Here is an 86,353-nt window from a genome sequence, read left to right on the forward strand (position 1 = left end):
TTTATTTTCAGATTGCTTCACCTGACAGGCCGGTGTGTTTGCCGTTGTGCCGTGTCAGTGGAGGCGCATTATAGGGAGTTAATTCCCGCTGACAAGCATAAATTTAAAAAAAGTTTTCGTTCGCTTAATTTTCAGTCGCAACGGCCGCTAATCGGTCGATTCGCACTTTAATTGAGCGATTTCGCGGGCAAAACTCGCCACATGCTGCCAGTTGGTATAGACAACTTCCTTAGTAGGATCCGTTTCGCCACCGGTCATCTTCATAATCAGTTGAATCATCAAGCGGTCATACCAACGATAATGTGGATAACGCAACGCACCGGCAAATACCGCGCACTGATCTGGCTGCCACGGTGAAGAGAGCAAAAATTTACGGGTATAGTTATTGGTTTGCGGAGAGCTTTTCTCAGGCTTACGCGCAACAAGGTTAACGGAGTAGAACGCGCTCGGTAGCGCATTCAGCTGCTGCAGATGCTTTTTCACGAAGCTCGCCAGCGCCGGGTGGAAATGGCCGTAACGGATAGATGCACCAATCACCACGCGCTCGTAGTTATCCCATTCAATATCTGGCGTACGGTTCAGGTTCACCACATCAGCATAGACACCAAGCTCTTTCAGCTCGGACGCCAGATAAGAGGCGATTTCCCGCGTTTGCCCATCCCGGGTCGAAAATAGAATCAATGTTTTCACGTCACACTCCCTTATTCGCGCCAGAAAGTTGGGGTAAACAGTACCAACAATGTGAAGACTTCAAGGCGACCAAACAGCATATTCGCGATGAGGATCCACTTCGCCACCGGGTTCATGCTCGCGAAGTTATCAGCAACTACGCCCAGCCCTGGCCCCAGGTTATTCAGCGTGGCGACAACGGAAGCAAAAGCAGAAAAGTCATCCACGCCTGTGGCGATAATCGCCAGCATGCTGACAATAAACACCAGCGCATAAGCAGAGAAGAACCCCCACACTGCTTCAAGAATACGTTCCGGCAAAGCGCGATTCCCCAGCTTAATGCTGTAAACCGCATTCGGGTGCACCAGACGTTTCAGCTCGCGGTTACCCTGTTTGAACAGCAGCAATATACGGATCACTTTCAAACCACCACCGGTAGAACCCGCACAGCCACCAATAAACGCCGAACACAGTAGCAACACCGGCAAGAACAGCGGCCAACGCGCAATACTGTCAGTGGTAAACCCGGCAGTGGTCGCCATCGACACCACCTGAAAGAAAGCCTGATTCACCGTCGTTACCGCAGAGCTGTAAACATCGTGGAACCACAGCACCACGGTGCAGATCACCACCAGCGTCAGTTGCACGCCGATAAACATTCTGAATTCAGGATCGCGCCAGTAAACTTTCAGGCTGCGCCCGCTCAGCAAAGAGAAGTGCAGGCCGTAATTACAGCCGGAGATCAATAAGAAGATAGCAATGATGGTGTTAATGGTGGGGCTATTGAAATAACCCACGCTGGCATCATGTGTCGAGAAGCCGCCAATGGCGATGGTCGCGAAGCTATGGCCGATGGCGTCAAAAGCGGGCATCCCGGCAAACCACAGCGCCAGCGCGCACGCTACGGTCAGCAACACATAAATAAGCCACAGCGTTTTTGCCGTTTCGGCAATACGCGGGCGCATTTTGTTATCTTTCAGTGGCCCTGGCATCTCCGCGCGGTAAAGCTGCATCCCCCCCACGCCAAGAATCGGCAGTATCGCGACCGCCAACACAATGATCCCCATCCCACCAAACCATTGCAGCATCTGGCGGTAGAAGAGGATGGCATGCGGCAACGAATCCAGCCCCACCAGCGTGGTGGCCCCGGTTGTCGTCAGGCCAGAGAAGGATTCAAAAAAGGCGTCGGTCACCGTCAGGTTCGGGCTTTCCGAGAAAATAAACGGCAGCGCACCCACACTCCCCAGCACGGTCCAGAACAGCACGACGATCAAAAAGCCTTCGCGGGATTTCAGTTCCTTTTTCTCCCGACGGTTTGGCCACCACAGGATGGAGCCAATTACCAACGCAGCGAAAAAGGTCTGGGTAAATGCACGACCCGCACCATCGCGGTAAATAAGGGCTACCAGTCCGGGTAAGATCATCGTTCCGGAAAAGAGGATAACCAGCAGTCCAACGATTCGGGTTATGGCGCGAAATTGCATCTCTGCCGCTTCCTTAGGTGTTCAGAAAATCAGGTGGGGGATTATTCTTCAGTTTTTAACAATTGCAATGCGCCACGACTAAAATCCGCAAGCCTTGCTGAAAATGCGTCCAGTCTGCTGTGAGGAAGCGCCACTCGCAGATGCACGGAGGCCTGATACTCGCTTGCGACAATTTTCCCCTCAAATTGCCCAAGCAGCGTTTCAACTCCGGCGAGCTGTGCGTAATCGCACCACAAAGTATATTCGGTTAATGGCATTTTGCGGACGGTGGTTAACAGGCTTAACGCCTGCTGCACCCCGCCGCCATAAGCTTTCACCAGCCCACCGGTTCCCAGCAGCACGCCGCCATAATATCGCACAACTACGGCGGTAATTTCGCCGATACCGCTGCCCATTAACTGCGAGAGTATCGGTTTACCCGCCGTGCCTGCCGGTTCGCCATCGTCAGAAAAGCCTAACTGCTGCGAATCATCCGGCGCGCCAGCGACCCACGCTACACAGTGATGACGCGCGTCCGGATGTTCCGCCCGAACCGCGTCAACAAACGCTTTTGCTGCGTCAACACCGTCCGTATGCGCCAGCAGCGTAATAAAGCGGCTCTTTTTGATCTCCTCGCTAAAGGTGACCGGTGCCGCCGGGATCAGCCAGCTCTCCATTACGCCAGCTTCTGGTCCCGCGTCATGTTTTCAATACCGTTTTCGTGGATAACCAGGTTATCTTCAATACGAATGCCGCCAAACGGTTTCAGCGCATCAATCTTCTGCCAGTTAAAGTGCTTGCTGAGCGGGCCCTCACGCCACGGCGCTAACAGCGACTCAATAAAGTAAATACCCGGCTCGATGGTCAGCACCATGCGCGGTTCCATCACACGCGTGCAGCGCAGATACGGGTATTTCGATGGCGCAGCCAGATGCGTACCGCTGTCGTCTTGCATAAAACCAGCGACATCATGCACTTGCAAGCCAAGCGGGTGACCAATACCGTGCGGCATAAACGGCCCGGTAATGTCCTCCTCAACCATGGCTTCTTCACTGATATCGGTGATGATTTGGTGGCGACGCAGCAACTTCGCGATGCGCTGATGGAACTGCACATGGTACTCCACGTAATTGACACCCGCTTTCATGGTGGCAATCAGCGCCAGTTGTTCATCATTAACGTCTTTCACCAGTTGCGCGTAATCGGTGTCGCTGTTCGCCGCCCAGGTACGGGTCAGGTCAGCGGCATAGCCGTTGTACTCCGCGCCAGCATCCAGCAAGAAACTGCGCATTTCCGCCGGTGCGCGGTGGTCGAGCCTGGTGTAATGCAGCACAGCGGCGTGTTCGTTCAGCGCAACAATGTTGCCATAAGGCACGTCAGTATCGCGATGGCCGGTGGCGGTCAGATAGGCGAGGTTGATGTCGAACTCGCTCATGCCGGACTGGAACGCTTCATGCGCGGCGCGATGACCAATCACCGCCGTCTTCTGCGCTTCACGCATGCACGCCAGTTCATAATCGGTTTTATACGCGCGGTAATAGTGCAGATAATCGATCACCCCTTTCGGGTTGATATTGCTTGCCGCGATATCAAGACTCAACGCGCGTTCCGCAACAGGCCCAATATAAGCGATGTTGCCACGTGCGGCTGGCAGTTGGTTGCCAATACCGTCCGCTTTTGGCAACGCAATAACGTCAATCTCTTCGGTCCAGAAACTGGTCGGCAACGGCTCTACGTTGTGCCAGTAGTCCACCGGCAAGTAGAACCACAGCTTCGGTTTATTCACACCATCAACCAGCAGCCAGCAGTTCGGCACCTGCGTTACCGGCACCCAGGCTTTAAATTGCGGATTCACTTTAAACGGATAAGGGTGGTCATCAAGAAAGACGTTAAACAACTCGCCGGAGTGAATAAGTAATGCGTCGAGTTTAAACCGCGCCAGCACATCACGGGTGCGTTCCTGCAAAGTAACAATATGATTTTTATAAAGTTCAGCCAGTGAGTCCATCGTTTTTCCTTCTGTTTCTTGTGACCTCAAGTTTTCGCATCTTAGCACACCTGCCCGCAACTGAGTGATTTCCGCCGAGCGTGATCGGCGCTGCATTTTTTTAATGAGTTATTTGCATTTTATTAACATAAAAACCACACTCCGCTTCATCTGGTACGACCAGATCACCGCTGGATTCAGGAGACTGACATGCTCTACAAAGGCAATAACCTGTACCTCGACTGGCTGGAAGACGGCATCGCCGAACTGGTGTTCGATGCGCCTGGCTCAGTTAACAAGCTTGATACCGCTACCGTCGCCAGCCTTGGCGAAGCGGTAGGCGTGCTGGAAAAGCAATCAGATTTAAAAGGGCTGCTGCTACGCTCGGAAAAAGCGGCCTTTATTGTCGGTGCCGATATCACCGAATTCCTCTCCCTGTTCCTGGTTCCGGAAGAACAGTTGAGCCAATGGCTACACTTCGCCAACAGCGTCTTTAACCGTCTGGAAGATCTGCCCGTTCCGACGATCTCCGCCGTAAATGGCTATGCCCTCGGTGGCGGCTGCGAATGTGTGCTGGCGACAGACTACCGCTTAGCCACGCCGGATCTGCGCATTGGCCTGCCGGAAACCAAACTCGGTATTATGCCGGGCTTTGGCGGATCGGTGCGTATGCCACGTTTGCTGGGTGCCGATAGCGCACTGGAGATCATCGCCGCCGGGAAAGATGTCGGCGCGGAACAAGCGCTGAAAATCGGCCTGGTCGATGGCATCGTCAAACCGGAGAAATTGCGCGATGGCGCGGTGGCGATCCTGCGTCAGGCGATTAATGGCGATCTCGACTGGAAAGCCAAACGCCAGCCGAAACTGGAGCCGTTGAAGCTGAGTAAAATCGAAGCCGCCATGAGCTTTACCATCGCCAAAGGCATGGTGATGCAAACCGCCGGAAAACATTACCCGGCGCCGATCACTGCGGTTAAAACCATTGAAGCCGCCGCCAGATTTGGCCGCGAAGAAGCGCTGAAGCTGGAAAACCAGAGTTTTGTTCCGCTCGCACATACCAACGAAGCCCGCGCGCTGGTCGGCATTTTCCTCAATGACCAGTATGTAAAAGGCAAAGCGAAGAAACTCACCAAAGATACTGAAACGCCAAAACATGCTGCTGTGCTGGGTGCAGGCATTATGGGTGGCGGTATCGCTTACCAGTCGGCCTGGAAAGGCGTGCCGGTATTAATGAAAGATATCAATGAGAAATCCCTCGCGCTTGGCATTAATGAAGCGGGCAAGTTGCTGAATAAGCAGCTTGAACGCGGCAAGATCGATGGCCTGAAGCTGGCGAACGTGATTGCCACTATTCAGCCAACACTGGAATACGCTGGTTTTGAGCGTGTCGATGTGGTGGTTGAAGCGGTGGTAGAAAACCCGAAAGTGAAAAAAGCAGTGCTGGCGGAAACTGAAGACAAGGTTCGCCCGGATACCGTTTTGGCCTCCAACACCTCCACCATTCCCATCAGCGAACTGGCAAGTGTGCTGAAGCGGCCGGAAAATTTCTGCGGCATGCACTTCTTCAACCCGGTGCACCGTATGCCGCTGGTTGAGGTCATTCGCGGCGAAAAAACCTCTGACGACACCATTGCGAAAGTGGTGGCCTGGGCGAGCAAAATGGGCAAAACGCCGATTGTGGTCAACGACTGCCCCGGCTTCTTTGTGAACCGCGTGCTGTTCCCCTACTTTGCCGGTTTCAGCCAGTTGCTGCGCGACGGCGCGGATTTCCGCAAAGTCGACAAAGTGATGGAAAAACAGTTCGGCTGGCCGATGGGCCCGGCTTATCTGCTGGATGTCGTTGGCATTGACACCGCACATCACGCGCAGGCAGTAATGGCGGCTGGATTCCCGCAGCGGATGCAGAAAGATTATCGCGATGCGATTGACGCGCTATTCGACGCTAACCGCTTTGGACAGAAAAATGGCCTCGGTTTCTGGCGCTATAAAGAAGACAGCAAAGGCAAACCGAAGAAAGAAGAAGACAGCGCCGTGGACGGTATGCTGGCGGAAATCAGCAAAGGCAAACAGGATTTCAGCGACGACGACATTATAGCGCGCATGATGATCCCGATGGTCAATGAAGTGGTGCGTTGCCTTGAAGAAGGCATTATCGCCAGCCCCGCAGAAGCAGATATGGCGCTGGTTTACGGCCTGGGCTTCCCTCCGTTTCACGGCGGTGCGTTCCGCTGGCTGGATACGCTCGGCAGCGCGAAATACCTCGATATGGCGCAGCATTATCAGCACCTTGGCCCGCTGTATGAAGTGCCGGCCGGGCTGCGTGAAAAAGCGCGCCACAACGAACCTTACTATCCTGCGGTTGAACCTGCGCGCCCGGTGGGCGATTTGAAAACGGCTTAAGGAGTCACAATGGAACACGTTGTCATTGTCGATGCGATTCGCACCCCGATGGGCCGTTCAAAAGGCGGCGCATTTCGCAATGTGCGGGCGGAAGATCTTTCCGCTCACCTGATGCGTAGCCTGCTGGCGCGTAACCCGGCGCTGGACGCCGCCGCCATCGACGACATTTACTGGGGTTGTGTGCAGCAGACGCTGGAACAGGGCTTCAACATTGCCCGTAACGCCGCGCTGCTGGCTGAGATCCCACATTCTGTACCCGCCGTAACGGTTAACCGTCTTTGCGGCTCCTCAATGCAGGCGTTGCACGATGCCGCGCGTATGATCATGACCGGCGATGCGCAGGTTTGTATGGTCGGCGGCGTGGAACATATGGGCCATGTACCGATGAGTCACGGCGTTGATTTTCATCCGGGCATGAGCCGTAACGTCGCGAAAGCGGCGGGAATGATGGGGCTTACCGCGGAAATGTTATCGCGCATGCACGGCATCAGCCGTGAAATGCAGGATGCCTTTGCCGCTCGCTCCCATGCCCGCGCCTGGGCCGCGACGCAATCCGGTGCGTTTAAAAATGAGTTAATCCCTACCGGCGGCCACGATGCGGACGGTGTACTGAAACAGTTTACCTATGACGAAGTGATCCGCCCGGAAACCACGGTCGAAGCACTGTCAACGCTGCGCCCGGCCTTTGATCCGGTAAGCGGCACCGTTACCGCTGGCACCTCTTCCGCGCTGTCAGACGGTGCATCAGCCATGCTGGTGATGAGCGAGAGCCGCGCCCGTGAGCTAGGTCTGAAGCCGCGCGCGCGCATTCGCTCGATGGCGGTGGTTGGCTGCGATCCGTCGATCATGGGCTATGGCCCGGTTCCGGCCTCTCAACTGGCGCTGAAAAAAGCCGGATTGACCGCCAGCGATATCGACCTGTTTGAGATGAATGAAGCGTTTGCCGCGCAGATCCTGCCGTGTATTAAAGATCTGGGCCTTATGGAGCAGATCGATGAGAAGATCAACCTCAACGGCGGCGCGATTGCGCTTGGTCACCCGCTGGGCTGCTCAGGAACACGTATCAGCACCACGCTGCTGAACCTGATGGAACGTAAAGACGCACAATTTGGTCTGGCGACCATGTGCATCGGGTTAGGTCAGGGGATCGCTACGGTGTTTGAACGTGTTTAGCGCTTCAGGCAGGAAAAGTGCTATCTCAATACCATGAACGCCAGAGCAAGGCAGCAACAGAGCGGATCCCCGGCACGCAGCCGGGGTGAGCAAAAGCAGCCAGCAGTGCGGATGGCGATTAGGGCAAAGAGAAAAGATCTGTCAAGCCATTGGTGCCAGAGCAAAGCGGCAACTGAGTGAATACCCGGCACGCAGCCGGGGTGAGCGAAAGTAGCCAACACGCGATGGCGTCAAGGGTAAAGAGAAGGTTTAGTTGCCGTTCTTCCCGCCTGTCAGGGGCGGGTTTTTTATTTCTGTTATCCGGCAGGCAACCACCGCATAGAGTAAAGAGAAAAGGCGATATCAAAGCCGCTGGCGGCAGATCAGGGCAGGAATAAATCATTCCCCGGCAGCATAGTGAACTATGTGGCCGGGGAAAGCGAAGGCAGCCAGCGCGGCCAGAGTGACAAAGGTGAAGACAGGCTTAGATAAACGCAAACGCATCGCCAAATAGGCGATCTTCACGCGCACCGCGCTCATTACAGAACAGATCGCGGGCAATTTTCGCCATCTCGAAACGGCCTGCAATATAGATATCGTGCTCGGCCAGCGAACCGAAATCCTGCAATACCGCAGCCAGCACGGTGCCAGAGCGGCCGCGCCAGCCCGCTTCCGGCTGCTCAACGACGGGCACAACACGCAGATTCGGATGATCTACCGACAACGCTTCCAGCTCGCTTAAATCGTAGAGATGTTTCTCTTCGCGACCACCCCAGTAAATGGTGATGTCACGATTCGGGTTTTGCGCCAGAGAAGTCAGCAAAATAGAGCGGACATACGAGAAGCCGGTACCACCGGCAATCAGCACCATCGGACGCTCTTCATCGTCACGCAGCCAGGCATCGCCGTGCGGAATATCGATAACGATTTCCCGATCTTTCAGAATGCGATCCATCACCGCCATCGCGTAGAGATTCAGCTCAGACGCGCCAATATGCAGTTCGATAAAATCATGCTGATCCGGCGTCGAGGCCATAGAGAACGGGCGCTTGTCTCGCTCATCCATCACCACCATCAGATACTGGCCCGCGCGGAACGAAAAAGCCGCCTCCGGCACTAAACGGACACGATATACGGTATCAGTGATGGCCTCTACCGAGGTCACTTTACAGCTTAAGGTTGTCATGCGCTCTCTCTGTCGGGTCTATTTTCGTCGTTCAGTATGGCCAGTTCATCCCAGATGGCGTCGATTCTTGCCGTAACTTCCGGGTTTTTCTTGATGGGGCGACCCCATTCACGCTGGGTCTCGCCCGGCCATTTATTGGTGGCATCCAGTCCCATTTTGGAGCCCAGTCCGGAAACCGGCGAGGCAAAATCCAGATAATCAATCGGCGTGTTTTCCACCAGAACCGTATCCCTCGCAGGATCCATTCGGGTGGTAATCGCCCAAATAACGTCATTCCAGTCGCGGGCGTTCACATCGTCATCGCACACGATCACAAATTTGGTGTACATAAACTGACGCAGGAAAGACCAGACGCCCATCATCACGCGCTTGGCGTGACCGGGGTACTGTTTCTTCATGGTGACTACCGCCAGGCGATAGGAGCACCCTTCCGGCGGCAGGTAAAAATCAACGATTTCCGGGAACTGCTTTTGCAGGATCGGCACGAACACTTCGTTTAGTGCCACGCCCAGCACTGCCGGCTCATCTGGCGGACGGCCAGTATAAGTGGAGTGGTAAATCGCATCTTCGCGCTGCGTAATATGGGTAACCGTAAACACCGGGAAATTATCAACTTCGTTGTAATAACCGGTGTGATCGCCATACGGCCCTTCCGGCGCCATCTCACCTGGCTCAATATAGCCTTCCAGCACGATTTCTGCACTGGCGGGAACTTCAAGATCGCTTGATACGCACTTCACCACTTCGGTTTTTGTGCCGCGCAGAAGCCCGGCGAAAGCATATTCAGAAAGCGTATCCGGCACCGGCGTTACCGCACCAAGGATGGTTGCCGGATCGGCGCCCAGCGCCACAGCAACCGGGAAACGTTCGCCAGGATGCGCTGCCTGCCACTCCTGGAAATCGAGCGCACCGCCGCGATGGGAAAGCCAGCGCATGATTAATTTGTTTTTACCGATCAGTTGTTGGCGATAAATACCCAGGTTCTGCCGCTCTTTGTGCGGGCCACGCGTCACGGTCAACCCCCAGGTGATCAGCGGCGCGGCGTCTTCGGGCCAGCACTGCATAATCGGGATGTTGCGCAGATCCACGTCATCACCCTGCACTACTTTTTGCTGGCAAGGAGCACCGCGCAGACGCTTTGTCGGCATGTTCAGCACTTGCTTAAACTGCGGCAGTTTATCAAAGAGATCGCGAAAACCTTTTGGCGGCTCCGGTTCTTTGAGAAACGCCAGCAGTTTGCCCACGTCCCGCAACGCGCTGACATCCTCTTGCCCCATGCCCAGCGCTACGCGGCGCGGCGTGCCAAATAAGTTGCACAGCACCGGCATGGTGTAACCTTTGGGATTTTCAAATAACAACGCCGGGCCACCCGCACGTAGCGTGCGATCGGCTATTTCCGTCATTTCCAGATAAGGGTCAACCGGAAGAGTGATGCGTTTCAGCTCGCCCTGCTGCTCAAGCAGGGTCAGGAAGTCGCGTAGGTCGTTGTATTTCATGCGGTCTATTATCGCCTCCAGGTAAGGGGCATATTATACGGTGTTCGCCCGGCGGTTGCTGTATTTTTGTTAAATCTGCGTGAATTACAACGACATCTTTTGGCGCAGGTTATAATCAACTTAGCCATTATGCTGCGGTTTTGATATTCTTGCGCCCGAACTTACGGAAAAGAGTCATTATGCGATCCTGGTATCTACTTTACTGCAAACGTGGCCAGCTCCAGCGCGCCCAGGAACACTTAGAACGCCAGGCGGTCAGCTGTCTGACGCCTATGATTGCACTGGAAAAAATGGTGCGCGGCAAACGCACAACAGTGAACGAACCTCTTTTCCCGAACTATTTGTTTGTGGAGTTTGATCCTGAGGTGATTCATACCACCACGATCAACGCCACGCGCGGCGTCAGCCATTTCGTCCGCTTTGGTATGCATCCGGCAACCGTTCCGCAATCCGTCATTCAGCAACTTTCGCTCTATCAGCCAGAAGGGATTACCGATCCTGACACGCCTTATCCAGGCGATGATGTGGTGATCACCGAGGGCGCACTCGAAGGTTTACAGGCAATCTTTAAAGAGCCGGACGGCGAGGCGCGCTCCATGCTCTTACTCCACCTGCTTAACAAGCAGGTACTGCAAAGCGTCAAGAACACCGATTTTCGCAAGGCGTGAGCGTCGCGTTAAAAATCCACGCCGAATAATCGCCGCACGTTTTGATCCGTTACTGAACCCAGCCACTGAGCCTCTTCCCCACGAAGCCCGGCAACTGTGGCAAGAATATGCCCTAACAGGGCCGGTTCATTACGCCGCGACGCAGGCTTTGGTTTGAGATCGCGCGGCAACAAGTAGGGCGCATCGGTTTCAATCAATAGCTGCCCGGCGGGGATCAGCGGAACCACTTCACGTAATTCCAACCCGCGACGTTCATCGCACACCCAGCCGGTAATGCCTAAGTAGATGCCGCGATCGAGACACTCTCGTGCTTCCTGCGCCGAACCGGTGAAACAGTGCAGCACCGCACCGGGCAACTTATCCAGCCACGGATCCAGTAGCGCCAGGAACCGTTCATGCGCATCGCGGCAGTGCAGAAACACCGGCATGTTTAGCTCGGCGGCCAGCGACAGCTGCGCACCGAAAGCGTACTCCTGCTCCTGAGGCGTCGAAAAATTGCGGTTGAAATCCAGCCCACATTCACCCACGGCAACGACTTCCGCTGTAGCGGCCAGCGTGCGGATCGCCTCTGCGGTTTCATCGGTCCAGCCACTACTGTCATGCGGATGCACACCGGCAGTGGACCAGCAATGACGATAGCGTTGAGCAAGTTGCTGTGCCTGCTGGCTTTCATGCAGGTTAGTTCCGGTAATGAGCATACCCGCCACACCCGCCGCTTGCGCCCGTGCCACGATCTCATCCCGGTCTTTTGCAAACTGGCTGCTGGTTAAATTCACACCGATATCAAACATGTTTTTTCCCATACAACAACCGCCCTGACGGGCGGCTGGTAATTACTCTTCGCTGGTTTCTGTTTCGTTCTCTTCATCCGGAATGCGGCGCTTGCCGACGTAGAAGCGAGCAAAAAAGACGCCGACTTCGAACAGGCAATACATCGGTATTGCCAGTAAGGTCTGCGAGAAGACATCCGGTGGCGTTAACAACATACCAATAACGAACGCGCCAACCAAAACGTACGGACGTTTTTGCCGCAAGTCCGCAGGCGTGGTCACGCCCATCCAGCACAGCAGCACGATAGCAACCGGCACTTCAAACGAAACGCCGAAAGCCATAAACAGCGCCATCACGAAGCTAAGATAACTGGCAATATCGGTAGAAACCTGCACGCCTTCCGGCGCGGTGTGTGTCAGGAAACCGAAGGCCAGCGGGAACACTACGAAATAGGCGAATGCCATGCCGATGTAAAACAGCAACGAACTGGAAACCAGCAGTGGCACCACCAGACGACGTTCATGCTTGTATAACGCCGGAGCGACAAACGCCCAGACCTGATACAAAATGACCGGCGCGGAAAGGATCAGCGACACCATAAAGGTCAGTTTGATCGGCGTAAAAAACGGCGAGGCCACGTCGGTGGCGATCATCGTCGCGCCCAATGGCATCTGCTTGATGAGCGGTGCGGAAACCAGTTGGTAAATATCATTCGCGAAGTAAACCAGCGCGAGGAAAATCACGATAACTGCGATAATGCAGTTCAGCAGACGCTTACGCAGCTCAATAAGGTGTGCGATCAGCGGTTGGGTATCGTCTACAGCCATGTTCAGGATTTATCACTTGAAGAAGGTGTGGAGTCGGAAACCGGCGAGGCCGTTTGCACCGTGGTAGTCACCTGCGGCGCTTTTTTCGTTTCTGCAGCATCGGGGACTTGCTGTGGCGAACTGGCCTGATTTTCAGCGGCGGCAGGCGTAACGCCTTCATGCTGCGCTTCGTTATCTTTCACCACCGGGTTATGGATGGTATGAGCTTCATCACTGGCTTTTTCGGCATCGTTAGCGCTATAGGAGCGCTTCATCGATTCCGCCGCCTGGCGCAGCTCATCCATCGACTGCTTTAACTCTGGCGTCAGGTTTTCCAGGCTCGCTTTTTCCACCTTTTTCAGGCTGTCCTGGAACTCCTGTAGCTTCAGTTCCTGCGTCAGTTCATTCTGCACCGTCGTTGCCAGCGAGCGCAGCGCGCGGACCCAGCCCGCTACAGTACGCACTGCCACGGGTAGCCGTTGCGGCCCTAATACCACGAGGCCAATGATGAAAACGAGTAACAGTTCGCCAAAACCTATATCGAACACGAATTACACCTGCTCTTTGTCGTGACGTTTTTCGTCTTTTTTAGCGTCGTCGGATGTCTTGCTGTCGGAAAGAGACGTTGCCGTAAAATCCGCATCTTGTGCCGATTTATCCTGCTTTTCCTCTTTATCGTCATCACCCATAGCCTTTTTGAAGCCTTTGATGGATGCGCCAAGGTCTGAACCTATAGAACCGAGCTTTTTGGTGCCAAACAGCAGCACAACGATGACCGCAATAATCAACAACTGCCAAATGCTGATACCACCCATACATAGTCCTCTGTAACAGATGATGTTAAAAACAGGCCTCAGTATACACTTTATCCATTAAGCTGCCTCTTTGTTGACAGCTTCTGTGCACCAGGCCCACCCGGGCGGCGTTTCGCTTAACGTGTTTTATACCAACCCACAAACCAGGCCAGGACGCCACCAACCATTAGCCATGCAGGCGTTAAACCCCACTCTGGTCGATTAATCAGTAACAGCGTACCGCTCAGTAAGAGCGTCGCGCCAATACCAAACAGATAGCGTGATTGCCCCTGGCGCACATGATTTGCCTGTAATTCACTGGCAATCTTATCCACGCTTTGCTGCAAATGCTTGCCTTGCTGCAACCCGTTGTAGATCAGTTCAGGAATTTCCGGCATTTTCTCGATCCAGAATGGGCCTTTCTCTTTCAACGCTCTGACCAGCGCTGGAATACCCACCTGATCTTTGATCCACGTTTCAAGGAAAGGTTTCGCGGTTTTCCATAAATCCAGTTGCGGATAGAGCTGACGGCCGACACCTTCGATATAGAGCAATGTTTTCTGCAACAGGACCAGTTGCGGCTGCACTTCCATATTAAAGCGACGTGCCGTATTGAAGAGGTTGAGCAGCACATGCCCAAAGGAGATTTCCGCCAGCGGCTTTTCAAAGATCGGCTCACAAACGGTGCGAATGGCAAACTCGAACTCTTCTACATTGGTATCCGGCGGAACCCAGCCTGAATCCACATGCAGCTCCGCCACTTTGCGATAGTCGCGGTTAAAGAAGGCAATAAAGTTTTCCGCCAGGTAGCGCTTATCTTCTTTGTTCAGCGAACCGACAATACCGCAGTCAATACCGATATATTGCGGATCTTCCGGGTGATCGTAGCTGACGAAAATATTGCCAGGGTGCATGTCGGCATGGAAAAAGCTGTCGCGGAAAACCTGGGTGAAAAAGACCTGCACACCGCGTTCGGCCAGCAATTTTAAATTGGTGCCGTTTTTCTCCAGCGCCGCCACATCGGAAACCGGAATGCCGTAAATACGCTCCATTACTAGCATATTTTGGCTGCAATAATCCGAGTAGATTTCCGGCACGTACAGCATTGGGCTGTTTTCAAAGTTGCGGCGCAACTGGATCGCGTTAGCGGCTTCACGCAGCAGATCCAGCTCATCTATCAGCGTCTTCTCATACTCGCGCACCACTTCACGCGGGCGCAGGCGACGACCATCCGGTAACAGGCGTGGAACCCAGCCCGCCAGGCGGTAAATCAGTTTCAAATCCGCTTTGATCACCGGCAGGATGTCCGGGCGGATGACCTTAATCACCACCTCTTTGCCACTCTCTTTCAACCGTGCTGTATGCACCTGCGCAATGGACGCAGAGGCCAACGGTTCGATGGCGAAGTCATCAAACCAGGTTTCCACCGGCAGATCACCCATCGCTTTTTCAATCTGCTTTTTGGCAAGATGACCATCGAAAGGCGCAACGCGGTCCTGCAACATTGCCAGTTGATCGGCAATCAGCGGCGGGAATAAATCGCGGCGAGTAGACAACATTTGCCCGAACTTAATCCACACCGGCCCCAGTTCCTGCAAGGCAAGACGCAGGCGTTCCCCAAGCAATTTTTCTTTGTGCCGGTTTGGCATCCAGAACAGCGTCCGCCGCCATAACCGCAGCGGCAGAGTGATACGCATTTTGGGAATGAGCTCATCAAGCCCGTAACTTAAAAAGGTTTGGATGATGAAATAGAGGCGCCGTAATTCTCCAGGCGTCATTTGCCCTCCAGTTTATCCAGGCGTTTGGCTAAGGCATCCGCAGCCCTTTCCACAGCAGCCGTTTCTTCAGCAAACCAGGCAACTTCCAGTGCGCCCGGCGCAAGGCGCCACTCTTCCGTCAGCACTTCAGCGACATAGCGTTGCTGGCGTTGAAAACCGTGTTGCAGAAAGCGTGCCCCGCCGCGCAGGAATTTACTGATCCCCTCAGCGGCGATATCGCCTGTCCATGGTGCGAGGATCTCGGCAGGATCGAATTCCGCCAAATCCATCAGCGAAACCAGGTTTTGCACCACCTGGATATCGCCCTGCACTTCCAGCTCGCCGCTGCGAATAAGCGCAGTCAGCTGCTGGCGGTCACGCAGCTTCGGCAGTACCCGCAGTTGCGTAATCACGGAACAGTCGGCCTCACCTTCCCACTCGCCTAATACATCAATCTGGCGCTCACTGAACACCAGCACAAAGGGGGAAGAGAACTCTTGCAGCACTACGCGCAACACCTTGCCATGCAAACGCTGGCGCGCGGGTTTCAGCGCGCCTTCACGGTATAAAAACGTATTCAATACACGTTCAATTCCGGCGGCAACCATCGGCTTAAAAGGCATACGCACTCCTGTCAGAATTTGTAGCCACGGTGCAGAGCAACGATACCGGCCGTCATGTTGTAGTAATCGACGTTTTCGAAACCGGCGTCCTGCATCATCGCTTTCAGGGTGTCCTGATCGGGGTGCATACGGATGGATTCAGCAAGATAGCGATAGCTTTCCGCGTCGTTTGCTACCAGTTGACCAATACGCGGCAGGACGTGGAAAGAGTAAGCGTCATAGGCTTTGCTCAGCGGTTCAATAATTGGCTTGGAAAATTCGAGCACCAGCAGGCGACCGCCCGGTTTCAAAACGCGGAACATGGAGCGCAGCGCTTTCTCTTTTTCCGTCACGTTACGCAGACCAAACGAGATGGTGATGCAGTCGAAAGTATTGTCCGGGAACGGCAAGGCTTCAGCATTTGCCTGCACATACTCTACGTTACCGATCACACCGAGGTTGCGCAGTTTCTCGCGCCCCATTTTCAGCATCGAGTCGTTAATATCTGCCAGCACAACCTGGCCGGTTTCACCCACCAGGCGGGAGAACTTCGCCGTCAGATCGCCCGTACCACCGGCCAGATCGAGAACTTTCTGCCCGCGACGCACGCCGCTGCAATCAATGGTAAAGCGCTTCCATAAACGGTGAATGCCCATCGACATCAGATCGTTCATGACATCATATTTTGACGCGACCGAATGGAAGACATGCGCCACCATGTCGGCTTTGTTTTCTTTGGCGACGGTCTGAAAACCAAAGTGTGTTGTCTCTTTTGAATCTTCCGCCATCTTAGTGCCTGCTATTCAAGAAATTGTTTGTGAAGTGTATCAGATTGGAGGCGATTGCCCTACGATTCAACCACCCGAAGAAGCCTTCGATTCGGGCTCCTCGTCCGCGGCCATGCTCTCTAATGCATTGTCTTCAAAGCAATCGAGGGAATCGTTTTGCCCGGAACGCAAACGAAACTCTTCGTCCTGATCCTGTGCTTGCGCCGCCAATTCCGGATTAATCTCGCGTTTGATTTCGACACCGAGCCCGCGAAACGCCTCGGCCTGGGCCAGCAGATTGCCGCGCCCGGAACTCAGTTTTTTCATTGCCTGACGGTAATTGTCCTGCGCTTTATCCAGACTCTGGCCAATGGATGACATGTCGTCAACGAACAGGCGCATTTTGTCATACAGGCGGCTCGCCCGCTCCGCGATCTGCTGCGCATTGCGGCTTTGGTGTTCATACCGCCACAGGTTGGCGATGGTGCGTAGCGCCACCAGCAGTGTCGTCGGGCTGACCAGCATAATGTTATTTTTCAGCGCTTCGGTGATCAGTTCGGGCTGCCTGTCGAGCGCAATCAAAAAGGCCGGCTCCACCGGGATAAACATCAACACATAATCCAGGCTCCGCAGCCCCGGCAGTTGCTGGTAATCCTTACGACCAAGCAAGCGAATATGGTTGCGTACCGAGGCGATATGTTCCTGTAACGCGCCTTCGCGCGTAAAGTCGTCGTCGGCATTGAAGTAACGTTCATAGGCGACCAGCGTCATTTTGGCGTCGATTACCACGTCTTTGCCCTGCGGCAGACGCACGATCACATCCGGCTGCATTCGCGCGCGATGGTCATTTTCAATACTGACCTGGGTTTCGTATTCATAACCTTCACGCAGACCAGAGGCTTCCAGCACGCGGGTCAGCACCACTTCCCCCCAGTTACCCTGGGTTTTGTTATCGCCTTTCAGCGCGCGCGTAAGGTTAATCGCTTCCTGCGCCATCTGGGCATTGAGCTGTTGCAGATTGCGAATTTCATGCGCCAGCGTATGCCGTTCACGCGCTTCCTGACCAAAACTCTCCTGCACCTGGCGACGAAAGCCATCAAGCTGCTCGCGCAGCGGCGTTAGCAGACCGTTCAGACTTTGTCGGTTTTGTTCATCGACGCGGCGATTACTCTGCTCAAAGATGCGGTTAGCGAGATTTTCGAACTGCTCGCTCAAGCGCTGCTCGCTGCTGTGCATCTGGCGCAGCTTCTCTTCGGCATGTAACTGGGTAGCTTCCAGTCGGGTCGTCACTTCGCGCAAATCAGCTTCCAGCGAGCTATTGATATGTTGCAGGCTGCGCAGCTCGTTATTGAGCAGCTCGCACTCTTCGCGCCAGTGTTCATTTTGGGTTATCTGCTGCCGGGCGGCGCTCAGTTCGCTAAAGACATCTCGCTGCTCCGCGAGCAGATCCGCCTGCTGTTGCGCCCCGCGCCAGCTCGCTGCCAGCCAGCCGACCAGTAAACCCGCCAGCGCAACGGCTGCCATGACGATGATTGAAGTGTCCACCACGTCCCCTTAGTGATAACGCATATAGCGGAGGATTGTGCTGTATAAACGTCCAGTTTGGAAGGGGTTTTCCTGCGAAGCAGTACGCAAAAAGAAAAGGCCGAACGTGTCGGCCTTAGCAAACGGGGAGGTGAATTACAGAAGACGACGCGCCGCTTCCACCACGATTTTCACCGCGTGACTTTCGGTCTGCTTCATGGTTTCCGCATTCGGGATCTCTTGCTGGGTGCGGTTTACAATCACACCGGCAACCATACCGGCACGCAGCCCCTGGCTTGCGCACATGGTCAGCAGCGTGGCGGATTCCATTTCATAGTTCATCACGCCCATGGATTGCCACTCTTCCATGGAACCTTTAAAGCGGCTCACCACGCGGCCAGAGAAGGTGTCGTAACGCTCCTGGCCTGGGTAGAAGGTGTCAGAAGAGGCAGTCACGCCGATATGTTTCGTTGCGCCAATCGCATCCGCTGCGGCAACCAGCGCAGTAGTGCACTCAAAATCCGCCACCGCCGGGTACTCCATTGGCGCAAAGTGCAGGCTCGCGCCATCAAGGCGCACGGACGCGGTGGTGATCAGCACGTCGCCAACATTGATGTGCGGCTGAATCGCACCGGTGGTGCCCACACGCAGGAAAGTGCGGATGCCAAGCTGCGCCAGTTCTTCTACGGCGATAGAGGTTGACGGGCCGCCAATGCCGGTGGAACAAACGATAACCGGTTTGCCATCCAGCTCTGCGCGCCAGCTGGTGAATTCGCGGTGGGATGCCAGTTTGACCGGCTTATCCATCAGCGCGGCGATCTTTTCCACACGCTCCGGATCGCCAGGGACGATGGCCAGCGTAGCCCCTTGTAAATCGTTTTTGGTGAGGCCGAGATGAAAAACATCAGACTTGGACATAACAGACTCCTCTGTGGTCGGTTTTATCAGTAGAGGCAAAAAGATACTTTACAGAAGGCACGGACATAATTTCGTGACTGATATCACCATGAATGAAACTGATTGCAGTTCATTTCCATAAATTAGTGACTTACATCACATTAACACGACACATCCCACAACTCAGCAGCAAAGATAGTCTACGGCACGGTGATTTGCGCGCGCGGCAGGCCTTCCCGTCTATAGTTATTGAAGCGCTAAAAAAGGTATGGAGAATGCCATGACAACCAACAACACACCAGGCTTTGCACCTGCGGCTTCACCCCTTGCTTCAACCGTTGTTCATACGTCGGAAGACGCCTTAATCGCAGGCGAAACGTCTATTCCGACCCAGGGCGAAAATATGCCCGCTTTTCACGCCCGACCGAAAAATGCCGAAGGTCCCTTGCCGATTGTCATTGTGGTACAGGAAATTTTCGGCGTGCATGAACATATTCGCGATCTGTGCCGCCGTCTGGCGCTGGAAGGCTACCTCGCCATCGCGCCGGAGCTCTATTTCCGTCAGGGCGATCCGAATGATTTTGCCGATATTCAAACCCTGCTGAGCGGCCTGGTAAGCAAAGTACCGGACGCGCAAGTGCTTGCCGATTTGGATCACGTCGCCAGCTGGGCGGCGCGTAACGGCGGGAACGCTCACCAACTCTTAGTGACCGGTTTTTGCTGGGGCGGGCGTATCGCCTGGCTGTATGCCGCGCACAATCCGCAGTTGAAAGCCGCCGTCGCCTGGTATGGCAAGCTGGTGGGGGAAAAATCACTTAATTCTCCGCGCCATCCGGTGGATATTGCCACTGAACTTACCGCGCCAGTGCTCGGTTTATATGGCGCGCAGGATACCGGCATTCCGCTGGAGAGCGTGGAAACCATGCGCCAGGCGCTGAGAGCCGCGAACGCCAAAGCGGAAATCATCGTCTACCCCGAAGCGGGCCACGCGTTTAATGCGGACTATCGTCCGAGCTATCACGCAGAATCCGCCGCTGATGGCTGGCAGCGGATGCTGGCATGGTTTGCGCAGTACAGTAAAAAGTGACGGTGTGCGCCGGAGTAAATGCCCGGCGCACCTCATGCTGTTTCGAGACGCCAGCCCTGCGTCAAACGTACCGCCACGACCTGTTTGCATTGCAGCGGTGCATGATGAAAGGCACTCAGCGTTTGCCCATCGCGCAGGCGTAAATCAAGCAAATAACGCTCGCCCTGATAAATGCAGCTTTGTACCTCAGCGCTCAGTCCCTCACTCGTTACCTGCACATGCTCGGGGCGAACCAGCACTGGCTGGTGAAGATCCGCGCCAGTATGCGCCAGCCCAGCATGCATTTGCGCGCCATCCAGTTGCTGTACCCCGGCGGGCGTCGCCAGCATCAGCACACTCCCCTTACCAATAAAACGCGCTACCCAGCCATTCTGCGGCTGCTGATACAGCGCCTGCGGTGCGCCCCATTGCATCAGTTCTCCCTGGTGCATCACTGCGATATGGCTGGCGAGCGCCATCGCTTCCGCCTGATCATGGGTGACATAGACAAACGTTGCGCCAGTACGGCGATGAAAATCACGGAAAGTCTGTTCCATGGTGGCACGCAGATGGCGATCGAGGTTTGCCAGCGGTTCATCAAGCAACACCACCTGTGGCTCCGCGACCAGGCAGCGCGCCAGCGCCACGCGTTGACGCTGACCACCGCTTAACTCTTGCGGCGAACGTGCGGCGTAAGCACCCAGTTCAACCACCTCCAGCGCGTCCATCACCTGCTTGTGCCGCGCAGCGCCGTTCACATTGCGCAGCTTTAGCGGGTAGCCCACGTTCCCGGCAACCGTCATATGCGGCCACAGCGCATAAGACTGAAAGACCATCCCCATATCGCGCTGCTCCGGCGGAGTGTGCAGCGTTTTATCTGCCAGCAGACGATCGCCCAGCCATAAGCGCCCTTCGCTCAAGGTCTCAAGCCCCGCAAGAATACGCAGCGTGGTGGTTTTGCCGCAGCCGCTTGGCCCCAACAGGGCGGTAAACGCCCCCTGCGGAATGGTCAGATTGATATCCCGCACCACGGTCTGGCCGGCAAATGCTTTGCTTAGATGTTCCAGTCTCAGCTCTGCCAAGGGATCACTCCTTTTGGTAAATAGCGGCCAAGCGCGCTGAGTAGCAGCATCACCAGCGCCACCAGAATGACAACCAGCACGGAAAGCGCAGATGCCAGCACCTTATCGCCGCTCTCATCAAGGTTAAAAATCACCACGCCCAGCGTCTCTTTCCCGGCGCTCCACAGCAGCGCCGAGACGGTGAGTTCATTCACCGCTGTGAGGAATACCAGCAACGCCCCGGCAAACGCCGCCGGTGCCAGCAACGGCAGGACGATATGGCGCAGTCGCCGGGAGAAGTTCGCCCCAGCCAGGCTGGCCGCTTCTTCCATTGCGGGATCCAGTTGCAGCATGCTGCTGTGCACTGGCTTCAGGCAAACCGTGAGGAAACGTGCGAGGTAGGCGAAAAAGATAATACCCAGCGTGCCGCTAAGGCTGATATCGATCAGCGGCAATGGGCGAGCAAACAGCAGAATACAGGCAATCGCCAGCACCACGCCGGGCAAGGTATAGGGGATGTCGATAATTAAATACAACCAGCGCAACGGCCGGTTCGGGTAGCGCACCAGCAGCCACGCCAGCGGCAGGCTGAGCAACATCAACACCACAGCCGCCGAGATCGATAAAAACAGGCTGTTGCTGAGCGCGCGTAACGTGGCGCTTTGCGCATCAAAGATCCCTCGCCAGGCGGCAAAGGTAAGCGTTTCACTATTCAGCGCGACGCCAAGCGTCGGCACCAGCGAGGTGGTAATCAGCGCCACTAGCGGCGCGAGCAGGATGGCACACAGCACCGCCGCCAATAATAACTCGACCGCCAGCCGCCATTTGCCGAGGGTGAACCCCAGCGCGCGCCCCGCCATGCCAATCAGCGGCAGCGCATTACGCCGCTGCATGTGGCCTTGCAGCGTGACAATGCCAATTGCCAGCATCCCCATCAGCACCGACAGCGCCGCCACGTCGTTCAGCATCGCCGGGCCAAAGCTGGAAAGCGTCTGATAGATATACACAGGCAGTACAAAGTAGGAAATCGGGATGCCCAGCATCGCCGGAATACCAAAATTACCGAGCGCCGAAACAAACGCGATCGCCGCCCCGGCCCACAATGCAGTACGGCACAGCGGCAACACAATGTCGAAGAACACCCGCCACAACGATGCGCCATGAAGGCGCGCGGCTTCAATATGCTCTTTTGGCAAACACTGTAGCTGGGTGCGCAGCGCCAGAAACACCAGCGGCGCATGCTGAATACCGAGCAGCAGCGCAATTCCCTCGGCAGAATAGAGCGGGTTGCTGCTGCCAAACCCTGGCGCAAGACCAATGCTATTAAGCAAGATGCTGCCCGGCCCCAAAAGTTGCAGCCAGCTTAACGCGGTGACCTGCGGCGGGATCATCATCGGCAGCATAAACAGAAATACCCACACCTGTTTGAGGCGGATATTGGTCAGCGCCAGGCAAAAAGCGAACAGGCTACCCAGCAGCAGTGACAGCAGCATGCCCAGCCCACTGGTATACAGGCTGTGCCACAGCGCAAGCCAGGTGGAAGGGTTGCTCATCACACGCCACAAACTGCTGTCGCTGCCGTGGCGCCCGTCAACCAGCGCAGAGACCAGTAACCGCAGGCTGGGCAGCAGGCTCAGTAGCGCAACAAGAAACAATAACAGCCAGAGCAGCCCTTTTGCCGGGCCGCCGCTGGCGTGCTGGCGCAGCGTCATACTGGTCATCAATTAGCGGTTTCCGAACAGGTCGGCAAAGCGCTTTTTATTGGCTTCCGTCTCGGCCAACGCTTTTGCTGCATCAAACGGCATCAGCTTGATGCTGTCGCGCGGCGGGAACCCGGCCGGAACCGGCAAGGTGGCGTCGGCGGGCAGATAGCCCTGCTGGAGCACCAGTTTTTGCCCCTCATCCGAGAGCACAAAGTCGATAAACGCTTTCGCCGCCTGCGGGTTTTTCGCGTTTTTCATCATCGCTACCGGCTCGGTAACAATGCTGACGCCCTCTTTCGGGAAGACGAACTCAATCGGTGCGCCTTTGGCTTTTTCGCGGATCGCCATGTAATCCACCAGCACGCCATAGGCTTTGCTGCCGGACGCAATCGCGCTCATCACCGCGCCGTTACCGCTTTGCGGCATCGCACCGTTCTCTTTTAGTTTCTCGTAGTATTGCCAGCCGAGCGCCGGATCGTTCATCAGCGTCGCCTGGTGGATTTGCGCCGCGCCGGAATAGAGCGGGCTTGGCAGGGTGGTCATGTTTTTCAGCTCCGGTTTGAGCAGATCCTGCCAGGAGCTTGGCTTAACCGGGGCTTTGCTGTGATAAGCAATACCGGTGGTGATCAGTTTGGTGCCGTAGTAGTAGCCCTCTTTGTCATACAACTGCGCATCAAAACGCGTCGCTTGCGGTGATTTATACGCCGCCAGCAGATTTTGCTGTTTCAGGGATTCCATGGTCACGCTGTCGGCAATCAGCAGCACGTCCGGGGCGGCGCCACCGGCGGCTAACTCTGCCTGCAAACGCGCGGTCAGCTTGGTAGTTCCGTCGCGGATCCATTTCACTTCAATGTCCGGGTGCGCTTTTTCAAAGGCGCTGACGGTCATTTGCGCATCTTCATTGGGCTGGCTGGTATAGAGCGTCAGAGTGGATTTGGCGAAAGCTGACGTACTGATGATGGCCAGCAGTACCGCTGCCAGCACACTTTTCTTACTCATGGTTCAGTCCCCTGTGTTTTCGTTGCGACGATTTAAACAAGGGAGTTTGACAAAAATGTTACCGAAGCGATGTTGGCTTGTTACAGAAGAATGACGCGCCGCCGGTTTCATACCGGGCGGCGCGGTAAGGCTTACTGCTGACGCAGGTTCTGCGCGGCTTTCACCATATTCGCCAGCGCGCTACGGGTTTCCGGCCAGCCACGGGTTTTCAGGCCGCAGTCCGGGTTCACCCACAAACGTTGTGCCGGGATACGCTGCGCGGCTTTTTGCAGCAGTGCTTCGATCCACTCGACACTCGGTACGTTCGGCGAGTGAATATCGTACACACCCGGGCCGATTTCGTTCGGGTACTCAAACTCTTCGAACGACTCCAGCAGTTCCATATCCGATCGCGAGGTTTCAATGGTAATCACATCGGCATCCAGCGCGGCGATGGAATCCATGATGTCGTTAAACTCGCAGTAACACATATGGGTATGGATCTGCGTGTCATCTTTCGCCACCGCCGCGTTGATGCGAAAAGCCTCCACGCCCCAGGCCAGATAGGCATCCCAGTCGCTGCGACGCAGCGGCAAACCTTCGCGCAGTGCCGGTTCATCAATCTGGATAATGCCAATCCCTGCCGCTTCCAGATCCGCAACTTCATCACGCAGTGCCAGCGCAATCTGTTTGGCGATGGTTTCGCGGCTCACGTCTTCACGTGGGAACGACCAGCAAAGAATGGTCACCGGGCCGGTCAGCATCCCTTTCACCGGTTTATCGGTCAGCGACTGCGCATACTTCGCCCACTCGACGGTAATCGCTTCCGGGCGGCTGACGTCGCCGATAACCACTGGTGGTTTTACGCAGCGGGAGCCGTAGCTCTGCACCCAGCCGTTTTGTGTAAAGACGAAGCCATCCAGGTTTTCACCGAAGTACTCCACCATGTCATTACGCTCGGCTTCGCCATGCACCAGCACGTCTAAGCCCAGACGCTCCTGCTCGACAATCGCCTGTTTGATATGTTCGGCGATACCAGTGCGGTAATTACCCGCGTCGAGATTGCCTTTTTTGAAATCCAGGCGCAGGCCGCGAATCTCGGTAGTCTGCGGGAAAGAGCCGATAGTGGTGGTAGGCCAGGCAGGCAGCTTAAAGCGCTCGCGCTGGGCTTTCGCGCGCTCGGCGTACGGGCTGTTACGCTGGCTGTCCTGCGCGGTGATCGCCGCCAGACGCTGCGCTACTGCCGTGTTGTGAACGCGCGTAGAGTGGCGACGCGCCTGAATCGGGGCGCTCCATTCCACCAGTTTTTCCGTATTACCGCTGTTCAGCGCATCGCGCAGCAGCGCCAGTTCCTGGCATTTTTGCAGGGCGAAGGCGAACCAGCTTTTCACTTCCGCATCCAGACGCGTTTCGACACTCAGATCGATCGGGCTGTGCAGCAAAGAACACGAAGAGGCAACCCACAGCGGACGTTTACCGGCCACTTCGTTGATTTGCGCATATTTCTCGGTGAGATCGGCGCGCCAGACGTTACGACCATTCACCAGACCGGCAGAAAGCAGCCAGTCAGCAGGCAGACGCGAGTGCAGCTCGGCCACGTTGTCCTTGCCGTGTACTAAATCAACGTGCAGCCCCTGCACCGGCAGCGCGGTGATCACATCAAGGTTCGGCGTCACACCTTCAAAATAGGTGGTCAGCAGCAGCTTCAGCTGGCCGGAAAGCGCGTCGTAAGCTGGTTTAAACGCATCCAGCCAGGCTTGTGGCAACTCCAGCACCAGCGCCGGTTCGTCGATTTGTACCCACTCAATACCGCGTTTTGCCAGCTCGCCGAGCACCTGTTTGTAGACCGGCAGAATGTCGTTCAGCAGGCTTAAACGATCAAACTGTTCGCCTTTCACTTTGCCCAGCCACAGGTAAGTGACCGGGCCCAGCAGCACAGGTTTCACCTTATGGCCGAGCGCCAGCGCTTCGTCTACTTCGTCCAGCAGTTGCGTCCAGGTCAGTTTGAACTGCTGGCCTTTGCTGAACTCCGGCACCATGTAGTGATAGTTGGTGTTGAACCATTTGGTCATTTCCGCCGCTGCCGCCGGTTCGCCGGTTGGCGCGCGGCCACGGCCAATGCGGAACAGGGTGTCGATATCTACGGAACCGTCGTTGTTCTGATGACGAGCCGGCACATTGCCCAGCAGCAGGCTGGTGGTCAGAACATGGTCGTACCAGGCGAAATCGCCCACCGGCAGCAGATCGATACCGGCCTCTTTTTGCTGCTCCCAGTGGCGGGCGCGCAACTCGCGCCCTACCGCCAGCAGCTCTTCACGGGTGGAGTTACCCGCCCAGTAGCTCTCTTGCGCTTTTTTCAGCTCGCGGCGCAGGCCAACGCGAGGGAAACCGAGGGTGTGATTAAGAATTGTCATTTTTAGCCTCTTCAATTGGGTTAATCCAAAGGATTTCGGATTAAGGGAAGGCGGCAAGTTCATGAATCCCCAGGAGCTTACTGAAGTAAGTGACTGGGGTGAATGAGCGCAGCCAACGCACCATTAATTCGAAAGACACAGGATTTTTAGACGTCCAGATGTTTACACATCCATATTGTGTAGGTACTGTATATTCCTCAAGCGCAAAATGTTCATGCCGGAGTGAAGGACTTTCATGATCGAAATTAAACACCTGAAAACGCTACAGGCGTTACGAAACAGCGGGTCGCTGGCGGCAGCGGCGGCAACGCTGCATCAAACGCAGTCCGCGCTTTCCCACCAGTTCAGCGATCTGGAACAGCGCCTTGGCTTTCGTCTGTTTGTGCGGAAAAGCCAGCCGCTGCGCTTTACGCCGCAGGGTGAAATTCTGCTGCAACTGGCGAATCAGGTGCTGCCGCAGATTAGCCGCGCGCTGCAGGCCTGCAATGAGCCGCAGCAAGCCACGCTGCGCATCGCTATTGAGTGCCATAGCTGTATTCAATGGCTGACACCTGCGCTTGAGAACTTTCGCCAGAACTGGCCGCAAGTGGAGATGGATTTCAAATCCGGCGTCACGTTTGATCCGCAACCTGCGCTGCAACAGGGCGAGCTGGATCTGGTCATGACCTCCGACATTCTGCCGCGCAGCGGTCTGCACTATTCGCCGATGTTTGATTTTGAAGTGCGTCTGGTGCTCGCTCCCGATCACCCGCTGGCGGCAAAAGCACGTATCACGCCGGACGATATCGCCAGCGAAACGCTGCTGATTTACCCGGTACAGCGCAGCCGCCTGGATATCTGGCGTCACTTCCTGCAACCGGCGGGCGTGAGCCCGTCGCTGAAAAGTGTTGATAATACGCTGCTGCTGATTCAGATGGTCGCCGCGCGGATGGGCATTGCGGCGCTGCCGCACTGGGTGGTGGAGAGTTTTGAGCGCCAGGGTCTGATAGTGACCAAAACCCTGGGCGAAGGATTGTGGAGCCGGCTGTACGCCGCCGTGCGCGACGGCGAGCAGCGTCAGCCGGTAACGGAAGCGTTTATTCGCTCAGCGCGGAACCACGCTTGCGACCATCTGCCGTTTGTGCGGAGCGCGGAGCGACCCAACGGCGATGCACCCACAGCGAGGCCATTATCACCGCACCACCAATAATAAAGCTCGGCCAGTGCGGTTGTTCCTGCCAGATCGCGAGGTTAACCAGTAACCCGGCGGGAACATGCACATTGTTCATGATGCCGAGCGTCCCGGCGTCCACCTGTGTAGCGCCGTAGTTCCACATAAAATAACCCAACCCGGATGCCACCACGCCAAGCCACACCAGCACGCTCCATTGCAGCGTCGTGGTCGGCAATTTCTGCGGATTCCCCATCACAAACCACGCCACAACGGCGACCACGAATGCGCCAAGATAAAACCAGGCGAACGCGTTGTGTTGCGGCATCGGGCGCGTCTCCATCAGGCGTTTGTAGCCGACCATACCAATGGCAAAGCTGATGTTCGCCAGTTGCACCAGAATCAGGCCAATCCAGAAGTGATCGCTCACTTTGTCGTAGCGAATAATCGCCGCGCCAATTACCGCCAGCCCGGCGCTCAGCGCGTAGCTCCAGCGCAGCCCGCGCTTACTGAGCAGATCGTAAATCAGGGTGACATACAGCGGCGTGAAAACGGTAAACAGCAGGAATTCAGACACCGTCAGGTAGAGATACGCCTGGAAGCTGAACAGGTACATAATGCCCAGCTGCAACGCGCCCACCAGCATGTACAGGCCAATGGTCTTGAGGTTATGCCCACGCGCGCGCAGAAACGGTAAAAAGACCAGCGCCGCCAGCCCCACGCGCATCAGCACGGAGAAATAGCTGTCGACATGGCCCGCAAGGTATTCGCCAATCAGGCTAAAAGAGAAAGCCCACAAAATAGTGGTGATGATGAGTAACGCCACAATGAATGTCTCTTCGATGAGTGGACAGGCATTGTAGCGAACTCAGTTGCGCAAAGTTTGAGTATTTAGTTGACGAGTGGTTAATTTAAAACCACTCGTCAATCTTATTCGAGGAACAGCTTACGCAGGTAATGCGGTACGGCGTTATCGGCGTTGGTGCCAATCACTTCCAGCTCCGGGTGCAGTTCTTTCAGGCGCTGGTGAGCGTTACCCATAATGCAACCTTTGCCCGCCATCGACAGCATTTCCGCGTCGTTCATGCCGTCACCAAAGGCGATGCACTCTTTCAGGCTATAACCCAGCGCGCCGGCGACCGCTTCCAGCGCATGGCCTTTCGACACGCCGCCCGCCATCACTTCCAGGCAGGTTAAGGTAGAGAAACTGACGTTCACGCGATCGCCCCAGCGGGCGTTGATGGCCTGCTCCAGCGGCAGCAGTTTTTCATGGCTTTCACATGTGAAGAAGACTTTGCTGATCCCTTCCGGCTCAAGCAAACCCGGCTCATACAGCGAATACTGGAACACCGCTTCTTTAAAGAAACGCATCTCATCCGGGCGGTGGCGGTTCATGAACCACTCATCGTTGCGGTAGACGTTGGTAATGATATCCGGCTCGTTATGCACCACGCCGAACAGATCGGTGGCGATATCGCGATCCAGGTTATGGGTGAACACCAGATTGCCATCGGTGTCGTGTACCCGCGCACCGTTGGAGGTGATCATATAGGCTTTAATGCCCAGATTGTCGCGGATTTGCCCGACATCCACATGGTGGCGGCCGGTGGCGAAGACGAAGTTGACGCCGCGCGCGGTAAGCAGTTTTAACGTTTCTTTGGCAAAGGGCGACAGTGTGTGGTCGGGGGAGAGCAATGTGCCATCTAAATCAGATGCAACAACCTGGTACATAAGAAAATTTAACCTCAATAATTCATCAGTTATGCCGGTCGAAGAATTCGACGATGGCGTTGAGCGCGACCGAGCGCATGGCGTCCTTTTCAAAAAGGATCTCATGGTACGCGCCTTGTATGACCAGCGGTTTCCCCCCTTCACAAGGGTGGCCCGCTGCGGCGCGTCGTTCACAGAAGCGTTGATGCATGCGGTTATCCACCACGTGCTCCTCTTCTGCCTGAATAATCAATGTCGGCGTGGCGTCTTTTTCCGCCCCCGCCAGCGCGTGTTCACCGGCGAGGATCCCTTCGCGTACCCAGTGCCAGGTGGGCCCGCCAACGCGAAGCTGCGGTTCATCGGCATAAAAACGCAAATTACGGCGATAGCGCTCGCGGCTGTGGGTTAGCACGTTTATCGCGAACGGCAACGGGCGCCAGCTCCCGGTACCAATGGCGTAACCTTCACGAAGACTCGGGTAGCTTTCAGCCCAGTCCAGCAACGGGCGCACCATCCATTCAGGCAGGCGAATGATAATGCCGAACATGGGCGCGCACAGGGCAATCGCATCGCAGGCTTGCGGATAGCGCTGCAAAAACAAGGTGGAAATGGCACCACCCATCGAATGGGCAAGGATATAGCGTTTGCGCCACGGCCCGCTGGCCACTTCCTGATCCCAGAACGCCGCCAGATCGTCGACATAATCGCTGAATTTCACCACATGGCCACGATGCGTGTCCGGCAACATTCGCCCGGAACGCCCCTGGCCGCGATGATCGATAATCAACACGTCATAACCGAGGTGGAACAGGTCATACGCCAGCTCTGCGTATTTTACGTAGCTTTCGATGCGGCCGGGACAAATTACAATAACGCGGTCGTTACTTTGCGCGCGAAAACGGACAAAACTGACCGGCACATCGTCCACGCCGGTAAAGACCGCTTCTTCCCGCGAACGCCAGAAATCCATCAGCGGTCCCATGGTAAAAGCCGCGAACGCTTTTTCTCTGGTTTCCCATGTCGATTTGTGCCGAAACATTGGGATTTCGCCCCTTTTAGCCATGTAAAATCGTTTTTTTGTGACCCATAGCAAATTCCGCTGCCAATAGCGTATTGTGGCATAAAAACCGATATCCAGGGAGTTTCTCATGACCTTCGAATGGTGGTTCGCCTACCTGCTGACATCCTTAATCCTGAGCCTGTCCCCCGGCTCCGGCGCGATTAACACCATGTCCACGTCCATCAGCCACGGTTATCGCGGCGCGGCGGCGTCGATTGCCGGGCTACAAACCGGTTTAGCCATTCACATCGTGCTGGTCGGTGTCGGTTTAGGCACATTATTTTCACGCTCGGTGCTGGCCTTTGAAGTGCTGAAATGGGCGGGCGCGGCTTATCTGATTTGGCTTGGCATCCAGCAGTGGCGCGCTGCGGGCGCTATCGATCTCAATACGCTGGCAAAAACTCAAACGCGCGGGCGTTTGTTTAAACGCGCCGTATTCGTCAATCTGACCAATCCGAAGAGCATTGTTTTTCTCGCCGCACTGTTCCCGCAGTTTATCGTCCCGCATCAACCGCAAGTGATGCAGTACGTGGTGCTCGGCGTCACCACCATCGTGGTGGATATCATTGTGATGATTGGCTACGCCACGCTGGCGCAGCGCATTGCGGCATGGATCAAAGGCCCGCACCAGATGAAAGCGTTGAACAAAGTGTTTGGTTCGTTGTTTATGCTGGTCGGCGCGCTGCTGGCATCGGCAAGACACGCCTGAAAAGAGAGCCGGATAGCGGCTATCCGGCGTTTATCATTTAGCGGGAAATAATCAGGTGGATACCAAAACCGGCGAACAGTGCGCCAGCAAAACCATCAATCCACTTCGCCAGACGCTGATAACCCCGACGAATTTGCGGTAAGGCGAACAGGCTGGCGACCACGGTAAACCAGGCAAAAGTTTCCACCGCAATCAGCATAAAAATACCCCAGCGCGCGCCAGCGCCCACGCTATCGCCAACAAACAGTGAAAACACTGAGCCAAAGTAAATGATCGCCTTCGGGTTAGCGAGATTGGTCAGTAACCCTTTGATAAAGCTGCGTCCGCTGGCGGCCAGCTCAACCTGCGGCGCATCGCTGCTTTGCGGCCCTTTCTTCAGCGCGCCGCGCAACATCTGGTAGCCCATCCAGCATAAATACAGGCCGCCGCCGACCATAATGATGTTATGCAGCCACGCCATTTTTGCGAGGATCAGGTTCAGGCCGAGCAGTGCCACGCCGGCCCAAATCATGACGCCGGTGGTGATACCGAGCACGCCCATCATCGCTTCTTTGCGCGAGCGGCTGACGGCGGTTTGTGAAACGAAGAAGAAATCGGGGCCGGGGCTCATCAGTGCGACGATATGCACCAGCGCCACGGTGAGAAATAACATCAACATAGATAACTCGCGGGAAAATAGTTCAGGGGGAAACCATCCTCCCATTTTTTTCGCAGGCTGACTACTCTTCTTCGCCGTCAACATGTGCGCGGATCAACGCCATAAATTCCTGGCCGAAGCGTTCAAGTTTGCGCGTACCCACCCCGTTGACACTGAGCATCTCACCGGGAGAGAGCGGCATCTGTTCGGCCATTTCAATCAGCGTGGCGTCGTTAAAGACCACGTACGGCGGAATATTCTCTTCATCGGCGATCGCTTTACGCAACTTGCGCAGCTTGGCGAACAGCTTGCGGTCGTAATTGCCGACCGCCGCTTTCTGCATCACTTTCGGTTTCAGCGCCACCATACGCGGCACCGCCAGCATCAGCGGGACTTCACCGCGCAGCAGCGGACGCGCCGCTTCGGTGAGCTGCAACGCCGAGTGCTGAGCAATGTTTTGTGTGGCGAAGCCTAAGTGAATCAGTTGGCGGATCACGCTCACCCAATGTTCGTGGCTCTGCTCGCGACCAATTCCATACACCGGTAATTTGTCGTGACCAAACTCGCGGATGCGCTGGTTGTTCGCCCCGCGCAGTACTTCCACCACATAGCCCATACCGAAACGCTGATTCACGCGGTAAATAGCCGACAGCGCTTTTTGCGCGTCCTGCAATCCGTCGTACTGGCGCGGCGGATCGAGGCAAATATCGCAGTTACCGCAGGGCTCCTGGCGACCTTCGCCAAAGTAGTTCAGCAGCACCAGACGGCGGCAAGTTTGCGCTTCGGCAAAGGCGCCCATCGCATTGAGCTTGTGTCGTTCGATATCCTGCAACGGCCCGGCGGGCTTCTCTTCCAGGCAGCGGCGCAGCCACGCCATATCCGCCGGATCGTAAAACAGCATCGCTTCCGCAGGCAGGCCGTCACGCCCGGCGCGACCGGTTTCCTGATAATAGGATTCGATATTGCGCGGAATGTCGAAATGCACCACGAAGCGCACGTTGGGCTTGTTGATGCCCATCCCAAACGCCACCGTCGCCACGACAATTTGCAAGTCGTCGCGCTGGAACTGTTCCTGTACGCGCGCCCGCACCTCGTTTTCCAGCCCAGCATGGTAAGCCGCCGCGCTAAAACCACGGCTTTGCAAACGGGCGGCGGTGTCTTCCACTTTCGCCCGGCTGTTGCAATACACGATGCCGCACTTGCCGCGCTGCTCCTGCACATAACGCAGTAGCTGATCGAGCGGCTTAAATTTTTCCATCAGCATGTAGCGAATGTTCGGGCGGTCGAAGCTGCTGACCTGAATCAGCGGATCGTGAAGCCCCAACAAACGTTCAATGTCACGGCGGGTTGTGTCATCGGCGGTGGCGGTAAGCGCCATAAACGGCACGGAAGGCAGCATCTGGCGCAACTGGCCCAGCGCGGCGTATTCCGGGCGGAAATCATGGCCCCACTGGGAAATACAGTGCGCTTCGTCCACGGCCAACAGCACCGGATTCCACTGGCGCAGTTGATCGAGGAAGTTGTCGAGCATCAGGCGCTCGGGAGCGATATACAGCAGGCGAATCTGGCCGTTGCGACAGCCGTTGATCACCTCAAACTGCTGTTCGCGGCTCTGGGTAGAGTTCAGGCATGCTGCTGCAACACCGTTTGCCAGTAGCTGATCGACCTGATCTTTCATCAGCGAGATGAGCGGTGAAACCACCACCGTCAGGCCATCTAATACCAGCGCCGGAATTTGGTAACACAGGGATTTCCCGCCGCCGGTCGGCATCACCACCAGGCAGTCGCGGCCGCTGAGCACGGTGTCGATAATATCCTGCTGGCCCGGGCGGAATTGCTGGTAGCCGAAGGTCTCTTGCAGAACCTGTTTCGCCAGCGATTCCTGATTCAATACTTCCGCCTGTGCCACTCTGACCCCATTTGCCTGAAATAAAAACAGGCGCTATTTTCAGCGCCTGAGAGAGAAACTGCAACGCTTAAAACAGATCGTTAAGCATCACGCCCACGCCGACACGTGTCTGATTGAAATTGTAGTCAATCAACGATTCGCCGTACCCGCTGTAGACCTGCGTATAAAGACGTACGTGTTTAGTCACTGGGTAGCTTAGACCGAGTTCCGCGCCGCCGTAACCGGTATTCCAGTTATATTGTCCTTTTGCGCTGAGGATCGCATCGCCCAGCTGGTAGCCAATTTTCAGCTGGTAATAACCCATATATTTGGTGATATCCGGGTTGTCATCAACCGATCCCACCACATACCAGGGTTTGACTTCCACCAGCCAGTTGCCGCTTTGCGCCATCAAGCGCGTATAGGCGCGGTTCCAGCTGCGTGAAGTCGGGTCGGAACGTCCGTTCGAATCGTGGTTAAAGCCAAATTCCACGTCGCGCAGCGTCCAGCCAGCAAATTCGTAATCGGTGGCGAAACCAAGGAACAGTTGCGGTTCGTAGTTGGTTTCACGGAATGGAGAAGACTCTCCGCTGTTTGACAACTGCCACCAGGATTTTTGCGTGTAGGAACCACCGAACACCGAGTTTGGCCCCAGAATCCCGCGCCAGAGAGGGAACGCCAGGCTGAGCTGGAACTTCACTTCATCTTTACGCGCATTATCCGCCCAGTTATAGGAGCGAATCGCTTCTTTGTTCAGATCGCTGGTATCGGTGTAGATAACGTAGTTGGATTCATAAGGGTAGAGCGTGAACGGATTGTCGTGCTCCTGCAATAAATTGGCGATGATGCTGCCGCGCACGGCAGGTGCATCATGAACTTCTTTTACCGTCGCTTCTTGTGCGTAAGCCATAAACGGCAGTGCAAGCACTGCGAAAAACCAACCCAGAGAGGTCCGCATCGGTTTGCTGCTCCAAATCATATTGTTGAATTGACGAATTTCCCCGCAAGTATTCTACATATTTATTGAGTCACTGCTCATGTATCGGTTCCGAAAGTGGAAATCAACAATCGATAAGCATAAAATCAACATTTCATTAACTCATCGGATCAGATAGTCATGTCAGTTGTTCTCACAGCGGAAGAAGTCCTGAAAACGGTCGGCGAGATATTCGTGTACCACATGCCGTTTAATCGTGCGTTAGGGCTGGAGCTGGAGCGCTATGAAAAAGAGTACGCGCAGCTGAGTTTCACTAACCAGCCTATGATGATCGGCAACTGGGCGCAAAGCATTTTACACGGCGGCGTGATTGCCTCCGCGCTGGATGTCGCCGCGGGTCTGGTTTGCGTGGGCAGCACGTTAACCCGCCATGAAACCATTAGCGAAGAGGAGCTGCGCCAGCGTTTAGCACGGATGGGCACGATCGATTTACGCGTCGATTACCTGCGACCGGGTCGCGGTACGCGCTTTACCGCCAGTAGCAGCTTGCTGCGCGCGGGTAATAAAGTTGCCGTCGCGCGCGTAGAGCTGCACAACGAAGAACAGCTCTACATCGCCAGCGCGACCGCCACCTATATGGTGGGGTGAGCCGGTCAGAAAAATCGGGTACCATGAGGATTCATTTCAGCTACGAGCTTTCCCGATGGATGCAAAACAGACGCGGCTGGGCGTGCTTCTTGCCCTGGCCGCATATTTTATTTGGGGCGTTGCCCCGGCTTACTTCAAAACGATCTGGTTCGTTCCGGCCGACGAAATTCTTACACATCGCGTGATCTGGTCCTTCTTCTTTATGCTGGCGTTGATTAGCGTTAGCCGCCAGTGGAGCAGCGTGAAAGCCCTGCTGCAAACGCCGAAAAAGATCCTGCTGCTGGCGCTCTCTGCGGTACTGGTAGGGGGAAACTGGTTGTTGTTTATCTGGGCGGTAAACCATAACCATATGCTGGAAGCGAGCCTGGGCTACTTTATTAACCCACTGGTGAATATTCTGCTGGGGATGCTGTTTTTGGGCGAACGTTTTCGCCGCATGCAGTGGCTGGCGGTGCTGCTGGCGGCGATCGGTGTGCTGGTACAACTGTGGACATTTGGTTCGCTGCCGATAATCGCGCTTGGCCTGGCCTTCAGCTTTGCTTTTTACGGCCTGCTGCGCAAAAAGATTGCGGTGGAGGCACAAACCGGCATGTTGATAGAAACGCTGTGGCTGCTGCCGGTAGCGGCGATTTGGTTGTTCGGCATTACCGACAGTCCGACCAGCCATATGGGGCAAAACAGTCTGTCGCTTAATCTGCTTTTAATGGCCGCAGGTGTCGTAACCACGGTGCCGCTGCTCTGTTTTACCGGTGCGGCAACGCGTCTGCGCCTGTCGACGCTCGGCTTCTTCCAGTACATTGGCCCGACATTGATGTTCGTGCTGGCGGTGCTTTTTTACGGCGAACATCCCGGTGCGGATAAAATGGTGACCTTCGGCTTTATCTGGGTTGCGCTGGCTATCTTTGTCCTCGACGCGGTTTATACGCAGCGCGGGTTACGCAAAAAAGCCTGATTAAACACATGGGCGGAATAGCCGCCCAATACCTACAAAAATTTAGAGGTAAGGATTTACCCAATCGCGTAATGCGCAATGGAATGCTATGTTTGCCCCTTCGTCATTACGTTATTCAGGATGAATCAGCGATGATCCGCAGGATTTTTTTGCCATCGGGCAAAACGTGCCTCGCGCGTGGGCCGTATATCCTTATATTTTTACTTCTGCATATTCTCTTTTTAGTTGTCGCCTTTAATGTGGCCGAACTGCCTGTTCTGCCGCTGGTGTGCTTTCTGCTTTACACCTATTTAAAGCTAAATATTAACGCGCAACGCTGCAGAGATAGCGGTGCCAAAGGCCGCTATGTGGTCATTTTTTCATTGCTGGTCTACCTGGCCTCGCTGGCGGTTGCCGCCACCGGTGTTGTCAGCGATGTTGAGTGCGTGAGCTTAGGTATCAGAATCTATTTCGGTTACGACGTGCTGGTATTTTTCGTCTTTATGCTCGCACCGACGCAGTTAAAGCAACAAATTAATTCGACGGACCACGTGTCTATTTCAGGAGGGGAAAATGAGTAACATCAACACTTATGATTATAAAAGCGACCATTCATTAAGCGACAAATGGAAGTATCGTTTCGCATTCTATGAGAAGAATGGCTACCCATCTTTTTGGGGGATGAGCCCGGCATGGAAAAACGCCTATAAAGAAATGACTTTCGGGCAGAAGATAAAAGTCTCTTTCAATTTCTTCGCCTGGTTTTTTTCTATTATCTATTTGCTGATCCTTGGTTTGTGGAAGAAAGCCCTGTTAGTTTTAGTTATCAACATAGTCGTTATCGTGGTTGCGGTTATTTTTAACATTGGCTTCCTGGGTTATATGGTCAATGCCATCATCGCCTGTCGGGCCAACATCTGGTATTACGATTTAAAAGTGAAGGGCAAACAGGACTGGAGCCTGTAATAAAAAAGGTTCAGCGTGATGCTGAACCTTTTTGTTTTATAGCCAGTTACGGCGCTTGAAGTAGAGATAAGGCGCGAGCCCCGCGAGGATCATAAAGATGATTGCGCCAGGGTAGCCAAAGCTCCAGTGCAGTTCGGGCATAAATTCAAAGTTCATGCCGTAACTGGAAGCCACCAGCGTCGGCGGCAGGAACACGACCGATACCACCGAGAAGATCTTGATGATGCGGTTCTGCTCGATATTGATAAAGCCCATCGCCGCCTGCATCAGGAAGTTCACTTTCTGGAACAACGATTCGTTGTGCGGCAGCAGGGATTCGATATCGCGCAGGATCTCGCGCGCCTGCTCAAGCTGACCGGCCGGTAAACGTGCCTTACGCACCAGGAAGTTCAACGCGCGCTGGGTATCCATCAGACACAGGCGCACCTTCCAGCCGATATCTTCCTGTTCCGCCAGCGTCGAGAGCGCGTCGTCATACTCGTCGCCCTGCTGGCCTTCCATAATGACGCGGCTCAGCTTTTCCAGATCGCTGTAAATGTTTTCGATTTCATCCGCCAGTTGCTCAATTTTGGTTTCGAACAGATCCAGCAGCAGTTCGTAAGCGTTACCATCGACCATCTCCTGGCTGCGGGCGCGCATACGGTACAGGCGAAACGCAGGCAGCTCGCGCTCACGCAGGGTGAACAGGCGACCTTCGCGGATGGTAAATGCTACGGTTGAGTTGCCTGCGTGATCTTCAGCATCTTCAAAAAAGAAGAAGGAGTGGATGTGCAGGCCGTCTTCGTCTTCAAAAAAACGCGCCGACGCCTCAATGTCTTCCAGTTCAGGTCGGGTGGCCAGGTTCTGGCCCAATTCCGTTTGCACGCGGGTACGTTCTTCATCGTCCGGCTCGACCAAATCAACCCAAACAGAGCTGGCGAGATGTTTGATTTCGTCAGCCTCAAGGCGGGTTAAACGATTGTTTTCCAGTTGAAATGCGCTCAGCATAGCCGGGACTCCCAATGCAAAAAATATCGGACAGTTCGGTGGGCACACAGAGAAACAAATTGGGTTTCAGACCATTAAACAGCCTGACTCAGCGCGACGGGGAATACAGCGGGTCGCTGACAACCTCTAAGGCCATCAGCATGAGGAGATAGCCTTAGGAGTTGTTCCTGAAAACCAGGAAATTGAGCCAGTATCTACTGGGTGTGTCCAAGGCGAATGTCCTCTTAGCGTGATCGTGCGCGCATGTTACGCCAGCACTCAGAAGGCGTCAACACGCAACGAAACGCTAAAGAGCAATATTTGCCCTTCAGCGTATAAGGCTAGCAGAATATTACAAAATAATGATATTTTTCTGAAAGTTACACGGTTTCGAGCTTGGCGTAAGCCGCCACCAGCCATTTGATACCCTGCCCCTGGAAAGCCACCTGCAAACGGCTGTGCTCACCGCTGCCTTCCATGTTCACCACCGTGCCTTCGCCAAATTTGGCATGGCGCACGCGCTGGCCAAGTTTATAGCCGGTATCGCTTTGCGCCACCGGCGTACCCATGCGTTGATGGCTAACCGGGCGGCTGATGCTGGCGCGCAAACGTACCTCTTCAACACACTCTTCAGGCAACTCGCCAATAAAGCGCGACGGGCGGTGATACACCTCTTTACCGTACAACCGGCGCGTTTCCGCATAGGTTAAGGTCAGTTTTTGCATCGCGCGCGTCACGCCGACATACGCCAGACGGCGCTCCTCTTCCAGGCGGCCGCCTTCATCCAGCGACATCTGGCTGGGGAACATGCCCTCTTCCATGCCAACGATAAACACCTGCGGGAACTCCAGCCCTTTCGCCGAGTGCAGCGTCATTAACTGCACCGCATCCTGCCAGGTATCCGCCTGCCCTTCGCCCGCTTCCAGTGCGGCGTGGGAGAGAAATGCCTGCAGCGGCATTAAATCTTCGTCTTCTTCGTTGTAGCTGAACTGGCGCGTCGCGGTGACCAGTTCCTCTAAGTTCTCGATACGCGTCTGGCCTTTTTCGCCTTTTTCCTGCTCGTACATCATGCGCAGGCCGGAATCGCTGATCACCCGGTCGGTTTGCACATGCAACGGCATATCCGCCGTTTCCTGTGCCAGCGCGTCAATCAGTTCCAGGAAACGTTGCAGCGCGCTCGCCGCGCGGCCCGCCAGCACTTTCTCCTGTAACAATTCGCGCGTTGCCTGCCATAAGGTCAACTGGCGATCGCGCGAGGTTTGGCGCACCACGTCCAGCGTACGGTCACCGATGCCGCGCGTTGGCGTATTCACCACGCGCTCAAAAGCGGCATCATCGTTGCGGTTGGCGATCAGGCGCAGGTAGGAGAGCGCATCTTTAATTTCCTGACGTTCGAAGAATCGCATACCGCCATAAATCCGGTACGGCATGCTGGCTTGCAGCAGCGCCTCTTCCAGCACGCGCGACTGGGCGTTGCTGCGATAGAGAATGGCGCACTGCGAAAGCTGGCCGCCGTTATCCTGCCAGGCTTTGATACGGTTGACGACATAACGCGCTTCATCCAGTTCGTTAAAGGCGCAGTAGAGTGAAATCAGCTCGCCATCGACGCCATCGGTCCACAGCTTTTTACCCAGGCGCCCGTTGTTGTTCTCAATCAGGGCGTTCGCCGCGCTGAGAATATTGCTGGTCGAACGGTAGTTTTGCTCCAGGCGGATCGTCTGCGCGCCGGGGAAGTCTTTCAGGAAGCGCTGGATGTTTTCCACCTGCGCACCGCGCCAGCCGTAAATGGACTGATCATCGTCGCCGACGATCATCACTTTGCCGGTATCGCCCGCCAGCAGGCGGATCCACGCGTATTGAATGTTGTTGGTATCCTGGAATTCGTCCACCAGGATATTGGTAAAGCGTTCGCGGTAGTGCTGCAAAATATGCGGTTTGTTGAGCCACAACTCATGGGCGCGCAGCAGCAGCTCGGCGAAATCGACCAGCCCGGCGCGATCGCAGGCTTCCTGGTAGGCCTGGTAAACTTTCTGCCAGGTCTGTTCCACCGGGTTACCGAAACTTTGAATATGGTGCGGACGAATGCCTTCGTCTTTCTGGCCGTTGATGTACCACATCGCCTGGCGCGGCGGCCATTGCTTCTCGTCGAGGTTCATCGCTTTGATCAGACGCTTCAGCAAACGCAGCTGATCTTCGCTGTCGAGGATCTGGAAATCCTGCGGCAGGTTGGCGTCCATATGGTGCGCGCGCAGCAAACGGTGCGCGAGGCCGTGGAACGTGCCAACCCACATCCCGCCCTGCGAAGTGCCCATTAACTGGCCGATACGGTGGCGCATTTCCGCCGCCGCTTTGTTGGTGAAAGTCACCGCCATAATGGAGTATGGCGAGCAGTTTTCCACGGTCATCAGCCAGGCGATACGGTGTACCAGTACGCGCGTCTTACCGCTCCCCGCCCCTGCCAGCACCAGCATATTGCTACGCTCGGCGGCTACGGCGTCGCGCTGTTTGTCATTGAGGCTGTCGAGCAGATAAGAAACGTCCATTGGCACCGCCGCGAAATATTACTGGGAATTTATACAGAACAGCTGGTGATTATATCAGCGTAGTGAGGGATGCCAACCGCGAAATTTCCACATGCGGCAGTAACCGGCTGTCGCTGGCTTGCAGCAGATCTGCGCCTTCCGGTTTGATCCAACAAGCCTGCATGCCGCAGCGCACCGCACCGGCAACGTCGGTGGTCAGATCATCACCCACATGCAGGATATCGCCAATCGCCACGCCGAGACGCTCAGCTGCCAGATGATACATATCGCTAAAGGGTTTTGCGCGACCGTCCGGCCCGGCACGCAACACGAATTCAAAGTAGTCGCCCAGGCCGAACAACTCCGGCTGCGCGTTACCGTTGGTGATCGCCACCAGCGGCCACTTTTTGCCGAGTTTCGTCAACGTGTCGTGGGTTTCCTCTGGCACATCAATGCGGCTGCGCCATTTGGCAAAATTGACCATCGAGGCATTTGCACCGGCGGCGGCTTCTTCCGCGGTCAGACCGGCATCCAGCATCGCGCGTTCAACGGCACGCCGGCGCCACTCGGTGACATCGTGGTAAATATCCGGTTCGGTTTCCCGCAGCGACTGGCGCAGACGATGGAATTCACTGTTTTCCAGATTGCTTAACGCCGGGTGATAGCGCTGCACAAACGCCAGCGCTTCCTGTTCAGTGCGCTGGATAACCAACCGGTTGTCGTAAAGGGTGTCGTCCAGGTCGAAGGTGATCGCAGAGATCTGACCTAATGGGCGGTAAAAACGCATTATTTCCCCCGTTTGGCGCGCGGGTGCGCCGCATCGTATACCGAAGCAAGGTGTTGAAAATCAAGATGAGTATATATCTGAGTGGTGGACAAATTAGCGTGACCGAGCAGCTCCTGCACACCGCGCAGATCGCCGCTCGATTCGAGCATATGGGTGGCGAAAGAGTGGCGCAGCTTATGAGGATGCACGTGGCTGTTCAACCCTTGCTTAATGCCCCATTCAGCGAAGCGCTTTTGCACATTACGCGCGGAAATACGTTTGCCGAGCTTCGACAGAAACAGCGCATCGTCTTGTGCGCCGAACAGACCGCGTAAATCAAGCCAGTGCTCAATCCAGACGACCGCGTTGCGGCCAATCGGCAAACGACGTTCTTTACTACCTTTGCCCAGCACCCACACTTCGCCGCTTTCCAGATCCAGATGTTTCATATCCAGATTCACCAGTTCAGACAAACGCAGACCCGCGCCATACATTACTTCAAGCATCGCGCGATCGCGCACGGCGAGCGGATCATTCAGATCGATATCCAGCAGCCGGTTAACATCATCAACGTCGATGTTTTTCGGCAAATGGCGTGGCGCTTTTGGCGCGGAAATGCCTTTTGCCGGATTTGCAGGCAACTCGCCCTGGCTGACCATCCAGTCAAAGAAACTGCGCAGTGCCGAAAGCCGCAGCGCCAGGCTCGCGGCCCCCAGCCCTTTGCGTCGGCTGCGCACGGCAATGGCGCGCACCATCGCAGCATCACATTGTTGCCAGCTTTTCAGACCCGTTTCTTCGGTCAAAGCAATAATGGCATCAAGCTGACGCTGATAATTTAAAAGCGTGACAGGACTGAGCTGGCGTTCAACGCCCAGGTAGCGCAGAAAACGGGTGACGAACGAAAACAGCGGAGAATCGGTCATACGCGCTCAATCCAGCGCTCCAGCAGATCCGGCAGCATCTGCGCGATCTCTTCCAGCAACTGCGTGCCTTGTCCCTGTTGATAATGGTGAACGTCGCGACTGCTGAACAACACAACGCCCAGCGCGCCATCCTGCCCCATCAGCGACATCGCGACGGAGCCAATCGCTTTCGCTTCCGGCAACAGCAGCAGTAACTCCGGCCCGTTTAGCGGCCCAAGATAGTGATGCTGCTGGCCAAGGCGCTGGATACGCAGCGGTTCAAACGCCTGTCGGGAGAGCGCAAGATGGGTAAATTTCGACGGCGCGCCAAGACGCCAGCGATCGGGAAACAGGCGGATAGTGGCGCCAGCCAGCCCTAAATCACGCGCCCAGCGATGGAAACGGTTGAGCATTTCGTCAAGGCTCGGCGCAGACGCCAGCCGTCCCTGTAAACGCAGCAGACGATAAAACAGACCTTCGTTAGCGCTGGCCTGCTCCATCAACAGCGTCATGTTCTCTTCCAGTGCATTGATGTGATTGCGCGAACGCGCCATGTGCCATTCCACCAGTGAAACGGTGTCGCGCACCGCATGCGGTACGCGCATCTGTTCCACCAGCCGTGCATTGCGGATAAAGAAATCAGGGTTACGCAGCAGATAATCAACGACATCGCTGTCATCCAGCTGTGTAAAGGTGTCCTGTAGTTCTTCCCCTGGCTGCTTCATAACTGAATAAACCCGTCGTAGACATGTGCCGCCGGGCCAGTCATATACAGTGGTTGGCCCGGGCCTTTCCATGCGATATCAAGTCGACCGCCTGGTAATTCCACGCGAACATTTTCCGCCAGCAACCCCTGCGAGATACCGACAGCAACCGCTGCGCAAGCACCGCTGCCGCAGGCCTGGGTTTCCCCGGCGCCGCGCTCATAAACGCGCAGGCGAATGGTGTCCGGTTTAACGACTTGCATAAAGCCGATGTTCGCACGCTCAGGAAAACGTTCGTGGCTTTCCAGAACCGGCCCCAGCGTTTCAACGGGGGCAGTGTTGACGTCGTCCACCTGAATCACGCAGTGCGGGTTGCCCATTGAGACAACGCCGCACAATACTGTTTGCTCTGCCGCGCGCATAATATAGGTCTTTTCCGCTTTGTTGGCGCGAAACGGCACCTGCGACGGTTCAAAGTTCGGCTCACCCATGTTCACGCGAACCAGCTCATCTTCCGTTACGCTCAATACCATACGACCGTTTGCCGTACTGACGCGGATATCACGTTTATTGGTCAACCCTTTCAGGCGAACAAAACGGGCGAAGCAGCGCGCGCCGTTGCCGCACTGCGACACTTCGCTGCCATCGGCATTAAAGATCCGATAGTGAAAATCAAGTTCAGGATCGTAGGGAGGCTCAACCACCAGCAACTGGTCGAACCCTACGCCAAGATGGCGATCCGCCAGACGACGGATCAGCTCCGGGGAAAAAAAGACATTCTGCGTTACCGCGTCGACGACCATAAAATCGTTGCCAAGGCCATGCATTTTTGAGAACTGCATCATCTACTCCATTTGCGCGGATACAGAACGGTAACGTCAGTAATTCACCTGCGTCGGCGAGCCGTCATCACCACGATCGTTTTTATCCGGCGTGGCCGGCTGAATCGTGCTGGTTTGCGTTTTGGTTGGCGGCGGCGCGTTTTTATCTGCGGGCGGGAAGTAGAGTGGGCCTTTCAGACCACAGCCCGTCAGGCTAAACAGAGTCAGCAGTACGGCCAGCGTGCGAAACACATCTTTCATTATAAGTTGCCTGTAAGTTCGTTCTTTCTGCTTTCTATCATCGCAGGAGAAGACACAAAAGCAAGAGTTTGCGCGTTTAGGGCATCGGGAAATGTTTCGCGTTATACTGCTGCCATCATAAAAAACGGGATAAGAGAATGAACGACAGTGAATTTCATCGCCTCGCAGACGGCCTGTGGCTGACCATCGAAGAACGCCTGGATGACTGGGACGGCGACAGTGATATCGACTGCGAGATCAACGGCGGCGTGCTGACCATCAGCTTTGAAAACGGCAGCAAAATCATTATTAACCGCCAGGAACCGCTACACCAGGTCTGGCTGGCAACCAAACAGGGCGGCTACCATTTTGACCTGAAAGGCGACGAATGGGTGTGCGACCGCAGCGGTGAGACGTTCTGGGATCTGCTGGAACAAGCGGCGAGCCAACAGGCGGGAGAAACCGTCAGCTTCCGCTGACATTCATTGCCCGGTAACATGCCGGGCAAATCGCTTAAGAGAAATACTGCTGCAACAACGGCGCATCGTTATCCTGATTTGCCGGCGTCGCGGTGCTAATCGCCTGATTACGGAACGGAATCACCTGCGCGCGACCTTCAACATTCACAATCTGATAGAACTGCGGCAAGTTGAAGTTGATAAAGCTCGAACCGTAAGTAAAGCGATCGTGAGATGAAGAATAGAAACGGCTGACATCACGCACCAGCTCTTCTTTGCTGCCTTCGCAGTGGTGATAGACTTCCGCGCGGTTGCTCTCATCCAGAATATAGATGTTAAAGCCCTCTTCACCGGTCTCTTCAAAGAAGAATTGAATAATCCCTTCACTGGCAAAACCATCCACTACTGCAGGTAGCTCAACGTGATTGGTTTCCACCTGCACTGAAAGGCCATGCAACTTGTTGTGAGAAATCGCGCCGTAAAACTCAATCGCGTTTTCCAGTTTCTGCACCGAGACATTGAGGCGTTCAAAAAACAGCCCCCAGGTTTGCCCGGCAACACGCAAGGCTTTGAAACGCCCGGTTTCCTGGCGCGTGCTGGAAAGGCGCAGCTCAATACACTCCGACACCAGTTGCTGGACACGGGTGCGAATAAGACCACGTAAATGCTGGCTGTAGCAGAACACTTCAACGCTATCCGGCGGCGCGGCGTCCTGATGCATTTTACCCAGAATGGTTTTCAGCGCTTCGATCATCGCCTGCTCGCCGTTGAAATGCAGGGTTCGCACTTCATTCCACGAGTTACGATAGAGCAAATCTACGCTGCCAACGAGGCAATTTTGCTGCTCGCCGAAGCTGAACACATCAAGTTTGCGGAAATCAAAATGCACCACCTGGTTACGGAACGCCGCGGTTGGGTCGTACTCCAGGTTAACAATGATCGCCAGGTGACGGATTTCACAAGGGCTGTAGAGCGCTTTTGGCGTCGGGGCAGGCAGCCGCAGCGGGAAGTGGTGGGAAACATCCGCCACCATCTCCTGCAACTTCGGCAGATCAACAATGCCGTTGCCTTTAATAAACAGGTGCGTACGTGAAGTCAGCAGACCATTAAACCACGCCCAGGCGACCAGCTTATTAAGATAGCGGTTATATTCCAGCGGCTGATGGCTGACGATCGAATCCATATTTGGCGCGCGGTTGTAAAGATACCAACCCGTACGGTTGGCACGACCCGGCGGCACATGAATAAAGGTTAAATTCGGTTCGGAGAGATCCGGTGAAATTTGCGGGTTCACCAGCGTCACTTTACCCGGCAGCGCTTCAAATGCCGCGTACAGTTTACGGGTTAATACGCCGATATCCTGCGGGCTGGCGGAAACGCTCAGATTGTTGCGACGCGCAAAGCGAATCAGGTTGCGGTAACTCTGCATCATCGCGTCGAGCAGTTCGTTGTGCGCTTCGCGTACCTGATCGATTTTCCAGTTTGCGCGGTTATCCAGCATCGCTACACGCGCGTCATCCCAGCCCCACTCTTTTACCAGCTGCGAAATCACTTCGCGACGCCAGCCAACGCAGGCGCGCTCGCGGCTCAGTTTCTCGCAGACTTTTAAATAGAAACATCGGCGAGCAAGATCGAGGCGTGCGGTGTCTTCAATCGCGATCAGGTATTCTGTCACGCGCTCCAGCATCATGCAGTAGTGATCGAGACCAAACGAGACAATCTCGCCATCATGCAAACGCTGTTTGATATCTTTCGCCAACAGACGCGTGTTGGGGTATTCCCAGGAATAAGCTTCCAGCAGCAGCGTTTTCAACACCGCTTTGTACGGTGAATCAATACTTTTATAGAGCTGCCACAAGCTGGCACCGAAGTACTCTTCCGCCGAAAGCGAGCTCAGACCACCCAGATCCAGCCATTCGTTCGGCGTTAAAACGCCCTGCGCATAGAGCGTCATAACGTAATCGTCGTAATGCTCTTCTTCGTCTCCCGGCACCATATTCCACAGAATACGTTTGCCGGCCAGGCGCACGGCGGTGCGGTAAAATTCGTCAAGCAACAGGATATGCTGCGTTGAACCGCAGTCCTCACCACCGAGACTGCCGCTTTCATTGTGGCGGAAACGGTTTTCATCAATCAGGAAGAAGCTCACTTCCACGCCGAGCGAGGCCGCCCAGCTCTCCAGCAGGCTGCACTTACGTTGCAACAGCTGGCGCTCTTCATTATCGAGCCAGGATTGATGGCAGACCCAGATATCCAGATCCGAGGAACAGCTTTGCCCAACCGATGAGGTACTGCCCATAGAATAGACGCCGGTGATCGGCAGTTCGCCTTTTGGCGACGCCTGCGGCGGCATACCACGGTGCATCTCAAGTTCGTTCAGGTAGTGAAGTTGGTTTTCATCAGGCGTGTAAAAGCAAATGCCCTGGGGAACGTTACCTTCAAGGTAGCCCGGCATCAGCGGATGGTGGTAATGCAACAATGTAGGCAGCAGACTGTAAACCTGCTGGAAAGCAGGCCCCATGGCAGCAAGCGCGCGATCCACACGCAATTGATTGATGGCATCCAGTCTCTGTTTCAGAGTCTCAATATAGAGGTACAAGACATATCGCCTGATGTTTACAGAAAATCCAAAATAACCGTCACCTTTTTTCGCCCTTTATCTTTATAGGGGGAGTGACGAAAAAATGGTCTAAAACGTGATCAATTTAACACCTTGCTGATTGACCGTAAAGAAAGATGCGCTACAAACCAGTGTAGCAGCAAACGCTCTCTGTAAAGTCCGAATTACAGCCCGGTTGCGCCTGCATTGCAGAGGTGTCGCCTTCTCGCACCCATGCAATCTACCGCGAGCACTGACACCCTAATGCAACAATGTTAGGATGGTCAACGGACGATAACGACGGTAACAAGCATGTTAGACAATGTTTTAAGAATTGCCACACGGCAAAGCCCTCTTGCGCTCTGGCAGGCACATTACGTTAAGGAACGCCTTGAGGCGAACCACCCTGGGCTAACAGTTGAACTGGTGCCGATGGTCACTCGCGGAGACGTGATCCTCGATACACCGCTGGCAAAAGTGGGCGGTAAAGGCCTGTTTGTCAAAGAACTCGAACTGGCACTGCTTGAAAACCGTGCCGATATCGCCGTGCATTCAATGAAAGATGTACCGGTCGATTTCCCGCAAGGGCTTGGCCTGGTGACCATCTGTGAGCGCGACGATCCACGCGACGCTTTTGTATCAAATCGCTATAACTCGTTGGATGAATTACCCGCTGGCAGCATTGTCGGCACCTCCAGCTTACGCCGCCAGTGTCAGTTAGCGGAGCATCGCCCGGACCTGGTGATCCGCTCCCTGCGCGGAAATGTCGGCACGCGTCTTAGCAAGCTCGACAACGGTGACTATGACGCGATTATTCTCGCGGTTGCCGGTCTTAATCGCCTTGGACTAGGTTCCCGCGTTCGCACTGCGCTGCCGCCGGAAACCTCGCTGCCAGCTGTCGGCCAGGGCGCGGTAGGTGTTGAGTGTCGCCTGGACGATACGCGTACGCGTGCCCTGCTCGCGCCGCTCAACCACGACGACACCGCCGTTCGCGTGAAAGCCGAACGCGCCATGAATACTCGTCTTGAAGGTGGCTGCCAGGTGCCAATTGGCAGCTATGCTGAACTGATTGATGGCGGGATCTGGCTGCGCGGTCTGGTCGGCGCGCCAGACGGCTCCATCATGGTACGTGGCGAACGTCTCGGCCGTCTGGAGGATGCCGAGCAGCTTGGTATCTCACTGGCGGAAGAGTTACTCGATAATGGCGCACGCGCCATTCTGGCCGAAATTTATAACGGAGACGCCCCCGCATGAGCATTCTGGTCACCCGCCCGTCCCCCGCTGGGGAAGAATTAGTGAGCCGACTGCGCACACTGGGGCTGGTGGCCTGGAGCTTTCCGCTGATCGAATTCACGCCGGGCCGCGAGTTGAGTTCACTCCCCGCCCGGCTTGCCGCGTTAACCGCAGACGACATGGTGTTCGCGCTGTCGCAACATGCCGTTTCCTTCGCTCACGCGCACCTGCAACAACAAGGTCTGCGTTTTCCGCGCGAACCGCACTATTTCGCGATTGGTCGCACCACCGCACTGGCACTACACACCGTTAGCGGGATTGACGTGCGCTATCCCCTCGATCGGGAAATCAGCGAAGTGTTGCTACAATTACCTGAATTACAAAGTGTTCAGGGCAAGCATGCGCTAATCTTACGAGGTAACGGCGGGCGCGAAGTGCTGGCGGAAACGCTGGCGGCGCGCGGCGCCGACGTTGAGTTTTGCGAGTGCTATCAACGCAGCGCGAAATGTTATGACGGCGCGGAAGAAGCGATGCGCTGGCACACGCGCGGCGTGACCACGCTTGTGGTCACCAGCGGCGAAATGATGCAACAACTGTATTCACTTATTCCTCCCTGGTATCGGGAGAACTGGTTACTTCGCTGCCGCCTGGTGGTGGTAAGTGAACGTCTGGCGCACCTCGCCCGGGATCTGGGCTGGCAGGATATTCAGGTCGCTGACAATGCCGACAACGATGCGCTGCTTCGCGCATTACAATAACTCTCATAATGGGAAGCCATAATGACGGAACAACAACACTCCTCCGCTGAGGTTGAAGAGACCAAAGCGGCTGACGGCGCAACGCCGCCGCCGGAGAAAGCAGAGAAAAATGCACGCGCTAACAGGACCAGCCTTGCACTCAGCGCGATCGCCATCGCGATTGCACTGGCATCTGGCGCAGGGCTTTATGGCTGGGTGAAACAGCAGACCGCAACCCTGAACAACAACAATGGCGAACTCGCCGACCAGGTGATTGCACTACAGCAATCGCAGGATAAGCAGCGTGCGGAGCTGGAAGGCGTAATCAAGCAGCAATCCAGTGAGCTTGCGGCGGCCAAACACCAGAATGACGTGCTGGCAAAAGAGCTGAATGAAGTGCAGCAGAAAGTGGCGACCATTTCCGGTTCCGACGCCAAAACCTGGCAGTTGGCTCAGGCTGATTTTCTGGTGAAACTGGCCGGTCGCAAACTGTGGAGCGATCAGGATGTCACCACCGCGGCGGCACTGCTGAAAAGCGCCGATGCCAGCCTCGCGGATATGAACGATCCGAGCCTTATCACTGCCCGCCGCGCAATTACGGACGATATCGCCAGCCTTTCCGCTATCACCCAGGTGGATTACGACGGCGCCATTCTGAAGTTAAATCAGCTTTCCAACCAGATTGATAACCTGCGTCTGGCGGACAATAACGATGATGACTCCCCGATGGACGCCGACAGCAGTGAACTGTCTGGCTCCATCAGCGAATGGCGGGTAAACCTGCAAAAAAGCTGGCAGAACTTTATGGACAGCTTTATTACCATTCGCCGTCGTGATGAAACAGCCGTACCGCTGCTCGCGCCGAATCAGGATATCTATCTGCGTGAGAACATCCGTTCGCGCCTGCTGGTTGCCGCGCAGGCCGTTCCGCGCCACCAGGAAGAGACTTACAAGCAAGCGCTGGATAATGTCTCCACCTGGGTGCGGGCCTACTACGATACCGATGACGCCGCGACCAAAGCGTTTCTTGAGGAAGTGGACAAGCTGAGCCAGCAAACCATCGCCATGGATTTGCCGGAATCACTGCAAAGCCAGCCGATTCTGGAAAAACTGATGCAGACGCGCGTACGTAATCTGATGGCTCAGCCAGCGCCAGCCGCTCCTGCTGAACAGCCACCTGCACCTGCCGCGCCTGCAGCCCCTACAGCGCAAGGAGAGTAACCATGTTAAAAGTGTTATTGCTCTTTGCACTGTTGATCGCCGGGATCGTGCTTGGCCCTATGCTTGCCGGGCACCAGGGGTACGTGCTGATCCAGACCGATAACTACAACATTGAAACCAGCGTTACCGGGCTGGTCATTATTCTGGTGCTGGCGTTGGTGGTTATCTTCGCTCTCGAGTGGGTGCTGCGCCGCATTTTCCGTACCGGCTCGCATACGCGTGGCTGGTTCGTCGGCCGTAAGCGCCGTCGCGCCCGTAAACAGACTGAGCAGGCGCTGCTGAAACTGGCGGAAGGCGATTATCAGCAGGTTGAAAAGCTGATGTCGAAGAATGCCGATCACGCTGAGCAACCGGTGGTTAACTACCTGCTGGCGGCAGAAGCGGCGCAGCAGCGCGGCGATGAAGTGCGTGCGAACCAGCATCTGGAACGCGCCGCAGAGCTGGCGGAAAACGATCCGATCCCGGTAGAAATCACCCGTGTGCGCCTGCAACTGGCGCGTAACGAAAACCATGCCGCGCGTCATGGCGTGGATAAGCTACTGGAAATCACCCCCCGCCACCCCGAAGTACTGCGTCTGGCGGAGCAGGCTTACATTCGCACCGGCGCGTGGACGTCGCTGGTGGATATCATCCCGTCGATGGCAAAAGCCAACGTTGGCGACGATGAACACCGCGATCTTCTGCAGCAGCAGGCGTGGATCGGCATGATGGATCAAGCGCGTGCCGATCAGGGCAGCGAGGGGCTGAAAACCTGGTGGAAAAACCAGAGCCGCAAAACCCGCCAGCAGGTGGTATTACAGGTAGCCATGGCTGACCATTTAATTGAGTGTGACGATCACGATACTGCGCAAGAAATCGTGCTTGATGGTCTGAAGCGCCAATATGACGATCACCTGGTACTGGTCATCCCTCGTCTGAAAACTAATAACCCGGAGCAGATCGAAAAAGTCCTGCGCCAGCAAATCAAAACGCAGGGCGATCGCCCGCTGCTGTGGAGTACGCTGGGGCAATCGTTGATGAAGCACGGTGAATGGCAGGAAGCTTGTCTTGCGTTTCGCGCCGCGCTGAAACAGCGTGCGGACGCGTTTGATTATGCCTGGCTCGCCGACTGCCTCGATCGCCTGCATCAACCGGAAGAAGCCGCCACCATGCGCCGTGACGGTTTGTTACTGACGCTGCAAAATAACCCGCCTCACTAACACTCTGATTCGAGTTGCAGGAAAGCCAACGCGCCTGCAACCCGAAACATGGAGTGTTACGCCATAAAAAAACGCCTGCCGGAATACTCAGGCAGGCGTTAAAACAGGTCTTTGACAACTAAATGGGTGCTTCACTCAACGTTATGTCCATGGTGTTTGATGAGGCCGAAGCGACATCTGTCTGTGGACGATAAGCACCGTAAACGGCTCTGCATCATTCCTGAGTTTATGAGGCCTGAAGGCGAACATAAGAGATGGAATGAGCATCTACGCGTATATTATTGCACATACCGTGCCATAACTGCATTAACTAATGTTACAGAGCGCAAACTTTTAAAATATCAGTAAATTCAGCGTTTCTTGCCCCGCCACCACGGCTTAACCGTCTTTCCTTAAAGCCAAAGTGTCGCTGCATAGCGACAAATAGCAGGCTAATTACTATAGCTATTTAAAATCATAGGATTACATGTCACCGTTAAGCGACACGCCAGATGCAGATTGTCGTCCACGAGCAACACAGGCAAAAAAGGGATGGAAAGACGCGCAATGCAGAAGCGGAATAAGTGGGCAGGAAAGATAAAAACAAAAAACCCCGCTTACGCGGGGTTCAAAATTGGTCGGCGAGAGAGGATTCGAACCTCCGACCCACTGGTCCCAAACCAGTTGCGCTACCAAGCTGCGCTACTCGCCGTTTTACTGCTTTTTGAATTTTTTGTTCAATCTAAGTTGTGGTGCGAGGGGGGGGACTCGAACCCCCACATCCTAAGGACACTAACACCTGAAGCTAGCGCGTCTACCAATTCCGCCACCTTCGCATTCCACGAAACTTGTACTGCAAAATAATGGGGTGGCTAATGGGACTCGAACCCACGACAACTGGAATCACAATCCAGGGCTCTACCAACTGAGCTATAGCCACCACTGTAAATCTGTTCACGCGGTATCGTGATATTTCACGAACCACCGCAGCTCAAGCGCCGGGTTTAAATGGCGCGCCCGACAGGATTCGAACCTGAGACCTCTGCCTCCGGAGGGCAGCGCTCTATCCAGCTGAGCTACGGGCGCGTAGCGCCGTTGCGGGGGTGGATAGTACGGACTTCGGGCGCGGCTGTCTAGTGCTTTTTTTAAAGAAAATGCGCGTTTGGTTATGCTTTGCGCATTTTGCCTCTTATTCACCCACCCGTTGCGTCACAGCATGCCGATGGAAGCCAAATACCTTATACGCCACCGTTACCGCAGCGAGGAAGATAATGCCGACAAACAGCGACATACGCGTGTCATCGTTGAAGCCCATCCCCACCAGCACGCAAATCAGAAATGCCATGGTTAACCAGTTTGCCCACGGGAACAGCATTGAGCGGAACGGATGGCTGGCAATCGCTTCTTTATGGGCTTTACGGAAACGCAACTGACTAATCAAAATCACGAACCACGGCACCATGCCTGGCAACACGCTGGCGCTGTACACGTAAACAAACACCCGCTGTGGGTTCGGAATCACGTAATTCAGGCAGGAGCCGACCAGCAGAATAATAATGGAAATGGTCACGCCCATCGCCGGAACGCCGCTTTTGGACACTTTCGCCACCGCCGCCGGCAACTGGCGGTTCTTCGCCAGCGCGTAAAGCATACGACCACAGCTATACATACCGCTGTTACAACCGGACAGCGCCGCCGTCAGCACAACAAAGTTAATGATACCTGCCGCCGCGGTGATACCGATTTTGGCAAAGGTCAGCACAAACGGGCTGCCATTGGTGCCAATTTCATTCCACGGGAAGATGGTAACAATGACAAAAATGGCACCCACATAGAAAATCAGAATGCGCCACAGCACCTTGCTGACTGCGCTACGCAGCGTTACTTGCGGATTTTTCGCTTCACCTGCGGTGATACCAATCAACTCGACACCCTGGTATGAGGCCACAACGATACAGAGCGCGGTTAAAAAGCCCTTCCAGCCGCCGGCAAAGAAACCGCCATGTTCGGTCAGGTTGCCAAAACCGATAGAGTGACCACCATTACCAAAGCCGAAGAAAATCACGCCCAGGCCCACGACAATCATCACGATAATGGTGGTGACTTTGATCATCGCAAACCAGAATTCAATTTCACCATACAAACGCACTGCAGCCAGGTTGGCCAGGGCGACCAGCCCCACCGCAATCAGCGCGGGTATCCACTGTGCAAGATCCGGGAACCAGAACTGGACATACACGCCAATCGCGGTGATTTCCGAGATGCCAACCGCCATCCACATAAACCAATAGGACCAGGCGGTGAGATAGCCAAAAAACGGGCTCATATAGCGATGCGCATAAACCGCGAAAGACCCGGCGACCGGCTCCAGAAACAGCATCTCGCCCATCGAGCGCATAATAAAGAAGACGAAAATCCCGGCGATAATATACGCCAGCAATACCGACGGGCCTGCCCATTTCAGCGTACTGGCAGCCCCCATAAACAGGCCTACGCCTATGGTGCCCCCGAGGGCAATTAATTCGATGTGACGAGACTCCAGACCACGCTGAAGCTCTGGTTTGTTTTCGGCCATAAATCCTCTGTTGTGTTTGCTTCTTTCTTTGCCCGCTCTGCGGGTTATTGTTATGAGTTTTTCCTCAGCTCATAACAGGCCATGCTGCACCGACCCGGAAATGGTTGGCGCAAAAAACACCACGGCACTGCAATGAGTGAGCGAATGGTTTCTTAAAATGAGGAAAATGGCAAACGATGTATAAAAAAAACAGGTGTAATGCACAATAAAACAGCAACAGGAAGGAAAAAGGCAGCGCATTACGCCGCCGGGGGAGAGTCAGAGTTTTCCGCTGTAGTGCCAGCGCAGATAACGCAGCAAGCGTAACTGGCGTTTCAGCCGCGTCGGTTGCGACAATAAGCGATACAGCCACTCCAGCCCTGATTTCTGCCAGAGTTTCGGCGCGCGCTTAACATGGCCGGTAAAGACATCGTAAGTGCCGCCCACGCCCATATACAGCGCATCCGGCCAGACAGCACGGCAGTCGCGCATAAAAATCTCCTGTTTTGGCGAGCCCATTGCGACGGTGACGATTTTCGCCCCGCTATCGCGGATCCGCTCAAACAGCGCTTGTCGCTGCGCCGGACTAAAGTAGCCGTCCTGGCTTCCCACAATATTCACCTGCCATTGCGCACGCAGTTTCTGCTCTGTTTGTGCCAGCACTTCAGGTTTGCCACCGACCAGAAACACCGGTGTGCCCGTTTTTCCTGCCCGTGCCATCAGTTGTTCCCAGAGATCGGCCCCCGCAACGCGAGAAACCTGCGCCTGCGGGAATTTCTTGCGCAGCGATCGCACGACGCTGATGCCATCGGCGTATTTATATTCCGCCGCCTCAATCAACGCGCGAACTTGCGCGTCATCTTCCAGCGTCAACATTTTCTCCGCGTTGATCGCCACCAGCGTGCCCTGCCTGATTTGCCCATCCGCACAGAGAAAATCCAGCGCGTGTTGCATATCACGCCAGCCAACCAGTTTCAGACCGCGCAGGTCATACAGCGGCGCTGCCGTCTTATCCGTCATGTTAAATCCTTTTCACACCTGGGAGAGGGGTTTTACTACGCGCGTATCGCGGCGATGTATAAGTCCTGCACTGTCAAACAGCCAGTACAGCAGTTTCGCCATCAGCAGGCAGAAGCCGAAAATAGCAAGGAAGAACACCACCCGCGAGGCAAACGCATCCAGCCCTTCGCGCGCCAGCACAATCATGTTGAAAATAGCGCCAAAGCAGAAACTATGAAGAATCGCGGCTTTATAACGGTTGGTTTCCCGGTTTCCTAAAGTATATAACCAGTCGAACCATTTAATGATCAGGCCTACCACCACCGCACCCAGCGGGATAAACCACGCGCCGCCCATCACCACTAACGAACCAATCAGCGTGGGCGAAATTGCCAGCCCGGAGTGATTGTTCAGCACTTCCCAGGTGAAGTAGTTCGCCGTGTTGAGCACAATGCCAGGCCGCGAAGGCCATAACCAGGAAGGGATAAACACGTAGAAGTCGCGCACAATCGGCGCCAGCCCCTGAAAATCAATCTTGTCGTAGTTTTGCAACAGCAGCGACAAGTTTTCCCACGGCGAGAAGGTGTCGCGCGTCAGGTATAAAAAGGTGTAAAACGCTTCGTCGCCGCTGACATTTAAGCCATAGCGTTTCAGCGCCAGCCAGAACATACCGACAATCCCCAGCACGCCCGCTGCCGCCAGCATCCAGAGCGAAATCCAGCCGCGAATAATGCCGATAAACAGGAAAATCGCGAACGCGATAATGATATTGGCGCGCGTACCGCCAACAATCATGTAGGTTAGCAGGCCAAACGCTACGGTGCTGACCAGAAAGAACAGCCACGCCTGCACACTCTGACGCAGGAAGTAGACCACCAGCATCGCCGGAATAAAGAAGTAGAAGAAACGTTTTAACGCGACGCCGGACACTTCGCTGGAGAAGATCTGACTATAGGAGTGCAAGCGGAATAACAGGAAGCCGTTGTGCATAAAGAAGATCCCCACGCTCACCAGCGCGATGATCATCAGCACCACCCATGTCAGATGCGCTTCCACCCGGTTAATAGTGAACAGAGGGCGACGTGTCACCTGTTCGGCTTTCGCCCGCAACCGCGTTTTGTACGTCACGTAATAGATGCCATAGAAACATGCAGCCGCCAGCAATGACTGCATCATAATTCCCGGCGGTGCCACGGCGACGTTAAAACGGAACACCAGCACGCAGGTCAGCGGAAAACCAAAGAAAAAGGTCAGCAGAAACAGCAGCGAAAAGAAAACGTTAAAATTAAACCGCACACGGCGGAATTCAAACCAGGTCAGCGTGGCGATAAACAGCGTCGCCAGCAGCCAGATGATAAACAGTCCGCAAAACTCAAGTGGGCTCATCCGACGATCCCCGCAGCCATACGCAGCGTTTTATGCCAAAGCGTAATGTAATTCGGGCTAAAGAACGTAATGGCATGCTTATCCACTGCCACCAGCTGCCGCCGAGCTTCGCGGATCACCGCTTCGCTTAGCGCATCGCTGGTAAACAACACCGGAATATCTTCTGCCACCATATCGCGCCAGAACGGATTCTCCCGGTTCAGTACGCAGGGAACGCCAGCCTGAATCAGTAAGCAGAGCGTGCCAATCCCCTGCTGACGGGCGAAAATAAAGTAACCTAAATCGCATTGCGCCAGCAGTGCCAGATAGGCGTCAAAGTCCATTTTTTCGCTCAGAATACGCAAGTTATCTGCGCTAAATAGCGCCAGACCGGCGTTGCGGACCGCGGTGATATAGCTGTCGTTATTCGCCGGATACCCCATCGGTACAATGATATTCACCGTGTCGCCAAACTGGCGGTGAATCGCTCGCAATGCAGCAATATGCTCGTTGCTCGGGTCGCCGGAGTTACCCACCAGAATCGTCAGTTTGCCTTCCCGTTGCAGTTCGTGCGCCATGGTATTCAGCGCCGGATCCATACGCGTTGGGAAATAGAGCAGCTCGCCGCGCACGCCAGGGTTACGTTGCCCGAACCAAGCCAGATCGCCACGGGTAGCAAAAATGCAGCCCACCCGGCGTTGCGCTAAACGGCGCAGCGGATAAAAAAGACGGAATTTGAGGCTGCGCGACACTTCATACAGATCGGCGCCCCAGGCATGCCAGTAGAACTGTTCGCGCCTGATAGCACCGCGCAATAACGCCAGCCACAGGCCGAAGTTGAACTGACCGTGAAAGAAAAAGCGTTGCTGGCGATCGGCTTTTGCGCGCGCGACAACGGCCTTTGCCAGCGCGTTTTTATCGGCATAGAAGTGCAGCGTTAATTCCGGATACGCCGCGCGTTGCCCTTCGTCGCAGCCAACAACCATAAATTCACGGGCATACGCGCCCGAAGCCGCAAGGTTTTCGTTAAAAAACCGCAGAACAGTCTGGTTATGGTGTGGGATATCCGATCCCAGTACGTGAATCAGTGCAGTCATGCCTTCTTACGCCAAATCAAAAAAGCGCCGCAACAAGCGGCAAAATAACAAATGTAGGTCGCCATATAGGCCTGCGCCGCGCCGATAGCGCCATGCGCCGGGATAAGCACGCGCGAAAAGAGCGTTAACAGCGCGAACTGGCTCACTTCCGCCAGAATATAAAAGCGCAGCGACGCTTTGGCGATAACCAAATAACCAAATACGTAAGCGCCCACTTTCAATACATCCCCTACCAGCTGCCAGGCGAACAGATCGCGCATCGCCGTGAATTTGTCGGAAAACAGCAGCCAAATCGCCACATCGCGTAGCAACCAGACGCAAAGGCTTACTGCCGCTACCGCCGGTAACACAAAACGCAGCGATTTAACGATTTCACGCGAGATCTCTGCTTTTGTGGTCAATCTGGACAATGTTGGCAACAGATAAACGCTGAACGAGGCGGTGATAAATTGCAGATAAGCATCGGAGATACTGCTGACCCCTTGCCAGATCCCCACGTCATCCCAGCTGTAATGTGCCGCCAGTTGGTTTCGCATCATCACGTAAGCGAGCGGCATGGTCGCCGAGGTGATCAGCGCCATTAGCGTAAATTTGCTTAACTGTCCCGCTAATCCGTTGTCCCATTTCGGCGCAAAGTACGCCAGCGGAACACTGCCACGCAGCATCAGCATGAACATTGCCGGGATAACCACCAGCGCCGGAACCAGCGCCATTCCCAGCAACGCGCCCTGATAGCCGCCCAGTTTGAAGCAGAGAAACCACGCCAGTACGCCGATCACGCTACCGATAATCAGAGAGAGTGCGTTACTTGCTGCGTCGCGAAACCCTTTCATCACCGCCAGCAGCAGGTTGGCCCATGCAATGCCCATCTGCACCAGCGCCACCAGACGCACCAGCCCCTGATAATCTTTATGCCCGAATAACCCCTGGCTGATGGGTGCTGCCGCCAGCAGGAAAATCAGCGCCAGCAGCGTCGAAAAGCCCAGCACCATCGCGGACGACGTGCCCACAGCAACGCGCAAACGGGCAGGATCGCCATGGTATTGCGCGACAAATTTCGTTACGCCGTTAAAAATCCCGGCGCCTGCCAGTACACCCAGCACGGTGATAAGCTGGCGGAAATTCCCCGCCTGCCCGACCCCTGACGGGCCAAACGCCACCGCAAGCAGTTTGACCACCAGCAAGCCCGCGCCAATCTTGACCAGCGTGCTGGCGGCCGTCCATATCGATGCTTTTGCCAGCGACATGTCAGTTGAAGTAGCTCAGAAGCGTGTTGATAACGGTGCGCTGATTAACCGGTGCCAGGTTGTAGAACAGCGGCAGACGAAGCAAACGCTCACTTTCTTGTGTGGTGTAACGATCTTCCCCGTGGAATTCGCCGAATTTTTCACCGGCTGGTGAAGCATGCAGCGGGATATAGTGGAACACCGCGAGGATTTCCGCTTCTTTCAGGAAGGCAATCAGCGCACTGCGGTCGGCTTCATCGCGCAGCTTGATATAAAACATATGCGCATTATGGCTGCACTCCGCAGGGATCGAGGGCAGCTCAATGCGACCCGCGCGCGCCAGCGGTTTTAACGCGTCGTAATAGGTTTGCCACAGCGCCAGGCGCTGCTGGTTGATGCGTTCTGCCGCTTCCAGTTGCGCCCATAAATAGGCCGCCTGGAGATCCGCCATCAGATAGCTGGAACCGATATCCCGCCAGGTGTATTTATCCACCTGCCCACGGAAAAACTGGCTGCGGTTAGTGCCTTTCTCACGAATAACCTCTGCCCGCTCTACCAGCGCGCGATCGTTAATCAGCGTCGCACCGCCTTCGCCGCCGGCAGTGTAGTTTTTGGTTTCATGGAAACTAAAGCAACCAATATGGCCGATGGTGCCCAGCGCCCGCCCTTTATAGGTCGACATCACGCCCTGTGCGGCATCTTCCACCACGTACAAATTATGGTGTTTGGCAATCGCCATAATGGTATCCATTTCGCAGGCGACACCCGCATAATGCACCGGCACAATGGCGCGAGTATTTTCGGTGATGGCGGCTTCGATCTGCGTTTCATCAATGTTCATGGTATCCGGGCGGATATCAACAAAGACGATTTTCGCACCGCGTAGTACAAACGCATTGGCGGTCGAAACGAAGGTATAGCTCGGCATGATCACTTCATCGCCAGGCTGGATATCCAGCAGCAGCGCTGCCATCTCCAGCGAGGCAGTGCAGGAAGGCGTCAGTAAGACTTTCGCGCTGTGAAAACGCTGCTCCATCCACTGCTGACAGCGGCGGGTAAAACCGCCATCGCCGCACAACTTACCGCTACCCATCGCCGACTGCATGTAGTCGAGTTCCGTTCCCACCACTGGTGGAGCGTTAAAGGGGATCATAGAGTCACCTGTATAGCCACAAGGCGGTGCTTTCAATATTCGCCCCGCTCTGAATATAGCGTTTAAGTGCGGCAGTGTTCCCAAGCTGAGTCGCTACCCACACACGTTTTAGCTCGCGCTGGCGCGCCCAGTGGCACGCCGCCTGCATTAATTTTTCGCCCATACCGCGCCCGGCCAGCAGACCAATACGGACTTCCTGTTCGTTGAGCTGGCGCAGCGAGACAAAGCCCGCGATAGCGCCATGCACATTACGGAAGACCAGGCATTGATGGTCAAACTCGCCTTTTACCGCGTTTTCAATCCATTGCGCATAAAAACGCCCGCTCGCCTCTGCTGGATACCAGGGTGCGCGGAACCGGCTCTGCACAAAGATTTCGGCTGCCATCTGGCGTAGCACAGGGATATCCGCAAGTGTTGCCACTTCAGCCGCCGGATCGACGCCCTGTTCCTCTACCGCCAGCGAGAGGTCGATCTCGCCTTCAACCAGTTGAAAACCGAGCTGCTGCAACGCATCCAGCATCCCGGGCTGCGATGCCGGCAGTTTCACCTGCACACGCTCCCAATTAGCGAAATCCGCGCGGGTCAGCGCAGGAGCAGAGGGTTGCAGGCGAACAATCGCGCTACGCAAACTAAAAAAGCGACTTTCCCAGGTCAGCTCTTCTACCGTACCGTGAATATTCATGCTGTTTCCTTTATGCACGCTCGCTTAACGCCAGACACCTTTGGTATCAACAACGAACTGCTGGCCAATGCTGGTGCTCTCCACCGCTTTAAACTCGTTATGATCAACCAGCATCACCAGCACATCAGCCTGCGCCAGCGCATCATGGGTTTTTACCAGCGTGGCGTGTCCGGCGAATTTAGCCGGCAGTTGATGAATATTCGGTTCCACCACCAGCGTTTCACCGCTGTGCCACTGTGCGATATCGAGGGCAATTTCCATTGCCGGACTTTCACGCAAATCATCAATATTGGGCTTAAAGGCCAGCCCGAAACAGGCGATTTTGATTTCACTGGCGCGCTTGCCGCTGGTCGTCAGACAATCAGCAACCATCGCTTTAACCTGACTCAACACCCAGTGCGGCTTAAAGTCGTTAACTTCACGCGCGGTGCGGATAAGCCGCGACTGCTGCGGATTTTGCGCGACAATAAACCACGGATCAACGGCGATACAGTGTCCGCCAACGCCCGGACCCGGCTGGAGAATATTGACGCGCGGATGGCGGTTCGCCAGGCGAATCAACTCCCAAACGTTGATCCCCTGATCGGCGCAAATCAGCGACAGTTCGTTGGCAAACGCAATGTTGACATCGCGGAAACTGTTTTCGGTAAGTTTGCACATTTCAGCGGTGCGCGAGTTGGTCACCACGCATTCGCCTTCAAGGAAAATGTTGTACAGCTCGCTGGCACGCGCCGAACAAACCGGCGTCATCCCGCCAATCACGCGGTCATTTTTAATCAGCTCAACCATCACTTGCCCCGGCAGCACGCGCTCCGGGCAGTAGGCGATATTAATGTCGGCGTTTTCACCCGCCTGCTGCGGGAAAGTGAGATCCGGGCGCGCTTCGGCAAGCCACTGCGCCATCTGTTCTGTTGCCCCTACCGGTGAGGTTGACTCAAGGATCACTAACGCGCCTTTGCCGAGCACTGGCGCGATGGATTTAGCCGCCGCCTCAACATAGGCCATATCCGGCTCGTGCTCGCCTTTAAACGGCGTTGGCACGGCGATCAAGTAAGCATCTGCGACGACAGGTGTGGTGCTCGCGCGAAGATAACCGCCGTTTACCGCCGATTTCACTACATTTCCCAGTTCCGGCTCGACGATATGGATTTCGCCACGGTTAATGGTTTCCACCGCATGGGCGTTGATATCGACACCAACAACCTGCTTCTGCCGTGACGCAAACGCTGCTGCGGTAGGCAGACCAATATAGCCCAGGCCAATAACGGAAATGGTTTTAAAGCTCATAGTGTTACCCGATTATTTTTAAGTGCGTGCAAAATGCGGCCACAGGCCAGCCCGTCACCATAAGGGTTGTGCGCGCGGCTCATCGCCTGCCAGGCATCGTTGTCATGAAGCAGGCGCGAGACCTCTTCCACAATGCGCTGGCGATCCGTGCCAACCAGTTTAACCGTGCCCGCATCGACGGCTTCCGGGCGTTCGGTGGTATCACGCATCACCAGCACCGGCTTGCCGAGAGAAGGCGCTTCTTCCTGTATGCCACCCGAATCCGTCAGGATCAGCCAGGCATGATTCATCAACCACAAAAACGGCAGGTAATCCTGGGGTTCTATCAGGGTAACGTTCTCGACGTGGCCAAGAATTCGGTTTACTGGCTCGCTGACATTGGGGTTCAGATGGACCGGATAGACAATTTGCACATCATCATGTTGCGCGGCGATATCCGCCAGCGCATGGCAAATTTGTTCAAAACCACGACCAAAACTCTCGCGGCGATGTCCGGTGACAAGAATGAGTTTTTTATCTCTATTAAGGAACGGATAACGCGCCGCCAGCGCCTCGTAGCGCGAAGGGTTGTTCATCACGCTGTCGCGCACCCAGAAAAGCGCATCAATAACGGTGTTGCCGGTAACAAAAATGCGGTTATCCGCAACATTCTCACGGCGTAAATTGCGGCGGGAGTTTTCCGTCGGCGCAAAGTGATACATCGCCAGGTGGCCGGTCAATGTGCGGTTTGCCTCTTCTGGCCATGGCGAAGAGAGATCGCCAGTACGCAGGCCCGCTTCAACATGCCCGACAGGAATACGCTGATAAAATGCGGCAAGGCTCGCCGCAATCGTCGTTGTCGTGTCGCCATGCACCAGCACCACATCGGGGCGGAAGGATTCAAGGATTGGCTTTAATCCTTCAAGAATGCCGCAGGTAATCTCCGTAAGCCCTTGCCCTGGCCGCATAATGTTTAGATCGTAATCCGGAACAATCGAGAAGAGCGTTAACACCTGATCAAGCATCTCCCGATGCTGCGCAGTGACGCAAACTCTTGCTTCAAAGTCTGGATCCTTTGCCAGCGCATGTACCAGCGGAGCCATTTTGATGGCTTCTGGCCTCGTGCCAAATACGGTAAGTACTTTCACAACGATTCTCTTCGATTAGAGGATGAAGGCATCATGCCTTCATCTCGGACGGCGTTTAGTTCGAACGGCGGCGCGTTAATGCAATACCCGACCCGATTAGCGCACCGACAATTCCCCACATGATCATCAGGAAAGCACGACGCGGGCTGTCGCGTTTTACCGGTTCTTCCGGCGTACGCAAATAACGATATGTCTGAAAACGGGGATCAAGTGTCGGACCGACGTTAAGCGTATTCAGCATTGCCCGGTTTTGATCATAGTCCAGATCGAACTGCGGCCCTACCGCTTGCAGATTTTCCAGCCGCGCTTGCAGCATTGGGCGACCCAGCATAAACAGTTCTGAATCCGGCAATTCGTCCGGTGGAACCTCTGTTTCGTTATGAGAGATATTGTGCTGTTCGGCGATTTTTAGCGCTTGCTGGACATTATGCAGACGGCGGTTATAAATAGCCTTTGCCACTTCTTCCTGACGTTTCACCTGCGCTTTCATCTGAATGGTACGCGCGGCCCAGGCACCTTTCAGCTCATCATTAAGATGGCTGGCGGCACGCTGGCTGGCAAACGCGACATACTGACGCAGCAGGTTGTTGGCATCTGGCGCGGTTTCAGCAATTAACTTAACGTTGTCGTTAAGGTTGCGGACAACATCTCCTGGCGTGTACTGGATGTTATTGATGAGTTCGTCGAGCGTCGCCGCATCCGCTTTGCTGTTACCCACCAGGCGCTGTTTGTAGTAATCCGTTTGCGACCAGAAATCGCGGCGCGTATCCCACGAGGCGAGTTGCATAATAAACTCTTTGTACGCCTCATCCATTACCGATACCTGATCGGTTGGTGTCTGGTTAGCTTTGTCGTCCAGGTTACGCAGGAACTGTTGTTGGGAGTAATAACCTCCCAGCATATTGACGGTGGGGCGGTCGGTAACTGCGGTGGCTCCCCATTCCTGGGTCGCAAAGAAAGTCCAGACTAAGGCGAGCAAAGCAAACAGCAGTGCTATTCCCGCGATCCATAATTTTCCTGCCCACAAAGTACGGAATAAACCCCGGATATCCAGTTCGTTTTCCGTACCCGTTGAAGGTGTTCCTGACGCTGGTTGAATCATCGCTTTCCCGGATTTACTTGGTTAGTGTTGATTTAGAAACGCTATTACGGCGTATTCTGCGTTTAACTCGCTTGATAAAGCGCGCCACTTTCCATGCGCGCTTAATACAGTAGCCATACAAAAAGAACGCTAGCAAAAACAGTGCCAACATCACCCATTCCGGGGTGAGGCGGAGATATTCTGCGGCAACGCCGATGCTGGCCAGCACAGCGGCGGCAAGAGTAATCAGCACAAAGGCCTGACGAGAAGTAAACCCTGCGCGCATGATCAGATGATGAATATGCTGGCGATCCGGCGAAAAAGGACTCATCCCTTTGCGTAAACGGCGATACATGATGGCCACCATATCCATTAAAGGAATGGCGATGATCCATAAAGCCGTAACCGGGCTGATCGGGTGTGTTTGGCCCTGCGTCGTTTCCAGCAAAATCCAAATAACGGTAAAACCGATAAGCGTACTTCCGGCGTCGCCCATAAAAACTTTGTAGCGACGTCCCAGAATACCCAGATTCAATAAGATGTAAGGAATTATCGCGGCGATCATGGCGAAACACCACAGCGCAAGGCTGAATTGCCCGTCAAACCATAAAATGAAGCCGATCGCAGCAAACGAAACGCAGGAAAGCCCGCCCAGTAGACCATCAATGCCATCAACCATATTGAACGCGTTGATTGCTGCCCATATAGCAAATAATGTCAGTATGTAGCCGAAAGGACCTAACACCATTTCCCATGAGCCAAAAATATAGCCGAGGCTGCTGAGATAAAGTTTGCCGACGACCATCATAATAATGGCGATCAATGCCTGGACAGCAGCACGGATTTTTACACTAATATCGAATCGATCGTCCAGCGCACCGACAAAGACCAAAACACCGGCGCAACAGAGATAGAGGGCAGCATGGGGAATGTAATAATCTGTGATACCAAACGTAAAGCAGACGCCTGCGAATACTGAAATTCCCCCAACAAGAGGGATCAATCCCTGATGCCGTTTACGATAGTTGGGTTTGTCCACCAGTCCGATATATCTTGCTATTTTACGAGCAAAAAACAAAAAGACGGTTGTGAACAAGAAAATACTGAATAATTCAGTACACGCAGTGAGTAAATTCACAATGGATGCTCTCAGCGAATGTTAATCCTGGCAGTATAACGACGTTGCCATGCTCTATAAAATGAGAAAGCAGGTCGTTTACAAGCTTTATTGTCTGTTTTTCAACCGAACGAGATATTCAACAGATTTATCTATCACTCTTGAGCGGTCGGCCTCGGACAATGCCTGTCCCAGTGCATATAGCGTATAGCTCGCAAATAAAAAACGCCACGTAAAAACGTGGCGTTTCCGAGGTTTATTTATATTAAGAGCGCTTCATCATGTCGAAGAACTCATCATTCGTCTTCGTCATTGCCAGCTTGTTAATGAGGAACTCCATCGCGTCGATCTCACCCATCGGGTGAATGATTTTGCGCAGGATCCACATTTTCTGCAGCTCTTCCTGCGTAGTGAGCAGCTCTTCTTTACGCGTACCGGAACGGTTGTAATCAATCGCCGGGAAGACACGTTTTTCAGCAATTTTACGCGAGAGGTGCAGTTCCATGTTACCGGTGCCTTTAAACTCTTCGTAAATCACTTCGTCCATTTTCGAACCGGTATCAATCAGCGCGGTCGCAATAATGGTCAGGCTGCCGCCCTCTTCCACGTTACGCGCGGCACCGAAGAAGCGTTTCGGGCGATGCAGGGCGTTCGCGTCGACACCACCGGTCAACACCTTGCCGGAAGCCGGAACAACGGTGTTGTAAGCACGTGCCAGGCGAGTGATGGAGTCCAGCAGAATGATAACGTCTTTCTTGTGCTCGACCAGGCGCTTGGCCTTCTCGATAACCATTTCTGCAACCTGCACGTGGCGGGAAGCCGGTTCGTCAAAGGTAGAAGCAACCACTTCACCTTTAACCAGACGTTGCATTTCGGTCACTTCTTCCGGGCGTTCGTCAATCAACAGCACCATCAGCACACAGTCTGGATGGTTGTAAGCAATGCTCTGCGCGATGTTCTGCAGCAGCATGGTTTTACCGGCTTTTGGCGGTGCAACAATCAGACCACGCTGACCACGACCGATCGGCGACGCCAGATCCAGTACGCGTGCGGTTAAGTCTTCCGTCGAGCCATTACCACGTTCCATACGCAGACGAGAGTTCGCGTGCAGCGGCGTTAAGTTTTCGAACAGAATCTTATTGCGCGCGTTTTCCGGCTTATCGAAGTTCACCTCGTTAACTTTCAGCAATGCAAAGTAACGTTCACCTTCTTTAGGCGGGCGAATCTTACCTGAAATGGTGTCACCAGTGCGGAGGTTGAAACGGCGGATTTGGCTGGGGGATACGTAGATGTCGTCAGGGCCGGCGAGGTAGGAGCTGTCTGCGGAGCGGAGGAAACCAAATCCATCCTGCAGAATCTCCAGCACGCCATCGCCAAAGATATCTTCGCCACTCTTCGCGTGCTGCTTCAGGATGGCGAAAATGATGTCCTGTTTGCGCATACGGGCCAGGTTTTCCAGCCCCATATTTTCGCCGAGAGTGATCAGCTCAGAAACCGGCGTATTCTTTAATTCGGTAAGATTCATAATGGTGTGGGTTCTTAAACTCGGGGTAGATCTCGAACTTAATGTTGTGAATGGTATGGCAGGGTCATCCATGCCTGTTAACGGCCATCAACTTATGTCTGATCGGTGCCTGGTCACAGGAAAGTACGCAGAACTGAAACGATAAGACGGAATAAGTGATAAGCCCGGAATCTGTCGACTTCACTCGCGATGGTGTTGCTCTGCGGGAAGTATCGGGGTAATGCTAGATTCAAACAACTAAAGGTATGTTCAAAACGAAGTCAAAACTAAATTAGCACGGCTGAAGCCGGGCGTCCAGCGATCCAAAAAAATTAGGACTGCTGGCACGCCGGCAGAGTCTGGGGTTACGCCAGGTTGGCGTCCAGGAACTCTTTCAGTTGGCCTTTAGACAAGGCACCAACTTTGGTTGCTGCCACTTCGCCGTTTTTAAACAGCAGCAGGGTCGGGATACCACGGATGCCGTATTTCGGCGCAGTGCCTGGATTCTGGTCAATGTTCAGCTTCGCAATGGTCAGCTTGCCTTCGTACTCATCAGCGACTTCATCCAGAATCGGGGCGATCATTTTACACGGTCCACACCACTCTGCCCAGAAATCAACGAGCACAAGCCCGTCCGCTTTGAGTACATCCGTGTCAAAACTATCGTCAGTCAGGTGAATAATTTTATCGCTCATATATAACTCCACAGGAATAAGCCTGGCATGTTGGTGTAGCATAAAACAGCAACGTGTTGATGCCACAATAACCAACTAAAGGTTGACTTTATTTCACCGGATACGCTTTCGTAAAGCAATAGTAAGCTGATATTCTACCACACTATGAGCAAAACACATTTAACAGAACAGAAGTTTTCCGACTTCGCCCTGCACCCAAAAGTGATCGAAGCCCTTGAAAAAAAAGGGTTTCATAATTGCACGCCTATTCAGGCCCTGGCTCTTCCGCTGACGCTGGCGGGCCGTGATGTTGCAGGTCAGGCGCAAACCGGTACCGGCAAAACGATGGCGTTTTTAACGTCAACGTTTCATTATCTTCTCTCTCACCCGGCAATCGAAGACCGTAAAGTGAACCAGCCGCGCGCAATTATTATGGCGCCGACACGTGAACTGGCGGTACAAATTCACGCCGATGCAGAACCGCTGGCGCAGGCGACTGGCCTGAAGCTGGGTCTGGCTTACGGCGGTGACGGCTACGACAAACAGCTGAAAGTGCTGGAAAGCGGCGTCGATATTTTAATCGGCACCACGGGCCGAATGATCGATTACACCAAACAGAACCATATTAACCTGGGCGCGATCCAGGTCGTGGTGCTGGACGAAGCAGATCGTATGTACGATCTGGGCTTTATCAAAGATATCCGCTGGTTGTTCCGCCGCATGCCACCCGTGACTTCACGTTTGAACATGCTTTTCTCCGCCACGCTGTCCTACCGGGTGCGCGAGCTGGCATTTGAGCAGATGAATAACGCTGAATACGTCGAAGTGGAGCCGGAACAAAAAACGGGCCACCGCATTAAAGAAGAGCTTTTCTACCCGTCCAACGACGAGAAAATGCGTCTGCTGCAAACGTTGATCGAAGAAGAGTGGCCGGATCGCGCCATTATCTTCGCTAATACTAAACACCGCTGTGAAGATATCTGGGGCAGCCTAGCCGCAGATGGTCATCGTGTTGGTTTGCTCACCGGCGATGTGGCGCAGAAAAAACGCCTGCGTATTCTCGACGAATTCACGCGTGGCGATCTCGACATTCTGGTGGCGACTGACGTTGCCGCACGTGGTCTGCATATTCCTGCGGTCACGCACGTTTTTAACTATGACCTGCCGGATGATTGTGAAGATTACGTTCACCGTATCGGTCGTACCGGTCGCGCTGGCGCCAGCGGTCACTCAATCAGCCTCGCCTGTGAAGAGTACGCATTGAACCTGCCGGCGATTGAGACCTATATCGGGCACTCGATTCCGGTCAGCAAATACGATCCGGATGCCCTGCTCACCGAGCTGCCGCCGCCAAAACGCCTGACGCGTTCACGCTCTGGCAACGGCCCGCGCCGCAGCGGTGGCGCTCCACGTAATCGTCGTCGTTCAGGTTAAAAATATGCTTGGTTCCGCCTCGCTCTATGCCGCTATTGATCTTGGATCTAACAGTTTTCATATGCTGGTTGTGCGCGAGGTGGCGGGAAGCATTCAGACGCTTTCTCGCATTAAACGTAAAGTTCGTCTGGCTGCAGGATTAAGCCCCGATAATCGTCTTTCTCAGGAAGCGATGGAGCGAGGCTGGCAGTGCCTGCGGCTGTTTTCCGAACGTCTACAGGATATTCCCCAGGAGCAAATCCGCGTCGTAGCAACGGCCACGTTGCGCCTGGCGGTTAACGCGCAGGAATTTATCGACAAAGCGCAAGAAATCCTCGGCTGCCCGGTGCAGGTCATTAGCGGCGAGGAAGAAGCGCGGCTGATTTATCAGGGCGTTGCGCACACGACAGGTGGCGCGGATCAGCGTCTGGTGGTTGATATTGGCGGCGCCAGCACGGAGCTGGTTACCGGCACCGGTGCACAAACGACCTCCCTTTTCAGCCTGTCGATGGGCTGTGTCACCTGGCTTGAGCGCTTTTTCACCGACCGAAATCTTGGGCAGGAAAACTTCACTGCCGCCGAACAGGCTGCGCGTGAGGTGCTGCGCCCGGTTGCCGATGAGCTTCGCCGCCATGGCTGGAAAGTTTGCGTCGGGGCATCGGGTACGGTTCAGGCGCTGCAAGAAATCATGATGGCGCAGGGCATGGATGAGCGCATCACCCTCGCTAAATTGCAGCAGCTTAAACAGCGCGCCATACAATGCGGGCGGCTTGAAGAGCTGGAAATCGAAGGCCTGACGCTTGAACGCGCTTTGGTATTCCCGAGCGGTCTGGCAATCCTTATCGCCATCTTCACCGAAATGAATATTGAAAGCATGACGCTGGCCGGTGGCGCATTACGCGAAGGTCTGGTCTACGGCATGCTGCACCTGGCGGTAGATGAAGACATTCGTAGCCGCACGCTGCGCAATATTCAACGCCGTTTTATTATCGATACCGATCAATCCCGTCGCGTGACAACGCTGGCTGGACGATTTGCGCAGGGTGTCGCTAAAGTGTGGGAATTAGATGCCTACAGCATCGAAATTCTGAAAGTTGCCAGCGAACTGCATGAAATTGGTTTGAGCATTGAGTTTAAGCAAGCACCGCTACACGCGGCATGGCTGGTACGTAATCTCGATTTGCCTGGGTTTACCCCCGCGCAAAAGAAACTGCTCGCGACACTGCTGCTTAATCAGACGAACGCGGTCGATCTCTCATCGTTGCATCAGCAAAATGCCGTACCACCGCGCGTAGCCGAACATCTTTGTCGCCTGCTTCGTCTTGCCATTATTTTCGCCAGCCGTCGTCGCGATGATCTGCTGCCGGAAATTGCGGTCACCGCGCAGGGAGAGAAGCTGGTGCTGACGCTACCGCAAGGGTGGCTGGCGAGTCACCCACTCGGCGCAGAACTGATTGATCAGGAAAGCCAGTGGCAGAGTTATGTGCACTGGTCGCTGGAAATCCAGTAATTCTCATACGGAATATAGCCCGCTCGCTGCGGGCTTTTTTATTACTTGCTGAAAACCAACGTTCAGCAGCGCTGCCGGATCCAACCTTACAGAGCGGGCAGACACCTCTTTTTACGTTTTCAACCCGCACTTCAGGAGTAGTAATCCACGCCGCCTTCGCTGAAGGTGGATTTTTATTTGTCCTTCGCTTTTGCCAGCATCGCGCGAATATTCGCCACGTTGGCCTGACCTTTATGCATGCGCTCTTCGGCACTGACCACTTTGCGTTCCTGCTCCCAAATCAGATCGTCCTGCGGTAATTCCAGCAGGAAGCGGCTCGGTTCCGGTCGGACTAACTCACCATACTGACGACGTTCTTTGCAGAGGGTAAAAATCAGCTCTTTCTGCGCACGGGTGATGCCCACATAAGCCAGCCGCCGCTCTTCATCGACGTTATCTTCATCGATACTGCTCTGGTGTGGCAATAACCCCTCTTCCATACCAACAAGGAAAACATACGGAAATTCAAGGCCTTTAGACGCGTGCAACGTCATCAACTGCACCTGATCGGATTCGTCGTCACTCTCGCCACGCTCCATCATGTCGCGCAGGGTAAAGCGCGTGACGACTTCCGCCAGCGTCATCGGCTCGTCCAGTTCGCTGCCTTCCAGCATCTCCGTCATCCAGCCGAACAGCGTGTTGACGTTTTTCATGCGCATCTCTGCCGCTTTCGGGCTGGCGGAGGTTTCGAACAGCCAGGACTCATAATCGATGCCGTGAATTAAATCGCGCACTGCCGCGATAGGCTCGCGTTCCGACAAACGCTGAACTTCACCGAGCCAGTGGGTAAAACGCGTCAGCGCGTCATAACCGCGCCCGGTCAGCGTCTGATTCAGGCCAACATCAAAGCTGGCAGCAAACAGGCTCTTATTACGTAACATTGCCCATTCGCCCAGCTTCTGCAGCGTTGCCGAGCCAATTTCACGCTTTGGCGTATTCACGATGCGCAGAAACGCACTGTCATCATCCGTATTGGTCAGCACCCGCAAATAAGCCAGCAGATCTTTGATTTCCGGGCGCGAAAAGAACGAGGTGCCGCCCGAAATCTTGTACGGGATGCGGTTCTGCATCAGGAATTTTTCGAATACGCGCGACTGGTGGTTGCCGCGATAGAGGATCGCATAATCCTTGTATGCGGTTTTGTTCACGAAGTGGTGAGCAATCAGCTCACCCGTCACGCGTTCGGCTTCATGTTCTTCGTGGTTGGCGCTGAGCACTTTCAGCTCGGTACCATAACCCAGCTCGGAAAAGAGTCGCTTTTCAAACACGTGTGGGTTGTTGGCGATGAGGATATTCGCTGCTTTCAGGATGCGCCCGGAAGAGCGATAGTTTTGTTCCAGCTTAATCACCTGCAATGCCGGGAAATCCTGGCTCAGCAGCACCAGGTTTTGCGGCCGCGCACCGCGCCACGAATAAATCGACTGGTCATCGTCACCCACGACGGTGAAGCGCGCGCGCTGGCCCACTAACAGCTTTACCAGCTCATACTGACTGGTGTTGGTGTCCTGATATTCGTCCACCAGCAGATAACGGATCTTGTTCTGCCAGCGTTCGCGCACCTCTTCGTTGCGCTGCAATAGCAGCGTCGGCAGCAGGATCAGGTCGTCAAAATCGAGTACGTTACACGCCTTCATATGGGCGTCGTACAGACCGTAGCAATGAGCAAAAATACGATCGCGCTCGCCGTTTGCGCGCGCAGCGGCCTGCGGCGGCGTCAGCAGATCGTTTTTCCAGTTTGAGATCGTGGAGATCAGTTGTTGCAACACCACTTTGTCATCGTCGATTAGCCCTTCGGTCAGATCTTTCAGCAACGCGACCTGATCGGTGTCGTCAAACAGGGAAAAGTTAGATTTCATCCCCAACGCGGCGAACTCACGTTTGATGATATTCAGCCCCAGCGTGTGGAACGTAGAGATCATCAGCCCGCGCGCCTCCTTACGCCCCAGCGTCTGCGCAACACGTTCTTTCATCTCGCGCGCCGCTTTGTTGGTAAAGGTTACCGCCGCGATATGTTTCGCCTGATAGCCACAGCCACGGATCAAATGGGCAATTTTATTGGTGATCACGCGTGTTTTACCGGATCCCGCTCCCGCCAGCACCAGGCATGGTCCGGTGACGAATTCGACGGCTTGTTGTTGTCCGGGGTTTAAACGCATAAAAAAATCACTCAATGAAAAGTCTGGAGGGGAAATATATACACAAAACCATTCAGGCCGTGAATCTTCAGCCGCTAACACACGTAAGTGGCGGGATAACGAATCTGCCGGGAACAGATTTAACGCAGCTTACTGCGGCACCCACGGTGCGAGGCCCTCGCATAAGTTGAGCCGCAAGCGCAACTTGAAGCCGAGGCAGAATGAAGACCGAAGTGTATAAACGCGTGGTAGTATAGCCAGCCTCAACAACCTCACTCAAGGCACGATCATGGCAAAAACCGCAGCAGCACTGCATATCCTTGTTAAAGAAGAGAAACTGGCACTGGATCTTCTGGAACAGATCAAAAACGGCGGCGATTTCGAAAAGCTGGCGAAGAAACACTCTATCTGCCCGTCAGGTAAAAAAGGCGGACATTTGGGCGAATTCCGTCAGGGCCAGATGGTTCCCGCGTTCGATAAAGTGGTGTTCTCCTGCCCGGTGCTGGAGCCAACCGGCCCGCTGCACACCCAGTTCGGTTACCACATCATCAAAGTGCTGTACCGCAACTAATGATTGAGCCTCTCATCACAGAGAGGCTGTTTTTTTATTTGTGCGATTGCAGCTTCTGCTGCGCGTCATGCTTCATCACATGCATGCTGATTGCCGCCTGGAACACTTTAAACATCAGGCCATTAATCAGGGTCGCCAGCGTAATGGTAATAAACGCCGTCATCACCCAGTCAATCAATGCAAAGCCGCTGTGCAGCAACGCAGGCCGGTACACCAGCATACCGCCAAACACCGCCCAGTGACTCAGACAATAAAAACACTGAAACAAGTGCCCTATCATCGCGTTCTTTTTCACCGTCCATTCACGAAAAGCCGCAAATAACTCCGTTTGCGTCACCGTTATTGAAATGCTGCTGGCAGCCAGCGCAATCATCAGGCAGGTGGTTAAATCTGCAATCATCAGTGGTGCCCCTTTTCGTTGAAGTAACTGATAAATTCCGCACCGACATCCTGTAGCGTCAGGTTTTTAAAACGTTCAAGGATCAGCGATTGTGCGTCGGCAAGCGTCGACGACATCACCCGGTTCACCCCTTGCTCAACCAGGCACTCAGGGTTCTCATTACGATTGCCCAATGCGAACAACGCAGGCGATCCCAGTGCAATATAGATATCGTAGAGAGTGACATGGCTGGCGGGATGACAAAGCCGCCAGCCGCCGTGGTGCCCTTTGGTCGCGCAGACAATCTGTTTTTCCCGTAACCCGGCGAGCAGTTTGCGAATAAACGCCGGGTTACCGTCGATGTATTCAGCCATCTGTTCCGATGTCATCGGTTTATCGGCCTGTTCCATGTGGAGCAGGATGTGCAGCGTCGCGGAGAATGAGTTATTTATTTTCATGTAACTTACGATATTACATAAAGACAAATTCAACAAGACGAATGGGCAAAAAAGATCGCATCCAGTGCAGCACATAAAAAAGCCCGGAAGCGCTAACGCCTCCGGGCTTGAATTTTTCGATGAATGTCGGCTTATCGTTGCCGAAAGACGACCGGATTTAGCTCGCGACGGCGATACGTTTCATGTCCGTCATATAACCGCGCAGTTTCTGACCCACTTTCTCAATAGCGTGGCTGCGAATCGCATCATTCACATCACGCAGTTGCGCGTTATCTACCGCGCCTTCGGCAATCGCTTTACCCAAATCGCCCGTTTGCAGCGTGGTCATAAACTCTTTCAGCAGCGGTACGCAAGCGTAAGAGAACAGGTAGTTGCCGTACTCTGCGGTATCGGAAATAACCACGTTCATCTCATACAGACGTTTACGCGCGATGGTGTTGGCAATCAGCGGCAGTTCGTGCAGCGATTCATAGTAAGCAGACTCTTCGATAATGCCGGACGCCACCATGGTTTCGAACGCCAGTTCAACGCCCGCTTTCACCATCGCAATCATCAGCACGCCTTTATCAAAATACTCCTGCTCGCTGATTTTGCCTTCAAACTGCGGTGCGGTTTCGAACGCGGTTTTACCGGTTTCTTCACGCCAGGTCAGCAGTTTCTTATCGTCGTTGGCCCAGTCAGCCATCATGCCGGAAGAGAACTCGCCGGAGATGATGTCGTCCATATGTTTCTGGAACAGTGGCGCCATGATGCCTTTCAGCTGTTCAGACAGCGCGTAAGCACGCAGTTTCGCCGGATTGGACAAGCGATCCATCATCAGCGTAATACCGCCCTGTTTCAGCGCTTCGGTGATGGTTTCCCAGCCGAACTGAATCAGTTTTTCTGCGTAAGCCGGGTCGGTACCGTCAGCCACCAGCTTGTCAAAGCACAGCAGAGAACCCGCCTGCAACATGCCGCAGAGGATAGTCTGCTCGCCCATCAGGTCAGATTTCACTTCCGCAACGAAAGAGGACTCCAGAACACCCGCACGGTGACCACCGGTTGCCGCAGCCCAGGCTTTAGCAATTGCCATCCCTTCGCCTTTCGGGTCGTTTTCCGGGTGGACGGCAATCAGCGTCGGAACGCCGAAACCGCGTTTGTACTCTTCGCGCACTTCAGTACCTGGGCACTTCGGCGCCACCATCACGACGGTGATGTCTTTACGGATCTGCTCACCCACTTCCACGATATTGAAACCGTGAGAGTAGCCCAGTGCCGCGCCGTCTTTCATCAGCGGCTGCACGGAACGCACGACGTCAGAGTGCTGTTTGTCCGGCGTCAGGTTCACGACCAGATCCGCCTGCGGGATCAGCTCTTCATACGTGCCAACTTTAAAACCGTTTTCGGTCGCTTTGCGCCAGGACGCGCGTTTTTCCGCAATGGCTTCTTTACGCAGCGCGTAAGAGATATCCAGACCGGAGTCACGCATGTTCAGGCCCTGGTTCAGGCCCTGGGCACCGCAGCCGACGATGACCACTTTTTTACCCTGAAGGTAGCTTGCGCCATCGGCAAATTCGTCACGCGCCATGAAGCGGCATTTGCCCAGCTGCGCCAGCTGCTGGCGCAGGTTCAGTGTATTAAAGTAGTTAGCCATTTGAGACCTCGTCGTGTGATGTTGTGTTGTGCCGTTCTTCTTTTGCGCTAACGCTTTCGATTTTCTGTTGCGCAAATTATTCAGGGCAATATTTATTGTTCAGTTCGCTGATAAGCGAGATTGAACCCACTATATGACAGGAAATGCGTTGCTTAAATTGATATATTAACAATGTCACATTGCAATTTTTGCAATGTAAATTTGTGGAGTCTGTCTCATGGATTTACGCGATCTGAAAACGTTCCTGCATCTGGCCGAAAGCCGCCATTTTGGCCGCAGCGCGCGCGCCATGCATGTCAGCCCTTCCACGCTTTCGCGACAAATCCAGCGGCTGGAAGAAGATCTCGGGCAGCCGCTGTTTGTGCGCGATAACCGTACCGTCACGCTGACTGAAGCGGGTGAAGAGTTGCGCGTTTTCGCGCAGCAAACGTTATTGCAGTATCAGCAATTGCGCCACACCATCGACCAGCAAGGCCCGTCGCTTTCCGGCGAGCTGCATCTTTTCTGTTCCGTCACCGCGGCTTACAGCCATTTGCCGCCGATTCTTGATCGCTTTCGCGCGGAACATCCGTCGGTAGAGATCAAGCTCACCACCGGCGATGCCGCTGATGCGATGGAAAAAGTGGTCACTGGCGAAGCGGATCTGGCTATTGCCGGGAAACCGGAAACGTTGCCCGGCGCGGTCGCCTTTTCGATGCTGGAAAACCTGGCCGTGGTGCTGATAGCACCTGCGCTCCCCTGCCCGGTGCGGAACCAGGTTTCGCAGCCCGAACCAGACTGGTCCACCGTGCCGTTTATCATGGCCGATCAGGGCCCAGTGCGCCGCCGTATCGAACTATGGTTCCGCCGCCACAAAATCAGCAACCCGTCGATTTACGCTACCGTCGGCGGTCACGAAGCGATGGTGTCAATGGTCGCGCTCGGCTGCGGCGTGGCCCTAATCCCGGAAGTGGTGCTGGAAAACAGCCCGGAGCCAGTACGCAACCGCGTGATGATCCTTGAGCGCAGCGATGAGAAAACGCCGTTTGAGCTTGGCGTGTGTGTACAAAAAAAGCGGCTCTATGAGCCGCTTATTGATGCGTTCTGGAAAATCCTGCCAAACAACTAACCGGCAAGGAAAAAACGGAACGCCGGGTTATGCGTTTCATCGTGGCATTCGTAGCCCAGCTCGTTGAGCCGGGTTTCGAAATCTGGCTCATGCTCGCCCAGTTCGAATGCTGCCAGAACGCGCCCATAATCGGTGCCGTGGCTGCGGTAATGGAACAATGAAATATTCCAGTGCGTACCAAGCGTATGCAGGAACTTCAGCAGCGCGCCGGGCGATTCCGGGAACTCAAAACTGTACAGGCGTTCGCGCAGCGGTTTCGACGGTCGCCCGCCCACCATGTAACGCACGTGCAGTTTCGCCATCTCATCGTCGGAAAGATCCACGACGCTATAACCGCCTTGATGCAGCAGATCGAGGATCTCTTTGCGCTCCTCCAGCCCCCGACTTAAACGCACGCCGACAAAAATGCAGGCGTCTTTCGCATCGGCAAAGCGATAGTTAAATTCGGTTACGGAACGCCCGCCCAACAACTGGCAGAACTTCAGGAAGCTACCTTTCTCTTCCGGAATGGTCACCGCCAGCAGCGCTTCCCGCTGCTCGCCCAGCTCGCAACGCTCAGAAACATAACGTAAGCCGTGGAAATTAACGTTCGCGCCGGAAAGCACATGCGCCAGCCGTTCGCCGCGAATATTGTGTTTCGCGATGTACTTTTTCATCCCCGCCAGCGCCAGCGCACCGGACGGTTCCGCCACCGCACGGACATCTTCGAACAGATCTTTCATCGCCGCACAAATTGCATCGCTATCGACAGTGATGATGTCATCGAGATACGCCTGGCACAGACGGAAAGTTTCGTTACCAATGCGTTTTACCGCCACGCCTTCGGCAAACAAGCCCACGCGCGGTAACTCGACCGGATGACCCGCATCCAGCGCCGCTTTCAGGCAGGCGGAGTCTTCCGCCTCAACGGCGATCACTTTGATTTGCGGCATCAACTGTTTAATCAACACCGCCACGCCCGCCGCTAAACCGCCGCCGCCGACCGGCACAAAAACCCGATCGATATGCGCATCCTGTTGCAGCAACTCCAGCGCCAGCGTGCCCTGTCCGGCAATCACCATCGGGTGATCAAACGGCGGTACAAAGGTGAAACCTTGTTGCTCAGCCAGTTCAATGGCTTTCGCTTTCGCTTCGTCGAAATTGGCACCGTGCAACAGCACTTCGCCACCAAAGCCGCGCACCGCATCCACTTTGATATCCGCCGTCGCCACTGGCATCACAATCAGCGATTTGATCCCCAGACGCGTCGATGACATTGCCACGCCCTGCGCGTGGTTGCCCGCAGAAGCAGTAATCACGCCGTGCGCTTTTTGCTCAGGCGTCAGCCCGGCAATCATTGCGTACGCGCCACGCAGCTTAAAGCTGTGCACCGGCTGGCGGTCTTCGCGCTTCACCAGAATTACGTTGTCGAGACGCGAAGAGAGTTTCTCCATTTTTTGCAGCGGCGTTACCTGCGCCGCTTCGTAAACCGGCGCACGCAGCACCGCTCTCAGATATTCCGCCCCTTCGGGAGCGGCTGAGAGGGGTTGGGATTCGGCCATCATTAACCCCCAAGTTTGGATTTATCGCGTACCGCGCCTTTATCCGCACTGGTCGCGAGACTGGCATAAGCGCGCAGCGCGAAGGAGACCTGACGCTCACGGTCAACCGGCGTCCAGGCCTTATCGCCTCGGGCTTCCTGCGCTTCACGGCGCGCTGCCAGTTCACGATCGCTCAGTTGCAGTTGAATGCTGCGGCTCGGAATATCAATAGCGATAATGTCGCCATCTTCAATCAGGCCGATATTGCCGCCGCTTGCCGCTTCCGGAGAAACATGGCCAATGGAAAGGCCGGAAGTCCCGCCGGAGAAACGCCCATCGGTGATCAGCGCACACGCTTTGCCGAGGCCCATCGATTTCAGGAAGCTGGTTGGGTAGAGCATTTCCTGCATCCCCGGCCCGCCTTTCGGCCCTTCATAGCGAATCACCACCACATCACCGGCGACAACTTTACCGCCGAGAATGGCTTCCACCGCCGCGTCCTGGCTTTCATACACTTTTGCCGGACCGGTAAAGGTCAGGTTGCTGTCATCAACGCCTGCGGTTTTAACGATACAGCCGTTTTCCGCAAAATTGCCGTACAGCACGGCCAGGCCACCATCTTTGCTGTAAGCATGCTCCAGCGAACGGATACAGCCTTCAGCGCGATCGTCATCCAGCGTGTCCCAGCGGCAATTCTGGGAAAACGCCTGCGTGGTGCGGATACCGGCTGGCCCCGCGCGGAACATGGTTTTCACCGCGTCGTCTTTGGTCAGCATCACGTCGTACTGCTCAAGGGTTTGCGGCAGCGTCAGACCGAGCACGTTTTTCACGTCACGGTTTAACAAGTTAGCGCGATCCAGCTCACCCAGGATGCCCAGCACGCCACCGGCGCGGTGCACATCCTCCATATGGTATTTCTGCGTACTCGGCGCGACTTTACATAGCTGCGGAACTTTGCGGGACAGCTTATCGATATCACTCATGGTGAAATCAATTTCTGCTTCCTGCGCGGCGGCCAGCAGATGCAGAACAGTATTAGTAGAGCCGCCCATGGCGATATCCAGCGTCATGGCGTTTTCAAACGCCGCTTTACTGGCGATGGAACGCGGCAGTGCGCTGGTGTCATCCTGCTCGTAATAGCGTTTGGTCAGCTCAACAATGCGTTTGCCCGCGTTGATGAACAGTTCTTTGCGGTCAGCGTGGGTCGCCAGCAGCGAGCCGTTACCCGGCTGTGACAGCCCCAGCGCTTCGGTCAGACAGTTCATTGAGTTGGCGGTAAACATGCCGGAGCAGGATCCGCAAGTGGGGCAGGCGGAACGTTCTACCTGCTCGCTCTGATCGTCAGAAACTTTCGGATCCGCGCCCTGAATCATGGCATCCACCAGATCGAGTTTAATTATCTGGTTGGAGAGTTTTGTTTTCCCGGCTTCCATCGGGCCGCCGGAGACGAAAATCACCGGAATATTCAACCGCAGAGAAGCCATCAGCATCCCGGGGGTGATTTTGTCGCAGTTGGAAATACACACCATTGCGTCAGCGCAGTGGGCATTGACCATATATTCAACGGAATCGGCAATCAGCTCGCGGGAAGGCAGTGAATAAAGCATGCCGCCGTGGCCCATGGCGATACCGTCATCAACGGCAATCGTGTTGAACTCTTTCGCCACGCCGCCTGCGGCTTCGATTTGCTCCGCAACCAGCTTACCGAGATCGCGCAGGTGAACGTGGCCCGGCACGAACTGGGTAAACGAGTTCACGACGGCGATAATCGGCTTGCCGAAATCGGCGTCGGTCATCCCGGTTGCGCGCCACAGCGCGCGGGCACCCGCCATATTGCGCCCGTGGGTGGTGGTGGCGGAACGGTACTTAGGCATGCTCTTTTACTCCCGTCTATCTTGTCGATGGGGTGGTGCGTGCCATCCCATATTTATTTGCTATACCCTGAATGATTCGGGTTGTAGGAAGGCGGCAAGCGAGCGAATCCCCGGGAGCTTACATAAGTAAGTGACTGGGGTGAACGAGTGCGGCCAACACACCTACAACCTGAAGTATGACGGGTATTTATGGATTAACTTGATCCAACCAGCCCCACTTATCTTCCGTTTCACCGGTGAACAGGCCAAAGAATGCTTGCTGAATACGTTTGGTGACCGGGCCACAACGACCTTCACCAACCTGAATACCATCAACGCTGCGCACCGGCGTAATTTCCGCTGCCGTACCGGACATAAACACTTCATCCGCCAGATACAGCGATTCGCGGGACAGCACCTGCTCACGAACTTCGATGTTCAGCTCTTTCGCCAGCTTGATGATCGCATCGCGAGTGATACCCGGCAGGGCGGAAGAGGTAAACGGCGGCGTGAACAGGATGCCATCTTTTACTTCAAACAGGTTTTCGCCCGCACCTTCAGAGATGTAGCCGTTAACGTCCAGCGCAATGCCTTCCTGGTAACCGTGGCGGCGCGCTTCGCTGCCAACCAGCAGGGAAGAGAGGTAATTTCCGCCCGCTTTCGCGGCTGTCGGGATGGTGTTCGGCGCAACACGGTTCCAGGAAGAAACCATCGCGTCGATCCCCTGATCCAGTGCTTCCGCACCGAGGTAAGCCCCCCACGGGAAGGCAGCGATAATCACATCAGTGGTGTAGCCCGCCGGCGGGTTAACACCCATGCCAACATCGCCCACAAATACCAGCGGACGAATATAGGCGCTGGTCAGATTGTTTTTGCGGATCACTGCGCGGCAGGCTTCCATCAGCTCGTCGACGCTCTGAGATACCGGGAAACGATAGATTTTGGCGGAATCGCGCAGACGCTGCATATGTTCACGATGGCGGAACACTACCGGACCTTTGTGCGAGTCATAGCAACGGATGCCTTCAAATACGGAAGTACCGTAATGCAGCGCGTGGGACATCACGTGGACTTTCGCATCTTCCCAACGAACCATCTCGCCATTAGACCAAATGTAGTCTGCTTTTTTCGTCGTCATTATTCTTCCTTTTGCGCTTACGCGCGGATTTGTTGTGATTGTGATGATGTGGCACGCTGGCGGATATCAACCCGGGCAACGTCAACAAGTTTGCTTAACTGGCTAAACAGTAATTCGACAGGCCGCGGGCTGGCAACGGTCAATTCGATATTTATGTTCCGCGCATCACTGGCGGTTTCCATATTCATGGCACACACCTGAAAGCCACGGTGACGCACCACGCGCAGCACGCGTTCTAACGTTTCAGGATTGAAGCGGGCCTCAACGGCGACCTGATGTTGCATCATGATAATTTCTCCAGCATTTGTGAGTTACTGGCGCCGGGCGGCACCAACGGCCAGACATTCTCAAGTTCATCGATTGAGACATGAAGCAGGTATGGCCCTGGGCTCGTGAGCATCGTGTCGAGTGCCGCTTCAACCTGGTCTTTTCGGGTGATGTGCTGGCCGGGAATGCCGAAAGCGCTGGCCAGCGTGAGGAAATCGGGGTTATCAGTCAGGGTGGTTTCACTATAACGCTCGTTGAAGAATAACTGCTGCCACTGGCGAACCATCCCTAAACGCTGGTTGTCCAGTAAGACAATCTTCAGCGGTAATTGCTTACGTTTAACGGTGCCGAGCTCCTGAACATTCATCATGAAGGAGCCGTCACCGGAGATACAGATTACCGTATCGTCCGGGCGGGCAACCTGCGCGCCAACAGCGGCCGGCAAACCGAAGCCCATCGTACCTAATCCACTGGACGTGATGAAATCTTCCGGGCGGCTGAAACACAAATGTTGCGCCGCCCACATCTGATGCTGGCCAACGTCGGTAGTGACCACGCTGTTTTCCGGTTTGCGATCGGAGAGCTGTTTTAACAACAGCGGCGCGTAAATAGCGTCGCCTGGATGATCGTAACGCCAGGCATGTTCGCGACGCAGATCCGCGCTGTATTGACGCCACGCATCAATTGCCAGCGGCTGTTGCAGCGCAGGCAGCAACGCGTTTAAATCGCCCTGCAACGCAACGTGCGCCTGGCGCAGTTTGCTCATTTCCGCCGGGTCGATATCCATATGGATCACTTTGGCGTTCGGCGCGAAGGTATTCAATTTGCCGGTCACGCGATCGTCAAAGCGGGCGCCAACGGCAATCAGCAAGTCACACTCCTGCACGGCAAAATTCGCGGCTTTCGTACCGTGCATCCCCAGCATGCCGAGATAGTAAGCATAATCAGTTTCCACCGCGCCCAGCCCTTTCAGCGTGCAAGTGACTGGCATTTGCGTCACGCTCAGAAACTCACGCAGCGCCGGAACCGCCTGCGCCATGCCCACACCGCCGCCAACATACAGCATCGGTTTTGTTGCCTGCGAGAGCATCTGCACGGCCTGCTCCACTTCCGCTTGCGGGAAATAATGTTCATCGTCGACGGTCGCGAACCAGGGATCCAGATCGCCTACAGCCAACTGGATGTCTTTTGGAATATCCACCAGAACCGGGCCCGGGCGGCCGGAATTGGCCACGTAGAAAGCCTCAGCCATGACACGCGGTAACTCTTCCAGCGATTCAACCAGAAAGCTGTGCTTCGTGCAGGCGAGGGATAAACCCAGTACGTCCACTTCCTGAAACGCGTCGGTACCGATAAGCGGAGCAGCAACCTGGCCGGTGATGGCAACAACCGGAACGGAATCTAATAACGCATCAGCAAGACCGGTGATCAGGTTCGTCGCACCTGGGCCGGAGGTAGCGATGCAAACGCCGGTTTTACCAGTGGCCCGAGCATAGCCGATAGCGGCCATCGCCGCGCCCTGCTCGTGCCGGCAAAGTAGGTGTTCCACGCCGCCGTCATACAATGCATCGTAAACCGGCATAATTGCGCCGCCCGGATAGCCGAAGACGATATCGACTTTCTGCGCTCGCAACGCATGTACCACCCACTGTGCCCCATTCATAGTCAGTTCCCCGCCGGATATCGGGAGAAACAGAATTTTGTGCTACTACTCATCCTCTGCTCCTCGTTTATGTTTTTAGGTCATAAAAAAACCCCCGGACCTTTCGGTGCGGGGGTCTTAGTTCGTTAAGGCTTGTTTTTTAAGCCTTTCCTCGTCCAAGTGCAGCCCCGCACGGTGGGATAATAATCACCACCACGCTAATCACGACCAGGCTAATCACTCGTAGAAGGGCTTTCATTTGTGTTCGTTCTTGCTTCATGTTCGAAGGAATGCCTAAAGAGGTAACACAGATTTAAGACAAGAAACAAGAAAAATTTATGACGCAGTTTGCGACCGCACCGACAAATTGACGAAAAATGGTTGTTTTATATAGAGAAAAGTCTTGGTGAAAATTTCTCACCTCTTGCACTAGCAATACAACGCTGCGATCAACATTCCAATACGATGAAAAAAGGGGCTAATTGCAGTGAAACGCAGGAAACGCGCACGCAAAAGCAGCGTTTCGATAATGAAAAGCGATAATCAAAACAGATAATGTCTGTGAAAAGGAGAGCCTATGGCATTGTCTGTAATTTATACGCGAGCGGCGTTAGGTGTGACGGCCCCCCTGGTCACCGTTGAAGTGCATATCAGTAACGGGCTGCCGGGGCTGACTATTGTTGGGCTTCCGGAAACCACGGTTAAGGAAGCACGCGATCGTGTTCGTAGCGCCATTATCAACAGCGGATATGAATTCCCGGCGAAACGGATCACCATCAACCTGGCACCCGCGGACCTGCCCAAAGAAGGTGGACGATACGATTTACCCATCGCTATCGCGCTTCTGTCCGCTTCTGAGCAGCTAACGGCATCAGAGCTGAGTCGTTATGAATTTGTTGGCGAACTTGCCCTTACAGGCGCATTACGTGGGGTTCCTGGCGCCATCTCTTCTGTCATTGAAGCGGTAAAAGCCAACAGACGCATCGTTATTGCCAGAGAAAACGAAGCTGAAGCCAGCCTCACAGAAACACAGGAGTGTCTGGTCGCCGACCATTTACAGGAAGTATGTGCGTTTCTGGAAGGAAAACAGGCATTACCTTCACCTGCCCCCTTTTATAGCAGCCAGGAGGCCGCCAGTGAGGATTTAAGCGATGTTATTGGACAAGAACAAGGGAAGCGCGCACTGGAAATCACTGCGGCAGGTGGACATAACCTGTTGCTAATCGGACCTCCGGGCACGGGCAAGACTATGTTGGCCAGTCGGTTGGCGGGATTGTTGCCGCCATTGAGCAACCAGGAAGCGCTGGAAAGCGCGGCCATTATGAGCGTGGTAAATTCAGCGGCACTCTCTCGCCACTGGCGAAGACGCCCATTCAGAGCACCGCATCACAGCGCTTCACTGGCGGCACTTGTCGGCGGTGGCGCAATACCAGGCCCGGGCGAGATTTCGCTGGCGCATAATGGCGTTCTGTTTCTGGATGAATTACCGGAATTTGAACGCCGCGTGCTGGATGCACTCCGCGAACCTATTGAATCCGGACAAATTCATCTCTCGAGGGCAAGGGCGAAAGTTACCTATCCCGCTCGTTTCCAGTTAATCGCCGCCATGAACCCGAGCCCGACCGGCCATTACCGGGGAAATCATAACCGCTCGACACCGGAGCAAACGCTGCGCTATTTGGGAAAGCTATCAGGTCCTTTTCTCGATCGCTTCGATCTCTCGCTTGAGGTCCCCTTGCTTGCTCCGGGGTCAATGAGCCAGCCACAGCAAAAAGGCGAAAGCAGTGAAACGGTACGCTTACGGGTTATTCAGGCCCGGGCACGGCAGTATCAGCGGCAGAATAAACTCAACGCGCATCTGGATAGCAGCGAAACAAAACAGCTTTGTAAACTTAACAGAGAAGACGGGAATTGGCTGGAAGAGACGTTAACACGTCTGGGATTGTCTGTACGCGCCTGGCAACGCCTGCTGAGAGTTGCACGAACGATAGCCGATCTTGAAGAAGAGCCAGTGATCCAGCGCGCGCATCTGCAGGAAGCGTTAAGTTATCGCGCAATCGACAGGCTACTGATTCATTTGCAAAAGATGCTGATGTAAAAAAAGGGGCCGTAGCCCCTTTTCTCTTAATCTTCGGAATCCGTATAGTCTTCCGCACCTTCCATCTGTGGTTTCCCACCTGAAAGAGTGTGAAAGCGCTTCGGACGCTTAATGCGCGCCATATACTTGATCCAGACGCGTTCTGCTTCGGTGTCTGGCTCACGCTCTCCACGGCACACTGCAACGAATTGCGTTTCTTCTGCAGTCACTGGTTCACGCTTACCGAGTTCCAGTTCGTTAAAAGCATAACCATGGCGCTCAAGCAGTTGCGCCTCTTTGATGGTGAAGTCACCGTGGCGAGAGAACCCGCGCGGATAATTCTTATTGTCGAAAAAACGATTTGTCGTCGTAAAGCTTTCCGCCATCCTGCACGCTCCTAATTCTTTGGCCGAGCTATTTATGGCGCGGAGTATTAGTTACGCTTGACAGAGTGTAAAACAAAACATTTAAATCATTACGACAAATATTTTTGTGGAGAAAACTGTGGATACGGAATTACTAAAAACTTTCCTCGAAGTTAGCAGGACTCGTCACTTCGGCCGTGCAGCCGAAGCACTCTATCTGACCCAGTCCGCGGTGAGTTTTCGTATTCGCCAGTTAGAGAACCAGCTTGGGGTTAATCTCTTTACACGCCATCGCAACAATATCCGCCTGACGGCAGCTGGCGAGAAGCTGCTGCCGTATGCGGAAACATTGATGAGTACCTGGCAAGCAGCAAGAAAGGAAGTGGCGCACACATCGCGACACCACCAATTTTCTATTGGGGCCAGCGCATCCCTATGGGAATGCATGCTTAGCGATTGGTTAACCAGGCTGTATAACCTGCAAGGAAACCTTCAGTTCGAAGCACGAATTGCACAACGGCAATCATTGGTTAAACAGTTACACGAGCGGCAACTGGATCTGTTGATCACGACTGAAACGCCAAAGATGGATGAGTTTAGCAGCCAGTTGCTCGGCCATTTCACACTTGCGCTTTATTGCGCAGCCCCGGAAAAGAGCAAATCAGAATTGAACTACCTGCGCCTCGAATGGGGACCGGATTTTCAACAGCATGAGTCAGAGTTAATCGCCAGTGATGACGTGCCAACATTGACGACCAGTTCAGCAGAAGTGGCCCATCAGCAATTACCGCAGCTTAATGGCTGCACCTGGCTACCTGTTTCATGGGCAGAACAAAAGGATAAGTTATATCCAGTTACTGATACAACGATGCTTTCTCGTCCACTTTATGCAATTTGGCTGCAAAACAGCGATAAACAGAATCAGATCCGCGATCTTTTGAAAATCAAAGTGATTGATTGAATATTTGTGGCAAGGATGCCTGCGAGAGATTTTCTGTAGAGTGGATGCTGAAAAAGAAGCAAAAAAAAATCCTTAGCAGATGCTAAGGATTATTTCTGGCAGGGGCGGAGGGACTCGAACCCCCAACACCCGGTTTTGGAGACCGGTGCTCTACCAATTGAACTACGCCCCTAATTAGGGTGGCGGAACGGACGGGACTCGAACCCGCGACCCCCTGCGTGACAGGCAGGTATTCTAACCGACTGAACTACCGCTCCACCGAATTTCTTCACAA

The 86,353-nt window shown here is 54.7% G+C and carries 80 protein-coding genes and 6 tRNA genes; 21 read left to right on the plus strand and 65 right to left on the minus strand.

Features of this window, described 5'->3' with window-relative positions; translation table 11 throughout:
- Nucleotides 1-147 precede the first annotated feature (147 nt).
- Genes hemG through pepQ form a run of 4 tightly spaced genes read right to left on the minus strand, consistent with a single transcriptional unit; the run spans nt 148 to nt 4,140 of the window.
- Entirely contained in the window at nt 148-690 is a 543-nt protein-coding gene (gene hemG, locus DFO56_RS23080; protein ID WP_045512977.1) for a menaquinone-dependent protoporphyrinogen IX dehydrogenase, read from the minus strand.
- An 11-nt stretch (nt 691-701) separates the two neighbouring features.
- Nucleotides 702-2,153, minus strand: a complete 1,452-nt coding sequence (trkH, locus tag DFO56_RS23085) for a Trk system potassium transporter TrkH (RefSeq protein WP_020456050.1) — start codon at nt 2,151-2,153, stop codon at nt 702-704.
- A gap of 41 nt (nt 2,154-2,194) precedes the next feature.
- Nucleotides 2,195-2,809 (minus strand): IMPACT family protein, encoded by a 615-nt coding sequence (locus DFO56_RS23090; protein WP_020456049.1) that lies wholly within the window; start codon nt 2,807-2,809, stop codon nt 2,195-2,197.
- Nucleotides 2,809-4,140 carry a Xaa-Pro dipeptidase gene (gene pepQ / locus DFO56_RS23095; protein ID WP_045512975.1) on the minus strand — a complete coding sequence of 444 codons (1,332 nt, stop codon included), beginning with the start codon at nt 4,138-4,140 and terminating at the stop codon, nt 2,809-2,811. The genes DFO56_RS23090 and pepQ overlap by 1 nt, the downstream gene beginning before the upstream one ends.
- Nucleotides 4,141-4,329: 189 nt before the next feature.
- Here pepQ and fadB point away from each other — a divergent pair, with 189 nt between their 5' ends.
- Together fadB and fadA are read left to right on the plus strand one after the other, a co-directional pair.
- Nucleotides 4,330-6,519: a fatty acid oxidation complex subunit alpha FadB gene (gene fadB / locus DFO56_RS23105; protein WP_045512973.1), complete on the plus strand. Its 2,190-nt coding sequence runs from the start codon at nt 4,330-4,332 to the stop codon at nt 6,517-6,519.
- Between the two features lie 9 nt (nt 6,520-6,528).
- Entirely contained in the window at nt 6,529-7,692 is a 1,164-nt protein-coding gene (fadA, locus tag DFO56_RS23110) for an acetyl-CoA C-acyltransferase FadA (RefSeq protein WP_045512971.1), read from the plus strand.
- Between the two features lie 463 nt (nt 7,693-8,155).
- Here the strand turns inward: fadA and fre are convergent, their stop codons facing one another.
- Both fre and ubiD read right to left on the minus strand, forming a co-directional pair.
- On the minus strand, nt 8,156-8,857 hold the full coding sequence (fre, locus tag DFO56_RS23115) for an NAD(P)H-flavin reductase (RefSeq protein ID WP_045512969.1): 702 nt from the start codon (nt 8,855-8,857) through the stop codon (nt 8,156-8,158).
- Nucleotides 8,854-10,362 (minus strand): 4-hydroxy-3-polyprenylbenzoate decarboxylase, encoded by a 1,509-nt coding sequence (gene ubiD, locus DFO56_RS23120; protein WP_161796288.1) that lies wholly within the window; start codon nt 10,360-10,362, stop codon nt 8,854-8,856. Before ubiD ends, fre begins: the two co-directional genes overlap by 4 nt.
- A gap of 170 nt (nt 10,363-10,532) precedes the next feature.
- On the opposite strand from ubiD, the gene rfaH reads away from it, so the two are divergent.
- Nucleotides 10,533-11,021, plus strand: coding sequence for a transcription/translation regulatory transformer protein RfaH (rfaH, locus tag DFO56_RS23125; RefSeq protein ID WP_017459761.1), 489 nt, complete (start codon nt 10,533-10,535; stop codon nt 11,019-11,021).
- A gap of 8 nt (nt 11,022-11,029) precedes the next feature.
- On the opposite strand, the gene tatD is transcribed toward rfaH, so the two are convergent.
- From tatD to udp, 9 genes are all read right to left on the minus strand, one after another.
- Nucleotides 11,030-11,812: a 3'-5' ssDNA/RNA exonuclease TatD gene (gene tatD, locus DFO56_RS23130; RefSeq protein ID WP_199496505.1), complete on the minus strand. Its 783-nt coding sequence runs from the start codon at nt 11,810-11,812 to the stop codon at nt 11,030-11,032.
- Nucleotides 11,813-11,854: 42 nt separating this feature from the next.
- The gene (tatC, locus tag DFO56_RS23135) at nt 11,855-12,619 is read right to left on the minus strand and encodes a Sec-independent protein translocase subunit TatC (RefSeq protein WP_020456043.1); all 765 of its coding nucleotides are present in this window, start codon (nt 12,617-12,619) and stop codon (nt 11,855-11,857) included.
- Between the two features lie 2 nt (nt 12,620-12,621).
- Entirely contained in the window at nt 12,622-13,146 is a 525-nt protein-coding gene (tatB, locus tag DFO56_RS23140) for a Sec-independent protein translocase protein TatB (RefSeq protein WP_045512964.1), read from the minus strand.
- Between the two features lie 3 nt (nt 13,147-13,149).
- Nucleotides 13,150-13,413, minus strand: coding sequence for a Sec-independent protein translocase subunit TatA (gene tatA, locus DFO56_RS23145; RefSeq protein WP_020456041.1), 264 nt, complete (start codon nt 13,411-13,413; stop codon nt 13,150-13,152).
- Nucleotides 13,414-13,529: 116 nt separating this feature from the next.
- The gene (ubiB, locus tag DFO56_RS23150) at nt 13,530-15,170 is read right to left on the minus strand and encodes a ubiquinone biosynthesis regulatory protein kinase UbiB (protein ID WP_020456040.1); all 1,641 of its coding nucleotides are present in this window, start codon (nt 15,168-15,170) and stop codon (nt 13,530-13,532) included.
- Nucleotides 15,167-15,772, minus strand: coding sequence for an SCP2 domain-containing protein (locus DFO56_RS23155; RefSeq protein ID WP_020456039.1), 606 nt, complete (start codon nt 15,770-15,772; stop codon nt 15,167-15,169). Before DFO56_RS23155 ends, ubiB begins: the two co-directional genes overlap by 4 nt.
- 11 nt (nt 15,773-15,783) lie before the next feature.
- Nucleotides 15,784-16,539, minus strand: a complete 756-nt coding sequence (ubiE, locus tag DFO56_RS23160) for a bifunctional demethylmenaquinone methyltransferase/2-methoxy-6-polyprenyl-1,4-benzoquinol methylase UbiE (RefSeq protein ID WP_020456038.1) — start codon at nt 16,537-16,539, stop codon at nt 15,784-15,786.
- Nucleotides 16,540-16,605: 66 nt separating this feature from the next.
- On the minus strand, nt 16,606-18,063 hold the full coding sequence (rmuC, locus tag DFO56_RS23165) for a DNA recombination protein RmuC (RefSeq protein ID WP_044489543.1): 1,458 nt from the start codon (nt 18,061-18,063) through the stop codon (nt 16,606-16,608).
- A gap of 135 nt (nt 18,064-18,198) precedes the next feature.
- Nucleotides 18,199-18,960, minus strand: a complete 762-nt coding sequence (udp, locus tag DFO56_RS23170; protein WP_020456036.1) for a uridine phosphorylase — start codon at nt 18,958-18,960, stop codon at nt 18,199-18,201.
- Between the two features lie 259 nt (nt 18,961-19,219).
- On the opposite strand from udp, the gene DFO56_RS23175 reads away from it, so the two are divergent.
- Nucleotides 19,220-20,026 (plus strand): dienelactone hydrolase family protein, encoded by an 807-nt coding sequence (locus DFO56_RS23175; RefSeq protein WP_020456035.1) that lies wholly within the window; start codon nt 19,220-19,222, stop codon nt 20,024-20,026.
- A gap of 32 nt (nt 20,027-20,058) precedes the next feature.
- On the opposite strand, the gene DFO56_RS23180 is transcribed toward DFO56_RS23175, so the two are convergent.
- The 4 genes from DFO56_RS23180 to metE form a co-directional block, all read right to left on the minus strand.
- On the minus strand, nt 20,059-21,087 hold the full coding sequence (locus tag DFO56_RS23180) for an ABC transporter ATP-binding protein (protein ID WP_045512962.1): 1,029 nt from the start codon (nt 21,085-21,087) through the stop codon (nt 20,059-20,061).
- On the minus strand, nt 21,075-22,787 hold the full coding sequence (locus tag DFO56_RS23185) for an iron ABC transporter permease (RefSeq protein ID WP_045512960.1): 1,713 nt from the start codon (nt 22,785-22,787) through the stop codon (nt 21,075-21,077). The genes DFO56_RS23180 and DFO56_RS23185 overlap by 13 nt, the downstream gene beginning before the upstream one ends.
- Nucleotides 22,788-22,790: 3 nt before the next feature.
- Nucleotides 22,791-23,768, minus strand: coding sequence for an ABC transporter substrate-binding protein (locus DFO56_RS23190; protein WP_020456032.1), 978 nt, complete (start codon nt 23,766-23,768; stop codon nt 22,791-22,793).
- A 131-nt stretch (nt 23,769-23,899) separates the two neighbouring features.
- Nucleotides 23,900-26,161: a 5-methyltetrahydropteroyltriglutamate--homocysteine S-methyltransferase gene (metE, locus tag DFO56_RS23195; protein WP_045512958.1), complete on the minus strand. Its 2,262-nt coding sequence runs from the start codon at nt 26,159-26,161 to the stop codon at nt 23,900-23,902.
- Nucleotides 26,162-26,396: 235 nt separating this feature from the next.
- Here metE and metR point away from each other — a divergent pair, with 235 nt between their 5' ends.
- On the plus strand, nt 26,397-27,350 hold the full coding sequence (gene metR, locus DFO56_RS23200; protein WP_020456030.1) for an HTH-type transcriptional regulator MetR: 954 nt from the start codon (nt 26,397-26,399) through the stop codon (nt 27,348-27,350).
- On the opposite strand, the gene DFO56_RS23205 is transcribed toward metR, so the two are convergent.
- From DFO56_RS23205 to pldB, 3 genes are all read right to left on the minus strand, one after another.
- Complete coding sequence (locus DFO56_RS23205; RefSeq protein WP_045512956.1) at nt 27,238-28,137, minus strand: carboxylate/amino acid/amine transporter; 900 nt, start codon at nt 28,135-28,137, stop codon at nt 27,238-27,240. The genes metR and DFO56_RS23205 overlap by 113 nt on opposite strands.
- Nucleotides 28,138-28,241: 104 nt before the next feature.
- A complete protein-coding gene (yigL, locus tag DFO56_RS23210; protein WP_020456028.1) occupies nt 28,242-29,042 on the minus strand; it encodes a sugar/pyridoxal phosphate phosphatase YigL in 801 nt (266 codons plus the stop codon).
- Nucleotides 29,043-29,067: 25 nt separating this feature from the next.
- Nucleotides 29,068-30,060 (minus strand): lysophospholipase L2, encoded by a 993-nt coding sequence (pldB, locus tag DFO56_RS23215; protein ID WP_020456027.1) that lies wholly within the window; start codon nt 30,058-30,060, stop codon nt 29,068-29,070.
- A 109-nt stretch (nt 30,061-30,169) separates the two neighbouring features.
- Here pldB and rhtB point away from each other — a divergent pair, with 109 nt between their 5' ends.
- Nucleotides 30,170-30,790, plus strand: coding sequence for a homoserine/homoserine lactone efflux protein (gene rhtB / locus DFO56_RS23220; protein WP_020456026.1), 621 nt, complete (start codon nt 30,170-30,172; stop codon nt 30,788-30,790).
- A gap of 37 nt (nt 30,791-30,827) precedes the next feature.
- Here rhtB and rhtC read toward each other — a convergent pair whose 3' ends face one another.
- The 3 genes from rhtC to pldA all read right to left on the minus strand — a co-directional run bounded on the left by rhtC (nt 30,828) and on the right by pldA (nt 34,273).
- Entirely contained in the window at nt 30,828-31,448 is a 621-nt protein-coding gene (gene rhtC / locus DFO56_RS23225; protein ID WP_020456025.1) for a threonine export protein RhtC, read from the minus strand.
- Nucleotides 31,449-31,509: 61 nt separating this feature from the next.
- Entirely contained in the window at nt 31,510-33,336 is a 1,827-nt protein-coding gene (gene recQ / locus DFO56_RS23230) for an ATP-dependent DNA helicase RecQ (RefSeq protein ID WP_045512953.1), read from the minus strand.
- Between the two features lie 67 nt (nt 33,337-33,403).
- Complete coding sequence (pldA, locus tag DFO56_RS23235; RefSeq protein ID WP_044489770.1) at nt 33,404-34,273, minus strand: phospholipase A; 870 nt, start codon at nt 34,271-34,273, stop codon at nt 33,404-33,406.
- Between the two features lie 159 nt (nt 34,274-34,432).
- Between pldA and yigI the strand changes: the two genes are divergently transcribed.
- Genes yigI through DFO56_RS23255 form a run of 4 tightly spaced genes read left to right on the plus strand, consistent with a single transcriptional unit; the run spans nt 34,433 to nt 36,797 of the window.
- A complete protein-coding gene (yigI, locus tag DFO56_RS23240; protein ID WP_045512951.1) occupies nt 34,433-34,900 on the plus strand; it encodes an acyl-CoA thioesterase YigI in 468 nt (155 codons plus the stop codon).
- A gap of 55 nt (nt 34,901-34,955) precedes the next feature.
- On the plus strand, nt 34,956-35,852 hold the full coding sequence (gene rarD, locus DFO56_RS23245; RefSeq protein ID WP_020456021.1) for an EamA family transporter RarD: 897 nt from the start codon (nt 34,956-34,958) through the stop codon (nt 35,850-35,852).
- A gap of 8 nt (nt 35,853-35,860) precedes the next feature.
- Complete coding sequence (locus DFO56_RS23250) at nt 35,861-36,412, plus strand: hypothetical protein (RefSeq protein WP_233500434.1); 552 nt, start codon at nt 35,861-35,863, stop codon at nt 36,410-36,412.
- Nucleotides 36,405-36,797 carry a DUF2628 domain-containing protein gene (locus tag DFO56_RS23255; RefSeq protein WP_020456020.1) on the plus strand — a complete coding sequence of 131 codons (393 nt, stop codon included), beginning with the start codon at nt 36,405-36,407 and terminating at the stop codon, nt 36,795-36,797. Before DFO56_RS23250 ends, DFO56_RS23255 begins: the two co-directional genes overlap by 8 nt.
- 36 nt (nt 36,798-36,833) lie before the next feature.
- Here DFO56_RS23255 and corA read toward each other — a convergent pair whose 3' ends face one another.
- The 8 genes from corA to DFO56_RS23290 form a co-directional block, all read right to left on the minus strand.
- Nucleotides 36,834-37,784 carry a magnesium/cobalt transporter CorA gene (gene corA / locus DFO56_RS23260; RefSeq protein ID WP_017459737.1) on the minus strand — a complete coding sequence of 317 codons (951 nt, stop codon included), beginning with the start codon at nt 37,782-37,784 and terminating at the stop codon, nt 36,834-36,836.
- A 154-nt stretch (nt 37,785-37,938) separates the two neighbouring features.
- A complete protein-coding gene (gene ysgD, locus DFO56_RS25195) occupies nt 37,939-37,995 on the minus strand; it encodes a YsgD/CorL family protein (protein WP_353609977.1) in 57 nt (18 codons plus the stop codon).
- Between the two features lie 148 nt (nt 37,996-38,143).
- Complete coding sequence (gene uvrD / locus DFO56_RS23265) at nt 38,144-40,306, minus strand: DNA helicase II (RefSeq protein WP_045512949.1); 2,163 nt, start codon at nt 40,304-40,306, stop codon at nt 38,144-38,146.
- Between the two features lie 49 nt (nt 40,307-40,355).
- Complete coding sequence (gene yigB, locus DFO56_RS23270) at nt 40,356-41,072, minus strand: 5-amino-6-(5-phospho-D-ribitylamino)uracil phosphatase YigB (protein WP_045512947.1); 717 nt, start codon at nt 41,070-41,072, stop codon at nt 40,356-40,358.
- Nucleotides 41,072-41,974, minus strand: a complete 903-nt coding sequence (gene xerC, locus DFO56_RS23275) for a tyrosine recombinase XerC (protein ID WP_045512945.1) — start codon at nt 41,972-41,974, stop codon at nt 41,072-41,074. The genes yigB and xerC overlap by 1 nt, the downstream gene beginning before the upstream one ends.
- Nucleotides 41,971-42,678 (minus strand): DUF484 domain-containing protein, encoded by a 708-nt coding sequence (locus DFO56_RS23280; RefSeq protein ID WP_020456016.1) that lies wholly within the window; start codon nt 42,676-42,678, stop codon nt 41,971-41,973. Before DFO56_RS23280 ends, xerC begins: the two co-directional genes overlap by 4 nt.
- Nucleotides 42,675-43,499: a diaminopimelate epimerase gene (dapF, locus tag DFO56_RS23285; protein ID WP_020456015.1), complete on the minus strand. Its 825-nt coding sequence runs from the start codon at nt 43,497-43,499 to the stop codon at nt 42,675-42,677. Before dapF ends, DFO56_RS23280 begins: the two co-directional genes overlap by 4 nt.
- A gap of 36 nt (nt 43,500-43,535) precedes the next feature.
- A complete protein-coding gene (locus tag DFO56_RS23290) occupies nt 43,536-43,739 on the minus strand; it encodes a lipoprotein (RefSeq protein ID WP_020456014.1) in 204 nt (67 codons plus the stop codon).
- A gap of 137 nt (nt 43,740-43,876) precedes the next feature.
- Here DFO56_RS23290 and cyaY point away from each other — a divergent pair, with 137 nt between their 5' ends.
- Complete coding sequence (cyaY, locus tag DFO56_RS23295; RefSeq protein ID WP_017459730.1) at nt 43,877-44,197, plus strand: iron donor protein CyaY; 321 nt, start codon at nt 43,877-43,879, stop codon at nt 44,195-44,197.
- 34 nt (nt 44,198-44,231) lie between these two features.
- Here cyaY and cyaA read toward each other — a convergent pair whose 3' ends face one another.
- The gene (cyaA, locus tag DFO56_RS23300; protein ID WP_045512943.1) at nt 44,232-46,775 is read right to left on the minus strand and encodes a class I adenylate cyclase; all 2,544 of its coding nucleotides are present in this window, start codon (nt 46,773-46,775) and stop codon (nt 44,232-44,234) included.
- Nucleotides 46,776-47,087: 312 nt separating this feature from the next.
- On the opposite strand from cyaA, the gene hemC reads away from it, so the two are divergent.
- The 4 genes from hemC to hemY are packed head-to-tail and all read left to right on the plus strand — an operon-like array spanning nt 47,088 to nt 51,165.
- Nucleotides 47,088-48,029: a hydroxymethylbilane synthase gene (gene hemC / locus DFO56_RS23305; RefSeq protein WP_045512941.1), complete on the plus strand. Its 942-nt coding sequence runs from the start codon at nt 47,088-47,090 to the stop codon at nt 48,027-48,029.
- Nucleotides 48,026-48,766: a uroporphyrinogen-III synthase gene (gene hemD, locus DFO56_RS23310; protein WP_045512940.1), complete on the plus strand. Its 741-nt coding sequence runs from the start codon at nt 48,026-48,028 to the stop codon at nt 48,764-48,766. Before hemC ends, hemD begins: the two co-directional genes overlap by 4 nt.
- A 21-nt stretch (nt 48,767-48,787) precedes the next feature.
- Nucleotides 48,788-49,966: a uroporphyrinogen-III C-methyltransferase gene (gene hemX, locus DFO56_RS23315; protein WP_020456010.1), complete on the plus strand. Its 1,179-nt coding sequence runs from the start codon at nt 48,788-48,790 to the stop codon at nt 49,964-49,966.
- 2 nt (nt 49,967-49,968) lie between these two features.
- Nucleotides 49,969-51,165, plus strand: a complete 1,197-nt coding sequence (gene hemY, locus DFO56_RS23320; protein ID WP_045512937.1) for a protoheme IX biogenesis protein HemY — start codon at nt 49,969-49,971, stop codon at nt 51,163-51,165.
- Between the two features lie 614 nt (nt 51,166-51,779).
- Here the strand turns inward: hemY and DFO56_RS23325 are convergent.
- The 17 genes from DFO56_RS23325 to trxA all read right to left on the minus strand — a co-directional run bounded on the left by DFO56_RS23325 (nt 51,780) and on the right by trxA (nt 67,031).
- Nucleotides 51,780-51,856: transfer RNA gene (locus DFO56_RS23325), tRNA-Pro, on the minus strand.
- A gap of 38 nt (nt 51,857-51,894) precedes the next feature.
- A tRNA-Leu gene (locus DFO56_RS23330) sits at nt 51,895-51,980 on the minus strand.
- Nucleotides 51,981-52,008: 28 nt separating this feature from the next.
- Nucleotides 52,009-52,084: transfer RNA gene (locus DFO56_RS23335), tRNA-His, on the minus strand.
- A 69-nt stretch (nt 52,085-52,153) separates the two neighbouring features.
- Nucleotides 52,154-52,230 (minus strand) — tRNA-Arg (locus tag DFO56_RS23340).
- Between the two features lie 103 nt (nt 52,231-52,333).
- Nucleotides 52,334-53,719, minus strand: coding sequence for an amino acid permease (locus DFO56_RS23345; protein WP_017459724.1), 1,386 nt, complete (start codon nt 53,717-53,719; stop codon nt 52,334-52,336).
- A 258-nt stretch (nt 53,720-53,977) separates the two neighbouring features.
- Complete coding sequence (wecG, locus tag DFO56_RS23350) at nt 53,978-54,718, minus strand: lipopolysaccharide N-acetylmannosaminouronosyltransferase (RefSeq protein WP_020456007.1); 741 nt, start codon at nt 54,716-54,718, stop codon at nt 53,978-53,980.
- Nucleotides 54,719-54,730: 12 nt separating this feature from the next.
- Complete coding sequence (gene wzyE / locus DFO56_RS23355) at nt 54,731-56,083, minus strand: ECA oligosaccharide polymerase (protein WP_045512935.1); 1,353 nt, start codon at nt 56,081-56,083, stop codon at nt 54,731-54,733.
- The gene (locus tag DFO56_RS23360) at nt 56,080-57,159 is read right to left on the minus strand and encodes a TDP-N-acetylfucosamine:lipid II N-acetylfucosaminyltransferase (RefSeq protein WP_045512933.1); all 1,080 of its coding nucleotides are present in this window, start codon (nt 57,157-57,159) and stop codon (nt 56,080-56,082) included. Before DFO56_RS23360 ends, wzyE begins: the two co-directional genes overlap by 4 nt.
- Nucleotides 57,156-58,406: a lipid III flippase WzxE gene (gene wzxE, locus DFO56_RS23365; RefSeq protein WP_045512932.1), complete on the minus strand. Its 1,251-nt coding sequence runs from the start codon at nt 58,404-58,406 to the stop codon at nt 57,156-57,158. The genes DFO56_RS23360 and wzxE overlap by 4 nt, the downstream gene beginning before the upstream one ends.
- 1 nt (nt 58,407) lies before the next feature.
- On the minus strand, nt 58,408-59,538 hold the full coding sequence (gene rffA, locus DFO56_RS23370; RefSeq protein WP_045512930.1) for a dTDP-4-amino-4,6-dideoxygalactose transaminase: 1,131 nt from the start codon (nt 59,536-59,538) through the stop codon (nt 58,408-58,410).
- 4 nt (nt 59,539-59,542) lie between these two features.
- Entirely contained in the window at nt 59,543-60,220 is a 678-nt protein-coding gene (gene rffC / locus DFO56_RS23375; protein WP_045512928.1) for a dTDP-4-amino-4,6-dideoxy-D-galactose acyltransferase, read from the minus strand.
- A 24-nt stretch (nt 60,221-60,244) separates the two neighbouring features.
- Nucleotides 60,245-61,507, minus strand: a complete 1,263-nt coding sequence (wecC, locus tag DFO56_RS23380) for a UDP-N-acetyl-D-mannosamine dehydrogenase (RefSeq protein ID WP_045512926.1) — start codon at nt 61,505-61,507, stop codon at nt 60,245-60,247.
- Nucleotides 61,504-62,634: a non-hydrolyzing UDP-N-acetylglucosamine 2-epimerase gene (gene wecB, locus DFO56_RS23385; RefSeq protein WP_072051658.1), complete on the minus strand. Its 1,131-nt coding sequence runs from the start codon at nt 62,632-62,634 to the stop codon at nt 61,504-61,506. The genes wecC and wecB overlap by 4 nt, the downstream gene beginning before the upstream one ends.
- Before the next feature lie 55 nt (nt 62,635-62,689).
- On the minus strand, nt 62,690-63,736 hold the full coding sequence (gene wzzE / locus DFO56_RS23390; protein WP_045512922.1) for an ECA polysaccharide chain length modulation protein: 1,047 nt from the start codon (nt 63,734-63,736) through the stop codon (nt 62,690-62,692).
- 13 nt (nt 63,737-63,749) lie between these two features.
- Entirely contained in the window at nt 63,750-64,853 is a 1,104-nt protein-coding gene (gene wecA / locus DFO56_RS23395; protein WP_045512920.1) for a UDP-N-acetylglucosamine--undecaprenyl-phosphate N-acetylglucosaminephosphotransferase, read from the minus strand.
- A gap of 244 nt (nt 64,854-65,097) precedes the next feature.
- A complete protein-coding gene (rho, locus tag DFO56_RS23400) occupies nt 65,098-66,357 on the minus strand; it encodes a transcription termination factor Rho (protein ID WP_004386383.1) in 1,260 nt (419 codons plus the stop codon).
- A gap of 344 nt (nt 66,358-66,701) precedes the next feature.
- Nucleotides 66,702-67,031: a thioredoxin TrxA gene (trxA, locus tag DFO56_RS23405; RefSeq protein WP_017459713.1), complete on the minus strand. Its 330-nt coding sequence runs from the start codon at nt 67,029-67,031 to the stop codon at nt 66,702-66,704.
- 144 nt (nt 67,032-67,175) lie between these two features.
- Here trxA and rhlB point away from each other — a divergent pair, with 144 nt between their 5' ends.
- Complete coding sequence (gene rhlB, locus DFO56_RS23410) at nt 67,176-68,444, plus strand: ATP-dependent RNA helicase RhlB (RefSeq protein ID WP_020455997.1); 1,269 nt, start codon at nt 67,176-67,178, stop codon at nt 68,442-68,444.
- Between the two features lie 4 nt (nt 68,445-68,448).
- Entirely contained in the window at nt 68,449-69,933 is a 1,485-nt protein-coding gene (gene gppA / locus DFO56_RS23415) for a guanosine-5'-triphosphate,3'-diphosphate diphosphatase (RefSeq protein WP_020455996.1), read from the plus strand.
- Between the two features lie 173 nt (nt 69,934-70,106).
- On the opposite strand, the gene rep is transcribed toward gppA, so the two are convergent.
- On the minus strand, nt 70,107-72,128 hold the full coding sequence (gene rep, locus DFO56_RS23420; RefSeq protein WP_045512916.1) for a DNA helicase Rep: 2,022 nt from the start codon (nt 72,126-72,128) through the stop codon (nt 70,107-70,109).
- 268 nt (nt 72,129-72,396) lie between these two features.
- Here rep and ppiC point away from each other — a divergent pair, with 268 nt between their 5' ends.
- Entirely contained in the window at nt 72,397-72,678 is a 282-nt protein-coding gene (gene ppiC / locus DFO56_RS23425; protein ID WP_001140255.1) for a peptidylprolyl isomerase PpiC, read from the plus strand.
- Nucleotides 72,679-72,712: 34 nt separating this feature from the next.
- Here the strand turns inward: ppiC and DFO56_RS23430 are convergent, their stop codons facing one another.
- The 3 genes from DFO56_RS23430 to ilvC form a co-directional block, all read right to left on the minus strand.
- Nucleotides 72,713-73,078: a hypothetical protein gene (locus DFO56_RS23430; protein WP_045512912.1), complete on the minus strand. Its 366-nt coding sequence runs from the start codon at nt 73,076-73,078 to the stop codon at nt 72,713-72,715.
- Nucleotides 73,078-73,515, minus strand: a complete 438-nt coding sequence (locus tag DFO56_RS23435; protein WP_045512910.1) for an Rrf2 family transcriptional regulator — start codon at nt 73,513-73,515, stop codon at nt 73,078-73,080. The genes DFO56_RS23430 and DFO56_RS23435 overlap by 1 nt, the downstream gene beginning before the upstream one ends.
- 157 nt (nt 73,516-73,672) lie before the next feature.
- A complete protein-coding gene (ilvC, locus tag DFO56_RS23440) occupies nt 73,673-75,148 on the minus strand; it encodes a ketol-acid reductoisomerase (RefSeq protein WP_020455992.1) in 1,476 nt (491 codons plus the stop codon).
- A 217-nt stretch (nt 75,149-75,365) separates the two neighbouring features.
- On the opposite strand from ilvC, the gene ilvY reads away from it, so the two are divergent.
- The gene (ilvY, locus tag DFO56_RS23445; protein ID WP_020455991.1) at nt 75,366-76,256 is read left to right on the plus strand and encodes an HTH-type transcriptional activator IlvY; all 891 of its coding nucleotides are present in this window, start codon (nt 75,366-75,368) and stop codon (nt 76,254-76,256) included.
- Here the strand turns inward: ilvY and ilvA are convergent.
- From ilvA to ilvL, 7 genes are all read right to left on the minus strand, one after another.
- Nucleotides 76,253-77,797 carry a threonine ammonia-lyase, biosynthetic gene (gene ilvA / locus DFO56_RS23450; RefSeq protein ID WP_097407625.1) on the minus strand — a complete coding sequence of 515 codons (1,545 nt, stop codon included), beginning with the start codon at nt 77,795-77,797 and terminating at the stop codon, nt 76,253-76,255. The two genes, ilvY and ilvA, sit on opposite strands and share 4 nt — an antisense overlap.
- 2 nt (nt 77,798-77,799) lie before the next feature.
- The gene (ilvD, locus tag DFO56_RS23455) at nt 77,800-79,650 is read right to left on the minus strand and encodes a dihydroxy-acid dehydratase (protein ID WP_020455989.1); all 1,851 of its coding nucleotides are present in this window, start codon (nt 79,648-79,650) and stop codon (nt 77,800-77,802) included.
- Nucleotides 79,651-79,837: 187 nt separating this feature from the next.
- Complete coding sequence (locus tag DFO56_RS23460; RefSeq protein WP_020455988.1) at nt 79,838-80,767, minus strand: branched-chain amino acid transaminase; 930 nt, start codon at nt 80,765-80,767, stop codon at nt 79,838-79,840.
- Between the two features lie 17 nt (nt 80,768-80,784).
- Complete coding sequence (gene ilvM / locus DFO56_RS23465) at nt 80,785-81,054, minus strand: acetolactate synthase 2 small subunit (RefSeq protein WP_017459702.1); 270 nt, start codon at nt 81,052-81,054, stop codon at nt 80,785-80,787.
- Nucleotides 81,051-82,697, minus strand: a complete 1,647-nt coding sequence (gene ilvG / locus DFO56_RS23470) for an acetolactate synthase 2 catalytic subunit (RefSeq protein WP_020455987.1) — start codon at nt 82,695-82,697, stop codon at nt 81,051-81,053. Before ilvG ends, ilvM begins: the two co-directional genes overlap by 4 nt.
- A 2-nt stretch (nt 82,698-82,699) precedes the next feature.
- Nucleotides 82,700-82,750: a peptide IlvX gene (gene ilvX, locus DFO56_RS25200; RefSeq protein WP_202819293.1), complete on the minus strand. Its 51-nt coding sequence runs from the start codon at nt 82,748-82,750 to the stop codon at nt 82,700-82,702.
- A gap of 86 nt (nt 82,751-82,836) precedes the next feature.
- Nucleotides 82,837-82,935: an ilv operon leader peptide gene (gene ilvL, locus DFO56_RS23475; protein WP_015966468.1), complete on the minus strand. Its 99-nt coding sequence runs from the start codon at nt 82,933-82,935 to the stop codon at nt 82,837-82,839.
- A 318-nt stretch (nt 82,936-83,253) separates the two neighbouring features.
- On the opposite strand from ilvL, the gene DFO56_RS23480 reads away from it, so the two are divergent.
- Complete coding sequence (locus DFO56_RS23480; protein ID WP_045512908.1) at nt 83,254-84,774, plus strand: YifB family Mg chelatase-like AAA ATPase; 1,521 nt, start codon at nt 83,254-83,256, stop codon at nt 84,772-84,774.
- A 26-nt stretch (nt 84,775-84,800) separates the two neighbouring features.
- On the opposite strand, the gene DFO56_RS23485 is transcribed toward DFO56_RS23480, so the two are convergent.
- On the minus strand, nt 84,801-85,139 hold the full coding sequence (locus tag DFO56_RS23485; protein WP_017459699.1) for a DUF413 domain-containing protein: 339 nt from the start codon (nt 85,137-85,139) through the stop codon (nt 84,801-84,803).
- A 106-nt stretch (nt 85,140-85,245) separates the two neighbouring features.
- Here DFO56_RS23485 and hdfR point away from each other — a divergent pair, with 106 nt between their 5' ends.
- Nucleotides 85,246-86,079, plus strand: coding sequence for an HTH-type transcriptional regulator HdfR (gene hdfR, locus DFO56_RS23490; RefSeq protein WP_110093632.1), 834 nt, complete (start codon nt 85,246-85,248; stop codon nt 86,077-86,079).
- Nucleotides 86,080-86,175: 96 nt separating this feature from the next.
- Here the strand turns inward: hdfR and DFO56_RS23495 are convergent.
- Both DFO56_RS23495 and DFO56_RS23500 read right to left on the minus strand, forming a co-directional pair.
- A tRNA-Trp gene (locus DFO56_RS23495) sits at nt 86,176-86,251 on the minus strand.
- An 8-nt stretch (nt 86,252-86,259) separates the two neighbouring features.
- A tRNA-Asp gene (locus tag DFO56_RS23500) sits at nt 86,260-86,336 on the minus strand.
- Between the last annotated feature and the right edge of the window lie 17 nt (nt 86,337-86,353).

The sequence above is a fragment of the Kosakonia sp. AG348 genome, from assembly GCF_003337365.1.
GTDB lineage: Bacteria > Pseudomonadota > Gammaproteobacteria > Enterobacterales > Enterobacteriaceae > Kosakonia.

Excerpts from the sequence above, each read along its gene's own strand:
- trkH (WP_020456050.1), bottom strand. The coding sequence starts at position 2,153 with ATGCAATTTCGCGCCATAACCCGAATCGTTGGACTGCTGGTTATCCTC.
- DFO56_RS23090 (WP_020456049.1), bottom strand. The coding sequence starts at position 2,809 with ATGGAGAGCTGGCTGATCCCGGCGGCACCGGTCACCTTTAGCGAGGAG.
- pepQ (WP_045512975.1), bottom strand. The coding sequence starts at position 4,140 with ATGGACTCACTGGCTGAACTTTATAAAAATCATATTGTTACTTTGCAG.
- fadB (WP_045512973.1), top strand. The coding sequence starts at position 4,330 with ATGCTCTACAAAGGCAATAACCTGTACCTCGACTGGCTGGAAGACGGC.
- fadA (WP_045512971.1), top strand. The coding sequence starts at position 6,529 with ATGGAACACGTTGTCATTGTCGATGCGATTCGCACCCCGATGGGCCGT.
- fre (WP_045512969.1), bottom strand. The coding sequence starts at position 8,857 with ATGACAACCTTAAGCTGTAAAGTGACCTCGGTAGAGGCCATCACTGAT.
- rfaH (WP_017459761.1), top strand. The coding sequence starts at position 10,533 with ATGCGATCCTGGTATCTACTTTACTGCAAACGTGGCCAGCTCCAGCGC.
- tatD (WP_199496505.1), bottom strand. The coding sequence starts at position 11,812 with ATGTTTGATATCGGTGTGAATTTAACCAGCAGCCAGTTTGCAAAAGAC.
- tatC (WP_020456043.1), bottom strand. The coding sequence starts at position 12,619 with ATGGCTGTAGACGATACCCAACCGCTGATCGCACACCTTATTGAGCTG.
- tatA (WP_020456041.1), bottom strand. The coding sequence starts at position 13,413 with ATGGGTGGTATCAGCATTTGGCAGTTGTTGATTATTGCGGTCATCGTT.
- ubiB (WP_020456040.1), bottom strand. The coding sequence starts at position 15,170 with ATGACGCCTGGAGAATTACGGCGCCTCTATTTCATCATCCAAACCTTT.
- DFO56_RS23155 (WP_020456039.1), bottom strand. The coding sequence starts at position 15,772 with ATGCCTTTTAAGCCGATGGTTGCCGCCGGAATTGAACGTGTATTGAAT.
- ubiE (WP_020456038.1), bottom strand. The coding sequence starts at position 16,539 with ATGGCGGAAGATTCAAAAGAGACAACACACTTTGGTTTTCAGACCGTC.
- udp (WP_020456036.1), bottom strand. The coding sequence starts at position 18,960 with ATGTCCAAGTCTGATGTTTTTCATCTCGGCCTCACCAAAAACGATTTA.
- DFO56_RS23175 (WP_020456035.1), top strand. The coding sequence starts at position 19,220 with ATGACAACCAACAACACACCAGGCTTTGCACCTGCGGCTTCACCCCTT.
- DFO56_RS23185 (WP_045512960.1), bottom strand. The coding sequence starts at position 22,787 with ATGACCAGTATGACGCTGCGCCAGCACGCCAGCGGCGGCCCGGCAAAA.
- DFO56_RS23190 (WP_020456032.1), bottom strand. The coding sequence starts at position 23,768 with ATGAGTAAGAAAAGTGTGCTGGCAGCGGTACTGCTGGCCATCATCAGT.
- metE (WP_045512958.1), bottom strand. The coding sequence starts at position 26,161 with ATGACAATTCTTAATCACACCCTCGGTTTCCCTCGCGTTGGCCTGCGC.
- metR (WP_020456030.1), top strand. The coding sequence starts at position 26,397 with ATGATCGAAATTAAACACCTGAAAACGCTACAGGCGTTACGAAACAGC.
- yigL (WP_020456028.1), bottom strand. The coding sequence starts at position 29,042 with ATGTACCAGGTTGTTGCATCTGATTTAGATGGCACATTGCTCTCCCCC.
- pldB (WP_020456027.1), bottom strand. The coding sequence starts at position 30,060 with ATGTTTCGGCACAAATCGACATGGGAAACCAGAGAAAAAGCGTTCGCG.
- rhtB (WP_020456026.1), top strand. The coding sequence starts at position 30,170 with ATGACCTTCGAATGGTGGTTCGCCTACCTGCTGACATCCTTAATCCTG.
- rhtC (WP_020456025.1), bottom strand. The coding sequence starts at position 31,448 with ATGTTGATGTTATTTCTCACCGTGGCGCTGGTGCATATCGTCGCACTG.
- pldA (WP_044489770.1), bottom strand. The coding sequence starts at position 34,273 with ATGCGGACCTCTCTGGGTTGGTTTTTCGCAGTGCTTGCACTGCCGTTT.
- yigI (WP_045512951.1), top strand. The coding sequence starts at position 34,433 with ATGTCAGTTGTTCTCACAGCGGAAGAAGTCCTGAAAACGGTCGGCGAG.
- rarD (WP_020456021.1), top strand. The coding sequence starts at position 34,956 with ATGGATGCAAAACAGACGCGGCTGGGCGTGCTTCTTGCCCTGGCCGCA.
- DFO56_RS23250 (WP_233500434.1), top strand. The coding sequence starts at position 35,861 with ATGGGCGGAATAGCCGCCCAATACCTACAAAAATTTAGAGGTAAGGAT.
- DFO56_RS23255 (WP_020456020.1), top strand. The coding sequence starts at position 36,405 with ATGAGTAACATCAACACTTATGATTATAAAAGCGACCATTCATTAAGC.
- corA (WP_017459737.1), bottom strand. The coding sequence starts at position 37,784 with ATGCTGAGCGCATTTCAACTGGAAAACAATCGTTTAACCCGCCTTGAG.
- uvrD (WP_045512949.1), bottom strand. The coding sequence starts at position 40,306 with ATGGACGTTTCTTATCTGCTCGACAGCCTCAATGACAAACAGCGCGAC.
- yigB (WP_045512947.1), bottom strand. The coding sequence starts at position 41,072 with ATGCGTTTTTACCGCCCATTAGGTCAGATCTCTGCGATCACCTTCGAC.
- xerC (WP_045512945.1), bottom strand. The coding sequence starts at position 41,974 with ATGACCGATTCTCCGCTGTTTTCGTTCGTCACCCGTTTTCTGCGCTAC.
- DFO56_RS23280 (WP_020456016.1), bottom strand. The coding sequence starts at position 42,678 with ATGAAGCAGCCAGGGGAAGAACTACAGGACACCTTTACACAGCTGGAT.
- dapF (WP_020456015.1), bottom strand. The coding sequence starts at position 43,499 with ATGCAGTTCTCAAAAATGCATGGCCTTGGCAACGATTTTATGGTCGTC.
- DFO56_RS23290 (WP_020456014.1), bottom strand. The coding sequence starts at position 43,739 with ATGAAAGATGTGTTTCGCACGCTGGCCGTACTGCTGACTCTGTTTAGC.
- cyaY (WP_017459730.1), top strand. The coding sequence starts at position 43,877 with ATGAACGACAGTGAATTTCATCGCCTCGCAGACGGCCTGTGGCTGACC.
- hemC (WP_045512941.1), top strand. The coding sequence starts at position 47,088 with ATGTTAGACAATGTTTTAAGAATTGCCACACGGCAAAGCCCTCTTGCG.
- hemD (WP_045512940.1), top strand. The coding sequence starts at position 48,026 with ATGAGCATTCTGGTCACCCGCCCGTCCCCCGCTGGGGAAGAATTAGTG.
- hemX (WP_020456010.1), top strand. The coding sequence starts at position 48,788 with ATGACGGAACAACAACACTCCTCCGCTGAGGTTGAAGAGACCAAAGCG.
- hemY (WP_045512937.1), top strand. The coding sequence starts at position 49,969 with ATGTTAAAAGTGTTATTGCTCTTTGCACTGTTGATCGCCGGGATCGTG.
- DFO56_RS23345 (WP_017459724.1), bottom strand. The coding sequence starts at position 53,719 with ATGGCCGAAAACAAACCAGAGCTTCAGCGTGGTCTGGAGTCTCGTCAC.
- wecG (WP_020456007.1), bottom strand. The coding sequence starts at position 54,718 with ATGACGGATAAGACGGCAGCGCCGCTGTATGACCTGCGCGGTCTGAAA.
- wzyE (WP_045512935.1), bottom strand. The coding sequence starts at position 56,083 with ATGAGCCCACTTGAGTTTTGCGGACTGTTTATCATCTGGCTGCTGGCG.
- DFO56_RS23360 (WP_045512933.1), bottom strand. The coding sequence starts at position 57,159 with ATGACTGCACTGATTCACGTACTGGGATCGGATATCCCACACCATAAC.
- wzxE (WP_045512932.1), bottom strand. The coding sequence starts at position 58,406 with ATGTCGCTGGCAAAAGCATCGATATGGACGGCCGCCAGCACGCTGGTC.
- rffA (WP_045512930.1), bottom strand. The coding sequence starts at position 59,538 with ATGATCCCCTTTAACGCTCCACCAGTGGTGGGAACGGAACTCGACTAC.
- rffC (WP_045512928.1), bottom strand. The coding sequence starts at position 60,220 with ATGAATATTCACGGTACGGTAGAAGAGCTGACCTGGGAAAGTCGCTTT.
- wecC (WP_045512926.1), bottom strand. The coding sequence starts at position 61,507 with ATGAGCTTTAAAACCATTTCCGTTATTGGCCTGGGCTATATTGGTCTG.
- wzzE (WP_045512922.1), bottom strand. The coding sequence starts at position 63,736 with ATGATTCAACCAGCGTCAGGAACACCTTCAACGGGTACGGAAAACGAA.
- rho (WP_004386383.1), bottom strand. The coding sequence starts at position 66,357 with ATGAATCTTACCGAATTAAAGAATACGCCGGTTTCTGAGCTGATCACT.
- trxA (WP_017459713.1), bottom strand. The coding sequence starts at position 67,031 with ATGAGCGATAAAATTATTCACCTGACTGACGATAGTTTTGACACGGAT.
- rhlB (WP_020455997.1), top strand. The coding sequence starts at position 67,176 with ATGAGCAAAACACATTTAACAGAACAGAAGTTTTCCGACTTCGCCCTG.
- gppA (WP_020455996.1), top strand. The coding sequence starts at position 68,449 with ATGCTTGGTTCCGCCTCGCTCTATGCCGCTATTGATCTTGGATCTAAC.
- rep (WP_045512916.1), bottom strand. The coding sequence starts at position 72,128 with ATGCGTTTAAACCCCGGACAACAACAAGCCGTCGAATTCGTCACCGGA.
- ppiC (WP_001140255.1), top strand. The coding sequence starts at position 72,397 with ATGGCAAAAACCGCAGCAGCACTGCATATCCTTGTTAAAGAAGAGAAA.
- DFO56_RS23430 (WP_045512912.1), bottom strand. The coding sequence starts at position 73,078 with ATGATTGCAGATTTAACCACCTGCCTGATGATTGCGCTGGCTGCCAGC.
- DFO56_RS23435 (WP_045512910.1), bottom strand. The coding sequence starts at position 73,515 with ATGAAAATAAATAACTCATTCTCCGCGACGCTGCACATCCTGCTCCAC.
- ilvC (WP_020455992.1), bottom strand. The coding sequence starts at position 75,148 with ATGGCTAACTACTTTAATACACTGAACCTGCGCCAGCAGCTGGCGCAG.
- ilvY (WP_020455991.1), top strand. The coding sequence starts at position 75,366 with ATGGATTTACGCGATCTGAAAACGTTCCTGCATCTGGCCGAAAGCCGC.
- ilvA (WP_097407625.1), bottom strand. The coding sequence starts at position 77,797 with ATGGCCGAATCCCAACCCCTCTCAGCCGCTCCCGAAGGGGCGGAATAT.
- ilvD (WP_020455989.1), bottom strand. The coding sequence starts at position 79,650 with ATGCCTAAGTACCGTTCCGCCACCACCACCCACGGGCGCAATATGGCG.
- DFO56_RS23460 (WP_020455988.1), bottom strand. The coding sequence starts at position 80,767 with ATGACGACGAAAAAAGCAGACTACATTTGGTCTAATGGCGAGATGGTT.
- ilvM (WP_017459702.1), bottom strand. The coding sequence starts at position 81,054 with ATGATGCAACATCAGGTCGCCGTTGAGGCCCGCTTCAATCCTGAAACG.
- ilvG (WP_020455987.1), bottom strand. The coding sequence starts at position 82,697 with ATGAATGGGGCACAGTGGGTGGTACATGCGTTGCGAGCGCAGAAAGTC.
- ilvL (WP_015966468.1), bottom strand. The coding sequence starts at position 82,935 with ATGAAAGCCCTTCTACGAGTGATTAGCCTGGTCGTGATTAGCGTGGTG.
- DFO56_RS23480 (WP_045512908.1), top strand. The coding sequence starts at position 83,254 with ATGGCATTGTCTGTAATTTATACGCGAGCGGCGTTAGGTGTGACGGCC.
- DFO56_RS23485 (WP_017459699.1), bottom strand. The coding sequence starts at position 85,139 with ATGGCGGAAAGCTTTACGACGACAAATCGTTTTTTCGACAATAAGAAT.